The sequence below is a fragment of the Paraburkholderia solisilvae genome (genome assembly GCF_902859875.1).
GTDB classification, from domain to species: Bacteria; Pseudomonadota; Gammaproteobacteria; order Burkholderiales; family Burkholderiaceae; genus Paraburkholderia; species Paraburkholderia solisilvae.
This window is the reverse complement of sequence record NZ_CADIKF010000030.1, coordinates 1-88969: the sequence shown is the minus strand read 5'-3', so window position 1 is coordinate 88969 and position 88969 is coordinate 1. Positions and strand designations below refer to the sequence as shown.

82 protein-coding genes are annotated in these 88969 nt (G+C 64.1%); 34 read left to right on the top strand and 48 right to left on the bottom strand.

Features of this window, described 5'->3' with window-relative positions; translation table 11 throughout:
* The 4 genes from HV675_RS32220 to HV675_RS19100 all read right to left on the bottom strand — a co-directional run.
* Positions 1 to 240, bottom strand: a 240-nt coding sequence (locus tag HV675_RS32220; protein ID WP_217478175.1) for a hypothetical protein, incomplete at its 3' end; no start/stop codon positions are given.
* Positions 241 to 276: 36 nt separating this feature from the next.
* Positions 277 to 1536 carry an SGNH/GDSL hydrolase family protein gene (locus HV675_RS19110; protein ID WP_175112573.1) on the bottom strand — a complete coding sequence of 420 codons (1260 nt, stop codon included), beginning with the start codon at positions 1534 to 1536 and terminating at the stop codon, positions 277 to 279.
* A 137-nt stretch (positions 1537 to 1673) separates the two neighbouring features.
* Complete coding sequence (locus HV675_RS19105; protein WP_175112557.1) at positions 1674 to 2540, bottom strand: polysaccharide deacetylase family protein; 867 nt, start codon at positions 2538 to 2540, stop codon at positions 1674 to 1676.
* Positions 2537 to 3649, bottom strand: a complete 1113-nt coding sequence (locus HV675_RS19100; RefSeq protein ID WP_175112555.1) for a glycosyltransferase family 4 protein — start codon at positions 3647 to 3649, stop codon at positions 2537 to 2539. Before HV675_RS19100 ends, HV675_RS19105 begins: the two co-directional genes overlap by 4 nt.
* A gap of 203 nt (positions 3650 to 3852) precedes the next feature.
* On the opposite strand from HV675_RS19100, the gene paaA reads away from it, so the two are divergent.
* From paaA to HV675_RS19065, 7 genes are all read left to right on the top strand, one after another.
* Positions 3853 to 4851 carry a 1,2-phenylacetyl-CoA epoxidase subunit PaaA gene (gene paaA / locus HV675_RS19095; protein ID WP_175112539.1) on the top strand — a complete coding sequence of 333 codons (999 nt, stop codon included), beginning with the start codon at positions 3853 to 3855 and terminating at the stop codon, positions 4849 to 4851.
* Positions 4852 to 4985: 134 nt separating this feature from the next.
* Positions 4986 to 5270, top strand: a complete 285-nt coding sequence (gene paaB / locus HV675_RS19090; protein ID WP_175112537.1) for a 1,2-phenylacetyl-CoA epoxidase subunit PaaB — start codon at positions 4986 to 4988, stop codon at positions 5268 to 5270.
* An 18-nt stretch (positions 5271 to 5288) separates the two neighbouring features.
* Positions 5289 to 6092, top strand: a complete 804-nt coding sequence (gene paaC / locus HV675_RS19085) for a 1,2-phenylacetyl-CoA epoxidase subunit PaaC (RefSeq protein ID WP_175112535.1) — start codon at positions 5289 to 5291, stop codon at positions 6090 to 6092.
* 68 nt (positions 6093 to 6160) lie between these two features.
* Positions 6161 to 6784, top strand: coding sequence for a 1,2-phenylacetyl-CoA epoxidase subunit PaaD (gene paaD, locus HV675_RS19080; RefSeq protein WP_175112533.1), 624 nt, complete (start codon positions 6161 to 6163; stop codon positions 6782 to 6784).
* 1 nt (position 6785) lies between these two features.
* Positions 6786 to 7880, top strand: a complete 1095-nt coding sequence (gene paaE / locus HV675_RS19075; protein WP_175112531.1) for a 1,2-phenylacetyl-CoA epoxidase subunit PaaE — start codon at positions 6786 to 6788, stop codon at positions 7878 to 7880.
* Positions 7881 to 8039: 159 nt separating this feature from the next.
* Positions 8040 to 8645: a TetR/AcrR family transcriptional regulator gene (locus HV675_RS19070; protein WP_175112529.1), complete on the top strand. Its 606-nt coding sequence runs from the start codon at positions 8040 to 8042 to the stop codon at positions 8643 to 8645.
* 229 nt (positions 8646 to 8874) lie between these two features.
* Positions 8875 to 9543, top strand: coding sequence for a GNAT family N-acetyltransferase (locus tag HV675_RS19065; RefSeq protein ID WP_175112527.1), 669 nt, complete (start codon positions 8875 to 8877; stop codon positions 9541 to 9543).
* 172 nt (positions 9544 to 9715) lie between these two features.
* Here the strand turns inward: HV675_RS19065 and HV675_RS19060 are convergent, their stop codons facing one another.
* The gene (locus HV675_RS19060; protein ID WP_175112525.1) at positions 9716 to 10237 is read right to left on the bottom strand and encodes an Lrp/AsnC family transcriptional regulator; all 522 of its coding nucleotides are present in this window, start codon (positions 10235 to 10237) and stop codon (positions 9716 to 9718) included.
* 150 nt (positions 10238 to 10387) lie between these two features.
* Here HV675_RS19060 and hppD point away from each other — a divergent pair, with 150 nt between their 5' ends.
* Positions 10388 to 11485, top strand: coding sequence for a 4-hydroxyphenylpyruvate dioxygenase (gene hppD / locus HV675_RS19055; protein WP_175112523.1), 1098 nt, complete (start codon positions 10388 to 10390; stop codon positions 11483 to 11485).
* Between the two features lie 54 nt (positions 11486 to 11539).
* On the opposite strand, the gene HV675_RS19050 is transcribed toward hppD, so the two are convergent.
* Entirely contained in the window at positions 11540 to 11737 is a 198-nt protein-coding gene (locus tag HV675_RS19050; protein ID WP_175112431.1) for a hypothetical protein, read from the bottom strand.
* A gap of 354 nt (positions 11738 to 12091) precedes the next feature.
* Here HV675_RS19050 and HV675_RS19045 point away from each other — a divergent pair, with 354 nt between their 5' ends.
* Positions 12092 to 15721, top strand: a complete 3630-nt coding sequence (locus HV675_RS19045) for an indolepyruvate ferredoxin oxidoreductase family protein (protein ID WP_175112521.1) — start codon at positions 12092 to 12094, stop codon at positions 15719 to 15721.
* Between the two features lie 207 nt (positions 15722 to 15928).
* On the opposite strand, the gene HV675_RS19040 is transcribed toward HV675_RS19045, so the two are convergent.
* Both HV675_RS19040 and HV675_RS19035 read right to left on the bottom strand, forming a co-directional pair.
* The gene (locus tag HV675_RS19040; protein WP_175112519.1) at positions 15929 to 18217 is read right to left on the bottom strand and encodes an NADP-dependent malic enzyme; all 2289 of its coding nucleotides are present in this window, start codon (positions 18215 to 18217) and stop codon (positions 15929 to 15931) included.
* A 371-nt stretch (positions 18218 to 18588) separates the two neighbouring features.
* Positions 18589 to 18762, bottom strand: coding sequence for a hypothetical protein (locus tag HV675_RS19035; protein WP_175112518.1), 174 nt, complete (start codon positions 18760 to 18762; stop codon positions 18589 to 18591).
* Between the two features lie 452 nt (positions 18763 to 19214).
* Here HV675_RS19035 and HV675_RS19030 point away from each other — a divergent pair, with 452 nt between their 5' ends.
* Positions 19215 to 19901, top strand: coding sequence for an orotate phosphoribosyltransferase (locus HV675_RS19030; RefSeq protein ID WP_175112516.1), 687 nt, complete (start codon positions 19215 to 19217; stop codon positions 19899 to 19901).
* 236 nt (positions 19902 to 20137) lie between these two features.
* On the opposite strand, the gene HV675_RS19025 is transcribed toward HV675_RS19030, so the two are convergent.
* Positions 20138 to 20851: a response regulator gene (locus tag HV675_RS19025; protein WP_175112514.1), complete on the bottom strand. Its 714-nt coding sequence runs from the start codon at positions 20849 to 20851 to the stop codon at positions 20138 to 20140.
* Positions 20852 to 21123: 272 nt separating this feature from the next.
* Here HV675_RS19025 and HV675_RS19020 point away from each other — a divergent pair, with 272 nt between their 5' ends.
* Both HV675_RS19020 and argC read left to right on the top strand, forming a co-directional pair.
* Positions 21124 to 21771 carry a YbhB/YbcL family Raf kinase inhibitor-like protein gene (locus tag HV675_RS19020; RefSeq protein WP_175112571.1) on the top strand — a complete coding sequence of 216 codons (648 nt, stop codon included), beginning with the start codon at positions 21124 to 21126 and terminating at the stop codon, positions 21769 to 21771.
* Positions 21772 to 21948: 177 nt separating this feature from the next.
* Positions 21949 to 22896, top strand: a complete 948-nt coding sequence (argC, locus tag HV675_RS19015) for an N-acetyl-gamma-glutamyl-phosphate reductase (protein WP_175112512.1) — start codon at positions 21949 to 21951, stop codon at positions 22894 to 22896.
* 419 nt (positions 22897 to 23315) lie between these two features.
* Here argC and HV675_RS19010 read toward each other — a convergent pair whose 3' ends face one another.
* Positions 23316 to 24188, bottom strand: coding sequence for an NAD(P)-dependent oxidoreductase (locus HV675_RS19010; RefSeq protein WP_175112510.1), 873 nt, complete (start codon positions 24186 to 24188; stop codon positions 23316 to 23318).
* A 100-nt stretch (positions 24189 to 24288) separates the two neighbouring features.
* On the opposite strand from HV675_RS19010, the gene HV675_RS19005 reads away from it, so the two are divergent.
* Positions 24289 to 25044, top strand: a complete 756-nt coding sequence (locus HV675_RS19005; protein WP_175112508.1) for a Mut7-C RNAse domain-containing protein — start codon at positions 24289 to 24291, stop codon at positions 25042 to 25044.
* A 378-nt stretch (positions 25045 to 25422) separates the two neighbouring features.
* Positions 25423 to 26373 carry a DMT family transporter gene (locus tag HV675_RS19000; RefSeq protein WP_175112506.1) on the top strand — a complete coding sequence of 317 codons (951 nt, stop codon included), beginning with the start codon at positions 25423 to 25425 and terminating at the stop codon, positions 26371 to 26373.
* Between the two features lie 243 nt (positions 26374 to 26616).
* Here HV675_RS19000 and HV675_RS18995 read toward each other — a convergent pair whose 3' ends face one another.
* The 12 genes from HV675_RS18995 to HV675_RS18940 all read right to left on the bottom strand — a co-directional run bounded on the left by HV675_RS18995 (position 26617) and on the right by HV675_RS18940 (position 40324).
* On the bottom strand, positions 26617 to 26877 hold the full coding sequence (locus HV675_RS18995) for a hypothetical protein (protein ID WP_175112505.1): 261 nt from the start codon (positions 26875 to 26877) through the stop codon (positions 26617 to 26619).
* Positions 26874 to 27074, bottom strand: coding sequence for a hypothetical protein (locus HV675_RS18990; protein WP_175112504.1), 201 nt, complete (start codon positions 27072 to 27074; stop codon positions 26874 to 26876). The genes HV675_RS18995 and HV675_RS18990 overlap by 4 nt, the downstream gene beginning before the upstream one ends.
* 401 nt (positions 27075 to 27475) lie before the next feature.
* Positions 27476 to 28666: a zinc metallochaperone GTPase ZigA gene (gene zigA, locus HV675_RS18985; protein ID WP_175112503.1), complete on the bottom strand. Its 1191-nt coding sequence runs from the start codon at positions 28664 to 28666 to the stop codon at positions 27476 to 27478.
* 185 nt (positions 28667 to 28851) lie between these two features.
* Positions 28852 to 30516, bottom strand: a complete 1665-nt coding sequence (locus HV675_RS18980; protein ID WP_175112501.1) for a methyl-accepting chemotaxis protein — start codon at positions 30514 to 30516, stop codon at positions 28852 to 28854.
* A gap of 273 nt (positions 30517 to 30789) precedes the next feature.
* On the bottom strand, positions 30790 to 31395 hold the full coding sequence (gene wrbA / locus HV675_RS18975; protein WP_175112499.1) for an NAD(P)H:quinone oxidoreductase: 606 nt from the start codon (positions 31393 to 31395) through the stop codon (positions 30790 to 30792).
* A gap of 289 nt (positions 31396 to 31684) precedes the next feature.
* A complete protein-coding gene (locus HV675_RS18970; protein ID WP_175112497.1) occupies positions 31685 to 32587 on the bottom strand; it encodes an aspartyl/asparaginyl beta-hydroxylase domain-containing protein in 903 nt (300 codons plus the stop codon).
* Between the two features lie 356 nt (positions 32588 to 32943).
* Positions 32944 to 34581: a gamma-glutamyltransferase family protein gene (locus HV675_RS18965; protein WP_175112495.1), complete on the bottom strand. Its 1638-nt coding sequence runs from the start codon at positions 34579 to 34581 to the stop codon at positions 32944 to 32946.
* Positions 34582 to 34627: 46 nt separating this feature from the next.
* A complete protein-coding gene (locus HV675_RS18960) occupies positions 34628 to 35530 on the bottom strand; it encodes an ABC transporter permease (protein ID WP_175112493.1) in 903 nt (300 codons plus the stop codon).
* On the bottom strand, positions 35530 to 36474 hold the full coding sequence (locus tag HV675_RS18955; RefSeq protein WP_175112491.1) for an ABC transporter permease: 945 nt from the start codon (positions 36472 to 36474) through the stop codon (positions 35530 to 35532). The genes HV675_RS18960 and HV675_RS18955 overlap by 1 nt, the downstream gene beginning before the upstream one ends.
* A 5-nt stretch (positions 36475 to 36479) precedes the next feature.
* The gene (locus HV675_RS18950) at positions 36480 to 37979 is read right to left on the bottom strand and encodes an ABC transporter substrate-binding protein (protein ID WP_175112489.1); all 1500 of its coding nucleotides are present in this window, start codon (positions 37977 to 37979) and stop codon (positions 36480 to 36482) included.
* A gap of 117 nt (positions 37980 to 38096) precedes the next feature.
* Positions 38097 to 39251 (bottom strand): ABC transporter ATP-binding protein, encoded by a 1155-nt coding sequence (locus tag HV675_RS18945; protein ID WP_175112569.1) that lies wholly within the window; start codon positions 39249 to 39251, stop codon positions 38097 to 38099.
* Positions 39252 to 39280: 29 nt separating this feature from the next.
* A complete protein-coding gene (locus HV675_RS18940; protein WP_175112487.1) occupies positions 39281 to 40324 on the bottom strand; it encodes an ABC transporter ATP-binding protein in 1044 nt (347 codons plus the stop codon).
* A 136-nt stretch (positions 40325 to 40460) separates the two neighbouring features.
* Between HV675_RS18940 and HV675_RS18935 the strand changes: the two genes are divergently transcribed.
* Positions 40461 to 41324 (top strand): LysR substrate-binding domain-containing protein, encoded by an 864-nt coding sequence (locus tag HV675_RS18935; protein ID WP_175112486.1) that lies wholly within the window; start codon positions 40461 to 40463, stop codon positions 41322 to 41324.
* A gap of 58 nt (positions 41325 to 41382) precedes the next feature.
* Here HV675_RS18935 and HV675_RS18930 read toward each other — a convergent pair whose 3' ends face one another.
* Positions 41383 to 42867, bottom strand: a complete 1485-nt coding sequence (locus HV675_RS18930) for an MDR family MFS transporter (protein ID WP_175112485.1) — start codon at positions 42865 to 42867, stop codon at positions 41383 to 41385.
* Between HV675_RS18930 and HV675_RS18925 the strand changes: the two genes are divergently transcribed.
* A complete protein-coding gene (locus tag HV675_RS18925; RefSeq protein ID WP_175112430.1) occupies positions 42803 to 42958 on the top strand; it encodes a hypothetical protein in 156 nt (51 codons plus the stop codon). The two genes, HV675_RS18930 and HV675_RS18925, sit on opposite strands and share 65 nt — an antisense overlap.
* Positions 42959 to 43189: 231 nt before the next feature.
* On the opposite strand, the gene HV675_RS18920 is transcribed toward HV675_RS18925, so the two are convergent.
* The 3 genes from HV675_RS18920 to HV675_RS18910 all read right to left on the bottom strand — a co-directional run bounded on the left by HV675_RS18920 (position 43190) and on the right by HV675_RS18910 (position 47034).
* Positions 43190 to 43738 carry a GAF domain-containing protein gene (locus tag HV675_RS18920; protein ID WP_246270393.1) on the bottom strand — a complete coding sequence of 183 codons (549 nt, stop codon included), beginning with the start codon at positions 43736 to 43738 and terminating at the stop codon, positions 43190 to 43192.
* A gap of 25 nt (positions 43739 to 43763) precedes the next feature.
* Positions 43764 to 45176: an MFS transporter gene (locus tag HV675_RS18915; RefSeq protein WP_175112484.1), complete on the bottom strand. Its 1413-nt coding sequence runs from the start codon at positions 45174 to 45176 to the stop codon at positions 43764 to 43766.
* Between the two features lie 76 nt (positions 45177 to 45252).
* Positions 45253 to 47034 carry a gamma-glutamyltransferase family protein gene (locus HV675_RS18910; protein WP_175112482.1) on the bottom strand — a complete coding sequence of 594 codons (1782 nt, stop codon included), beginning with the start codon at positions 47032 to 47034 and terminating at the stop codon, positions 45253 to 45255.
* 225 nt (positions 47035 to 47259) lie between these two features.
* Here HV675_RS18910 and HV675_RS18905 point away from each other — a divergent pair, with 225 nt between their 5' ends.
* Positions 47260 to 47937 carry a FadR/GntR family transcriptional regulator gene (locus HV675_RS18905; protein ID WP_175112480.1) on the top strand — a complete coding sequence of 226 codons (678 nt, stop codon included), beginning with the start codon at positions 47260 to 47262 and terminating at the stop codon, positions 47935 to 47937.
* A gap of 109 nt (positions 47938 to 48046) precedes the next feature.
* On the opposite strand, the gene HV675_RS18900 is transcribed toward HV675_RS18905, so the two are convergent.
* Positions 48047 to 48349, bottom strand: a complete 303-nt coding sequence (locus tag HV675_RS18900; RefSeq protein ID WP_175112478.1) for a hypothetical protein — start codon at positions 48347 to 48349, stop codon at positions 48047 to 48049.
* Positions 48350 to 48459: 110 nt separating this feature from the next.
* Between HV675_RS18900 and HV675_RS18895 the strand changes: the two genes are divergently transcribed.
* Positions 48460 to 48738 carry a hypothetical protein gene (locus tag HV675_RS18895; RefSeq protein WP_175112477.1) on the top strand — a complete coding sequence of 93 codons (279 nt, stop codon included), beginning with the start codon at positions 48460 to 48462 and terminating at the stop codon, positions 48736 to 48738.
* Positions 48739 to 48771: 33 nt separating this feature from the next.
* Here HV675_RS18895 and HV675_RS18890 read toward each other — a convergent pair whose 3' ends face one another.
* Entirely contained in the window at positions 48772 to 49488 is a 717-nt protein-coding gene (locus HV675_RS18890; RefSeq protein ID WP_175112475.1) for a FadR/GntR family transcriptional regulator, read from the bottom strand.
* Positions 49489 to 49694: 206 nt separating this feature from the next.
* On the opposite strand from HV675_RS18890, the gene HV675_RS18885 reads away from it, so the two are divergent.
* The 4 genes from HV675_RS18885 to HV675_RS18870 all read left to right on the top strand — a co-directional run bounded on the left by HV675_RS18885 (position 49695) and on the right by HV675_RS18870 (position 55933).
* Positions 49695 to 51230, top strand: coding sequence for a UxaA family hydrolase (locus HV675_RS18885; protein ID WP_175112473.1), 1536 nt, complete (start codon positions 49695 to 49697; stop codon positions 51228 to 51230).
* Between the two features lie 393 nt (positions 51231 to 51623).
* Positions 51624 to 53366, top strand: a complete 1743-nt coding sequence (locus tag HV675_RS18880) for a phospholipase C (RefSeq protein ID WP_175112472.1) — start codon at positions 51624 to 51626, stop codon at positions 53364 to 53366.
* A gap of 119 nt (positions 53367 to 53485) precedes the next feature.
* Positions 53486 to 55060, top strand: coding sequence for a cytochrome-c peroxidase (locus tag HV675_RS18875; RefSeq protein ID WP_217478172.1), 1575 nt, complete (start codon positions 53486 to 53488; stop codon positions 55058 to 55060).
* Between the two features lie 75 nt (positions 55061 to 55135).
* A complete protein-coding gene (locus HV675_RS18870; RefSeq protein WP_175112470.1) occupies positions 55136 to 55933 on the top strand; it encodes a response regulator in 798 nt (265 codons plus the stop codon).
* Positions 55934 to 55985: 52 nt separating this feature from the next.
* Here HV675_RS18870 and HV675_RS18865 read toward each other — a convergent pair whose 3' ends face one another.
* Positions 55986 to 57536 carry a sensor domain-containing diguanylate cyclase gene (locus tag HV675_RS18865; protein WP_246270391.1) on the bottom strand — a complete coding sequence of 517 codons (1551 nt, stop codon included), beginning with the start codon at positions 57534 to 57536 and terminating at the stop codon, positions 55986 to 55988.
* A 379-nt stretch (positions 57537 to 57915) separates the two neighbouring features.
* Here HV675_RS18865 and HV675_RS18860 point away from each other — a divergent pair, with 379 nt between their 5' ends.
* On the top strand, positions 57916 to 58152 hold the full coding sequence (locus HV675_RS18860; protein WP_175112461.1) for a DUF2442 domain-containing protein: 237 nt from the start codon (positions 57916 to 57918) through the stop codon (positions 58150 to 58152).
* Between the two features lie 114 nt (positions 58153 to 58266).
* Here HV675_RS18860 and HV675_RS18855 read toward each other — a convergent pair whose 3' ends face one another.
* Complete coding sequence (locus HV675_RS18855) at positions 58267 to 58695, bottom strand: response regulator (RefSeq protein ID WP_175112460.1); 429 nt, start codon at positions 58693 to 58695, stop codon at positions 58267 to 58269.
* 203 nt (positions 58696 to 58898) lie between these two features.
* Between HV675_RS18855 and HV675_RS18850 the strand changes: the two genes are divergently transcribed.
* On the top strand, positions 58899 to 59099 hold the full coding sequence (locus HV675_RS18850) for a CsbD family protein (protein ID WP_175112459.1): 201 nt from the start codon (positions 58899 to 58901) through the stop codon (positions 59097 to 59099).
* A 255-nt stretch (positions 59100 to 59354) separates the two neighbouring features.
* Here the strand turns inward: HV675_RS18850 and HV675_RS18845 are convergent, their stop codons facing one another.
* The 10 genes from HV675_RS18845 to glmU all read right to left on the bottom strand — a co-directional run bounded on the left by HV675_RS18845 (position 59355) and on the right by glmU (position 69219).
* A complete protein-coding gene (locus tag HV675_RS18845; protein ID WP_175112458.1) occupies positions 59355 to 60149 on the bottom strand; it encodes a sulfite exporter TauE/SafE family protein in 795 nt (264 codons plus the stop codon).
* 98 nt (positions 60150 to 60247) lie between these two features.
* On the bottom strand, positions 60248 to 60712 hold the full coding sequence (locus HV675_RS18840) for an RDD family protein (RefSeq protein ID WP_175112457.1): 465 nt from the start codon (positions 60710 to 60712) through the stop codon (positions 60248 to 60250).
* 245 nt (positions 60713 to 60957) lie between these two features.
* Positions 60958 to 61110 carry a hypothetical protein gene (locus HV675_RS18835; protein WP_175112456.1) on the bottom strand — a complete coding sequence of 51 codons (153 nt, stop codon included), beginning with the start codon at positions 61108 to 61110 and terminating at the stop codon, positions 60958 to 60960.
* Between the two features lie 251 nt (positions 61111 to 61361).
* Complete coding sequence (locus tag HV675_RS18830; RefSeq protein ID WP_175112455.1) at positions 61362 to 61631, bottom strand: hypothetical protein; 270 nt, start codon at positions 61629 to 61631, stop codon at positions 61362 to 61364.
* 48 nt (positions 61632 to 61679) lie between these two features.
* Positions 61680 to 61946 carry a PC4/YdbC family ssDNA-binding protein gene (locus tag HV675_RS18825; protein WP_175112454.1) on the bottom strand — a complete coding sequence of 89 codons (267 nt, stop codon included), beginning with the start codon at positions 61944 to 61946 and terminating at the stop codon, positions 61680 to 61682.
* A gap of 4 nt (positions 61947 to 61950) precedes the next feature.
* On the bottom strand, positions 61951 to 62409 hold the full coding sequence (locus HV675_RS18820; RefSeq protein WP_175112453.1) for a DUF6984 family protein: 459 nt from the start codon (positions 62407 to 62409) through the stop codon (positions 61951 to 61953).
* Positions 62410 to 62743: 334 nt separating this feature from the next.
* Positions 62744 to 63190 carry a hypothetical protein gene (locus tag HV675_RS18815; protein WP_175112452.1) on the bottom strand — a complete coding sequence of 149 codons (447 nt, stop codon included), beginning with the start codon at positions 63188 to 63190 and terminating at the stop codon, positions 62744 to 62746.
* Between the two features lie 24 nt (positions 63191 to 63214).
* Positions 63215 to 65602: a DUF6531 domain-containing protein gene (locus HV675_RS18810; protein ID WP_175112451.1), complete on the bottom strand. Its 2388-nt coding sequence runs from the start codon at positions 65600 to 65602 to the stop codon at positions 63215 to 63217.
* Between the two features lie 296 nt (positions 65603 to 65898).
* Positions 65899 to 67716 (bottom strand): glutamine--fructose-6-phosphate transaminase (isomerizing), encoded by a 1818-nt coding sequence (glmS, locus tag HV675_RS18805; RefSeq protein ID WP_175112450.1) that lies wholly within the window; start codon positions 67714 to 67716, stop codon positions 65899 to 65901.
* A 141-nt stretch (positions 67717 to 67857) separates the two neighbouring features.
* On the bottom strand, positions 67858 to 69219 hold the full coding sequence (glmU, locus tag HV675_RS18800; protein WP_175112449.1) for a bifunctional UDP-N-acetylglucosamine diphosphorylase/glucosamine-1-phosphate N-acetyltransferase GlmU: 1362 nt from the start codon (positions 69217 to 69219) through the stop codon (positions 67858 to 67860).
* Positions 69220 to 69545: 326 nt separating this feature from the next.
* On the opposite strand from glmU, the gene HV675_RS18795 reads away from it, so the two are divergent.
* From HV675_RS18795 to HV675_RS18785, 3 genes are all read left to right on the top strand, one after another.
* Positions 69546 to 70967, top strand: coding sequence for a cytochrome P450 (locus HV675_RS18795; RefSeq protein WP_175112448.1), 1422 nt, complete (start codon positions 69546 to 69548; stop codon positions 70965 to 70967).
* Between the two features lie 445 nt (positions 70968 to 71412).
* Positions 71413 to 72330 carry a tRNA 2-thiocytidine(32) synthetase TtcA gene (ttcA, locus tag HV675_RS18790; protein WP_175112447.1) on the top strand — a complete coding sequence of 306 codons (918 nt, stop codon included), beginning with the start codon at positions 71413 to 71415 and terminating at the stop codon, positions 72328 to 72330.
* 430 nt (positions 72331 to 72760) lie between these two features.
* On the top strand, positions 72761 to 73270 hold the full coding sequence (locus HV675_RS18785; RefSeq protein WP_175112446.1) for a hypothetical protein: 510 nt from the start codon (positions 72761 to 72763) through the stop codon (positions 73268 to 73270).
* Between the two features lie 85 nt (positions 73271 to 73355).
* On the opposite strand, the gene HV675_RS18780 is transcribed toward HV675_RS18785, so the two are convergent.
* Positions 73356 to 73751, bottom strand: a complete 396-nt coding sequence (locus tag HV675_RS18780; RefSeq protein ID WP_175112445.1) for a dihydroneopterin aldolase — start codon at positions 73749 to 73751, stop codon at positions 73356 to 73358.
* Positions 73752 to 73910: 159 nt separating this feature from the next.
* Entirely contained in the window at positions 73911 to 74774 is an 864-nt protein-coding gene (locus tag HV675_RS18775; protein ID WP_175112444.1) for an SDR family oxidoreductase, read from the bottom strand.
* Positions 74775 to 74787: 13 nt separating this feature from the next.
* Between HV675_RS18775 and HV675_RS18770 the strand changes: the two genes are divergently transcribed.
* Both HV675_RS18770 and HV675_RS18765 read left to right on the top strand, forming a co-directional pair.
* Positions 74788 to 75984 (top strand): class I SAM-dependent methyltransferase, encoded by a 1197-nt coding sequence (locus HV675_RS18770; RefSeq protein WP_175112443.1) that lies wholly within the window; start codon positions 74788 to 74790, stop codon positions 75982 to 75984.
* 15 nt (positions 75985 to 75999) lie between these two features.
* Positions 76000 to 76194 carry a DUF2905 domain-containing protein gene (locus tag HV675_RS18765; protein ID WP_175112442.1) on the top strand — a complete coding sequence of 65 codons (195 nt, stop codon included), beginning with the start codon at positions 76000 to 76002 and terminating at the stop codon, positions 76192 to 76194.
* Positions 76195 to 76281: 87 nt separating this feature from the next.
* Here the strand turns inward: HV675_RS18765 and HV675_RS18760 are convergent, their stop codons facing one another.
* From HV675_RS18760 to HV675_RS18745, 4 genes are all read right to left on the bottom strand, one after another.
* Entirely contained in the window at positions 76282 to 77556 is a 1275-nt protein-coding gene (locus tag HV675_RS18760; RefSeq protein WP_175112441.1) for a multifunctional CCA addition/repair protein, read from the bottom strand.
* Positions 77553 to 78200 carry a glutathione S-transferase family protein gene (locus tag HV675_RS18755; RefSeq protein WP_175112440.1) on the bottom strand — a complete coding sequence of 216 codons (648 nt, stop codon included), beginning with the start codon at positions 78198 to 78200 and terminating at the stop codon, positions 77553 to 77555. Before HV675_RS18755 ends, HV675_RS18760 begins: the two co-directional genes overlap by 4 nt.
* 70 nt (positions 78201 to 78270) lie before the next feature.
* Entirely contained in the window at positions 78271 to 79224 is a 954-nt protein-coding gene (locus tag HV675_RS18750; RefSeq protein ID WP_175112439.1) for a complex I NDUFA9 subunit family protein, read from the bottom strand.
* 94 nt (positions 79225 to 79318) lie between these two features.
* Entirely contained in the window at positions 79319 to 81286 is a 1968-nt protein-coding gene (locus tag HV675_RS18745) for a lytic transglycosylase domain-containing protein (RefSeq protein WP_175112438.1), read from the bottom strand.
* A 20-nt stretch (positions 81287 to 81306) separates the two neighbouring features.
* On the opposite strand from HV675_RS18745, the gene HV675_RS18740 reads away from it, so the two are divergent.
* Positions 81307 to 81924, top strand: a complete 618-nt coding sequence (locus HV675_RS18740; RefSeq protein ID WP_175112437.1) for a 5-formyltetrahydrofolate cyclo-ligase — start codon at positions 81307 to 81309, stop codon at positions 81922 to 81924.
* Positions 81925 to 81956: 32 nt separating this feature from the next.
* On the opposite strand, the gene HV675_RS18735 is transcribed toward HV675_RS18740, so the two are convergent.
* The gene (locus HV675_RS18735; protein ID WP_175112436.1) at positions 81957 to 82469 is read right to left on the bottom strand and encodes a winged helix DNA-binding protein; all 513 of its coding nucleotides are present in this window, start codon (positions 82467 to 82469) and stop codon (positions 81957 to 81959) included.
* A 214-nt stretch (positions 82470 to 82683) separates the two neighbouring features.
* On the opposite strand from HV675_RS18735, the gene pxpB reads away from it, so the two are divergent.
* The 4 genes from pxpB to HV675_RS18715 all read left to right on the top strand — a co-directional run bounded on the left by pxpB (position 82684) and on the right by HV675_RS18715 (position 87418).
* The gene (gene pxpB, locus HV675_RS18730) at positions 82684 to 83370 is read left to right on the top strand and encodes a 5-oxoprolinase subunit PxpB (RefSeq protein ID WP_175112435.1); all 687 of its coding nucleotides are present in this window, start codon (positions 82684 to 82686) and stop codon (positions 83368 to 83370) included.
* Positions 83367 to 84419 carry a 5-oxoprolinase subunit C family protein gene (locus tag HV675_RS18725; RefSeq protein ID WP_175112434.1) on the top strand — a complete coding sequence of 351 codons (1053 nt, stop codon included), beginning with the start codon at positions 83367 to 83369 and terminating at the stop codon, positions 84417 to 84419. Before pxpB ends, HV675_RS18725 begins: the two co-directional genes overlap by 4 nt.
* A 45-nt stretch (positions 84420 to 84464) precedes the next feature.
* On the top strand, positions 84465 to 85217 hold the full coding sequence (gene pxpA / locus HV675_RS18720; RefSeq protein WP_175112433.1) for a 5-oxoprolinase subunit PxpA: 753 nt from the start codon (positions 84465 to 84467) through the stop codon (positions 85215 to 85217).
* Positions 85218 to 85531: 314 nt separating this feature from the next.
* Complete coding sequence (locus tag HV675_RS18715) at positions 85532 to 87418, top strand: tetratricopeptide repeat protein (protein WP_175112432.1); 1887 nt, start codon at positions 85532 to 85534, stop codon at positions 87416 to 87418.
* Positions 87419 to 87676: 258 nt separating this feature from the next.
* On the opposite strand, the gene HV675_RS18710 is transcribed toward HV675_RS18715, so the two are convergent.
* Positions 87677 to 88864, bottom strand: coding sequence for a TraB/GumN family protein (locus HV675_RS18710; RefSeq protein ID WP_246270389.1), 1188 nt, complete (start codon positions 88862 to 88864; stop codon positions 87677 to 87679).
* Positions 88865 to 88969: the final 105 nt, after the last annotated feature.

Here is an 88969-nt window from a genome sequence, read left to right as displayed (position 1 = left end):
CGACTGTGAATTGTTAAAGATCGCGTCACAGAAAAGGCGCACACTGCCCAACCACCACCGCCTTTCCGTGTCTGCCGCGCGTCGCAGCAGAGAAGCGAGATTATGCAGACTATCTCCCGCCTCGTCAACACCTATTTCGCTCACACTTAAAACATCCGGCGCCGCCACGGCCGACTCAGCGGCCAACTGCACACCTTCGTTTACGAGCGAAGGTGCGAATACTAGGCGATCCAACGCCATATGACAAGTCGATGACGCGGTATTTTTCGCTCTCCATCAGCGTGCTGCGCCTTTGAGCAATTGAAGCGGGATCGCATCCGCCATCGCGGCATAGCCGGCGTCACCCGGATGAATGTGATCGCCGCTGTCAAACGCTCTGCGCAGCGTTGACGGACGGGCCGGGTCGCGCAAAGCAGCATCGAAATCGACTACGCCGTCAAACGCACGACCCGTCCTGATCCATTGATTCACAGCGAGGCGGATATTCTCCCGCTGCGGTGAAAGCGCGGCCGGCGTCAGCGTCGCCCCGAGGACCCGGACACCACGTGCGTGCGCAGCGGCAATCACCCGCCGATATCCTTCGATGAGGCTGTCCGCCGTCACCTGAGTATGCGGAGCGTCGCAGTCGAGCCCAGCGCGCGGCGGCATCGGCGCGAAGTTGATGTCGTTGATGCCGATCAGCAGAATCGCGGTCCTGATGCCTGGCCGGTCGAGCACATCACGACGAAAGCGCGACTGAAGCGCGTCGCCGTAGCAGGCGGAATCGCTCAGCAAGCGGTTGCCGCTGATGCCGAGATTGACGACCGCCATCGACCGGTCGCCCGTTTGCGCAACCTTGCGGGCGAAGGCGTCCGGCCAGCGCTGGTTCTGATTCAGGCTCGAGCGCATACCATCGGTAATCGAATCGCCGATCGCGGCAACCGCCGTCGCCGCCGGCGCCTCGACCATCAGCCCGGTCACCCACGCGTACTGGGTGAAGCGCTGCCGGAAAGCATCGTCGGACGCATCTCCGGTATGGTCGCCGGGCGCCGACACGTAATTGACCTGACTCGCGACACGATGCCACGCCGCCATCCGCTGGCCGGGCCCCATATACGTGCTGATCGCATATGGCTCACCCGCCGCCACGTCCGCCTGAACCGCATCGCTATCCACTTCGCCGCCTGCCGGCACGGCGACCGACATCTTTCCGCCGAATCTCACGCTCGCCCCGCCGCCTTGCGTTTTCGCGCCCGACGTCGCCCGGGCAAGCGTCATCGCCTCGATCACGAGCGGCGCGCTTCCATATGCATTGCTGATGTGCACGCGCACCTTGTCGCCGGACAACGTCGGATAAACGATTTGCCGAACCGTACGGCCCGCGACTTCCGGCGCGCGATAGAGCGCCGGCAACTGCGCAGTTTGGGGAATAGGCTGCAGCGCCGTCGCCCAGGCCGTGACCCATTGACCATGCGGCATTTCGGCCGCGCCGGCGGACGCGAACGCCGTGAAGAGAAAGGCAGCGCCACAGCCGACAGCCAACGTGCGAGCGATCATATTCATCAATCAGACAAGCGGGGAAAAAGGAGCGCACATTGTGCACGAACCCGCCCCGCCGGACGAACGACACTCACATAAGAGTCGGGCGCTGCCGGGGTAGGCCGACGGTGACGCCCCAGCGCATCTCGCGCGACTTATCGTTTGATAGACAGATACACACTGCTCACGAGCGGTCGGCTATGCACCCACAGCCGGCTTGCCAGCCAGGGCGCCGGCTTGTTCCGCACCTCGAGCCGCCTGATCGAATGCCCGTTCAAAGCGGGTGAAGGCCATGATGGTCCAGACCGTCGCCCGAAGGCGAAGGCATTGGTGCCGCTGGCGCACGTATAGAAGTAACGGAAACCGATACCGAGCGCGACTTCGCGGTAATCGTCGTCATAGTAGCCTTGCGGCCAGCACAGATGGTCCGAGTCTTCGCCAAGGCGCAAGCGAAGCATTGCGCGCGCGCGGACCAGATCGTCACGCAGGCGCTCGCGCTTTTCGTCGCGACTGCGCGCCACGCGGTCCCAGCGAACGTGAGTGTGCGTATGACTGTGGAACTCGAAGGTCCCGCAGCGCCGCATTTCGTCAATTTCGGACCAGCGCAAAATCGCATCGTCCGCACGGCCGTTTGCGATCGCGGCCTCACCTTCCGCATGATTCAACAGGCGCGGCAGGGGCCGGCTGTCATCGCTCGCCGCGTGAGGCCGCACGGGTCCTTCACCGGGCCACGCGCTGACAAGAAAGCAGATTGCGCTGAAGCCATGCTTCTGCAAAACCGGATGCGCGTGCACCCAGTTGTCGAGATACCCGTCGTCGAACGTGATGACCACCGACTTCGGCGCAACCGGCTGGCCCGACAGGTAACGCCCGAGTTCGCCAGCGCTCAGCGTTCGATAGCCGCGCTGCGCAAGACACGCCATCTGCTGCGCGAAATGGTGAGGCGTGACGGTAATCATGCCTGGCGACGGACTGATGTGGTGATACATCAATACCGGAACCGCCCGCGCGGCGCCGCTCATGAAAGTTGCCCCAACCCCGCAAAACGCGGCTGCCTCTTTCGCCCGGCAAGGCCGCGGCAATAGCAGTCGATCGTTTCATCGGCCATCTGCGCGACCGAAAATCCTCGCTCGCCGATCCGGCTTGCCTGCGCGGCAAGGCGCGTGCGCAGCGGCGGATCGTCGAGCAGCCGCACAATCGCGTCGCGCAGCGCGGCGCAGTCTCTCGCCGGCACCAGCAACCCGTTGACGTCGTCCTCCACCAGTTCCGGCACGCCGTCCACACGCGTCCCAATCACCGGCAGACCGCGCAACATCGCTTCGATAAACGATTGCCCCAGTGCCTCCTGATGCGTCGGCAACACGAAGAAGTCGCTGCTGCGCAGCACGTTCGGAATATCGTTGCGCAAGCCAAGCAGATGGATTCGGCCCGTCAGGCCCAACGACTCGACGCGCCCCCTGATGCGTGCCAAACCAGGTCCGTCTCCCGCCAGCACGAAATGCAGCGCGGTGCGATTGGCGAGCAACGGGCGTACCGCGTCGATCAGGTCGTCGTGGCCTTTTTGCTCGCGCATCATCGCCACCATGCAGCCGATCGTCGCATCAGCAGGCAGGCCGAGTTCGGCGCGCAGCGTCGCCGGTTCATCGTCGGCAGGCTGCGGCACGCCGTCGTAAATCGTGGTGATCCGCTTGTGCGCGACGCCGACGGAGGCGAGGTAGCGCTGCACGCACGCGCTGACCGCAATGACGTGATGCGGAATCCAGCTATAGGTGGCAAGCGAGGTGACGGGCAGCGCCAGATGCCGCGTTCTCACGATCAGAGGCGTGCGCGCGGCGCGCGCCGCGAGACCGGCGACGAGGCAATCATGACCGCTGTGCGTGTTCAGCACGTCGAACGCGCGACGCGAGAGCAGCGAGCGGATCGTCAACATCGATGCGAGGTCGCCGCCGGTTGTCATCGGCGCGTGATGGACCGGCAAGCCGACCGCGGCGGCGCGCCTGCCGATTTCCGCCTCGGCCGGACAAACGAGTTCGACGGTATGTCCCCGCTCCTGAAGCGCGACCATCTCTTTCAATGTCCGGATTTCCTGGCCGCCCCACCCGCGGGACGATTCGCTATGCAAGATTTTCATGCTCGGATCGTATCGCGCGACCCATCTCTAAACTATTGATTTAATTGTGAAAATTTGTCAATGATCAAGATTGTCAATGGCATGCCCCTGCAACCGCCCGGCCGCAGTTTGTCCATTCCTGCATGGAAATACCAATTAACCGACCGATCGGTTGGTTTATACTGCCAACCACAGTCTCCTCACCTCAGTCACCAGCGCCCGCCATGTACACGCAATCCCTCGACGTCCCCGGCCACGCGGAGCCGCAAGACACCGCCGTCACATCGCCCGAACAACAGCGCTTCGACGCGGTGATCGGCGCGGACGGAAAAATCGAGCCGCAGGACTGGATGCCCGACGCGTATCGCAAGACGCTCGTGCGGCAGATTTCGCAGCACGCGCACTCGGAGATCGTCGGCATGCTGCCGGAAGGCAACTGGATCACCCGCGCACCGAGCCTCAAGCGCAAGGCGATCCTGCTGGCGAAGGTGCAGGACGAAGCCGGTCACGGACTGTATCTGTACAGCGCGTGCGAAACGCTCGGCGTCTCGCGCGATCAGCTGATCGACGCGCTGCACGCCGGCAAGGCGAAGTACTCGAGCATCTTCAACTATCCGACGCCGAGCTGGGCGGACGTCGGCGTCATCGGCTGGCTCGTCGATGGCGCCGCGATCATGAACCAGATACCGCTGTGCCGCTGCACATACGGCCCCTACGCGCGCGCGATGATCCGCATCTGCAAGGAGGAGTCGTTCCATCAGCGGCAGGGTTTCGACGCGCTCCTCGCGATGATGAAAGGCACCGATGCGCAACGCGCGCTCGTGCAAGAGGCGGTCGACCGCTGGTGGTGGCCGGTGCTGATGATGTTCGGCCCGAGCGACAAAGACTCGGTGCACAGCAACCAGTCGGCCGCGTGGGGCATCAAGCGGATCTCGAACGACGACTTGCGGCAGAAGTTCGTCGACGCCACGGTTGAACAGGCGAAAGTGCTCGGCGTCACGCTGCCCGACGACCAGCTGAAGTGGAACGAGGCAAGCGGCCACTACGACTACGGCGCAATCGACTGGGACGCGTTCTGGCGCGTCGTCAACGGCGACGGACCGTGCAACAGGGAGCGGCTCGCCACGCGCGTCAAGGCGCACGACGACGGCGCCTGGGTGCGCGAGGCCGCGCTCGCGCATGCGGAAAAGCAGCGCAAGCGCGCGCAGCAGGAGGCTGCGTGACGCTTGCTGGGCACGCGCGCCCGACCTCGCCGCAAAAACGCACGCAAAAACCCACACACAAGCACACGCACAAGCGCACCGCCGCAAACACGACAGCGCATCAGCAAGGAAGCGACAAAGCAAGGAGCACAACCGTGAACAAGGAATGGCCGATTTGGGAAGTCTTCGTGCGCAGCAAGCAGGGCCTCGACCACAAGCACTGCGGCAGCCTGCACGCGGCGGACGCGTCGATGGCGCTGCGCATGGCGCGCGACGTCTACACGCGGCGCCAGGAAGGCGTGAGCATCTGGGTCGTGCCGTCGTCGGCGATCACGGCCTCCGCGCCGGATGAAAAGGGCGAGTTGTTCGAGCCGGCGGCCGACAAGATCTACCGCCACCCGACGTTCTTCACGCTGCCTGACGAAATCAATCACATGTAGGCGCAATCGACCCGCGATATGAACACCACACCCGAACATCTCTCATATGTGCTGCGGCTCGCCGACACGGCGCTGATTCTCGGCCAGCGCAACGCCGAGTGGTGCGGACACGGCCCGGTGCTCGAAGAGGACATCGCGCTCGCGAACATGAGCCTCGATCTGATCGGGCAAGCGCGGCTGCTCTACACGCACGCGGCATCGCTCGAACAGACGCTGACCGGCCGCTCACGCACCGAAGACGACTACGCCTGCTTCCGCAGCGAGCGCGAATTTGCGAACTACACGCTCGTCGAGTTGCCGCACTACGGTCCGCTCGCGGGCACCGCGCGGGCGGACAGGGACTACGCGGTGACGATCGTGCGCAACTTTCTCCACTCGACGCTGATGGAACACCTGTGGAGCGCGCTCACCGCATCGGCCGATACGCAGCTGGCCGCGATCGCCGCGAAGTCGCTCAAGGAAGCGTGCTACCACGTGCATCACGCACGCGAGTGGCTGATCCGTTTCGGCGACGGCACCGATGAATCGCATCGCCGCGCGCAAGCCGCGCTCGACTACCTGATGCCGTACACGCGCGAGTTCTTCAGCGCCGATGCGATCGAAGCATCGATCGCATCGGCAGGCATCGGTCCGAAGACATCGGATCTCGAGACAGCATGGTTCGACGACGTGCGCGCCGCACTCGATGAAGCGACGCTCACGCTTGCCGAACCCGTCCAGCATGTGAGCACGGGCAAGCACGGCGAGCATTCGGAACACATGGGCTTTCTGCTCGCCGAGCTGCAAAGCGTCGCGCGGCAACATCCAGGCGCGACCTGGTAAGCCTCGCGATGAAGAGCCGATCAACGCAGGCAACCGCACCGGGTCCCAACGCAGCACAGGAAGCCCTGATGACCACGCCAATCCACGCACACCGGATCGCCGACACCCTCGCGGACCCCACGCTGGCGCGCGCATGGGCCGCGCTGGAAGCGGTCCCCGATCCGGAAATACCGGTGGTCTCGATCCGCGAACTGGGCATCCTGCGTGACGTGCGCCGCGCGTCGGACGGCACGCTCGAAGTCGTGATCACGCCGACCTACTCCGGCTGCCCGGCGATGTCGCAAATCGCCGCCGACATTAGCCACGCGCTCGACGCCGCACAACTTGCGCCTTATCGAATCGAAACCGCGCTCGCGCCGGCCTGGACCACGGACTGGATTGACGCCGACGCCCGCGAAAAGCTGCGCGCATACGGCATCGCGCCGCCCACCAGCCAGCACGCGGCCGCGAGCGGCGACAGCAGCGCCGCCGCGCACAGCGAGGACAGCCGCGAAAAGGCGATCCGCATCGTCCCGCGCACGACCGCCGCACATGCGGCACGCGCCCCGCACCCCACGCCGGCCCTGCCCGCCTGCCCGCGCTGCGGCTCCGCGCACACCGAACGCCTCGCGCAATTCGGCTCGACCGCATGCAAGGCGCTCTACCGCTGCATCGACTGCCGCGAACCCTTCGACTACTTCAAACCCTACTGATATGGCCGCCCCGACCCCGCAATTCCATCCGCTGCGTATTCGGGAAGTCCGCCCCGAAACCGCCGACGCGGTTTCGGTCGCGTTCGAAGTGCCGCCGCCGTTGCGCGAGCTATACCGCTTCACGCAGGGCCAATTTGTCACGCTGAAGGCGCATATCGACGGCGAGGAGATGCGCCGTTCGTACTCGATCTGCGTCGGCGTCACCGACTACGATCGCGACGGCGAGTTGCGCATCGGCATCAAGCGCGTGCGCGGCGGCCGTTTTTCGAACTTCGCGTTCGATACGCTGCAGGCCGGCCACACGGTCGACGTGATGACGCCGGACGGCCGCTTCTTCACGCACCTGAATGCGGAGCAAGGCCAGCAATATGTCGCGTTCGCCGGCGGCTCCGGCATTACGCCAGTGCTCGCGATCATCAAGACGACGCTCGAACTCGAGCCGCGCAGCCGCTTCGTGCTGATCTACGGCAACCGCAGCGTCGATTCGATCATGTTCGCGGAAGAGCTCGAAGACCTGAAGAACCGTTTTATGAACCGCTTCGTGCTGTATCACGTGCTGTCGGACGATCTGCAGGACGTCGAGCTCTTCAACGGTGTGCTCGACGAGCCGAAGTGCGCCGCATTCCTCGACGCGCTGGTGCCTGCGGCCATCATCGACGAGGCGTTCATCTGCGGCCCTGCGCCGATGATGGACGCCGCCGAAGCGGCACTCGAGGCAGCTGGCCTTGCCCCGCAAAAAATTCACGTCGAACGCTTCGGTTCGCCGCTGCCGCAAGCGGGCGTGCCGCCCGCCGAGATCACCGGCAACACGCCGGCCGCCGACCTCGAAATCGTGCTCGACGGCAAACGCCGCAAGCTGCGCCTGCCGTATGCGGGCCTGAGTCTGCTCGACGTCGGGCTGCGCGCCGGACTGGCGCTGCCGTATGCGTGCAAGGGCGGCGTGTGCTGCACGTGCCGCGCGAAAGTGCTGGAAGGCGAAGTGAAGATGGACCGGAACTACACGCTCGAAGCGCACGAGATTCGCGACGGCTTCGTGTTGACCTGCCAGTGTCATCCGGTGACGGATAAAGTGGTCGTGAGCTACGACGAACGGTAAGCGCGGCGGCGCGGGCCAATCCACGCCAGCACAGCACGCGAAAGCAGCACGCCGCCGCGCTTTCGGCACGATCGCGATCCGCTTACACTAAGGCCGCTCGCGCACGGGCCGAACGCCGCGCACGAGCGGCCCTTTCAGCTTTCGAGACAACAACAAGCCATGGCCCGCACCCGAGCCCCCGACCACGAAACCCAACGCGACCAGATTCTCGAACTCGCCGCAGAAAAGTTCGCGCAGACCAGCTACCCGAGCACCTCGATGGCGGATCTCGCCGCCGCGAGCGGCACGTCGAAAGCGCGCCTCTACCACTACTACGAGAGCAAGGAAGCCATCCTGTTCGATCTGCTCGACCGCTACACGAAGCGGCTGATGCTGATCATCGCCGAGGTCGAAGGGTCGAGCCAGCGGCGCGGACTCACCGAACGCGAAACCTTCGCGGAGCTGATCCGCGCCTTCCTCGCCGAATATGAAACGTCGCACAGCCGGCATGTCGCGCTGCTCAACGATGTCAAATATCTCGACGACGCGCAGCGCGAGGTGATCCTGAACCGTCAGCGCGACGTGGTCGCCGCGTTCGCCCGCCAGCTGGCGCGTGCGTATCCGGAGCGCGTCGCGCGCGACAACCAGACCGCGTTGACCATGATGGTGTTCGGCATGATCAACTGGACCTTCACCTGGCTCAAGCCGGGCGGCCGGATGGGCTACGGGGAGTTCGCCGAGCAGGTCGTCGGAATGGTCGATCACGGATTGAGCATCCCGAAGTAATTTTTGCGACGCAGCATGCGCCGTAGCTAATCCGCGACAAGAGAGCGCACAAGGCGCCCATCCACATTTTTAATTAATCTTTTAATATTCAATAACTTGGGCGTGTAACCGGTTGTCCGGTCGAGTCAGACAAGTCCGAAATACGGGTTTTCCCTAGTGTGGAATGTAGCTTTCCATTAAAATCACTGCTGCGGCGCGTCATGCCGCCAGATGAATAGGAGAACCCGCCATGAGCAAGACTACTGTCCGAGCCGGAGAGCCGATCGCACGACCCGATCGCGCATTGCGCGTGGGCGGCCTTGCGCCTGTGCTGGTTCGGGAACTCGGCGCGAAAGACCGCGAACGCCTGCTCGCGCACTTTCTCGGCCTCGGCGAAGACGATCGCCTGCTGCGCTTCGGCCAGATCGTGCCGGACCATGTCATCGAGCACTACGTGCATGCGATCGACTTCTACCGCGACACGGTCTTCGGCGTGTTCAACCGCGAGCTCGAGCTGGTCGGCGTCGCGCATCTCGCGTATCTGCCCGCGCAAGACGGCGAGCGCACGGCCGAGTTCGGTGTGTCGGTGGTCGAAAGCGCGCGTGGCCAGGGCATCGGCACGAAGCTCTTCGAGCGCGCAGCGATCCGCAGCCGCAACACGCACGTGTCGACGCTTTACATGCACTGCCTGTCGCGCAACAGAACCATGATGCATATCGCGAGAAAGGCGGGCATGAGGATCGAACGTGCGTACGGCGAAGCCGATGCGTATCTGACGCTCGCGCCGGCCGATCAATCGAGCATCCTGACGGAGATGCTCGAAGAACAGGCGGCCGCGCTGGACTACGCGCTAAAACGCCACGCGCACCAGACGTCGACGCTGCTGGAGTCGCTGTTGCCGGTCGAACTGGCTGCCTGATAGCCGCCGCAGCGCATCGACGAAGCGAAGCAAGGGCGGCACATTCACCGTGCCGCCTTTTTTTCGCCCTTCTCCGCCTTTTTCTTTCCCGCGCGCGGATTGCATGCGGAAGACGTCACAGCGTGTCAAAGCATGCCGCTCCAGCCCTGCGCGCATCTCGCAACGCCACGTTTCACCTGATCGGCAACGCCGTCGTTTCCTTGAACGTCTCGAGCGAAAAGCTCGTCTTGACATCGATCACCGACGGGTGATGCAACAGCACGTCCTGCACGAAGTGCGAGAAGCGCGCCATATCCTCGACCTGCACGCGTAGCAGATAGTCCATCTCCCCGGTCATCGCGTGGCAAGCGATCACCTCCGGCCACGTCTGCACCGCTGCGCGAAACAGCTCCGCATGCGTCACGCCCGCGTGCGCGTGCGCAGCGGCATCTCCGCGCGCGGCGCCCGTCGGCGTGCCACGCTTTTCAAGCCGCACGTTCACAAACGCGAGCAGATCGAGGCCGAGCTGTTTCGCGTCGAGCAGCGCCACGTACCCCCGTATGACGCCGCTTTCTTCCAGCCGCCGGATCCGGCGCAAGCACGGGCTCGGCGACAGATTGACCCGCTCCGCGATTTCCTGATTCGATAGTCGGCCCTCCTGCTGCAGGATGGCCAGAATGCGGCGGTCGATCGCATCGAGTTCAGTGTCGGGCATTTTCTGCCACCTCTGCGCGAATTGAAGCTATTAAATAGCGAAAGCGTAATCACGCACGATTTATTTCGCAAGTTTCCGTTGCAACGCCACCGATAAACTCGTGTGATCGCATGCGCGCGGATGCGCGCCGCATTCCGGAGACACGTTCACATGAAGGTTCAAACCTGGGATAACCCCGTCGGCACCGACGGCTTCGAGTTCGTCGAATACGCCGCGCCCGACCCGAAAGCACTCGGCAACCTGTTCGAACAGATGGGCTTCGCCGCAGTCGCTCGCCACCGGCACAAGGATGTGACGCTGTACCGGCAGGGCGACATCAATTTCATTGTCAACGCCGAGCCCGATTCATTCGCGCAGCGTTTCGCGCGGCTTCACGGTCCGTCGATCTGCGCGATCGCGTTCCGCGTGCAGGACGCCGCGAAAGCGTATCGCCGCGCGCTCGAGCTGGGCGCCTGGGGCTTCGACAACCAGACCGGCCCGATGGAGCTCAACATTCCGGCGATCAAAGGCGTCGGCGATTCGCTGATCTATTTCGTCGACCGCTGGCGCGGCAAGAACGGCGCGAGCCCGGGCAGCATCGGCGACATCGGCATCTACGACGTCGACTTCGAACCCATCGCGGGCGCCGACCCGAATCCGGCCGGCCACGGCCTCACCTATATCGACCATTTGACGCACAACGTGCACCGCGGCCGCATGCGCGAATGGGCCGAATTCTACGAGCGCCTCTTCAACTTCCGCGAAGTTCGCTACTTCGATATCGAAGGCAAGGTAACCGGTGTGAAGTCGAAAGCGATGACCTCGCCCTGCGGCAAGATCCGCATTCCGATCAACGAAGAAGGCTCGGAGACAGCGGGCCAGATTCAGGAGTATCTCGACGCCTATCACGGCGAGGGCATCCAGCACATCGCGCTTGGCACGAGCGACATCTATCGCACGGTCGACGGCTTGCGCGCGTCGAACATCGCGCTGCTCGACACCGTCGACACGTATTACGAACTGGTTGAGCGCCGCGTGCCGGATCACGGTGAGCCGCTGGACGCGCTGCGCGCACGCAAGATTCTGATCGACGGCGCACACGACGATCTGCTGCTGCAGATCTTCACCGAAAATCAGATCGGACCGATCTTCTTCGAGATCATCCAGCGCAAGGGGAACCAGGGTTTCGGCGAAGGTAACTTCAAGGCGTTGTTCGAATCAATCGAACTGGATCAGATCCGGCGGGGGGTGGTGAAGGACAACGCATAACCGGCGAAGCTCGGGATGAACCAGCGAACCGGCACCCCGTACAAATCGAAAGAGTCATTTGCCTGACGGCATGCGCACCGATGCGCCCGACTGTTGCTCGCCCGAGGTCTTCGATACCGCCTGCGTCGCGCGAACCACACCGCTCGGTGCGCCGTTCGATGCGGGTTGTGCGCTATTCGAGCGCACCGGTGCGCTGATTGCGAAAAATGCGGCTGAGACCATCAGGAAGGTCTGGACATGCTTGCTGTTCATGCTTGCTCCTCGTTCTGACACCTGCGCTGCGAAGCACCGCCTCATGCGGAACGTTGCGGGAAAGCGCAGGTGGGGAATTAGACAAGTGAACCACTGCCGGTTCCGGGCGCACGTGGCTTTTACACGTTGTTACACCGGCAAACCGTGCGTCATACAGATAGTCATACCCGCGTCATCAGGCCCAATGTCAGGCACCTCGCATTGCGGCATGTCGAGCGCGATGCGGCGGGTTTTTCCGAGTGCTACCATCGATTAAAAGCCGTCATGATGGCGGTCCCGGCCAACGCGTTCACAAGACGCAGCGGCCCCAGGCAAGTTTTTGGTGATCCCAAAGTCGCTGGAGGAATGCATACAATGAATGCCCCACTAGACGCAGGTCAGCGAGCATCGCTCGAAGCCGCGTTATCGTCCGTCACGCTCGACGACAAATACACACTCGAACGCGGCCGCGCATACATGAGCGGCATCCAGGCGCTCGTGCGGCTACCGATGCTGCAGCAGGAGCGCGACAAGGCCGCCGGGCTCAACACGGCCGGCTTCATTTCGGGCTATCGCGGCTCGCCGCTCGGCGGCCTCGACCTGTCGCTCTGGAAAGCGAAGAAGCACCTCGCCGCGCATCAAATCGTTTTTCAACCTGGCGTCAACGAAGACCTCGCGGCGACCGCCGTCTGGGGTACGCAGCAGGTCAATCTGTACCCGAGCGCGAAGTACGACGGCGTGTTCTCGATGTGGTACGGCAAAGGCCCCGGTGTCGACCGTTCGGGCGACGTCCTCAAGCACGGCAACTCGGCCGGCTCGTCACGTCATGGCGGTGTGCTGGTATTGGCCGGCGACGACCACGCGGCGAAATCGTCGACGCTCGCGCACCAGTCGGAGCATCTCTTCAAGGCCTGCGGGCTGCCCGTGCTGTTTCCGTCGAACGTGCAGGAATACCTCGACTTCGGCCTGCACGGCTGGGCGATGAGCCGCTATTCCGGCCTCTGGGTCGCGATGAAGTGCGTGACCGACGTCGTCGAATCGTCGGCCTCGGTCGACATCGATCCGCATCGCACACAAATCATCCTGCCGACCGACTTCGCGATGCCCGAAGGCGGTTTGAACATTCGCTGGCCCGATTCGCCGCTCGTGCAGGAAGCACGGCTGCTCGATTACAAGTGGTATGCGGGCCTCGCCTACGTACGCGCAAACAAGCTGGACCGCATCGAAATCGACTCGCCGCATGCGCGCTTTGGCATCATGACCGGCGGCAAGGCGTATCTCGACGTCCGCCAGGCGCTGTGCGACCTCGGCCTCGATGACGAAACATGTTCGCGCATCGGCATTCGCCTCTACAAGGTCGGCTGCGTGTGGCCGCTCGAAGCGCAAGGCGCGCACCTGTTCGCGCGCGGGCTCCAGGAAATTCTGGTGGTCGAAGAGAAGCGCCAGATTCTCGAATACGCGATCAAGGAAGAGCTCTACAACTGGCCGGACGCGCAGCGTCCGCGCGTGTTCGGCAAGTTCGACGAGAAAGACGGCGCGGGCGGCGAATGGTCGGTGCCGATGGGCAACTGGCTGCTGCCCGCGCATTACGAACTGTCGCCGGCCATCATCGCGAAGGCGATCGCCACGCGTCTGGACAAGTTCGATTTGCCGTCCGATGTGCGCGCGCGCATTGCAGCGCGCATCGCGGTGATCGACGCGAAGGAAAAAGCCCTCGCGCGGCCGCGCGTCGAAGCGGAGCGCAAGCCGTGGTTCTGTTCGGGCTGCCCGCACAACACGTCGACCAATGTGCCCGAAGGCTCGCGCGCGATGGCCGGCATCGGCTGCCACTACATGACCGTGTGGATGGACCGCAGCACCAGCACGTTCAGCCAGATGGGCGGCGAAGGCGTCGCATGGGTCGGCCAGGCGCCGTTCACGAACGACAAACACGTGTTCGCGAACCTCGGCGACGGCACGTACTTCCACTCGGGGCTGCTCGCAATTCGCGCGGCCATCGCGTCGAAGGCGAACATCACTTACAAGATTCTGTACAACGACGCGGTCGCGATGACCGGCGGCCAACCGGTCGACGGCACGCTGAGCGTGCCGCAAATCACCCACCAGCTCGCCGCGGAAGGCGCGAAGAAAATCGTGATCGTCACCGACGAACCGGACAAATACACGCCGAATGTCGGCCTCGCGCCCGGCATCTCCGTATATCACCGCGACCTGCTCGACGATGTGCAGCGCGAGTTGCGCGACATCGAAGGCACGACAGTCCTGATCTACGACCAGACCTGCGCGACCGAAAAGCGGCGCCGCCGCAAACGCGACGCGTATCCGGATCCGGCTAAGCGCGTCGTGATCAACGAAGCCGTGTGCGAAGGCTGCGGCGATTGCTCGGTGCAGTCGAACTGCCTGTCCGTCGAGCCGCTCGAAACCGAGTACGGCACCAAACGGCAGATCAACCAGTCGACCTGCAACAAGGACTACTCTTGCCTGAAGGGCTTCTGCCCGAGCTTCGTGACGGTCGAGGGCGGCCAGTTGCGCAAGCCCGTTGCAACCGGCGTCGCGAGCGACGCGATGCCGCCGGTGCCCGAACCGAATGTGCCCGCCATCGGCCAGCCGTACGGCGTGCTCGTGACCGGTGTCGGCGGCACCGGCGTCGTGACGATCGGCGCGCTGCTCGGCATGGCCGCGCATCTGGAAAGCAAGGGCGTGACGGTGCTCGATATCACCGGGCTCGCGCAGAAAGGCGGCGCGGTGATGAGCCACGTGCAGATCGCGAACCGGCCGGACGATATTCACGCGACCCGTATCGCGATGGGCGAAGCAGACCTCGTGATCGGCTGCGATGCGATCGTGACCGCCAGCGACGAGTGCGTCTCGCGGATGCAAGCCGGCCGCACGCACGTCGTGCTGAACAGCGCACCGACGCCGACTGCCGCGTTCATCAAGAATCCGGACTGGCGCTTCCCCGGCGCGAGCACCGACGCGGATGTACGCGCCGCCGCCGGCGACGATCGCGTATCGGCCGTCGATGCGAACCGCTTCGCGGTCGCGCTGCTCGGCGACGCCATCTATACGAACCCGTTTGTGCTCGGCTACGCGTGGCAGCGTGGCTGGCTGCCGCTCACGTATGCATCGCTCGAGCGCGCGATCGAACTGAACGCGGTGCAGGTCGAGAAAAACCTCGCCGCCTTCGAATGGGGCCGCCGCGCGGCGCACGACCTGGCCACTGTGCGTCGGCTTGCCGAATCGAACGGCCGCACGCCGGATACCGATACGGCTGGCAGCAAGATCGTGTCGCTCCATACGCCCAAAGCGCTCGACACGCTGATCGACAAGCGCGTGAAGTATCTGGCCGCGTATCAGAACGATGCGTACGCGGCGCGCTATCGCAAGCTGGTCGACGAGGTGCGTGCGGCCGAGACCGCGCTGGACCCGGAAGGCACACAGCTCGCGCTGACCGAAGCCGTCGCGAAGAACCTGCACAAGCTGATGGCGTACAAGGACGAGTACGAAGTCGCACGTCTTTACACGGACCCGGCGTTCATCGAGAAGGTCAAGGCGAACTTCGAAGGCGACTGGAAGCTCAAGGTCCATCTCGCGCCGCCCGCGCTGTCGAAGAAGGACGCGCATGGCCATCTGGTGAAAAAGCAGTACGGCCCGTGGATGCTCTCCGCGATGCACGTGCTCGCGAAACTGCGCTTCCTGCGCGGCACCGCCCTCGACGTGTTCGGCAAGACCGATGAGCGTCGCACCGAGCGTGCGCTGATCGTCGAATATGAGGCGCTGGTGCGGGAGTTGATTGATGGATTTAACTCGGGGCTTAACTCGGGACCTAACACGGGCCTCAACGCAGAAAGGCGCGCGCTCGCTGTCGAACTCGCGAATCTGCCGGACGGCATCCGCGGCTACGGTCACGTGAAGGAAAACAATCTGAAAGGCGTGCGTACGAAATGGTCGCAGTTGCTCGCGAAATGGCGCGCACCCGCCGGCCAGACGCGGCACGTTGCCTGACCGATGCATCGCCGCCGTTCGGGTTCGAATGGCGGTGAATGCAATATGTCCGGGAATTCCAACAGTAAGCGCCTCGGCAAGCGCCACAAGCAGGCCGCCCGGTGAACACGCAAAAAAGGGGCACTCCGATCCGCTCGGAGCGCCCCTTCCGCTTTCACGAGCGCGACGTCAGCGATGCGGCAGCCGACGCAGCACCCCGCGCGACCCTTACTTCGCTGCCGCCGGCTGCCGCACCGCCACGTTCGCCGATGCCACCGCCGTCATGTTGATAATGCGCCGCACGGTTGCGGCCGGCGTCAGGATATGCACCGGCTTGTCGGCGCCGAGCAGGAACGGGCCGACCGTCACGCCGTCGCCGCCGATCATCTTCAGCAGGTTGTACGTGATGTTCGCCGCTTCGACGTTCGGCATGATCAGCAGATTCGCTTCGCCGGTCAGCGCCGTGCCCGGAAATGCCGCCTTGCGCACGGCCTCGGACAGCGCCGCGTCGCCATGCATTTCGCCGTCCACTTCCAGATTCGGCGCGCGCGCGGCAATCAGCTTGCGCGCGGCAGCCATCCGCTGCGACGACGACGAAGGCGAGCTGCCGAAGTTCGAGCTCGACAGCAGCGCGACCTTCGGCGTGATGCCGAACTTCTCGATCTCGCGCGCGGCGAGCAGCGTCATATCGGCAAGCTCTTCCGCGCTCGGGCATTCATTGACATACGTGTCGCAGATAAACAGATTGCGGCCCGGCAGCATCAGCAGATTCATCGCGGCGAAGTTGCCGACGTTCTCGGCCTTGCCGAGCACCTGTTCGATGAACTTCAGATGCGTGTGGTACTGGTCGATCATTCCGCAGATCATCCCGTCCGCCTCGCCAAGACGCACGAGAATCGCACCGATCAGCGTGTTGAACTTGCGCATCGCGGCCTTCGCGACTTCAGGCGTCACGCCTTCACGCGCGCCGATCTCGTGGTACGCCTGCCAGCACATCTGGTAACGCGGATCGTCTTCCGGATTGACGATCTCGAAGTCCTCGCCGCACTTGAGCTTCGAGCCCATCTTCTTCAGGCGCATGTCGATCACCGCCGGACGGCCGATGATGATTGGCCGCGCGATCTTCTCGAGCAGCACGAACTGCGCGGCGCGCAGCACGCGCTCGTCTTCGCCTTCCGCGAACACGATGCGCGCCGGCTGCGCCTTCGCCGCGGCGAACACCGGCCGCATCACGAAGCCCGTGCGGTAAACGGTCGCACCGAGCTCCTCGCGGTACGCGTCCATATCCTTGATCGGACGGGTCGCGACGCCCGATTCCATCGCGGCCTGCGCGACGGCCGGCGCGATCTTGATGATGAGGCGCGGATCGAACGGCTTCGGAATCAGATACTCGGGACCGAACTCGAGCGAGTGGCCCTCGTACGCCTTCGCGACTTCATCGCCCTGGTCCGTTTCTTCGGCCAGTTCCGCGATCGCGCGCACGCAGGCGAGCTTCATTTCCTCGGTGATCGTGGTGGCGCCGACGTCGAGCGCGCCGCGGAAGATGAACGGAAAGCACAGCACGTTGTTCACCTGGTTCGGATAGTCCGAACGCCCGGTCGCGACGATGCAGTCCGGCCGCACCTTCTTCGCTTCTTCCGGGCGAATTTCCGGCTCCGGGTTCGCGAGCGCGAGAATCAGCGGCTGCGTGCCCATCTCCTTCACCATCTCCGGCTTCAGCACGCCGGCGCTCGAGCAGCCGAGGAATACGTCGGCGCCCCTGATCGCATCGGCCAGCGTGCGCGCGTCGGTATGCGCGGCGTAGCGCGCCTTCGACGGGTCGAGATTGTCGCGGCCTGCGTGGATCACGCCCTTTGAATCCGTGACGAGAATATTCTCTTTCGCGAGGCCGAGGTTCACCAGCAGATCGAGACACGCGATCGCCGCGGCGCCCGCGCCCGAGCAGACGAGCTTCACCGTCGCGAGCTGCTTGCCGACCACCTTCAGGCCATTGAGGATTGCCGCCGACGCGATGATCGCGGTGCCGTGCTGATCGTCGTGGAACACCGGAATCTTCATCCGCTCGCGCAGCTTCTTCTCGATGTAGAAGCACTCGGGCGCCTTGATGTCTTCGAGGTTGATGCCGCCCAAGGTCGGCTCGAGCATCGCGATCGCTTCGACGAGCTTGTCGGGATCGGTCTCGTTCAGCTCGATATCGAACACGTCGATGCCGGCAAACTTCTTGAACAGGCAGCCTTTGCCTTCCATCACCGGCTTCGCGGCAAGCGGCCCGATATTGCCGAGGCCGAGCACCGCGGTGCCGTTCGTCACGACGCCGACCAGATTGCCGCGCGACGTGTACTTCTGCGCATCGAGCGGCTCGCCGTAAATGGCCATGCACGCGGCCGCGACGCCCGGCGAATAGGCGAGCGACAGGTCCAGCTGGTTCGACAGCGGCTTGGTCGGCGTAACCGAGATCTTGCCTGGCCGGGGATGCTGGTGATATGCGAGAGCGCTTTGCTTCAGTTGTTCGTCCATTTTTTTGACCTGCAGACTTGAGGACTTCGGAAAGATTCGAACCCGCTTCGATCCGTCGCACGTGGTCTCCGCGTCGATTGAATGGCGAGTGGATTGCGGGGATTCTCGTGTGCGCCAGACAGGCCGCGGCAGTATCGAATCTGCAGGCAACCCGAGCCATCCGCATGCGACCGGGAGACGGACAACGCGAGCGTGAACGATGTATCGCGAGCGGTTTCGGGGCGATTAGTGTACCCCGTACGGATGACGAAGCGTCGGGGCTACAGACGATAGCATCGCGAAATCCGGTGCAGCTTGTCACGCTGCAACGCGAAACGGGCAAACGGCTTCTGCGAGGCGCGTGCGCGGGTCGTTCCGGCACCGTGCGCTCGTTACCGAGGTGCGCGAACCGCGCTCCCGCTCGCGTCATTCCAGCGCGGCGCTGCGGCGCGGCACACGGGAATCGGCAGCAGCGGCACGGCGATATCGAACACATGATTCGACACCGGCCGCGCAATCGCGGCGCCGAACGAAAACCGCACGGCTAGCGCGCCGAGCGTGACCATCCATGCTCCACCCGCCGTGCCGGCTCGTCACAAGCGCGCCGAAAATGGCGGCGCGCCGGCAGCCGCCGACAGACTGGCCCGGCTTGCCACTTTGGCCGCCGCCGCATTGGCGTCTCGTCGGTTGGGTTCGAATCGGGTAAAATTGCGGGCTACGCGCAGCAGTCCGGTCCGCCTTCGCGCAATCTCTTCTGGCGCAGTTGCCGCGCCGGGCATTCGCCCGGCAGCCGCCACTAAACCGCCAGACGCTTGCCAGGTTCAGACGCGCAGGTTCCGGTGCGTGGTTCCGCCTCTCGCATCCATCAGCACGTCCGCAGGTATCGTGCTTCGCGAAGCCAGAGGTCGGCCGGCTGCGCCGCCCGTGCAGGCCGCCGGCACGCGGAGCCTGCGCTCGCTGCGCCGTCGGGCACGCCGCCCGCCCTCCGCTCACCGTGCATCACACCCAAGGACCGCCCATGACAGGCTTCGATCGCCAGACGATCTCCGACACGACCGCCCGCATGCTGCTCGAAGTGCAGGCCGTGCATTTCAACGCTGAAAAACCGTATATCTTCACGTCCGGCTGGGCAAGCCCGGTGTATATCGACTGCCGCAAGCTGATCTCGTATCCGCGCGTACGCCGCGGCCTGATGGACATGGCCGAAACCACCATCCTGCGCGACGTCGGCTACGAGCAGATCGACGCGGTCGCGGGTGGCGAAACCGCCGGCATTCCGTTTGCCGCATGGCTTTCGGACCGCCTGATGGTGCCGATGCAGTACGTGCGCAAAAAGCCGAAGGGCTTCGGCCGCAACGCGCAAATCGAGGGTCTGCTGACCGAAGGCCAGCGCGTGCTGCTCGTCGAAGACCTGACCACCGACAGCCGCAGCAAGATCAACTTCATCAATGCGCTGCGTACCGCGGGCGCAAAGGTGAATCATTGTTTCGTGCTGTTCCACTACAACATCTTCAAGGAAAGCGTGTCGGTGCTGAAAGACATCGACGTCGATCTGCACGCGCTCGCGACCTGGTGGGATGTGTTGCGCGTGGCGAAGGAATCGGGGTACTTCGAATCGAAAACGCTCGACGAAGTGGAGAAGTTCCTGCACGCGCCGGCTGAATGGTCGGCTGCGCATGGCGGCGCGACCGCCGCGCCGCAATAACACCGGCCGCAGCCTGAAACACGGGGCGCTCGCTTACCGAAGCATTCGCGTTTTGCCGCCCGCTTCAACTAAAAAGCCGCACGTCGACGTTCATCGATGTGCGGCTTTTTGCTTCGCTAACGTGTTGCACCTGGCAGGCATGCCTGATGGTGGCGGGTATCGCGCCGCTTGCACCTCTTGCGCCTCTTGCGCGCACTGCGCCGCGTGTTGCGATCACGCGGCTCAGCCGGTCACGCTCACGACTCGTCCGCCGCCTTGGCTTCGCCGGGCTGACTCATTTCGCCCGGCGCATACGACGACAGATTCATCAACCCGTTGCTTTGCGCGTACTGAAACAGTTCGGAATCGCGCTCGAGGCCGAGCTTGCGCATCGCCGTGTTCTTTTGCGTGCTGATAGTCTTGATACTGCGGCTCAACTGTTCGGAAATCTCCTTGATCGTCATGCCCGATACAAATAGCCGCACCACTTCGAGTTCGCGCTTCGACAGGATCACTTCATCGTTTTTGCCGCCGGCGTTCATGCGCAGCGTTTCGAGCGCCGCCTTCACCGAGGGGCTCATATATTCGAGATTGCGCCCGACGTGCTGCACCGCGAGGCCGATATGACTCAGGTCGTCGGCCTTGTTCACGACCGAAATCACGCCGAGTTCGCTCAGGCGCTTCAATAACGCCGCATTTTCGAGCATCGTCAGGACAACGATCGGCAAATCCGGAAAGTTGCGCCGCAGGTAGCCGATCAGCGGCAAGCCGTCGCCGTATTGCCCGCCCGGCATTGCGAGATCGGTCACCAGCACGTCGCATGGGACGGTCTGCAACACTTTCACAAGTTCTGTCGATTGACGCGCACGCGCCACCACCTGAATGCCCGGGAATTTGAGCAACGCCTGCTCGGCGCCAAACAAAATCACCGGATGGTCGTCGGCCACGACGACCCTGATTGGATTTTGCATTGCGCTCCCTTCGCCTGATAACCCACGCTCCGAAACTTCAGCCATCCAACTATTCTTTAGTTCTAAATTTATCGGTTTGCCGCTGCCCCGCCAGCAATGCAAGTGTCCGACTATAGCCGATTTCAAGCGCGACCGGCCGTGTCTTGCGCGACAAACGGCCTCGCTATAGACGTAATGTTAGACTCGATTCGTCTTCACGGTACAAAACAGGGACAATATCATCGTAGGCAGTTGGCCCTTGGTTCGTGACACGGGAGAATCGGCACATGCGCATGCGTTGGCTGGACGTTTGGCGGTTGACGTTTCGATTCTTTGCAAACTTTCACGCATTTCCCTTTCATGCATTACTGCTCGCCGTCGCGCTAGGCGCCGCATCGCACAGCGAAGCGGCAGGCGCAGCGGCACCCACACCACAAGCACCGCAAGCACCACCACCCGCTGCTTTCACCGTATCGAGTGCAAGCGTGAAGCCAGGCGGCACGGTCGCCGACGCGCAAGTCTTCAACCAGTACGATTGCAAAGGTGGCAACCGGTCGCCGCAATTGTCGTGGCGTGATCCGCCTGCGGGCACGCGCAGCTTTGCGATCACAATTTATGACATCGATGCCCCCGGCCGCGGCTGGTGGCACTGGGCCGTGGCGGGCATTCCACCCAACATCGACCGCTTGCCGGAAAACGCAAGCGCGTCCGGCTATCTCGCGAAACTCGGCGCGCTCGAAGCACGCAACGACTTCGACGTCGACGGTTACGGCGGTCCCTGTCCGCCACCCGGCAAGCCGCATCGCTATGTGATCACCGTCTATGCGCTCAATACCGCGGACCTGCGGCTGGGACCGGGGCGTCCGGCGCTGATGTTCGATCACGAAATCGGCACCGCGACGATCGGTTGGGCGCGCATGACAGTCACATATGGCCGGTGATGCCGCGCGTATCGGCACCGCGGCTGCGCCGGCCAGCCTTTTTCACGCCGCGTCACGCACGCGCCGCCATCCAGTCTTAAAATGGCGGTCCGGCGCGCGAAGGGCGGCCGAGCTTACCTGGGACGCCGCAATGCGCCCCGTTTCACCCAGCAAGCGAATTCGAGAAGCGAGATCGAGATGAGCACGAAAGTTTTTGTCGACGGACAGGAAGGCACGACCGGCCTGAAAATCTTCGAATATCTGTCGCAACGCGGCGACGTGGAAGTCATGCGCATCGACGAAGCGAGGCGCAAGGATATCGACGAGCGCCGCCGGCTCATCAACGCGTCGGACGTGACGTTCCTGTGCCTGCCGGATGTCGCGTCGCGCGAATCGGCGTCGCTGGTCGACAACGACCGCACCGTGCTGATCGACGCGAGCACCGCGTTTCGCACCGACGCGAACTGGGCGTACGGCCTGCCGGAGTTGACCCGCGCGCAGCGCGAGCGGGTACGCCATGCGAAGCGCATCGCGGTGCCGGGCTGCCACGCATCGGCTTTCGTGCTCGCGATGCGGCCGCTGGTCGAAGCCGGCGTCGTCGCGCCGGATCTTTCCGTGCACAGCTACTCGCTGACCGGCTACAGCGGCGGCGGCAAGAAAATGATTGCCGAGTACGAGGCGGGCGGCAACGCGAGGCTCGACAGCCCGCGTCCGTACGCGCTCGGCCTCGCGCATAAGCATTTGCCGGAAATGGCCGCGCATACGGGTCTGAAGACGCCGCCGGTGTTCACGCCGATCGTAGGCAGCTTTTACAAAGGGCTCGCGGTCACCAGCTATTTTTCGCCGACGCAACTCGCCAAACGCGTGACGCCGCAAGACGTGCAGGCGCTGCTCGCCGAGTACTATCGCGGCGAAACCTATGTGCGCGTCGCGCCGTTCAATGCAGACGACAATCTCGACAGCGGCTTCTTCGACGTGCAGGCGAACAACGACACGAATCGCGTGGACCTGTTCGTATTCGGCAACGACGAGCGTTTCGTGACGGTGTCGCGCCTCGACAATCTGGGCAAAGGCGCATCGGGCGCGGCGATTCAGTGCATGAATCTGGCGATCGGCGCGGACGAAAGCAGCGGGTTGAAGGGCTGAGAATGTGACGGACGGGCGGCGCGCGTTACGCGTGGGCTCGTCGAGGTAGCGAAAGAAGGCTGGCGCGCGGAACGTCGGCCTTTTTCTTTTTCAGGCGAGCGATCCCGGCTGCCCGACTGACTTCGCGAGGCACATCACCTCAAAAGCGGATAAAAAAAAGCCCGCCAACCTGGCGGGCTGAATCCATATCAGAGGAGACATGGAGGAGACAAGAACGACTATAGCAAAAGCATTGGTGCGACGCAACAACATCAATAGCTTGCCGCTTTCCTGTTGTGGATCAACCACAGCGAGCCGTCACGCCCGTCTGGCGGGGCTGCTGCCGGATCGTTTTTGTGCTCTGCGTCATACACGAAACACCCTTCCGATATGACGGACAGCCGACCGGCAATATCGACGAGTGCAGCCCCATGCGCTGCTTACCGGCGTCCCGCGCGGCGCGCCGCCACCTGGCCCAGCACCGCGAAGTCCTTCTCGCCGTCGCCATGCGCCATCGCTTCGATGAGGCTGTCGCGCACCACGCTCGCCATCGGCAACGGCGTCATCACCGACTCCGCCGCGGCCAGCGCGAGCCGTACGTCCTTCATCCCGAGCTTCGCCTTGAAGAGCGCCGGCTCGTAACGCTGTTCGGCGATCATCTTGCCGTAACCCTGGTAGACCACGCCCTGGAACAGATTGCTCGTAATCACATCGAGAAAATCCTGCATCGCGACGCCGTGGCCAGCAAGCATCGCCGATGCCTCGCCGAGCGTCTCCACGGCCGACGCGATCAGGAAATTCGTCGCGAGCTTCATCACGTTGGCCTGCTGCGCGAGCGAGCCGATGCGCCACGTCTTCTGGCCGACCGCGTCGAACACCGGCTGCACGCGGTCGATCGCTTCGGCAGGCCCTGCGGCGACGATGGTCAGCTTGGCCGCCGCGGCGACGTCGGGCCGCCCCATCACTGGCGCCGCGACGTAGTTGAGTCCGCGCTGCGCGTGCTCACTCGCGAGTTCTTCCGCGAGCGCGACCGAGATGGTCGCCATGTTCACGTGAATCTGGCCGCGCGGCGCCTGCTCGAGCAGGCGCGCATTGATCACCTCGCGCACCGCCGCATCATCGGCGAGCATCGAGAACACCGCGTCGCCGGTGAAGGCCTCCGCGACCGACCCGACCACCTGGGCGCCGGCCTGTGCGAGACGTTGCGCGCGCTCTGGCGAGCGGTTCCACACACGCACCTGGTGACCAGCTTTCAAAATGTTTTCGACCATCGCGGCGCCCATCTCGCCGAGACCGATAAAACCGATGTCCATCTATGGCTCCTCTTCGACAGAACCGGAAGTAAAGCATAAGCGCACGACACGTGCAGAAATGTACCGTCGGCAGCGCCACGCGCAAATGCGATACTGACGCATGGTCACCGCGACTTTCCGCTTCTACGAGGAGCTGAACGACTTTCTCGCCCGGCCGCAACGCCGGCAATCGTTCAGTTGCGCCTGCGCGCGCAATGCTAGCGCGAAGCACATGATCGAAGCGCTCGGCGTGCCGCATACCGAAGTCGAACTAATCCTTGTAAACGGCGAATCGGTCGGCTTCGACCATGCGCTGCAGGACGGCGATCGCGTCGCGGTCTATCCGAAGTTCGAGGCGCTCGATATCCAGCCGCTATTGCGCGTGCGTGAAAGGCCGTTACGCGTGATCCGCTTTATCGCGGACGCGCATATGGGCGGTCTCGCGCAACTGCTGCGACTCGCGGGCTTCGATACGCTTTACGACAACCATTACGAAGATGCGCGCATCGAAGCGCTCGCTCTCGACGAAGACCGCATCGTGCTGACGCGGGACCGCGAGCTGCTCAAGCGCCGCACGATCACGCATGGCTGCTATGTGCGTACGTTGAAACCGGAGGCGCAGTTGCGGGAGGTCTTCGGGCGCCTCGATCTCGCGCGCAGCGCGCGCCCTTTCCGTTTGTGCCTGACCTGCAATGTGCCGTTGCGGCGCATCCAGAAGGACGAAGCGGCTGGCCGCGTGCCCGAGGGCGTGTTCGAGCGGCATGCGCAATTCGTCACCTGCGACGTGTGCCGGCGTGTGTTCTGGGAAGGCTCGCACTGGCAGCGGATGCGGGCCTTGATGGATAGCGTGGCGGGCAGCGCTCACGCGCCGGAATAGATGTCGTGTCGCCGCGAAGCGCTGCGAGTCTGGCGGCGCCCTTTGCCTTTCGTGCCGACCGCGGGCTGCCCGGCGCGCTGCCCGGTTCAGTTGTGTTCTGCCGTTCGTGTCAGGTTGAAATCGGCCGCCGCGGCCGCTGCCGATGCGTTCACGACGGCATTGCGTCGATGGGTGGGTTCTTCGTGTGACGCGCTCGCTTCCCCGATGCGCTCAGGACGGGCGGCGCACTCCGTTATCATGTCGGCTACGTTGCATCGGGCGTGACGTCATCCGGCATGACACGCATCGCACGACCCACAGCACGTACGTATTGCGTGGCAATGCACACAGCCTTCCCCCGCCTTGACCCGCTTCGCTCCGTTACGAGATTCCTTCCGCTTGAAAACCACGACTCGACAACACCTGCGCGCGAATCTGCTGATGCTGATCGCCGCGATGATCTGGGGCTCCGCCTTCGTGGCGCAGCGCTTGAGCCTCGATACGATCGGGCCGTTTCTGTTTACCGGTCTGCGCTTTCTGCTCGGCGCCGGTGTCGTGCTGATACTGCTTGCGTGTCTGCGACCGCTGACGGCGGCAAGAGCCCAGCCTGAACGCGCGCACGCGCCGCCGTCGACGAACCGTCGTGCAGCGCTGCTGCGCGACGGCGCCGTGCTCGGTGTGCTGCTCGCCGCGGCCATTTCGCTTCAACAGATCGGCTTGCAGTACACGAAGATCGCGAACGCCGGCTTTATCACATCGCTCTATGTCGTGATCGTGCCGTTGATGGGGGTCGTGCTGCGCCATCAGACCGCGCTCGGCACATGGCTCGGCGCCGCGCTGGCTGCGGCCGGCATGTACTTCCTGAGCGTGGACGAGCATTTTTCGATGCTGCGTGGCGACTGGTATCAACTGGCCAGCGCACTCCTGATCTCCGCGCAAGTCGTGCTGGTCGGACGCTTCGCGCGGCGGCACGATCCGCTCGTGCTCGCGCTGTTTCAGTTTGTCGCTTGTGGCGTGATCTGCTGCGCGATTGCGCTCGTGTGCGAACCGATCCGCATCGCCGATATGGTGCGCGCCGCGCCGACCATCCTGTACGGCGGCGCATTGTCGGTCGGCGTCGCCTACACGATTCAGGTGGTCGCGCAGAAACATGCGGCGCCTGCGCACGCCGCGGTGATCTTCAGCATGGAAGGCGTATTCGCCGCGCTCGCCGGTTGGCTCGTGCTCGGCGAGACGCTGACGGCGCGCGCGACATTTGGCTGCGCATTGATGCTGGCGGGGTTGATCGTCTGCCAGGTGATGCCGATCTGGGATGGCCGCAGACAGTCCGCGTCGCTCGGTCAACGCTGAACGGGCGCCCACCGCATCGCACTGCGGCCGCGCCGCAGAACATCGCCGGCAAGCGGCCCGCGCCGTGCGTTGCGTGCCGCGTTCCCGCAATGACTTGCGCGGCGTGTTTGCCCCGCTGTGACATGCGCGCTGCGACTTTCCCGCTGTGACGCGCACGCCGTGACTGTCCCGCCTGGACACTCACGCCGTCAGTCGCACACGGTGAATACCGTGCAGTCACGTCCGGCGGGCGATGCGTCCTGCTTACGCAGCCTCAGCGGCAAACCGGTCCGGATAGCGCCTCGGCCTGTCCACCGTGGGCGGAAACACGCACCAGCAGCCGTCGTTGTGGCGAAAGAAGAACAGTGCACGCATACCGTCAGGCGATGACGTTTCGACGCGAACGTAACGCGTGCCATCGGCGCGTGTGCGACTGAACTCGGTCACGCGCACCGGTCTCGACGACACCGGCGCCAGCCACTTTTCGACCAGAAAGCGCAGCGACTGCTCACCCGCGGCTTTCACGATGTCCTCCAGCTCGGCTTCTTGTCCCACATCTCGTCGCGTGAGGTGTCCGGGTCATCCCCTTCCTCCTCTTCCGCTTCGAGCGCCGCCAGCTCCATCTCGCGGATCACGGCTGACGCCCGCAAGGCCCTGCAGTTGGCTGAATGACGGATATCGGAAAGCAACCGAACCATCTGCCGCGCTGTTCTGCGTTTCATCGCACACCCCCGCACTGCACAAGAGACTTGATAAAGCACTTTAACTTTATGCCTGGATCACGCGTCGCTGTAGAGTTTTTGACGAAATAGCAACAGTCGGATTTCAATTAATCGATCTTGTGCTCCAGTGCGGTCACTGTGCGCGCGAGCGCCGCGCAGGGTCTGTGCGCTGGCGACCGCAGCGATGAAGGTACTTCAGACGAAAATCGGCGCAGCTGGCACCGGATATGCAGTGCACCATTTCGCATTCACGCAAACGCGGTCGCACGCGGGGGACTTCCCCGTACTCGATGGTTGTTCGTGCAACCAACCGGCTTGTCATGACGTGCGGCCCGATGCCTCATCAAGCGCGATATGCGTTCAATATGTCCGCGCCGGCCATGCGCGAAGTGATCCGCGTGTTACGCACGTACCCACGATGGAAACGGATCATCGAACGTGAGCCAGCTCTTCGCGCCGAGCGCGAGTTCGTCATCGTCGAGCAGACATGCATCGAACGCGGCTCTTAGCGCGGCCTCGTTCATGTTCGTGCCGATCAGCACGAGTTCCTGTTGACGATCGCCGTACGGCGCCTGCGAGCGGCTCCGGATAATCTCCAGTGCATCCGGGGTTTGCGGCCACGAGCCTTTCGGCACTGCCGCCCACCACGTGCCCGCGCGCTGGTGACGCGAGATCGCGCCCGCCTGCGACCACTCGCCGACCAGATCGTGACGCGATGCGAGCCAGAAATAACCCTTCGAGCGCACGACGCCCGGCCACTCCTGTTGAATCCAGTCGAAGAAGCGCCGCGGATGAAACGGTCGCCGCGCGCGGTACACGAAGCTCGTGATGCCGTATTCTTCGCTCTCCGGAATATGCTCGCCGCGCATCTCCTTCAGCCAACCCGGCGCTTGCGCGGCCGCTTCGAAATCGAAGAGACCGGTGTTCAGAATGCGATCGACCGGCACACGCCCGAACTGGCTTTCGACAATTCGCGCACGCGCATTCAATGAGCGCAGCACGCCTTTGAGGCGCTCGAGTTCCGCTGCGCTCATCAGGTCCGTCTTGTTCAGCACGATTACATCGCAGAACTCGACCTGCTCGGTAAGCAGATCGACAACGGTGCGTTTGTCCTCCTCGCCCATCGTCTCGCCGCGGTCCGCGAGAAAATCATGCGACCCGTAATCGCGCGCGAAATTGTATGCATCGACAACGGTCACCATCGTGTCGAGCCGCGCGATATCGGACAGGCTGCGGCCCTCTTCATCGCGAAACGTAAAGGTTTCGGCTACCGGCAGCGGCTCCGAGATACCGGTCGATTCGATCAGCAGGTAATCGAAGCGCCCCTCTCTCGCGAGACGCTGGATCTCGACCAGCAAGTCTTCGCGCAACGTACAGCAGATGCAGCCGTTCCTCATCTCGACCAGCTTCTCGTCGACATGCGACAGCTGGCTGCCGTCACGCACGAGTTGCGCATCGATATTGACTTCCGACATGTCGTTGACGATGACGGCTACGCGCTTGCCCTCGCGATTGTTCAGAACGTGGTTGAGCAGCGTCGTCTTGCCGGCGCCAAGGAAGCCGGACAGCACGGTTACGGGAAGCTTGTTCATAGGGCGCTCGTGCAAAGGGTTCTGTAAAAATGAAGTCGAACACAAATGTTATAATATAACAATTGTGTTCGACAGAACCGCTTGCCAGTAGCGCACACCTATCTGTTCACAAACAAGAACAACCGCAGCGCCGGCCTGATGCATCGGGTGCGGTCATCACAGACCGCAACCCTGCACACTTCACTTCACATCGCGCCGGCCGGCAGCAATGCAGTCGTCCCCGACGCCGCCATGCCCGATCTCACAGCGGCTTCGCTCTGGCTGCCGCGCAACGCCGCGCCATCGTCGAGCTTGAACACGCCCACCGTGGTCAGCAAGCGCTCCGCCTGCGACAGCAGCGCATCCGCCGCCGCGCCCGATTGCTGCACAAGCGCCACGTTTTGCCGCGTGCCGTTTTCGAGTTGATCGATCATCGCGCGCACTTCGCTGATCTGCTGCGTCTGCTGCCTGCACGCATCGTTGATTTCGCCCATGATCGTCGTCACGCTGCCCGACGATGAGACCACTTCCGAGATCGTCGATCCTGCATCGTCGACGAGGCGCGTACCCTGGCCGACGCGCGCGCTGCTGTCCTGAACCAGCGTCTTGACCTCGCGCGCCGCTTCCGCGCTGCGTTGCGCGAGCACCCGCACTTCGCCTGCGACGACCGCGAAACCGCGCCCTTCCGCGCCGGCCCGTGCCGCTTCGACGGCTGCGTTGAGCGCGAGAATATTGGTCTGGAACGCGATCGAGTCGATCACCGAGATGATCTCGCCGATGCGGTTCGACGACGTATGGATGCCGCGCATCGTGTCGACGACACGCCCGACCGCCTCGCCACCCTCGCTCGCCGTCGTCGACGCGCGCCTCGCAAGCTCGTTCGCATGCGTCGCGTTGTCGGCGTTCGACTGCACACTGGAATCGAACTTGCCGAGTGCGTTGGTCGCCTGCTCGAGCGCGGCCGCCTGGCTGTGCGTACGCTCATCGAGATCGCCGTTGCCCTGCGCGATCTCGCGGCTCGCGTCCGCGACACCATGCGCGGCCTGCCGCACCTGATGCACGATATCCGCGAGGTTGTTGCGCATCCGTGTGACCGTCGCCATCACGCTCGAGGTATCGCCGGCCTGCACCGGCGAACGCCGCGACAGGTCGCCCGCCTCGATCGATTCGGCGAACACGATCATGTCGCGCGGATCCGCGCCGAGCGAACGCATGATATTGCGCACCACCAGCCACGCGACGCCGGCACTCAACAGGCACGCCAGCACCGTCAACGAAGCCATCAGCAGACGGAACTGCTGGCTGATCGCGCGTGCCCGTCCGCCCTCTTCCTGACTCAGCGATTCCTCATAGTCGATCATCGCGTTGATCGATGCGAGCCACTCGACGAACGCGGGCCGCGCGTCGGACAGCAGCAGCTTGCGCGCACCATCGGTGTCGCCGCCTTTTTGCAGATCGATGATACGGGCGATCAGCGGCATGGTCTGTTCGCGTGCCGCGTTGATGCGCGCATAGATTTGCCGTTCCGCAGGCGTCACGCCGGCGCCGTTCGTGAAGATCTGGTCGAGCGGCTGCGCGGAGCGCTGATAGTCGGCTTCGAGGCTGTCGATATGGTCGACGACTTTCGGCAGTTCGTCCGCGCCGACCAGCGTCACGTCGCGCAACGCGATCGAACGGTCATGCACGCTGCCCCGGAAATTGATCGCATAGCGTTCTTTGACACCATTGATATCGATAATGTCGTCCAGACGCATGCGCACGTTCTCGACCTGATAGATCGCAATCGCGGCCAATGCGACCATCGCGACCAGAACCGTTCCGAATCCCGCAATTAACCGGGCCCGGACGGTCCACCCCGTGATTGTTTTCATCTACTACCTCTTAGTGATTTTCTATCGTGATGCGGCGCGCAGGCCGATCTTCGCAGTATGCAAAGTTTTCGAAAATGCCGCTGCGAACCCATCATCTGCGCCGCGCAACCTGCACCAAGGGTGCACGCGCAAACAAAGAAGGCAACGGCCCATGCTGCGCCGTTGCCTTCTCTCCGCCTGACGTCGATGGCTTAACGCCCGCCATCTAACGCATGATGAATCACGTCGTTCAGTTGCCCATCACATGGGTCCGACCGTACCGTGACGATGCCGCTAGCTGAACAATCGCGCCGCAATCTCCGCCACATGTTTGCCCTGATAGCGCGCAATGTCGAGTTCATTCCTGCTCGGCTGCCGGCTGCCGTCCGCCCCGGCCAGCGTCGACGCACCGTACGGCGAGCCGCCGGTGATTTCCTGCATATAAGTGAGCCCGGCGCACGCGTACGGCACGCCGACAATCACCATTCCGTGATGCAGCAGCGTCGAGTGAAACGATGTGATCGTGGTTTCCTGGCCGCCGTGCTGCGTTGCCGTCGACGCAAACACACTGCCGATCTTGCCGACCAGCGCGCCCTTCGCCCACAGCTGACCGGTCATATCGAGGAACTGGCGCATCTGGCCGGCCATGTTGCCGAAGCGCGTCGGCGTGCCGAAGATGATTGCGTCGTAGTTCGGCAGTTCGTCGGGCGTCGCGAGCGGCGCTTTCTGATCGAGCTTCACACCGAATTGCGCGGCCTTGTCCGGCGGAATCGTTTCGGGCACGCGCTTGATCTCGACCGAGGTCGACGCGCCAGCCGAACGCGCGCCTTCCGCGACGGCATCGGCCATCTGCTCGATGTGTCCATACATCGAGTAATAGAGCACCAGAATTTTTGCCATTTCAGTCTCCAGGATGATGCGACGCGCGGCACGGCAACGCGCGCGTCAGCGAGGTCGAACGAACCATGCATCGGATGTCTCGTGCGAATCCGCTATCGAGGAGCGAAATAGAAAAACCCGAAACCGCACATCGCGTCAGAAACGACGCAAAATGCGGTCACCGTCTGTTCGCGCGAGAGCCTCTAATGTCATAGCACTGACAATAGACTAAACCAGTGTCTTTCTCGCGACTTTCTGAAATCTCATCGCGGCAAGCTGTCGCGCATGAGCATGCAATGGCATAGCGGGATCAGATCAGATAAAACACGCCAACGATGATCGAGCCGAACAGCGCCCATTTGACGACGTAGTAAGTCGGACGATGCCACGCCTTGATCTTCTTGCCCGCGCGGCGAATCGCATAGACGTATTTGAACAGCCGGTTCAGCAAGCCGATACGGTCGCCCGTTTCGTTCGGCGAGGCCGCCGCGCGCATCAGCGTGTTCGACACGAAGCGATTGACGGCCGCCGCCCAGCGAAAACGCATCGGCCGTTCGATATCGCAAAAGAGCACGATGCGCGATACATCCGTGTCGTTCTTTGCATAGTGGATGTACGTCTCGTCGAAGATCACCGGTTCGCCGTCGCGCCAGTAGTATTGCTGGCCGTCGACGTCGATATGACACCTCGGGTCCGCGGGCGTGACGAGCCCGAGGTGATAGCGCACCGAACCCGCATAAGGATCGCGATGCCGCACGAGACTTGCACCGGGCGGCAATTGCGCGAACATCGCGGCTTTTACTGAAGGAATGCTCTGCAACAGTTGCGTCGTGACAGGGCACAACGATTCGGCGGACGGATGTGGCGCGTCATACCACTTCAGATAAAAACGCCGCCAGCCGGTCTTGAAGAATGAGTTAAAACCGATGTCGGTGTAATTGGCCGCCGCCGCGATTTTCTGTGCCGCGTCGACCGCGAGCGCCTCATCGCGAATGGTCTGCCAGTTTGCGCGCAACGGCTCGAGCTCGGGAAACCATGATGGCTCGATATACGGTCCCGGCCTGATCGACGACAGCAGGTAGCACCAGATATTGATCGGTGCGAGAAACGTCGAGTGGTCAGATAGCTGACGCCAGAATCTGAAGCGTTGCGTGCCACGATTGAACACGTAGGTCGCACTAGTGACGAACCATGCAAGAACGATCCATCGCATTTTTGCTCCGGCATTTCCCCTTCATCAAACTGACAAAAATTCTAGCGGAGATGCGAATTGCATGCAGGTATGCTTGCTAACCTAAGTGGGGCAAAGCAGAAGCGTCCACGGGCGGTGCCGGCAGATCACGGCAAAAGCCGGCCGGGAAAGGGAAAGCGGGGAGGGGCTGGAGAGGAGGGAGCCGCGTCAGGATTCGCAACGAGGCGAAACAGCCGGCCTATCGTACGAAGATATAAACATGCAAACGAAAGAAACCCACGGACAGGCATGACAAACATAAACAGCCTGCCCGTGAGATAAAGCGATCGAGCCAGAACCGATCGGGCCAAATCGCGCGGCACGCAGCCGCGCCGGGATCAGAACCCTGCGGCCAACCCGTCGCGCCGGCTGTCGCTCGCCGCAACATAGCCGCGTTCCGGATCGTTGCGGTCGAGCTTCCAGATGTACTGGCCGGAGCCGAAGTCCATATACGGGTCTTCGAACGACTTGATCTGGTGGCCCCGCTGCTCCAGCCCGCGCACACAGTCCGCATCGAGCGTCGACTCGACATCGACCGAGAAGTCGCGGTTCACCTTCCAGCGCGGCGCATCGCACGCGGCCTGCGGCTGCTGGCCGTAATCGAGCATCCGCACGATCGACTGCAGATGGCCTTGCGGCTGCATGTCGCCGCCCATCACGCCGAAGCTCATCACCGCTTCGTCGCGGCCGTTCACTTCTTGCGTGAGGAACGCCGGGATGATGGTATGGAACGGCCGCTTGCCGGGTTCGACGACGTTCGGCGACTTCGGGTCCATCGAGAAGCCGCAGCCGCGGTTCTGCATCGACAGACCGTACTCCGGCACGACGACGCCCGAACCGAAGCCCATATAGTTCGACTGGATAAAACTCACCATCATGCCGCTTTCATCAGCCGCCGACATATAGATCGTGCCGCCCGACTTCGGCATGCCGAAGTTGAAATGCGTGGCGCGCTTCGGGTCGATCAGCTTCGCGCGCGACTTCAGATACGCATCGTCGAGCATCTGTGCGGGCGTCACTTCCATCGAGCGCGGGTCGGCCACGTAACGATAGATATCGGCGAACGCGAGCTTCATCGCTTCGATCTGCAGATGCTGCGATTCGACGCTGTCCACCTTCAGCGACGCGACGTCGAACTGTTCGAGGATGCCAAGCGCAATCAGCGCGCCGATGCCCTGCCCGTTCGGCGGAATCTCATGCACCTTGTGACCGCGATACTCCTTCGAGATCGGTTCGACCCAGTCCGCGCGATAGTCGCGCAGGTCGGCCGCAGTCATCGAGCCGCCGTGCTCGCGCGCGAACGCGGCGATGCGCTCGGCGATCTCGCCTTCGTAATACGCGCGCGGGCCCTGCTCGGCGAGCAGCCGCAGCGTCTTCGCGTGACCCGGATAACGGATCAGTTCGCTCACCTCAGGCGCGCGGCCGCGCGGCATGAAAGTCTGCGCATAACCCGGCTGATCCTTCAGCTCCGGCACCGCGGCCGCCCACTTGTGCGCGACCACGCTCGCGACCGCGTGACCGCGCTCGCAGATCTCGATCGCCGGTTCCATCAGATCGGCGAACGGCAGCTTGCCGAACTTCTTGTGCAACGCTTCCCAGCCGGCGATCACGCCCGGCACCGTGACCGAGTCCCAGCCGCGCTTCGGCTGGATCGCAACGCCGTTCTCCTCGCCATACTTGCGCTTGAAGTAGTCGACGCTCCACGCGGCAGGCGCGGTGCCCGACGCATTGAGACCATGCAGCTTGCCGCCGTCCCATACGAGCGCGAACGCGTCGCTGCCGAGTCCGCACGACACGGGCTCCACCGCGGTCAGCGTCGCGGCGGCGGCGATCGCCGCATCGACCGCATTGCCGCCTTTCCACAGCATCCGTAGACCGGCCTGCGCCGCGAGCGGATGCGACGTCGACACGATGTTGCGCGCGAACACAGGCAGGCGCTGCGTCGGATAAGGGTTCTGCCAGTTGAAACGTGTCATGAAAAACTCAAACGATGAAAGGAATGAAAGAGCCCGCGGTGCAAACCTACGATTCACGCGGATCGAGCGCGTCGCGCAATCCGTCGCCGAGCAGGTTGAAACCTAGCACAGCGAGGAAAATCGCGACGCCGGGGAAAACTGACATCCAGGGCGCCTGGCTCACGAAATCTTTTGCGGTATTCAGCATCGAGCCCCACGACGGCGCAGGCGGCAATTGGCCGAGCCCGAGAAACGACAGGCTCGCTTCGGCGATGATCGCGGTCGCAATGGTCAGGCTCGCCTGCACGATGATCGGCGGCAGCACATTCGGCAGGATGTAGCGCACGATAATTCGTGTATGCCCGAGCCCGATTGCGCGCGCGCCTTCCACATATTCTTCCGCCTTCACCGCGAGCGCCTGGCCGCGCGTCAGACGCACGAAGCGCGGCATCGCCGAGATGCCGATCGCGGCCATCGCATTCGTGAGGCTCGGGCCGAGGAATGCGGCCAGCGCGATCGCGAGAATCAGGAACGGGATCGACAGCAGCGCATCGGCGACGCGCGAAATCACGCCGTCGGTCAGCTTGCCGAAATAGCCGGCCAGCAGGCCGAACGGCAAGCCGATCACGACCGCGATGCCCACCGACACCACCCCCGCAAGCAGCGAGGCGCGCGCGCCGTAGAGCAGACGCGCGAACACATCGCGGCCGAGCTCGTCGGTGCCGAACCAGTGCGCGGCCGACGGCGGCTGCCGCACGCTCAGAAAGCTCGCCTGCACCGGGTCGTAGTGCGTGAGCCACGGCGCGAACAGCGCCATGATCACGATCAGCAGCACGAGCGCCGCACCGAACACCGCGGCGCGATTGCGCATGAACTTCGTGAGTCCGCGGCGCTTGCGGCGCGGCAGCGTGCCGGCGCCAGCAGCGGCGGCGGACGACGGCGCACGGACGGGAGCGGCGGGAGTAGCCATCAGCTGCGCCTCATACGGGGATTGAGCACGACATACAACACATCGGCGCACAGGTTGACGACGATGAATGACAGCGCGGTGACGAGCACCACACCTTGCACGACCGCATAGTCGCGGTTGAACACCGCATCGACGATCAGCTTGCCGAAGCCCGGAATCGTGAACACCTGCTCGGTGAGCACCGCGCCCGCGAGCAGTTCGCCGAACAGCAGCGCAAGCACGGTGACGATCGGAATCAGCGCATTGCGAAAGCCGTGCTTGACGACCACCGTCGCGCGCAGCAACCCTTTGGCGCGCGCGGTGCGGATATAGTCGGTGCGCAGCACGCTCAGCATCGCGCTGCGCGTATGCCGCATCAGTTGCGCGCCGAGCGCGGCGCCGAGCACGAACGCGGGCATCAGCATCGTCTTGATGCTGAGCCAGAAGTCTTCGCCAGGCGGCACGTAGCCGGACGACGGCAGCAGATGCCAGCGCACCGACACAAGAAAGATCAGCATGATGCCGAGCCAGAAGTTCGGAATCGACATGCCGGAGAGCGCGAGAATGTTCGCGCCGTAATCGAGCGGCCCGCCGCGGCTCGAGGCGGAAATCACGCCCGCCGGAATGCCGATGCCGATCGCGAAGATCATCCCCATCACCGCGAGCTGGAGCGTCACCGGCAGCTTCTGCGCGATCAGCGAGGTGACCGGCACGTCGGTGCGCAGCGACGTGCCGAGATCGCCGTGCAGCACGTCCTTCACCCACAGCACGTACTGCGTCGGCACCGGTTCGTCGAGGTGATACTTCACGCGCAGCGCCGCGATCAGTTGCGGGTCCTGGTCTTCGCCGGCCATCGCCGTCACCGGGTCGCCGGGCAGCAGCTTCTGCAGGCCGAAAATCAGCATCGACACGAGAATCAGTGTCGGCACCGCGACCAGCAGGCGATTGGCGATGATCCGAAGCATGACGGTCAGCCCTTGATGCTGACGCCGGACAGACGGATCAATCCGTCCGGATACGGCGTAAAGCCCTGCACCTTGTTCGACAGCACGAACGGCCACGGCTGGATGTAGATGTACACGTTCGGATCTTCGTCGGCGAGCACCTTCGCCGCGGCGTCGTATTGCGCCTTGCGGTCCGCGACGGTCAGCTTCACGCGCGCGGCGTCGAGCAGCTTGTCGACTTCCGCGTTGCAGTAGTGGCCGTAGTTCAGGTTGCCCGCGCAGGTGTTGAACTGATGCAGGTTGCCATCCGGATCGACGCGGCCCGACCAGCCGAGATACATCGCCTGGAAGTCGCCGCTGTGTGCGGCGTTCAGTTGCGCCGCGTAGTCGGTCGGCCGCAGCTTCAGGTTGAAACCGGCTTCGCCGACCATCGCCTGCAGCATCTGCACGATCTGGCTCGACACCGTGTTGTTCGGGTACGTGAACTCGATATCGACATGTTCGTGGCCGGCTGCCTTCAGCAGCGCTTTGGCCTTCGCGACGTCGCGATGCGGCACCGGCAATGCCGCGTCGAAGTACGGGCTCGACTTCGGCAGCGGCTGGTTGGCCGGCGCGAAGATGCCGGCGCCGATCACCTGGTTGATCGCATCGCGGTCGATCGACAGATCGAATGCCTCGCGCACGCGCTTGTCGCGCAGCACCGAATTGCCGCGCGGACCGTTGTTCACATTGAACGTCACGTAGTAATAGCCCAGACCGGGCGTCGTCACCAGCTTGAGGTTCGCATCGCCCTTCACCGCGTTCACATCCGACGGCGCGAGGCGCTCGAGCATATCGAGCGAGCCCGCGCGAAGATTCGCGAGACGCACGGTCGCATCCGGAATCGGCAGGAAGGTCACGCGCTGGATCGGGTACTTCGCGGCGTTCCAGTAGCCGTCGAATTTTTCGAGTACGACGCGATCGTTCTGCACGCGCTGCACGAACTTGTACGGACCGGAGCACACCGGATGCGACGCGACGCCTGCCGGGTCGGCGAACGTCTTCGGCGACAGCATCATGCCCGCGCGGTCGGACAGCGTCGCGAGCAGCGCGGCGTCCGGCTGCTTCAGCACCAGCGTGACCGTGCCGGGGTCGGTCGCATCGATATGATCGATCGACGCGAGTTCGCTCTTGCGATTGCTGGTCGGCAGCGTCATGGCGCGCTCGAGGTTCGCCTTCACGGCTGCCGCGTTGAACGGCTCGCCGTCCTGGAACTTCACGCCCTGGCGCAGCTTGAACGTAAGCGTCTTGCCGTCGGCGCTCGTGGTCCACGAGGTCGCGAGCATCGGCACGATCTTCAGGTCCGGCGTGATGTCGACCAGCGAATTGCACAGCGACGCGAACACCACGCGATCGACGAACTGCACACTGCGCGCAGGGTCGAGCGTGCCGATGTCGTCCTGCAGGCCGATCCGGATCTGGCTGGTCTGCGCCATCGCGGCGGACGCGCTCAAGGCGAGCGCGGCGGCAATCAACATTCTTCGCATGCGGTCTTTCCTTTTCTTTTCCAGTTCAATTTCAATCAGGCGATGTGATGCAAGAGGTTGCGGCACGCGGGTTCCCGATATGTCCAGCCGCAGGGTTCACGCGTTCGTCCATCCCCATTACTCCGCGGCGGCGACCTGAGCAGCCTGAGCGACATCAGCGGTCTGCGCGGCCTGCCGCTCGCGATAAATCGCAAGCCGTTCAGCGAGTTTCGTGCTGGCGCGCGCGGCGAGCGGCACGCCGCCGCCCGCGTTCTGGATCTCGCGCCAGAAGTGACACGCCACGCGCCGGCCACCATCGAGCGTTTCGCTCACCGGCTGTTGTTGCGTGCACAACGGCTTCGCATGCGGACAGCGCGGATGGAAGCGGCAGCCGGGCGGCGGCGCGGTCGGGCTCGGCAGATCGCCGCTCAACGCAACCCGCGCGCGCCGCTCGTGCGGGCTGCTGACCGGAATCGCGCCGAGCAGCGCCTGCGTGTACGGATGCAGCGGCGTGTCGAATAGCGCATCGACATCGGCCAGCTCGACGATCTCGCCGAGATACATCACCGCGACGCGGTCGCTCATATGGCGGATCACCGCGAGATCGTGCGCGACCATGATCAGCGTGAGGCCGAGATCCTGCTTCAGCGTCTCGAGCAGGTTGATGACTTGCGCCTGCACGGACACGTCGAGCGCCGACACCGGCTCGTCGCCGACAATCAGCTTCGGTTCGCCCGCCAGCGCACGCGCAATGCCGATGCGCTGCCGCTGACCGCCGGAGAACTCGTGCGGATAGCGCTCCGCATAGGCCGGCTGCAAGCCGACCGTGCGCAGCAGTTGCGCGACGCGCTCGCGGCGTTCGGCGCCGTTGCGCGCAAGCCCGTGCAGCGCGACCGGTTCGCCGACGATCTGCCCGACCGTCATGCCCGGATTCAGCGACGCGAACGGGTCCTGGAAAATCAGCTGCATGTCGCGGCGCAGCCGCTGCATCGGCGCGCCATGCAGATGCGTGATGTCCTTGCCCTGATACAGCACGCGGCCTTGCGTCGAATCGATCAGGCGCAGCAGCAGCCGCCCGAGGGTCGACTTGCCGCAGCCCGATTCGCCGACAATCGCAAAGGTCTCGCCGGCGCCGACCGAGAACGACACATCGTTGACCGCGTACACAACCGGCGTGCGCGTGAACAGATGCCGCTCGCCGCCGAAGTGTTTCGTCAGCGCGCGCGCTTCGATGATCGGCGCGCGTGGCGCATCCGGTTTGAGCGGCGCGGCGCCCGCGCCTGCGCTCGGCATCGGCTGCGCGGAAGACGGCTGCGGCGTGCTCATGCCACCTCCCGGCGCATCGGCGACGTCTGAACCTGCCCGCCGCGATGCGAGGATTGCTCGACCGGTGCGAGCCAGCACGCCACGCGATGCGCGCCGGCGATCGGCCGATCGGGCGGCGCCGCGTCGACGCAGCGCTGCTCGGCAAACGGACAACGCGGCGCGAAGCGGCAGCCGTCAGGCATCTGCTCGGCCGACGGCACCGAGCCGTGAATCGTCGCAAGCGACCCTTCGCGTTTGCCGGTCGACGGAATCGCGCCCATCAGGCCGATCGTGTACGGATGCTGAGGGTCGTCGAACAGATCGGCAACCGTGCCGTATTCCACGATGCGCCCCGCGTACATCACCGCGACGTGATCCGCGACCTCCGCGACGACGCCCAGGTCATGTGTGATCAGCACCATCGCGGTGCCCGTCTCGGCCTGCAGGTTCTTGATCAGCGCGAGCACCTGCGCCTGGATCGTCACGTCGAGCGCGGTGGTGGGTTCGTCGGCGATCAGGAGGCGCGGCCGATTGGCGAGCGCCATCGCGATCATCACGCGTTGCCGCATGCCGCCCGATAGTTGATGCGGATACGCATCGAGGCGCGTTTCCGGCGCCGGAATGCGCACCAGCCGCAGCATCTCGAGCGCCTGTGCGCGTGCCTCTGCGCGATCGACGCCGCGATGCCGGCGGATGCTTTCGCCGATCTGTTCGCCGACGGTGAAGGCCGGATTGAGCGAGGTCATCGGCTCCTGAAAGATCATCGACAGCCGGTTGCCGCGAATATCGGCCAGTTCGCGCTCGGAAAGCGTGAAAAGATCTTCGCCGTCGAAGCGTGCGGTGCCCGACACGCGTTGCGCGGGCGGGCTGGCGAGCAGCCCCATCAGCGCGAGCGAGGTCACGCTCTTGCCGCAACCGGACTCGCCGACAATGCATAACGTTTCGCCGCTGCCGACCGCGAACGACACGTTGTCGACGAGATTCGGCATCGCGGCCGAGCGCGAAAACTTCAATGAAAAGCCGCTGACCTCGAGTACCGGTCGGCGCTCGGCGTCGCTCATGCTGTGACACTCCCCACGGGCTGGTCGTCCTCGACACGCTATGAAGCGTCGATTGAAGCGACGATTATGGGGTGCGAGACAAGACAGAAAATATTAATATTTCTTGCTGATACATAAGTTTTTCTTGAGTAAGCCCATGCCCACGCTAAGAATGTTGAAGACCTTCCGGGCGGTCGCGCGCACCGGGTCGTTCGCGGCCGCGGCCGGGAAGGTCGCGCTGACGCAAGCCGCCGTGAGCCTGCAGATGCGCGGCCTCGAACAGGCGCTCGGCCGGCAGCTGTTCGACCGCAGCGGGCGGCAGGTGGTGCTGAGCCGCGACGGCCAGCAGATCTGGCCGAAGGTCGAGCAGATTCTCGATCTGCTCGACGAACTCGACGCGAACCCCGCCGACTCGATGGTCGGGCCGCTGACGATCGGCGCGGTGGTGTCGGTGATCGGCGCGCTGTCGCTGGTGGTCGCGCGCCTGAAGACCGCGCATCCGCAACTCGACGTGCGGCTGCTCTCCGCGCGCTCGGACGAACTCGCGGCGCTGGTCGAAGCGGGCGACGTCGATATCGCCGCGGTGGTGGCGCGCGCGGACGCGACGCTGCCCGACACGCTCAAATGGACCACGCTGTACAGCGAACCGCTGATGCTGATCGTGAGCCGCGAGATTGCCGACAACGACCCGCAGCGCATTCTGCGCAGTCACGGCTTTCTGCGCTTCGACCGGCGCGTGCGCACCGGGCGCGTCGTCGAGCAGGCGCTGCAGAAGGCCGGCCTGACCGTGAACGAATACCTCGAACTCAACTCGATCGAGACGATCGTCGCGCTCGTGCGCGAGAACGTCGGCGTCGCGGTGCTGCCGCTGCTGCACCGGGGCAACTGGCGCAACGATCCGTCGCTGCGCGTGCTGTCGATTGCCCATCCGCCGCTGCTGCGCACCGTCGGGATGATTCAGCGCGCGTCGTATGACCGGCCGGGGATCACCCAGGCGATCATCGATACGCTGCACGATTGACCGCGCGCGGCAATCAGCACGCGCACGGCGCGGCTCGGGCGGTTGCGCGCGCGAAGCTTCAGTGCGCGACCGGCGTCGTCACTTCATGCGCGCGCCGGATCACTACCGCCGGCACCAGCATCGCGAGCAGCAGCAACGCGACCGACACCACGAGCACCATCGCAAAGGTCAGATGCAGCGACTGCTGCAACGCGGTCCGCAAGGCCTCGTTGCCGCCGGCGAGCTTGTTCGCGGACGCGTCGAGCAAGCCGCGCAACTGCTCCGGCGTCACCGCGCCGATCGCCTTCGCATGCGCGAGCCCGAAGTTGAATACCGCGCCGAACACCGTGGCGCCGAGCGTGCTGCCCAGATTGCGCGCGAACAGGTTCGATGCGGTCGCGCTGCCGCGCTGGCCGGTCTCGACAAGCTCCTGAATCAGCACCAGCGCGGCCGTCGCGGCAAGCCCCATGCCGAAGCCCATCACCAGCGAGCCGAAGCCGGCGGTCAACGGCGCGCTATCCACGCGCATCAGCGCGAACACCGCGGCGCCGGCCGGAATGAACACGCTGCCCACCACCAGAATCGAACGCAGGTTGAAGCGCCGGAACAGGCGCGCGGAAAGCGTCGCGCCGACCGGCCAGCCGACCATCATCATGGTCAGCGCCATCCCGGCGACCACCGGCGAACGCTGCAGCACGCCTTGCACGTAGATCGGCAGAAAGGTCGTCACGCCCATCAGCACCATGCCGGTCAGAAGCGTCGACGCGTTGGTCGCGGCGATCGGCCGGCGGCTCCATAGCGCGAATGAAATCATCGGTTCGGCCGCGCGCCGCTCCTGGAGGACGAAGAGCACGGCCGCCACCACGCACACCGCGCCCGCATAGAGCGCATGTGTATCTGCGGACGCGCCGATATCTGTCAACGCGATCATCAGCGCCGCGACCGCGACGGTGAAAAGCGCCGCGCCGGCGATATCGATCGACGGACGCCGCCGCCCCGGCTGTTCATGCAGGAACGCGACAAAGCCCGCCGCCGCTGCGAGCCCGATCGGCACATTCATCCAGAAGATCCACGCCCACGACAGCGCATGAATGATGAAACCGCCGACCATCGGCCCGACCACCGCCGAGATCGCCCATACGCTCGCGAGATAGCCCTGCACCTTGCCGCGTTCGTGCGCCGGATAGAGATCGCCGACGATCGTCATCGCGACCGGCTGGATCGCGCCCGCGCCGATGCCCTGGATCAGCCGGAACGCGATCAGCACGGGCATCGACCACGCGAAGCCGGCGAGCACCGAGCCCGCGAGGAAGATCGCGATGCCGGCGAGCATCACCGGCTTGCGCCCGAACAGGTCGGCGAGCTTGCCGAACACGACCGTCATCGCGGTCTGCGCCAGCAGAAACGACGAGAACACCCAGCTGTACAGGCTCAGGCCGCCGAGTTGCGTGGCGATCTGCGGCATCGCGGTGGAGACGATCGTCATTTCGATCGCGATCATGGACATCGAAGCCATGACCGCCGCGATGACGAGCGCACGTCCGGAATTGCGTGATTCGGCCATTGATGTGTCTGGAGATTTTCGATTGCGGGGAGCGGCGATGCGAAGCGACTTCGCATGGCTGCAAGAGCCGCATTCTGCCAGTGCGACATGATTCGTGCTGACGGTGGTTCGATTTCCGTACGCGCCAGCCGATCAGAACGCGAAGGAATTATTAAGGCGATCGTAAACGTTCCGGAAGCGTGAGCGAGCGCCCGCGCGTCATGCGCCGGCACGTTCAAGCCGTCCGGTTCGCAGGTCGAGATCTACGTTTGAAGCTCGCTGTGCGGTTCAGCGAGGGCGCGCTCGTGTAGCGCGGCGCGGCGGCGCACCTGGCGCGTGCCGATCACCCGCAGCCGGCCGCCGTGCGCGGCGCTGCTTTGGCTTTTGCGCAGCGCTGATAGAGCGCGAGCGGCGCGGCGAGGAACGACGCGAGCAGCAGCGCGCTTGCCTCGTGCGCTTGTGTGTACCAGCCTTCGACGTGCGTCAGGTTCATCGTCCCGATGCATCGCCCGTCATACGCGACCGGAATATTCAGGATCGAGCCGAGCCCCATGCCGGTGATCACCGCATGATCGTCGAACGCCGCGCGAATGCCGGCCGGGTCGGTTGCGCGAAACGGCTTGAGCTGTTCAAGCGTGTGTTCGGCCCATGCGCTGCCACGCTTCTTCTTGCGTCCGCCCAGCGGATACACGGTCGGCATATTCGTGTACAGCCGTTCGACTTCATAGCGTTCCTCGTCGAACGACATGATCGTGAAGAGCTTGCAGCCCGGGCTCACGCAGGCGAGCGCATAGACCTCGCGAAAAATCGCGTCGGGCTGGCCCGCGGCGCGCAGCGCGTGCACGAGCCGCGACAGGTCGGTCAGTTCGAGCGGGCGGGGTTCAGCTTGCATGTCGAAGCGTTCCGGGTGAGCGCCATCAGCCATGCATGCGCGACGAACCGCGTAACGCATCGAGGTCCGGCCGCGCGGCCAGTTCCTGCCTTTCGATGTCTTCGAGCGAGCGGTTGCGCGTTTCGATGCCGAGGAACAACACGATCGCCGCGCCGACCACGAGCACCGTGGTCGTTATGCCGAACACGCCGATAAAGCCGAACGCCGGATACACGAAGCCGACCAGAATCGGCGCGCTGACCGAGCCGATTCGCCCGAACGACGACGACGAGCCGACGCCCGTCGTGCGCACCGCGGTCGGAAAGATCTCGGGGGTGTACGCATAGACGCCGGCGAACGCGCCGTTCATAAAGAACGACAGGCACATGCCGGCGGCCATGACCTCGATCTCCGCGTGTGCAAGCGCGAGACACGCCGCCGCGACCGCGGCGAGCAGCATATACGACGACACCACCGCTTTACGCCCGAGCCGCTCGTTCAGATAGGCGGCCGAGAAATAGCCGGGAATCTGCGACGCGTAGATCGCCATCGAGTAACCGAAGCTTTGCGTGATCGACAAACCCTGCTTGACGAGCAGACTCGGAATCCACGAGAAAAACGAGTAGTACGCGAACGCGACGGAAAACCACATCGCCCAGCTGATCGCAGTGACGCCCGCGAGGCGCGTCGACCAGAGCGCGGCGATATTGTCGAGCGCGCCGCCGCGCCGCGGCGCGGGCGCGCCGTCCAGCACCATCGCGCGCACCGGCGCGAGCGTCATGCCGCGCTTGATATAACCGTCCTCGACGCTTGTCACGATCTCGTCGGCTTCGCGCATCCGTCCGCGGCTCTCGAGCCAGCGCGGCGATTCGGGCAGCGCCCGGCGCCACCACAACAGCATCACGACGGGCAGCGCAGTGAGCATCGCGACATAGCGCCAACCGTCGTCGAAGTTGCGCACCACCGTAAAGCCGAGCACCGACGACGCCAGATAGCCGAACGACATGAAGCCGATCAGCGCGCCGCAGAATACGCCGCGATAGCGGCGCGGCACGAACTCCGCGAGAAACGGCGCGATCACCACCGCCTCGGCGCCCGAGCCGAAGCCCGCGACCATCCGCAGCGCAAAGAACGCATGCCAGTCGTCGACGAGGCCGCTCGCGAACGACGCGACGCAGTAGATTGACAGCGCGCTCATCATGATGCGGCGCCGGCCGATCACATCCGCGCTCACGCCGGACACGAACGCGCCGAAGAAGTAGCCGATATACGTGCTGCTCGCGACCAGTCCGGTCTGTACGCTGCCCAGATGCCACAGCTTGCCGACGATCGGCAGCAGGAACGCGAGCGACGACGAGTCGAGTCCGTCGAACAGATAGCCGAGTCCGCCGATGATGAGCAGTTTTCGATGAAAGCCCGACAGCGGTAAGCGCTCGAGTCGAGCCGCAACAATTGACATGAGCCTGCCCCTTATAAGCCTGCTTTTTAAGGCCTACCTCCAGGCCTTCCCCTTTCTTCAATCTTCAAACTCGACCCTAGCGGCCGATCGCATACGCCTGCATCTGGCGCGGCGTCGCGGCGCCGCGCATCAGCCCGTCGCGCAGACTCACCGCGCAGACCCGTCCCAACGCCCACGGTTCGGCGACCGTGAGGTCGTGCCCTCTGGCACGCAGTTCCGCCAGCGTGCTCTCCGGGAAACGCGCTTCGGCGGATATCTGGCCGGGGTGCATCGCACGCGGATAGAACGAGTCCGGGAAATGCGCGGTCTGGAACGACGGCGCATCGATCGCGGCCTGCAGATTCATGCCCGCATGCACGTGCCTCAGGAACAGTTGCAGCGACCATTGGTCCTGCTGGTCGCCGCCCGGCGAACCGAAGGCCGCGTACGGCAGACCGTCGCGCGTGACAAGCGTCGGCGACAGCGTCGTGCGCGGCCGGCGGCCGGGCCCGAGCGACGACGGCAGGCCCTCCACCATCCAGAACATCTGCGCGCGTGTCGTGACGTTGAAGCCGAGACACGGCACCGCCGGCGACGCCTGCAGCCAGCCGCCCGACGGCGTCGCCGACACCATGTTTCCCCACCGGTCGACGATATCGAGGTGCACCGTATCGCCGCGCAACTCCGGCAGCGGCGCGAACGTCGGCTCGCCCTGGCCGGAGCCGCCCGACTGCCGCCGCCCCGCGTTCGCGACGATCGTCGCCGCGCGCAGACGGCTGTCGCCCAGTTCGCCGGGCCGGAATTCGAGCGATGCGCGCGCGGGGTCGATCAGTCGACGGCGCGCATCGTTGTAACGGTCGGAGAGCAAGACGTCGAGCGGGATGTGCGCGTGCACCGGATCACCATAGAACACTTCGCGATCGGCGAACGCGAGCTTTGCGCACTCGATGACCGTATGCACGAAGTCGGGACCGAGCGGATCCATATTCGCGACGTCGAAGCCCTTCAACAACGCGAGCTGCTGCAGGAACACCGGACCCTGTCCCCAAGGGCCGGTCTTGTGCACGGTAAAGCCGGCGTAATCGTACGACACCGGCGTCTCGTAAGCGGGCCTCCAGCGCGCGAGATCGTCGCCGGTGAGCAGGCCCTGATTGCGCCGGCCCGAGGTGTCGAGCACCGCAGTGGAACGGAAATAACGGTCGATTGCGTCCGCCACGAAACCTCGATAGAACGCGTCGCACGCGCGCTCGCATTGTGCGGCACGTTCGCCGGTGCCGGCCTCTTCCAGAATGCGGCGGTAAGTTGCCGCGATCGACGGATTGCGGAACAGCTGGTTCGGCTGCGGCGCGTCGCCGTTGCGCAGCCATTGCTGCACGGACGTCGGCCACTCGCGCATGAAGAAGTCCTTGACCGCGAGAATCGACGCCGCCATGCGCGGCACGACCGGATAACCGTTTTCCGCGTAGCCGATCGCATAGCTGAGCACATCGCCCAACGGCAGTTGACCGTAGTCGCGCAGCATCGTCATCCACGCGCCGAACGCGCCCGGCACGACCGCGGGCAGCAAGCCGGTGCCGGGCATCACGTCGAGCCCCATCCCGCGCATCCGTTCGATGGTCATCGTGGCCGGCGTGACGCCTTGCCCGCACAGCACCCGCACGCGCTTCTCGCGCGCGCTGTAGAACACCACCGGCACCTCGCCGCCCGGACCGTTCAGATGCGGCTCGACGATCTGCAATACAAAGCCTGCTGCCGCCGCCGCATCGAACGCACTGCCGCCTTTTTCGAGCACCGCCATCGCGGACGCCGTCGCGAGCCAGTGCGTCGAAGCGGCCATGCCGAAGGTCCCGATCAGTTCGGGACGGGTCGTGAATGCCATTGAGTCAGTCTCGTTGAAACCCCATTGAAACAAACCTGTCACACCGAACCATTAATGATTGGTTCAAATTGCCTTTCAATTCGGATCCGATTCGGATTTTCACTGGTAAGTATGATGTTTTATTTAGATATTTTATGTTCAATAAGCATTAGTCAAGGAAAATATTGAAAACGCTTCCACCGTGATAATATCGAACCAATATGAAATTGGTTCGGAGCGGGGGTCATGTCTGAAATTTCGGTGCTGGACCGCCTTGTCGACTACATCGCGAGGCACGAACTGCGCGATGGCGATCCGCTGCCCGCGGAACGCAAGCTTGCGGAAGACCTGTCGATCAGCCGGCGCGAACTGCGCAATGCACTCGCGTCGCTCGAAGCGGCCGGACGCATCTGGCGCGGGGTCGGCCGCGGCACCTATCTCGGCGCGCGGCCGCTCAAGTTTGTGCAGAAGCTGAACGGCCTCGCGGTCGGCACCAGTCCGTCGGACGTCGCCGAAATGCGCCTGATGATCGAGCCCGCCCTGGTTGCGCTTGCAACGATGAAAGCGAGCCCTGCCGATCTTGCCGAACTCGACAAGGTCGCGAAGAAAAACGGGTCGACCCGGACCGACTACGAATGGCAGCAGTGGGATCACCGTTTTCACCTGTTGCTCGCGCAGGCCACGCGCAACCCGGCCATCATTGCGCTGCTCGAAGCGATCAACGGGGTGCGCGTGAAGCCCGCCTTGCGCGAAAAAACCGTCGACCAGGACACGCGGCTGCGTTTTGCGGAACAGCACCAGGCGATCGTCGCCGCGATGATCGCGCGCGACAGCGAGCTCGCCGAACAGCGGATGCGCGAACATCTGTTGAGCGTGCAGATGAGAGTGGCCGCGCGCGAGCGCGGCGCACAGCGCAGTCAATAGCCGGGCGCGGCATGCAACGCGAAGCCGCCGCGCTGTTTGCGCGCGGCGGGCGCCTTTAGCTCACCGCGCCGGCCGGCGAGTCCGCTTCAACGCGCGTCACCACGCGTCATCACCAACCGTGACGTTCGTGCCACTCACGCTCGCGCCACTCGCGGCGGCGCCATTCGCGTTCACGCCACGCGCGGCGCTCGCGCCAGTCCGGGCCATAACCGTAGCCATATCCGACCGCGACGGGCTCCTGCGCCACCACTACCGGCGGCGGAGGCGGCGGTGCATAGACCGGCGCCGGCGCAACCAGCGGAATGCCTAGGCCCACCGCCACATCCACATGCGCCGATGCCGCCGTCGACGCACCCAACGTTGCCACACCGACCGCGAAACCGAGTACCGCGCCGAGCACCTTCTTGTTCATTTTGACTCCTTGCACGTCCAGTGCGTGACTGTGAAACTGGTTCGCAGTGTAGGAGCCGGAGATCGACACAGGTGCTACGCCGGGCACACATTCGTAACAGGAGGTTAGCGGTGCCCATCGGTGCATGCGCGACGTCGCGCGCCATCGACGCGGCCGCACCGAGGTATTTCAACGGATCGGTCAGCGTGCGCAATTGCGTGCCGTCGAAGCGTGCGCGAATCGTTGCGTTTGCCGACAGCACGTCATACATGCGTACGGCCTTTCTGAAGCATGCGCTCGAGCCCACGCGCCACGCTGTCGATCAGCGCGGCGTGGTGTTCGAGGTCGCCGCCAATGTGTTTACGGCGGATTGCTTCACGTACGCGCGGCTGTTGCACCGGCAGCGTTGACGGCCTGATTCGCCTGATCTCCGAAACGCGCCCTCACCCCGCGTTGAACTGCTCGCCGACAAACGCGAGGTGCTGCGCCATCGCCTGCGCGGCGCCTTCAGGCGCGCGCTCGCAGATCGCGCGATAGATGCTTTCGTGCTGCGCGAGGCGTGCGATCGAGCGGGCCTTCGCATGCGGCAAATCGAGCATCGCCGCATACGTGTTACGCGTGATGTGATCGCGCAACTGATCGACCACCGTCGTGTAAAAACGCGTCAGCATAAAGTTGTGCGCCATCGCGGCGAGCGTCAGATGGAAAGTCGCGTCGCCGCGCGCTTCGGCGTCCACATCGCCTGCTTCCACCGCGCGCGTCATATCGCGCAGCACCGTGCCGAGCCGTTTGCGTTCTTCGGCACTGGCGCGTTCCGCGGCAAAGCGCGCGACACAGCATTCGAAGATCGCGCGGAATTCGAGCGTTTCGCGGCGCTGCGGCGCACCTTCACCGCTGCGTTGCAGCCATAACGAATCGGGCATCACCTGCGGCGCGGCGCTGACGAACACACCGGCGCCGCGCCGCGTTTCGAGCGCGCCGCGCGCGACGAGGCGCGCGACCGCTTCCCTGACCGTCGAGCGCGATGTGCCGAACGCTTCGGCCATCGCGCGCTCGGACGGCAGCCGCGCGCCCGGTTTCAGATCCGGGTCGAGCAGCCGGCTTTCAATCTGCCTGACGACATGACCCAGCGCACTGTCCGGCTCGCTTCGCTGTCCCATCTCATGTCTCCTTGTTTCGCTGGTTCGACCGGATCGGTTCCGGATTGGTCCGACCAGTTTGCGGCCGCCTGTGCGGCTTCGCATACTGCGTCACACCCCACATGATGCCCGCCGCACGCGTGCATCCATACCTATCGCCGCAACAGCCCGGTTCTGCGCCCGAGCGCCAACCAGGACTCATGCGGCATGAGACTGGAGATTAAAGCATGGCCGACATCACAGCCGCTTCGGCGGTCATCAAACTGCACGCCGACGACGACGTCGCCATCGCGCGGCAAGCGATTTCGCGCGGCACCTCGCTCGACGATCTGCACGGACTCACGGTGCTCGCCGACATTCCCGAAGCGCACAAGGTCGCGATACGCGCGGTCGCGCCGGGCAGCCCGGTGCGCCGCTACGGCCAGATTATCGGCTTCGCGACACAGGCGATCGAACCCGGCGAGCACGTACACGTGCACAACCTCGCGATGGGCGACTTCGAGCGCGACTACGCGTTCAGCAGCGACGTGAAGCCGGTGCAGAACGCGGCCGAACCGCTGACCTTCATGGGCATCCGGCGCGCCGACGGCCGCGTCGCGACGCGCAACTATATCGGCATCATCAGCACGGTGAACTGCTCGGCGAGCGTCACGAAAATGGCCGCGCAGCATTTCTCGCGGCCCGGCATGCTCGACGCGTATCCGAACGTCGACGGCATCGTGCCGCTGTCGCACAGCTTCGGCTGCTGTATCGATCACCACGGCGAAGGCATCCAGCAATTGCGCCGCACGATCGGCGGCTATGCGCGGCATGCGAACTTCGCGGGCATCGTCGTGGTGGGTCTCGGCTGCGAATCGAACCAGATGGGCGCGCTCTTTGTCGCCGAAGGCGTGACGCCCGGGCCGATGGTCGTGCCGCTCGTGATGCAGGAACTCGGCGGCACGCAGAAGACCGTCGACGCGGTGATCGAAGCCGTCGACCGGATGCTGCCGGTGGCCAACCAGGTGGTACGCGAGCCGATGCCGGTTTCGCACCTGTGCGTCGCCTTGCAATGCGGCGGCTCGGACGGTCACTCGGGCATTACCGCGAACCCTGCTTTAGGCGCGGCGGTCGATCTGCTCGTCAAGCACGGCGGCACCGCGATCCTGACCGAAACGCCGGAAATCTACGGTGCCGAACATCTGCTGACGCGCCGCGCGGTGTCGCGCGAAGTCGGCGAAAAAGTGGTCGAGCGGATCCGCTGGTGGGAAGGCTACGCGGAGCGCGAAAAAGGCAGCATCGACAACAATCCGACACCCGGCAACAAGGCTGGCGGCCTGACCACGATTCTCGAGAAGTCGCTCGGCGCGGTGGCGAAAAGCGGTTCGACGCCGCTCGTCGATGTCTACAAGTACGCGGAGCCGGTCGACAAGCACGGCCTCGTGTTTATGGATGCGCCCGGCTACGACCCGATGGGCGCGACCGGCCAGATCGCGAGCGGCGCGAACCTCGTCGTGTTCACCACGGGCCGCGGTTCGTGCTTCGGCGCGAAACCCGCGCCGTCGATCAAGGTCGCGACGAACTCGAAGATGTACCAGCGCATGCGCGACGATATGGACATCAACTGCGGCGAAATCATGGATGGCTCCGCGACGGTCGAACAGAAGGGTGAGGAGATTTTCCGCGCGATCGTGCGCATCGCGTCGGGCGATGCGTCGAAAAGCGAAGCGCTCGGCATCGGCAATGAAGAGTTCGTACCGTGGATGATCGGCGCGCAGATGTGAGCGGACGCGTCCGGTAGTCGGTCACGCGCGGCGGTGATGCCTGAGACCGCCGCGCGACACACTTCACTCATCGCGGCCACTCGGCTGCCCGTCGTCCTTAGCGTGGTGCGCGCATTGCACGCGGCACCCGCGTCCATTGCACGCCCCCCCATTCCCCAAGCTTCCCGCCAGACGCGCTTATCGCGCGAAAGCCGCTTTTCACTCATTCTTAAATAATCGCTTTAGCGATTTATTTCAGATTTATCTCACTCAGATAACTGAATCCCTGCCTTTATGATTTAGAAAGCCATGGCTGGATTTCACAAAAAATATCTGTCACGGCCAAGGAATATCCAAATGGCATTCTCCTCCTGCCTCCCCCATTTGGTATTCGAAATATAAGGACCAGTTTAAATGACACGCAATCTTCTGGCCGGCGTGATTGCCGGCGCGGCCCTGCTGCTATACGGCTGCGGCGGGTCGGATTCGGGTGGAAGTTCCCCCACGGCAAGCACTCCGACGCCACCCGCCAGCACCAGTTCAATCAGTGCGCAGGACGCAGCAAATACCGCGACGCCAATCAAGCACATCGTCATTCTCTATCAGGAAAACAACTCCTTCGATCATTATTTCGGCACGTATCCGATAGCAGGCAATCCGACCAATCCGGACGAACTGCCATTTATCGCCGCGAAAAATACACCCGCTGCCGAGAATCTGATTCAGCCGGGCACGACGATCGCCACCAGCCTGCTATTGACCGACAATCCGAACCTCCAGAATATGCGAAACGCCAAGGGCGCGACCAATCCGTTCCGCCTCGATCGCAGCCAGGCACTGACCGCTGACCAGAGCCACGGCTACACGAACGAGCAGGAAGCGTTCGACGGAGTCGTCACGACGGCTCCCCCTGTGATGGACCTGTTCCCGCTGTTCACCGGCAAAGGCGAGACGCTGGCAGACGGCACCGGACCGTTCGCCACGACCGGCCTAGTGATGGGCTACTACGACGGCAATACGGTCACCGCGCTGTGGAACTACGCGCAAAACTTCTCGATGAGCGACGCCTTCCACGGCACCACCTTCGGTTCGTCGACGCAGGGCGCGATCAACCTCGTATCCGGGCAGACCAACGGCGTCGTCCCGACCGCGCCGACCGGCGCCGCCATGGACGACGGCACCGGCACCGGCACCGATACGCTGATGAGCGATATTTTCCCGACCGGCGACGTCTGCTCGCCTGCCGGCACGACCGCCATGATGACGAGCAAAAACATCGGCGACCTGCTGAATGCCGGCGGCATCACGTGGGGCTGGTTCCAGGGCGGCTTCGATCTGACGCAGACCAACCCGAATGGCACCACGGGCTGCCTGCGTTCGACCTTCTCGGAGATCGTCGGCGGTTATATTCCTGACAACGATCCGGAACACGCGCCGTTCCAGTACTACAAGTCGACCGCCAACCCGCAGCACACACGGCCGTCGTCGCTGATGGCGATCGGCACGAACAACGACGGCGGTGCGAACCACCAGTACGACACCGACGATTTCTTTGCCGCGGTGCAGGCTGGCAACTGGCCGTCGGTGAGCTTCCTGAAGGCGCCGTCATGGCAAAGCGGCCACTCGGCGACATCCGATCCGCTGAGCGAGCAGGCCTACCTCGTCAACACGGTGAACTTCCTCGAACAGCAACCCGACTGGAAGAACACCCTGGTGATCATCACCTATGACGACTCGGACGGCTGGTACGACCACGTGCCGGCAGTGGTCAACCCGTCGATGTCGTCGGCCGACCAGCTCAGCGGAGCCGGCGTGTGCTCGACGACTGTCAGCCCGGGCACGACCACCCCGCTGCCCGGCGTAAGCGGCCTGCCCGCGAACGGACGCTGCGGCTACGGGCCACGTCTGCCGCTGATCGTGATCTCGCCGTTCGCGAAACCGAACTTCATCGATCACACGCTGACCGACCAGACCTCGCTGATCCGCTTCATCGAAGACAACTGGCTCAACGGACAGCGTCTCGGTCAAGGTTCGTACGACTCGATCGCAGGACCGCTCACCAACATGCTCGACTTCACGCTGAACACGCCGACGCTGGTTCTCGATCCGAACTCCGGCGCCGCGCCGGGCTTGCAGGCGAAGCTGCAGGGCGAGTAAACGCCGGCGGCAAGCGGTGTTCTGCGCGCGGCGCCGGCGCCCGTACAGGTACGCGGGCCCGGCGCCGCGCGCTCGCGATGTATAGAGCGCAAGAAAAGCAACTCGTTTGAGCAAGACACATGAAGGTATTGAGTTCGCGGTCCGACTTCAGGCTGTGCGTGACGATTGCGGTAATGATGGCGGCGGCGTTTGGTACGCTCACGTGGCTTAAACACAACCATGGCGGGCAGCGCGTTGCCGCCTGGCGATGGCTGGAGTCGAAGACTTCGCACAGCGTCGCATTCGCGCCGGCGCAAAGCGGGGCAACGTCCGGCGCGGCGGCCCTTTCCCGCGGCGCGACGCACGCGCCGCCCTCGTTGCCCTTTGTCACCCGATTCGCAGTGGCGCGGCCGCATGCCATTGCCGACCCCGACGCGCGTCCGCATCGGCCGCTGTCCGCGATGGCGCTGCTCGGCAAGGAAATCTTCTTCGACCGCAACCTGTCCGGCTCGGGCCGGGTCGCATGCGCCAGTTGCCACAACCCGGACCACGCATATGGGCCGCCCAACGGCCGCTCCGCGCAATTCGGGGGCATCAGCATGAATCTCGAAGGCGCGCGCGCGGTGCCGTCGCTGCGCTATCTGGACTACAACCCCACGTTCACGATCGGTGTGCCGAGCATCATGCCCGACACCGACGTACCGGCCGGACCGCCTCCCGCGGCGAGCGGCACGGTCGCCGGCAGCGCGAAAAGCGCTGCGCAGCAAAACCCCGCCCAAGCCGCCGCGGCGCCCGTGCCGCAAGGCGGCTTCGACTGGGACGGCCGCGCCAATACGCTGGAGGAGCAGGCGGTCGGACCGTTCGTCGACCCGCACGAAATGGCCAACCGCAACCTCGACGACATGACGCAAAAGCTTCGTCATGCGCACTACGCGAAGCGCTTCTCCGACCTGTTCGGCCCCCACGTATTCGACAACCCCGGCCAGTTGATCAGCGAGGCGCTGTTCGCGCTCGGCCGCTTCCAGGCTGAGGAGGTTTCGTTCCACCCGTATGACAGCAAATACGACTGGTATCTCGCCGGCAAAGCGCAATTGAGCGCGCAGGAAATGCACGGACTGAAGCTGTTCGAGGACCCGGCCAAGGGCAATTGCGCCGCGTGCCATATCGACAAGCCGTCGCGCGACGGCGTCTTTCCGGCCGCGTTCACCGATTTCCAGTTCGAAGCGCTAGGCGTGCCGCGCAACCGGTCGCTCGCGCAGAATCGCGATCCGCATTTCTTCGACCTCGGGCTGTGCGGCCCGCTTCGCGCCGACTACCGCAACCAGAAGAACTACTGCGGCCTGTTCAAGACGCCGACGCTGCGCAACGTCGCGACGCGTCATGTTTTCTTCCACAACGGCGTGTTTCACTCGCTCGATGATGTGCTGCACTGGTATGTCGAACGCGACACCGAGCCGCGCAAGTGGTACCCGGTGGATCGCCATGGCAACGTGCTGAAATATGACGACCTGCCGCAGCAGTATCACGCGAATATCGACGTCGTCGACGCGCCGTTCGACCGCAAGCTCGGCCAGCCGCCCGCGCTGAACGCCGCGGAAATTGCCGACGTGATCGCGTTTCTGAACACGCTGACTGACGGTTACCGGCCGCCGAAGCCGTCGGACGCGGTCGCCGCGGTTGCGCCGGCACGGCCTGTGGCGCCGCCTGCCCGGTGATCCGATGCCGCCCGCCATTGCCTGTGAAGCGCGCGGCGGCTGCGCCGCGTTCCCGCCCGTTCGAGTGCTGACGCAATGAGCACGCTAACCGTCCGCAGCCACGCACGCCACGACCTCGCGCTCGGCGCCGAAGCCGAGATTCTGATCGTCGACGCCGATCTGCGCGTTTGCGAAACCCTGTGGTCGAGCATGCAGGCGGCCGGCTATCGGCCGTGCGTCGCGTCGACCGCGCAGCACGCGGCCGAGCTGATCGCGATGCGCGTACCGCACGCGCTGGTCCTCGACTGGATGCTGCCGGACCGGTCCGGGCTATCGTTCCTGACCGATTTGCGCGATGCGCCGCGCACCTGGCATCTGCCGGCGATCATGCTGAGCGCGCGCGACAACGACGACGACTGTGTGCGTGCGCTCGACGCCGGCGCCGACGACTTTGTGCGCAAACCCTTTTCGCCGCCCGAACTGATCTCGCGGCTGCGCGGGCTGTTACGGCCGAAGCCGCGCCACCACCCGCCGGCGCCGATCTCGGTGCAAGGGCTGACGCTCGATCTCGCCGCACGGCGCGTGACGAGCGGTGCGGGTCATGCCGAAACCGCGCTGCGGTTGAGCGCGTTCGAATGCCAGCTGCTGCGCTTCTTTCTGACGAACACGCATCGTGTGTACAGCCGCAAGGAAATCATGCGCGAGATTTGCGGCCCGCACGCGAGCTACGACGACCGCAACGTGGACCTGCATGTGTTCTATCTGCGCAAGGCGCTGCGCGCGCTCGGGCATGATGCGGTGATCGAAACCGTGCGCGGCCGCGGCTACCGGCTGACCGACCGGATCGATCCGCAGGCGGGCGCCATGCAGGTGCCGGACGCGTCGATGCAATGAACGAACGCGGCGGCGGCGGCAATTGCGCCATCCGCGGCATCCGCTGCCATCGCTAAGGTATCGGCCAGCGCGGCTCGCTGAGCGCGCCGTCTTTGCGCCCCGCATCCGGCACCGAGAAGCGGAAGGTGCCCTTGCCGGCTTCCTTTGCGTCATACAGCGCGACATCCGCGCGTTTGAGCAGCTGCTCGATCGACTCGCCATGCGTCGCGAACGCGATGCCGATACTCGTGCCGATGCTGATCCCCTCGCCGGTCGTCAGCATGTACGGTTTCGCGATCTCGCGGATGATGCGCGGCGCCAGCGCTTCGCTCGCCGCGCTGGTGCCGTTTTCGACCACCACCGCGAATTCGTCGCCGCCGAGGCGCGCGACGAATTCGCCGGTCCACAGCAGGTCTTTCAGACGGCCGGCGACCGCGGTCAGCACCTCGTCGCCGGCATGATGGCCGAGCCGGTCGTTGACCTGCTTGAAGCCGTCGAGATCGAGGTACATCAGCGCGACTTCGGGATGGTAGCTGCCGGCCGGGCGCGCGAGAATCCTCTCGAGCCGCTCGTACAGGTCGCGCCGGTTCGGCAGGCCGGTCAGCGGATCGTGTCGCGCGAGATGCAGGATTTTCGCTTCGGACAGGCGGCGCTCGGTGACGTCCTCGATGATGATCACCGCGCTGCCGTCCGGCACCGGGTTGCGCGTCATTTCGAGCTGGCGGCCGTCGCCGAGATCGAGGTCGAGCGGCCGGCGCTCGCCGCTCAGCCAGGTGCTGCAGCGATCGACCAGCTGTTTGCGCAGCGTCTCGCCGAACTTCACGACGCCCACGTCGCCGATAAATTCGGGCAGCGGCACGTTCAGGCGCAGCATCTCGACCGTCGCGCCGAACAGCTCCGCCGAGCGCCGGTTCGCGACGATCACCCGGCCGCCGCCGTCGATCGTGCACAGGCCGTGCGGCATGTGCGTGAGGGCCGCATCGAAGCGCGCGGCGAGTTCCGCGTGGCGCGCTTCGGCGGTCATCAACGCGACGAGTCCTTCGTAATGGCGCCGCACCACCGACACCATCGCGACGAGGTATGCGAACAGCGGCGGCACGAGAATCCACGACGCGCTATGCGGCGCGAACAGCGCGCCGACGCCGATCGGTATCGTGCCGCAGACGATCTGCGTGATCGCGAGACGCGGCAGCGCCGCATTTCTCGACGCGATGCCGCCGAGAATGCCGGCGGTCACCATCAACGCGAGCGACGCGAGTTGCATGTCGCCGGACATGATCGACGCCATCGTGCCGAGGCCGAAGGTGAGACACGCGAGCAGCGACACCGGCGCATAACGCGCGGCCCACGGCTCGGGATGGGTCGCACGCTTGCGGTTGCGCTGCACGTAAAGGTGCGCGATCGCCATGCGCGCCGCGAGCAGCACGATTTCGGCGGCGAGCCAAACCGCCGTCCACAGGTGAGGCACGCGGAAACAGGCCACCACCGCGACGAAGGCGCTGGAGATGCCCGACATCAGCAGCGGACGCGTGTTCTCGAACAGCGTCGACAGCAGCGACGCGCGGATCGATGCCGTGACGTGGCCGTTACCCGACGCCGGTGTATCGAGGAGGAAGTTGGACATAAACGGCCTGGCTGGCATGAGGTTACCGCGTTGTCATGGCATTTCTTTCCTGCCGTCCGGCCGGACGGCGGAGCGATGCGGCTTATCCCTGCGTTTACGGCGGCGAGGACGACTTCCTTGATAGCCGCGGCTGCAGAGGCGGAGTTGAACGGGTTCGGCCGTATTGCAAAGCGCATAACGATGCGGCCGATTGGTCTGCGGATTGTATCGGGAACGCCCGCGCGAGTAACGGCAACCGCGCGTCCAGCGCGCGCATCTGTTGCGCGGCCGACGAGAGAACGATTGCGCAAACGAGTGCGCGTCTTCACTTGAACGCGACTGCCTCGCCGCCTATCGTGTAGAACGACCTGTGTAGAACGACCTTCGTTCAGGAGCTGCCATGTACGCCGATGCAGTCGATGTGCGCTTCGACAGCGCGCACTTGTTTCTCGAGTTATCCGATGGCCGGGCAATCGAGTTCCCGTTGCGCTGGTTTCCGGTGCTGGAGGCCGCGACGACCGACGAACGCGAGCACTTCGCGATTTCGCTGGACCGCCAGCAGTTGTATTGGCCCGAACTGGACGAGGATATGAGTGTGCCCGCTTTGCTGCTGTCGCTGCCGGACACGTTGCATTGAGCGTGGCTAGCGTGCATGGCGCGGCCGGTACCGCGTGAGTGAATCACGACGCGAGTTCGCGTGTGCGGATGAGGCGCGCGCAAGCGGATTGCGCGTAATCGACGCGTGGGCCGTTTAGCCCGGTTCCGGCGCGCGCTTGAGACTGCGCCGCGCGGTGCGCCAGTTCGCCGGACGCCGCCGCGCATCGCGGCGCGCGCAAAGCTGCTCCGCGCGGTGCAGCACCTTCAGAAGCCTGGCATAACGTAATGGCTTGCGCATGAAACGGAACACCCGCACGCGCGGTGGCAATGGACCGTTGTACGCGAGGATGACCGGAACGCTAGCCAGTTCCGGGTCTTTGCGCATCTCGCGCACCAGCGCCGGGCCGCTCAGGCCAGGCGTGCGCGCATCGGAGATCAGCACGTCGGGACGGCTGGCGCGCGCCAGACTGAGCGCATCGTTGCCATTAGTGGCCGTGCGGACCACATGACCTTCCGCGGCAATCAGCAGGCCGAGAGTGCTCAGCACGCCGGTGTCGGCATCGACAATAAGGATGTCTGCCATATTGCCCTCCGTACTACTGTCGATTTTAGCAAGCGCTATTCCATGCGTGAGATTTTTTGTGAGTGTTTAAGCGGCGTAGGGCACAACACGACCGACGTGTGTTGCTTTGCAGCATGCGATGGCAAATGGCGGGTTTCGAGCTCAGGCTCGCTTCATGCTGTGCCTATGGGTGGCGACATATGTCGTCTTTCTGGAGAGTCGACATGAACAAGGATCAAGTGAAGGGTGTGGCGGAGAAGGTAAAGGGCAAGGCTAACGAAGCAATCGGCCGCGCCACGAACAATCCGGCGAAGGAGCTGAAGGGCGACGTGCAGCAGGAGGTCGGCCAGACCCGCAAGGACGTGGGCGACATGAAGGAAGCCGCAAAGGATGCGGCGAAGGACGCCCAAAAGGGTCGGCATTGATCGTTGATGTCTGACCGCCGCGAGGGCGGTTCGGCTGCTTGCAGCTGGATCGCTCTCGCGTTTTTTTGCACGGGGCTCGCCCCGCGTCGTCATTTTTGTAGTGGCCCTGTTGTCGTCCGGTCGGAGGCTGCTTGCCGGAATGGCGTCACGCTAGCGTCATGTCGTCTGTGCCGGCCTCACTCGACACGAGCGCATGAAAACGCTGACCGCCTGTCGCGATCCGATCCTGTGGTACGCGCTGCGGCTGTTATCCGGTCAGAGCACGCCGGATCTCCAGATCATCTGCGCGGCCGCGAGCAGCACACACACGAGTACGACAGCGCGAAACACGAGCGGATGCAGGCTGTCGCGCACCGGCCGCACGAGCAGCATGCCGGCAATCGCAGGCAGACTGGCCGCGGTGGAGATGGCAAGGTCGACGCCGTTGGCCTTTGCGCCGCCGCTGAACGTCGTGATCAGCGTGATGACCGACACGACCAGGATGATCGCGATGCGCTTCGTGAACACGCGGCCCGTCGCGCCCGATGCGATCAGATACATGGCGAGCAGCGGGCCGGGCACCGACGCGATGCTCTCCATCAACGCCGCGCCGAACCCCAGCACGAAGCCGATCGGCGTCACGAGCGTCGGTGCGAGGGTGAATCTTGGCGCGGCCAGCATCAATGCGGCGGCGAGAATCAGCATCGAGCCCGCCACAGCCTGAGCATGATGCGGTTCGAGTGCGATCAGCACCGATACGCCAATCACGTTGCCGATCACGGTGCCGGCAAGCGGCGCGGCAATGTCCTTGACCGTGCGCCACATCTCGCCGCCTTCGAGCGCCTGCGGGATATTGCCGAGAATGATCGGCATCGAGAGCAGCAGCACTGCCTGCTTGACCGGCAGGAAGTGCGTGAGAATCGGCATCGCGACGAGCGGCACGCCGATGCCGGTCATGCCTTTGACCATGCCGCCGAGCACCAGTGAGATGACGACACCTGTTATTTCAGCGACAGTGAGGGCCTGCAGTTGAGGGAACAGGAGCCCTGCGGAATGTTGGATGTCGAACATCGGCACGTAGTGGGTGGAATAGCGGGTGATACAACTGGGTGAGGCAGCGCGGTCAATCAGTGGAGGCCGGCTGCCATGCTTTTGTCGGTCCGATACGGTTACGGAACGCCGGCGCCGCTTTTCGCGAGCGGGTCGCCGTTTGCGATGGTCGCATCGACGACAACGGTGTTGGCGATGCGGTCATGCAGCGCTTGCGCTCGCCGGTTGAACCGCACCCACAGGAAGCCCGCGCCGCATAGCGCAAAGGTGAGCAGATACCCCAACGTGCGCAATACGGCCTGCTTTCGGGTCATCGGCTTTCCGGTGTCGGCGTCCACGATTCGTATCCGTACTGCGCGTTTTCCTGGTGAGGTACCCCACAGCATCCACATTGCGCCTGTGATGACAATCGGAACGCACTGGCCGACGAATAGCCATAACGCGACCGATACGCCCAATGTATCCGGTCTGGCCAGCAGATCCTCGGTCGAAGGACCGAGCGGAATGAACAGCAGGATTACCGTCCACCAGATCGAATCGATGAAAAGCGCACGGGCGCGCTGCGAGATGGTCGCGTAGGGCATGCGGATGATGTTTCGCCATGGTTATGCTTCTGGGTCTTCGGATCATGGATAAGCGGATGCGCCGCTATAGTAAGACGGCGGCACGGCATGATTATGTTGCATCGCTTTGCCCGTCCGGCTTCTTTCATTTTGCCTTCCGATTTGCTGACGCGGGTCAGGACATCAATGAGCGAGGAGACACTCTCTCGCTCATCGATGTCAACGTCTCTGCAAGAAACGTTTTCTTGTTTCCAGGTTTGTCTCCGTCACCATTCCTCACCGCTCGCAAGTATTTGCGCATGGTACTTGCGCGCCTCCTTTGCGATCTCGTCCCATTGTTCGACGGTTAGCGAAACGCTGTTCCTTGTCGGGTAAATGGTAAGTTTAAGGCTGTCGTCTTTTTCGACCGCCAGTTCCATAAACGGCTCGAAGCAACCCGGCCGATATATCTCCGCGTCGTCCAGAAGTCCCACCAGTACGTACGGATGCGCCGCGTTCACGTCGCTGAAACAGGTCGAATGCGATTTTTGCCATATCTATGGTCCTCCGAAGTTTCGTTCGTGGTTAGCGCCCATCAGTTAAACATCACAGCGTAGAGATGTTCGCAAAAGGATCAACGGCATTTGGCATTGACGGACGATGACCGCCGGTCAAATCCACCATCGCCTCGTCACCATTCGTCGCCACTCTCAAGCGTTTCCTTCAGAAATTCTCGGCCAACTGCCAGGATCTTTTCCCAATGCTCTTCGGTCAGGGAGATGTTCTCGTCGTCGATGCGATAAAAATTGAATGACAACCTGCCATCTCGAGTGACCTCGATCTGCATGAAAGGATGGCCCCGCCCCAGTTTGAACGTTTGATGGTCCGCAAGGAAATAGACGAACAGATACGGGTGCGTAGCACGAACATCATCGATCTGCTCGAAGATCAGCTTCCCCATGTCACGCATATCGCATGCATAGGGAAGTTCGCACGAAGACGGGCGGCATCACCACTCCTCGCCACTGTCTAATATCTCCGCATGATACTTCCGCGCTTCCTGCGCAATTTCCTCCCATTGCTCGATCGTCAGTGATATCGGCTTTTTCCCCGGATTTATTGTAAGAATGAGACGATTGTCCTTTTCGACCGACAGTTCCATAAATGGATCGGACGTGCTCGGCGTTCGCGGTTCGTCGTCTTCGAGGAGGCCTACCAGGATGTATGGGTGGGCCGCGTGTACATCGCTCAGTAAGTCGAAGGCTAGTTTCGTCATTTTCTTAGTCGCGGCTACGAGCAATATCGCCCTGGCCTTCGTGCCTTGGTCCCTCGATCAGCTTCAAACTTGCCCAATCCGGCGCTTGCAACGGGCCGTCGCCCCAACGCAGAAATTCGAGCTCGTATAGCTTGTCGGCCAGGTCCGCAAATAGCAGAACGTGCACAGGAGTACCGTCAGAATCATTTAACTGGCCTTCGATGGGATAGGTGTGCTGCCCATGGTCATCACCTCGCTCGTAGCCGGCGAGGTGAAAACGAATTAACGAAGCATCGTTCAGGATTTCTTCCGCGCGTGCGAGAGTCAAGTCGGAAAGGAGCTGAACTCTTTGCGCGGAATTGAGCTTGTCTGCCACAGCGCGAATGAATGATGCTTCGCCGTCTGTCAAACATCGCAGCATCGAGATGTCCGCACGAGGATCAACCGCATTCAGCATCGGCGGACGACGACGCGCCAGCCACATCCACCATTGCCTCGTCACCATTCTTCGCCGCTCTCAAACGCTTCCTTTAGGAATCTCGGCCAACTGCCAGAATCTCTTTCCAGTGTTCTTCGAACAGGTCGAATGCGATTTTCGCCATATCTACGAGCCTCCCGGGTTGTCGTTTATGGTGAGCGTCCGTGCGTGCAGCCGGCAATGCCAAACCGTGCATCGCACCAAATGTCTTCTGCACTGACGAGACAGAGGCAAAAAGGGTCTGCTGCCTTTGAGCAAAACCGCATCTGACACCGAGCGAACGATGCGTCACGTTCGTTTATACATCGGAATGCGCCGCATCTGAAGAATCACCAACGCCCTATTCCAGTATCGCAGGAGGAGGAAGATCAGATTCGCCATAAACCGAGCGCCAATCCGCTCCACCCACTCTTTTTCCCGCCTCCATGATCATCAAGCCATCGCCAGCTTCCGGATATGTCATGAGCGCTTCTCCGTCGAGCCTGTCCACATTGAAAATATCGACGATCCAGTCCGAAGGAGTTTTCATCAACACCGCGTATATCAAAACAGGAACGCTTTGGTCGATAGCAATCAGCTCGCGGCCCAAGGTGACCGCACCGCATCCACTTTGTTCGACCACGTCCTCATGACACACGGCCAGAAAGTACGGTGTGTCAATTTCACGTACTCGACATGTCTTGATTTGCTTCTTCCAAATTTTTACGCGATGGCCGTATAGCGGCTCATTGACGTCGAGCAAGAAGTCCAACAGCTTGTATTCACGCACTTCAAGTGAACGGGACATCAGGGATACCTTTATTGCCTGTCGTTACAAGATTGGGCGAAGCGAACCGACTCGTACCAGATCGGGGGATTGTCTGTACGCTGAATACTCAATGACGATGCCGTCAACAGTCACACTGAAAGTACGTCCTTGTCCGACGGCAAGTTGCGCACCGCTGTTTTCGGCGACATCTTGTTCAATCGCTTTTGTTACCGGTCCGCGTGGAATCCCTGCCGCGTCGACGTGACGATACGTGTGCCCGATCTGATTGTCATTCTTTCCCCAATTGATATTAGACTTGTCCAACAGGTTCGTCTTGCATTGCCCACCGTTACGACCTACAACAGACATCCCCCAACTCACCGCCCCCGCCGCCCACCTCACCGGCGGCAGCACGCACTCGACGCAAACATCCTCGAGCCCCGGCTCCGGCAACGCTCCAAGCGCCTTGAGCAACGCAAGCGGCCCGGGCGACGGCCCCATCGACAACGCCCCAGCCTCGTAATTATCCAGCCACCGGTCAATCTCGTCGCTGCTGACCGCCACCTCCGCGCCGCCGTCCGTCGCGAGCGTTCCGGTGCGCGAGACCACGCGCCCATCCGGCGAATATCCGTAGCTCACTGTCAGCCGCCTATCTACATTCCCGTTCGACGGCCGGCCGGACTCCAGATAAACGAACTTCGTGACGCGTCCGCGAGCGTCGTAGCTCACCGTCACGTCGGCATCTCCCGTCGAGATGCTCACCGGCCGATGCGCCGCATCCCTCAGGTAAACTCCCACCGTCCGGCCGCTGACGTAGTCGAGCCAGTCGCGACTGTTGCCCGACGCGTCCGTCGTTAGCCGCCAGTTCTCGGTCAGCACGCCGTTCGTGTACACCTGCATCGTCTTCAGGTGATTGAACGAGTCATACGTCATGCCGTACGTACGCTTCTGACCACCCGCCGTCGATGCATCGAATCCGCGCGCACCCGTCGGATCATCCGTCGTCAGTTCGCTGATGCCGGTCGCGTTACCCGCATCGTCGTAGACGAACGCACGCATCTTGCCCGGCACCGCCACCAGTGACGGACGCAGGCTCGTGCCGTCCGCGTATCGCATCGATGTGATTTGTGTACCCTGGCCGCTGCGCCGCATCACGCGAACCGGCCGTCCGGCGGCGTCGTAGGTGAACTCGCTGGTGCTGCCGTCCGCGGCCGTGTCCGTCAGCAGATTTCCCGACGCATCCCATGTCGTGCCCGTCGAGCCCGCTGCCGAACTGCTGCCCACCGGACGCGCGACGCCGCCCAACAGTGCAAAGTTCAGCGTGGTGCTCTGCCGGCTGTCGGTGACGGTCGTCGTCCCGTCGCCATAGGCGAACTGCACATTGCGCGTCGTGTCCGGATGGCTGACCGCGATCGCCCGGCCTTTCGCGTCGTACGTCCAGGTCGCGATGCGCGAGCCGGTCTCGTCGATCACACCCGTCAGCAAGGTCCAGAACGCCGTGTTCTCGTAGGCGAAGCGGCGCACGTAACCGTCGGGCCACGTGACCGATACCAGGTTGTCGTGCTGGTCGTAGCCGTAGCGCGTTACCGCACCGCCAGGCGCGGTGAGCTGCGTGATCCGCGATTTCGCGTCATACGTGAAGTGCAGCTCGAGGTCGTAATACGTGATGGAATCGTCCGCGTGCTCCGACACGGCGATCAGCAGGCCCGGCTCAGGCGCAATCGAAGACGGCGTATTCGCGTCGCTATACGTGAGCGTTGTCACGCGCCGCTCGTGCGTGCGCACCGTCTGCAGCACACCCTTTGTCGAATACGTTTCGCGCGTGTCGGTGGTCAGGTCCGTCACCGTCCAGCTCGACGCGCTTTCCGCGAGCGCGAACGGCATGCCGCCCGATGCCCGCCACAGGCCAGCTTCCTTGACGAACGTCAGCTTCGTTCCGTCGTCGCGATAGGCGATCACTTGCGGCGAAGTGCCGGTCGCCTTTGCTACATCCAACTGGCGTTGCCAGTTGTGAAACCAGTTGGTGCCGAACCCGGCGTCGGTCCGTGTGAATGGCGCGGAACGATAGGTCCGTTTGAACACTAACGGTGTGTCGCCGCCGCTGACAAAATCCGTTTCACTGAGCGTGGTGACGCCGGTCGCCGGATAAACCGGATCGCCTACCGCGCAACTCGCTTCGGGTGCTGCCGTCGACGGCGTATTGCAATAGCTGTCGATCAGGTCGAGCCGGTTGATGCAACTGTAGTTGCCCATCCCGCCGGGCGTGCCGCCGGCGACACTGATCGCGCAGCCGCGTGTGCCGGGTGTCGCGCGCGCTTGTGCGTAGAGTCCGAAGCACGACGTGTCGCCGCCGCTTGCATAGGCATCTGTTGCGAACGCAACGATGAAACCCAAGGCGAGCACGTGCACAAGGCGCGCGCGTGCTTTGCCCAGCCATCCTTTTTCAGGCATAAGTTCTCCGGATTGATTGTCTGCCGTTACCTGTTACGAACAGGTTTGACAAACATATCCAGAGAGACGGGGTTTGGGTCTACGAACGGGCTGAATTGGAGTGCAGGAATTTCTGCAATTGTTGGTGTACTACCTTCTACTTTTTCTGCGCACCGAAACGGTGGTGGCGAGCTTTGTGAACAGTTCAGCGAGGCGGTATGGGTGTGCGAAGAGAATCAGCCACAAGACTGCCCGGATGGGAAGTCGAGTGGCAACGGAACGCTTTCATTGCCCGCCAATACGGACGCCTCGCCCCCCTACTCCACCGTCACCGACTTCGCCAGATTCCGCGGCTTATCCACATCCGTCCCACGCGCACACGCGGTGTGATACGCAAGCAACTGCAGCGGCACCACATGCAGAATCGGCGACAGCAACCCGTAATGCTCCGGCATCCGAATCACATGCAGCCCTTCCGCATTGACAATGCGCGTATCCGCATCCGCAAAGACATACAGCTGACCGCCGCGCGCACGCACTTCCTGAATGTTCGACTTCAGCTTTTCCAGCAACGCATCATTCGGTGCAACGGTCACCACCGGCATCGCTTCAGTAACAAGCGCAAGCGGCCCATGCTTCAACTCACCAGCCGGATACGCTTCCGCATGGATATACGAAATTTCCTTCAGCTTAAGCGCCCCTTCCAGTGCGATCGGATAGTGCAACCCGCGCCCGAGGAACAACGCATTCTCCTTGCGCGAAAACTCTTCCGACCACGCGATAATCTGCGGCTCGAGCGCAAGCACGCTGTTCAACGCAGCCGGCAGATGGCGCAGTTGCTTGATGTAGTTGCTTTCCTGCGATGCGTCCACATGGCCACGCAGCTTGCCGAGCGTAGCGGCAAGCACGAACAGCGCAACCAGCTGCGTAGTAAACGCCTTCGTCGAGGCAACGCCAATCTCGCGCCCCGCATGCGTGAGGAACGCGAATTCGGTCTGCCGCACCATCGCGCTCGTGCCGACGTTGCACACCGCGAGCGTGTGCGGATGGCCAAGCGACTGCGCATGCTTGAGCGCGGCAAGCGTATCCGCGGTTTCACCGGACTGCGAAATCACGACAACCAGCGCCTTCGGGTTCGGCACCGAATCGCGATACCGGTATTCGCTCGCAATCTCCACCTGCGTCGGAATCTTCGCGATCGACTCAAGCCAATACTTCGCGGTCAGCCCCGAGTAATAGCTCGTACCGCACGCGAGAATCAGCAGACTGTCGATCTCCTCGAACACCTTCGGCGCACCTTCGCCGAACAGCGACGCGTCGAACGCATCGGCTTGCGGAATCGTGTCGCTGATCGCGCGCGGCTGCTCGAAAATTTCCTTCTGCATGAAATGACGATACGGGCCGAGTTCGACCGCGCCACCGTAAGCCGCGACCTGGCGCGCGTCGCGCTGCGCCGGCTGGCCATCGCGATCGACAATGCGCACGCCGTCAAGCGTCAGTTCGCAGACGTCGCCTTCTTCAAGGAACACGAAACGATCGGTGCTGCCCGCGAGCGCCAGCGCGTCGGACGCAAGGAAGTTTTCGCCTTCGCCCAAACCCACCACGAGCGGCGAGCCTTGCCGCGCGCCGACCACCGTATGCGGCTGGTCCTTGTGCAGCACCGCGATCGCATAAGCGCCGTGCAGTTGCTGCACGGTTTCGCGCACCGCCGCGAACAGGTCGCCGCGGTAGACGCTGTGGATCAGATGCGCGATCACTTCGGTATCGGTCTGCGAGACGAACTCGTAACCCTTGCCGCGCAGCATCTCGCGCAACGTCTCGTAGTTTTCGATAATGCCGTTGTGCACGATCGCGAGCGTGTCGCGCGAGAAGATCGGGTGCGCGTTGTCCGTGACCGGCGCGCCATGCGTCGCCCAGCGCGTATGCGCAATGCCGGTGACGCCGCCAAGCTTCGTGTCGCGCACCTGGTCGTCGAGATCGGCCACGCGCGCGACGCTGCGTGCGCGGCGCGGCTCGCCGTCGGCGAGCACCGCGACGCCGCACGAATCGTAGCCACGGTATTCAAGCCTCCGCAGCCCCTCGATCAAAACGGAAACGATGTTACGTTGCGCGACCGCGCCGACAATACCGCACATAGCTGATGATCCTTTTGCAGAGTTGGGTTGCAGAGTTCAATTGCGACTGCGGCGGATTGCGACGTCGAGCCCGTTTCGGTCTGTCGCGTCCGCCCTCGCAAGAATGTGCGCGGCGCGTAAAGCATGGCTGCGCCGGCCCCGTCAGCCTTTCTTTTTGGTCGGGCGCACATAACCTTGCTTGCCCGTTTGTGTCTTGTCGTTCAATACAAGCACGCCTTCCTCGACGTCCTTCCATACTGTCGTGCCGGCCGCGATCGTCGCGCCGCGGCCGACGCGCACCGGCGCGACCAGCTGCGTATCGGAACCGACAAATACGTCGTCTTCGATTACCGTGCGGAATTTGTTCGCACCATCGTAATTGCAGGTGATCGTACCCGCGCCGATATTCACGCGCGTGCCGACATCCGAGTCGCCGACGTAGCTCAGGTGGTTCGCCTTCGAGCCGCGGCCGATTACCGCGTTCTTCACTTCGACGAAGTTGCCGATATGCACTTCGTCCGCGAGCGTCGCGCCCGGCCGCAGCCGCGCGTACGGGCCGAGCACCGCGTGCGCGCCGACCTCGGCGCCTTCGATATGCGTATACGCATCGACACGCGTGCCCGCGCCGATCGTCGCATTGCGGATCACGCAATTCGGGCCGATCGACACGTTGTCCGCCAGCACCACGCGCCCTTCGAACACGCAGTTGACATCGATCGACACGTCGCGCCCGCATTCGAGCGACCCGCGCACGTCGATGCGCGCCGGGTCCGCAAGCGTGACGCCGGCAACAAGCAATGCGTCCGCGACGTTGCGCTGATGGATGCGCTCGAGTTCCGCAAGCTGCTGCTTGCTGTTGACGCCAAGCGTCTCCCACTCTTCATCGGGCTGAGCCGTGACGATTTCGAGGCCCGCTTCGATCGCGAGCTCGACGACGTCGGTCAGGTAGAACTCGCCCTGCGAGTTGTCGTTCTTCAATGCGCCGAGCCACGCGTCAAGCCGCGCGGTGGGCATCACGACGATGCCGGTGTTGATTTCGCAGATTTGTTGCTGCGCGGGCGTCGCGTCCTTCTGCTCGACAATGCGCTCGACCTTGCCCGCCGCGTTGCGCACGATGCGGCCATAACCGGTGGGATTGTCGAGCGTGACGGTCAGCACGCCGTAGCCGTGCTGCCCCGCGCCGTCAGTCAGACGGCGCAGCGTGCTGGCGCGCGTGAGCGGCACGTCGCCATACAGCACGAGCGTGGGCACCGATGGATCGAGCAGCGGCAGCGCCTGCTGCACCGCGTGGCCGGTGCCGAGCTGCTGTTCCTGCACGGCGAATTGCACGTCGGGCGCGGCGACGGCTTCACGCACCAGATCGGCGCCGTACCCGATCACGACGACCAGACGCGTCGGCTCGAGCGTGCGGGCGGTATCGATAACGTGCGCGAGAAGCGGCCGACCGGCCAGGGGATGTAGCACTTTCGGCAACGCGGAACGCATGCGCTTGCCAGTGCCTGCCGCCAGAATCACGATGTTCATGTCGTGGGCGTTGGACGAGTTTCGGGTGCGCAATTCTAACATGCGGCATCGCCGCAAAACCGCGCCGGAAGCCGCGAAGCGCGGACATGTACGGCACATCTGTCAAAAATTATTCCGGCTGTGCGTATGCGTAGCTCCGGCTTCGCATGCCGGAAAATGCATGGCGAACCGCATCACAGACCTTTCGCCAATACATCGCAAACGTTTCCGGTGCATTGGCGGATCGCCTCTGCACGCCTGGAATAGTCGATTCACGCCGAACGTTCTTCGGGATTGAGCCGCTGCCGCACCCATCCGACCGACCGAACCGCTGACGGAGAACCCCTTTGCCCCTTTCGCACGCGCCCTCGCGTACTTCGTCGACGTTGCCGGCCGACGCAACAACTCTTCGCGCCCCGTTATTCAGGCAGCCACTGCCCGCGTTGCCCGCGCGCCAGGTATCGGCGGCCGGCTTCGTGCGCGCGATGCGCAACAACGGTCTGCAACTGTGGACGAACGAAGCGTACGAAGCTGGCTACGTCGAAGAGCGGCTGTTCCACCAGAAGCGCGTGCTGCTCAACCAGCCGGAGATGATTCACCGTGTGCTCGTCGAAAACCACAACCACTACGCGCGCACCGAGTATGCGATCCGGCTGATCCGCCCGATCGGACGCTACAGCCTGATGCTGGCGACCGGCGAGCAGTGGAAGCATCAGCGCCGCACGATCACGCCGACGCTCGCGCCGAAGATGCTGCCCGTCCTCGCGCGCCATGTGGCCGCATGCACGGAAGATGAAGTGCGCTCGCTCGCCGCGCAGGATGGCGCGCCGGTCAATCTGTTGCCGGTCATGCAATCGCTTGCGCTCAAGATCGCGGCCCGCTCGATGTTTTCGCTCGAGATTCGCGAATATGGGCCGGCGGTGCGCGCCGCGGTGCAGGAATTCATGCAGCGGCACACACAGGCGAGCTTCGCGGAACTGGTGATGCCGTACTGGGTGCCGACGCCGCGCGATGTGGTGCGCAACGGATTTCGCAAACGCTGGCTCGCGCTTGTCGATCAGATCATCGATGCGCGGGAGCGCCAGCCCGCCGACGACGCTCCGCGCGATCTGTTCGATGCGCTGCTCGCCGCACGCGATCCGCACACCGGCGCCGCATTCAGCCGCGTCGAGCTGGCCGATCAGATCGGCACGATGATCGTCGCGGGTCACGAGCCGAGCGGCTTGACGCTGCTATGGGCGCTGTACCTGCTCGCCAATGTGCCCGATGCGCAAGCCGCGCTCGCCGGCGAAGTGCGCGACGTCGATCTGAGCCCGGAGCGTGCCGGCGATGCGCTCCAGGCACTCCCGTACACGCGCGCGGTAATCGACGAGACGCTGCGTCTTTATCCGCCGGCATGGGTGATCCTGCGCCGCTGCGTCGAGCCCGACCAGCTTGAAGGACTCGCAGTGACGCGCGGCACGCACATCATGATCAGCCCGTGGGTGCTGCATCATCACCGCGGCTACTGGCAGAACCCGGATGCGTTCGATCCCGCGCGCTTTCTGCCGGGCGCGCCGCAACCCGCGCGCTTTACTTACCTGCCGTTCGGCACCGGGCCACGCGTCTGCGTCGGCGCGCAGTTCACGCTCGCGGAAACGACGCTGGCGCTCGCGCGCCTCGTGCAGGCCTTCGATGTGCAACTCGCGAGCGACGAGCCGGTGCTGCCGGTCGGCCGCGCGACGACCGTCCCCGATCGACCCGTGCTGTTCCGGATGAAGCCGCGCTAGCGGCGACTGGATGGTGCTGGCTGGAAGGTGCTAACGGGCAAGCGCTGATTGGCGGGTGTTGGCCGATGGGTGCTAACCGACTGGTACCGATCGACACTGCTGGCGGACAAGCGCTAACGGGCAAGCACTGATTCGCAGGCGTTGGCCGATAGGTGCTAATCGACTGGTGCTAACGGACTGGTGCTGACTGACTGTGGTGCTGACCAAAGCTGTTGGCGGACCAGTGCAGACCAGCAAGCGTAGGCCGACTGGTGAGCAGCAAGCACGCGCCAGCACGCGCGCGGCGGCCGCTCCCCGCCGGCCGTCGAGCGCCCCACCCTCCCGGCAAGCGTCCGGAGCGGTTTGCGTTTGGTTGTATCATCGTGGCTTGATTCCACGCGCCGCCGCCAATCCGTCTTTTTTACCGCTCTCGCGGTGCGCCATCCGACTCCGTAGCAGCCCCGTCATGAAAGCGTCAAACAACTTTTTCCGCCTCGAAACCCGTCTGCAGTCGCAAGCCGGCAAGGCCATCCACGACTTCAACATGATCGAGGACGGCGACCGGATACTCGTGTGCATGAGCGGCGGCAAAGACTCGTACACGATGCTGTCGGTGCTGCTCGCGCTGCAAAAGCGCGCGCCGGTGAAGTTCGGCATCATCGCGATGAATCTCGACCAGAAGCACCCCGGTTTCCCCGAAGATGTCTTGCCGCGTTATTTCGAATCGATCGGCGTCGAATACCGGATCGTCGAAGCGGACACGCACTCCATCGTGAAAGAGAAAGTGCCGGAGGGCAAAACCACCTGCTCGCTGTGCTCGCGGCTGCGCCGCGGCGTGATCTATCGCACCGCGAAGGAACTCGGCGCGAACAAGATCGCGCTGGGGCATCATCGCGACGACATCGTCGAAACGTTTTTCCTGAATCTGTTCTTCGGCGGCAAGATGAAGGCGATGCCGCCGAAGCTCGCGACCGACGACGGCGCACACGTCGTGATCCGGCCGCTCGCGTATTGCAAGGAAAGCGATATCGCGACTTACGCGCGCGCAATGGAATATCCGATCATCCCGTGCGATCTGTGCGGCTCGCAGGAGAACCTGCAGCGCAAGAAGGTCAAGGACATGCTGCACCAGTGGGAACGCGAAACGCCCGGCCGCGTCGACAACGTGTTCCGCGCGCTCGCCGACGTGGTGCCGTCGCATCTGATGGACACCAATCTGTTCGACTTCCGCGGCCTTGCCACCGGGCTCGCGAAGGTCGACGAGGCGTCGCTGTTCGGCGATTCGTCGTATGAGCAGGCGGCGCTCGTGTTCTCGCATTCGAGCGAAAATCGCATCGAATTCATCCGTCCTTCGGAACGCCGGCCGCTCGTGAGCGGCGCATAGGTTTTGCCTGACCGTTCCGCCCGAACCTATTGTGACGACATGATGACGGCGTGATTGCGCCGATATCGCACCGCGTCGGCCAGCACGCCCGATTTGCGTCGCATGCAAGAGGTGCGCTACGAATTGCTCTGTGAAGATCAAGCGCCTTACTCAAAAGCGCAGCTTGCCGCACCAAGCTTGTGCGCAATGGGATCATTGTAAATACTGATCGCATGCATTGAAAAAAATCGGTTCCCTTATAGGGGCGCGGTGCATAGAGTGGTCGGCACAGCACTCGCGCCGTACTGCCTTCCTATCCCACCGACTAGCCAGGCCTTCCTCCTGCCCGACCCGGGCAACCCTGACGCGAGCCAATACCGGCGCGAACCGCGTACCCCTGTTGAATTCGCGCCCATGTCGTCGCTCATTGATTGGCGCAAAGGATTCTGAAATGGGAAGCGGCCGGCCCACCACTGCATTGCAGGCATTGCTGCCTGAGTTATGGACATTTGCGTTGCGTCTCACCTCGACGCCCGAAGACGCGGAAAAATTGCTGAACAACGCCTATCAGGCCATGCTGGCGGGCACCTGCGTGTGCGCGCCGTATATGTCGCTGCGCGTGAACATGATGTCGACCATATTGAGGCGCTGGCACCAGAAGCCGCGAGGCTCGAAGACTCGCGTGGCGCGCATCGAAGCCAATAGCGAAAAGAACCGCCGCCTGCTGCAGATCGTCGCGAAACTGCCCGATGAGCAGCGCATCGCGCTCATTCTGATCGAAGCCGAACACCTGAGCCCGTGCGAAGCCGCATGGGCGTGGGGATTGTCGACGGTGGAACTGCAGCGGCGGCTCGCACATGCGCACGCCGCAGTGACGCGCGCACTCGAAAACGACGACGACATGCCGCCCACTCCGTATCGTCCTGCCCGCATCAGCGCGAGCGGCGATATGCACGCGTAATACGCGCACACGCGGCACGTGCGGCACGCGCAAGCGGCACGAATAAGCGCCGCGCGCCAGTGTGGTGTCAGACCGCGCGCGCCCGTTATACGTCTTTGATCCGGAACACCTCGACGCCCACCGCATCGCAATCCGGATACACATCCGGCTTTTCCGTCGACACGCGCGCCGCCCGCACTTGCGGATGCGCGAGCATGATCTTCACGAGATCGTCGCACAGCGTTTCCTGCAAATGAATGTGCCCCTGCTCGACGCGGCGCGCGATGGTCGCGCGCATGAAGTCGTAGTCGACCACTTCGCGCAATTTGTCTTCGACGGGCGTCGACAGCGCGAGCGGCACGTATAGGTCGACGTTGATCACGACGCGCTGCTCGCCGCGCTTTTCGAAATCGTGCACGCCGATATTGATAAACACTTCGTAGTTGCGCAAAAACAGCCGGCGGCAGTCGGCGAGACTGGGATGAAAGACGGCGGAGTGCATGTTCGTTCCTGGTCTGATATTGAGCGTGCGAACACGCGAACAAGTTGGCCGCGCACGATGGATACGGCCTGCGCAGCTTGCAGCGATCTCATCGATCGGCTGGCGCGGCCCGTGGCTGGCGAACCTGCCGTGCTGGGCCGTGCGCTGCTGTGTGTACGGTTAGCTGCCGGTCAGGAACATCACATCGCGCGGCAGCGGCACGAGGTGCTGGCCGCCGTCGACGACCAGCGTCGTACCCGTCACGCCCGACGCATCGGCGAGATACAGCGCGGCGGCGACGAGGTCTTCCGGACGCGACGCGCGGCCAAGCGGCGTCATCCGGTGTGCGTCGGCGAAGCTTGCCGGCGTCTGCTCGGCGGACTGCAGCGTCAGGCCCGGCGCGAGCCCGACGACCCGCAGCTTCGGCGCAAGCGCCTGCGCGAGCGCGACCGTTGCGGCGTCGAGCGCCGCTTTCGACAGCGTGTACGACAGGTAGTCCGGATTCATGTTGTGCAGCTTCTGATCGAGCACGTTGATCACGACGCTGCGCTGCGTTTCGTCTTCACGCGCGGCATCGGGTGTCGCATCGTGCAGCATCCGCGCGAGCACGAGCGGCGCGCCGAGGTTGATCGACATCATATGCAGCAGCTTGTCGTAGCCGATGTCGCGCGCGGTGTCTTCGTCGAAACGGGACGCGTTGTTGACGATGCACACCGGGCGCCCGAGCGCCGCCGTGCAAGCGGGCAAAAGCCGCGCGACCTGCGCTTCGTCCGCGAGGTCCGCGTGCAGCGCGACCGCACGGCGGCCCAGCGCTTCGATCTCGGCGACCAGTTCATCCGCTTCGGTGCGCGACGCGCCGTAGTGCACGGCGACATCCCAGCTGCGTGCGGCAAAACCCAGCGCAAGCGCGCGGCCGATACGCCGCGCGGCGCCGGTAATCAGGACGACGCGCGCGGGCGGCGCGGCGTCGACCGCGTCGGATTCGGCACGGGCCGCTGCATCGCGGCCGGCGTCGGCTGAAGGATGGTCGGTACGGACGGTCATTTACAATGCGGGAATGAATCCGAAGGCTCACCAACCCGATAGTTTACCCGCTCCGGACGCCGCCGCGCTTGCGCAATCCGCGGCGCTCGTCGAGCGCATCCGCGCGGACCTCGACGCGGCCGGCGGCTGGCTGCCGTTCGACCGCTATATGGACCGCGCGCTCTATGCGCCGCATCTGGGCTACTACAGCGGCGGCGCGCTCAAGTTCGGCCGGCGCGCCGAAGACGGCAGCGACTTCATTACCGCGCCCGAGTTGTCGCCGCTCTTTGCGGCGACGCTCGCGCGGCCCGTGGCGCAAGCACTCGAAGCAAGCGGCACGCGCGACGTGATCGAATTCGGCGCGGGCACCGGCCGGCTCGCCGCCGGTCTGCTGCATGCGCTCGACGCACAAGGTGCGCCGCTCGACCGCTATTCGATCGTCGATCTGTCCGGCGAGTTGCGCGCACGCCAGCAGGCACGTCTCGAAGCCGAGGCGCCCGCGCTCGCCGCGCGGGTGCGCTGGCTCGATGCGCTGCCCGCCGAATTTGCCGGCGTCGTGATCGGCAACGAAGTGCTCGACGCAATGCCGGTGCGTCTCTTTGCGCACGCGAACGGCGCGTGGCGCGAGCGCGGTGTCGTGTATCGCGACGACGCATTCGCGTTCGAAGACCGCGACCTGCAGTCCACGCACGACGCCGCGTTCCTCGCCGAAATCGAAGCGGACGGCGACTACGTGACCGAAACCCACGAGGCCGCTTGCGCATTCACGCGGACCATCTGCCGGATGCTCACGCGCGGCGCCGCGTTTTTTATCGACTATGGTTTTCCGCGCCACGAGTACTATCACGCGCAGCGCACGCAAGGCACGCTGATGTGCCACTACCGCCATCGCGCGCATGGCGATCCGTTTCTGTATCCGGGTCTGCAGGACATCACCGCGCACGTCGAATTCACCGGCATCGCCGAGGCCGGCGTCGATACCGGCGCGGACCTGCTCGGCTACACGTCGCAGGCGCGCTTCCTGATGAATGCGGGCATGACCGATGCGCTCGCCGAAATCGATCCCGCCGATGTCGCGCGCTACCTGCCCGCGGCAAATGCGGTGCAGAAGCTGCTGTCCGAAGCGGAGATGGGCGAACTCTTCAAGGTGATCGCGTTTTCGCGCGGCATCGACGTCGAGTCGGGCACGCTCGACGCCTTCGCGCGCGGCGACCGCTCGCACGCACTCTGACCGGAGACGCGCGCGATGATCCGCTGGCTGCTCACCACGTTCGTCGCCGTCGCGGTGCTGTCCGCGTGCTGGCCGTGGCTGCGCAAGGTCGGCATCGGGCGCATGCCGGGAGACGTCACACTGCGAATTTTCGGGCGTGAATACCCGTTTCCGTTCATGTCGACGCTGGTGCTGTCGATGCTGCTGTCGCTGATCGCGCGTTTTCTGTGAGCGGCGCGTGTTCGGAGCGGTAGCGGCGCTTGCTGCACTGACGTGAGAATTGCCGCGCTGAAGCTCGTCGCGTGTGCGCGGCGCGTCCTATTCGCTTTCCTGCTCTTCGTCGCGCTTGCCGTCGTCCTGCTCGCCGATCGCCTGTGCGACCGCGCGCACGCGCGCACGATGCACCGCATCCTTGATCGACGCCGGTTTGTCCGCGTATTCGCCGGCAATCGCGCCCGCATCGACGCCGCGCGCCGCGATCAGCGCGTCGCGCAGCCGCTCCGCCTGCGGATAATCGCGCGTCTCGAAGCCGCGCCGTCCGCGCGCGTCCGCTTCGCATGCCTGAAGCGCCTCGGCAAAACGCGCGGGCTTGCGCAGCGCATCGCTGCGTTCGAACAGGCGCACCAGCGCCGCCGCCTTCATCTCCATCACGCGATGAATATTGCCGTGCTCGCGCGCGACCAGCACCGCGAGGTCGCGGCACTCGTTCGGCACGCGCAGCCGCTCGCATAGCGGCTTGAGCAGATCGACGCTGCGGCCTTCGTGACCGATATGACGCGGCAAGACGTGCTCAGGCGTGGTCGCCTTGCCGAGGTCGTGCGTGAGCGCCGCGAAACGCACCGGCAGCGTGTAGCCGCGTTGCGCCGCGTAATCGACGACCATCATCACGTGCACACCCGTATCGACTTCCGGGTGATAGTCGGCGCGCTGCGGCACCCCGTACAGCGCATCGATCTCCGGCAGCACGCGCGCGAGCGCACGGCCTTCGCGCAGCAAGTCGAACATGCGCGACGGCTTCTTTTCCATCAGCCCGCGCGACACTTCCTGCCACACGCGCTCCGGCACCAGCGCGTCGACTTCGCCGGCCGCCACCATCGAGCGGATCAGCGTGAGCGTTTCCGGCGCGAGCGTGAAATCGGCAAAGCGCGCGGCGAAACGCGCGACGCGCAGAATGCGCACCGGGTCTTCGGCGAACGCTTCGCCGACATGGCGAAACACGCGCGCCTGCAAGTCCGCTGCGCCGTTGAACGGATCGACGATCGGCCCGGTCAGTTCGCCATCCGGGCTCACCTCCTGCGCCATTGCGTTGACGGTCAGATCGCGGCGGGCGAGATCTTCCTCGAGCGTGACGTCCGGCGAGTAGTAGAACTGGAAGCCGTGATAGCCGGCCGCGGTCTTGCGTTCGGTCCGCGCGAGCGCGTACTCCTCATGCGTGACCGGGTGCAGGAACACCGGGAAGTCCTTGCCGACCGGCTTGTAGCCTTGCGCGGTCATCTGCTCCGGGGTCGCGCCGACCACCACGTAATCGCGGTCCTGAACCGGCAGGCCGAGCAGTGTGTCGCGGATCGCCCCGCCGACTGCGTAAATTTTCATGCACAGGTTTCGTAGTAGTCGATCACGTGCGTCTCGCGCAGCGCATCGGCGATCCAGGCCTGCACCGCCGGCGAGTCGGTCACGCGCCGCGCGTAAGCCGCCGCCGCTTCGGACAGTGCCGGCTTCCACGTGTTGAAGCGCATCACGACCGGCGCGTACATCGCGTCGGCAATGCCGAACTCGCCGAACAGGAACGGACCGCCGTAGGTATCGACACACGCACTCCACAGCGCATCGATACGCGCGATATCGGCAAGCGCGCCGGGCGTGGCGCCCTTGCCCGAAAACGACGCGCGGATATTCATCCACATGTTCGTGCGCAGTTCGGCGAACCCTGCGTGCATCTCCGCGCACACGCTGCGCGCATGCGCGCGCGCCGCGGCGTCGCCGGGCCATAGCGGCGCGTTCGGGAAGCGTTCGGCGAGCGTCTCCATGATCGCCACGGACTCCCACACCGATGTGCGATCGTCGAGGATCAGACACGGCACTTTGCCCGACGGTGAATGTTTGAGGATGGACGCACGCGTGTCCGGTTCGCCGAGCGGCACGCCAATCTCTTCGAACGGAATGCCGAAATGCTTCATCAGCACCCACGGGCGCATCGACCACGACGAATAGTTTTTATCACCGATAACGAGTTTCATGCCGGGTCCCTGGAAAGAGGCGGGTCAACAGGTGTGGAACGACGTCGATAGGTCTCACAGGATTGCATGGTCAACGGCCCGCGCTCGCGCGGAACGTATTGAAGCGTGAACGCAGCGATGCGCCCGTCAGATAGACCGGTGCGATGGTCTCGATGCTCGCCGGTTCGAGATCGAGTTCAGGGGCGAGCGGGCCGGTCAGCACGTTGTCCACTTTCATCGAATCGAGATTGTCGCGCGAAATGACCGGCTCGCCGGGCGCCATTTCGAAGGTGAGCGCCTGCAGGCGCGCGAACGCATCGGGCAGCCGGACAATGCGCGCCTGCCGGCCGATCACCGAGCCGCAGTATTCGACCAGTTGCTCGAGCGTATAGACGGACGGGCCGCCGAGTTCGTACACACGGCCGCTCGCCGCATCGAGATCGAGCACGTTGACGATCGCCTTTGCGACGTCGCCGACGAACACCGGCTGGAATTTTGCGTCGGGCATCGCGAGCGGAATCATCGGGAACATGCGCTGCAGGAACGCGAATTTATTCAGCAGCGCATCTTCCGGGCCGAACACGACTGACGGACGGAAGATGGTGGTCGCGAGCGTCGACGCGCGCACGGCTTTCTCGCCGTCGCCTTTCGACCGCGTATACATGCTGGGTCCGCGCGGATCGGCGCCGAGCGCGCTCATATGGATGAGCCGGTGCACGCCTTTGCCTTCGCACGCGGACACGATCTTCGTCGGCAGTTCGACATGAATTTTCGCGAACTCGGACCCGTACGGATTGCCGCGCCGGCCGTGCAGCGTGCCGACGAGGTTGATGACCGCATCCGCATTCTCGACGAAGCGCGCGAGCTGCACGGGATCGAACACATCGACTTCGAGCACGTCGATTGGCAGGAGTGTGAGGTGTCGGGCGTTGTAGCGGCGGCGCGTGGCGACGCGCACGGTTTTACCCAGCTCGACGAGCGCGTTGACGAGATGACTGCCGATGAAACCGGAACCGCCGATCACCGCGATGGTTTGATGTCGCATTTCCGACCTCCGCTGGGAAGCCGCGGCAATAGCTGAAACCGGAGCATCGCCGCCGCGCGCAATGAAAACACGCGGCGCGGCGAACATGGCGCTGTTACGGTGCGATGTAACCCAAACGCGCCTTCAGCGATTGCGGACGGCCTTCGAACAACGCCGCATAGTAGACCGTGTTGGACAACACGTTTTTCACGTAGTCGCGTGTTTCCTGGAAGGGTATCGCTTCCGCGAAAATCGCGCCTTCGACAGGATGCTGCAGCGACTCACGCCAGTTGCGCGGGCGGCCTGGACCTGCATTGTAACCAGCGGTGGCAAGCACGGCAGACCCGTCGAATTCATTGTAGATCATCGACAGATAGTTCGTGCCGAGCAGGATATTGGTGTTGATATCGTTCATCTGTTCGCGCGAAATCGGACCGAGGCCGATCTTCTTCGCGACCAGTTGCGCGGTGCCGGGCATCAACTGCATCAGCCCGCTTGCGCCCACTTCGGAGCGTGCGTTCATGATAAAACGCGACTCCTGACGAATCAGCCCGTACGCCCATTCGACATCCAGCCCGTTCGACTGCGAGTCGCGCTCGACGATATCGCGAAACGGCGACAGGTAGCGCAACGCGAAGTCGTGCTCGGTCTTCGTGCGGTCCGCGGTGTTCACCGTGCGGTCGTACAGCTGGATGCGGCGGGCGTACTCGGCCGCCGCGAGCAGTTGCCGGTCGCTCATCGTCCGCAGCGGCCAGTTCCATTCGCGGTTGCCTTCGAGCCGCAGATTCAGCTGATAGAAGCGCTGCGCCAGCGCGAAGCCCGGCGTGTTCGCCGCCTGCTGCACTTCCGCGTCGGTCACTGCCGTCTTCGGCGGCACCATGATTTTCTGGCCGAGCTCTTCGCTGGCGAGCTGGCCGTAGAAGTTGAAGCCCGGCGCGATCTGCTGGAATTCCTGATTCGCCTGCGCGGTGTCGCCCGCCTGCTTCAGCGCGCGCCCATGCCAGTACACCCACGCCGGCTGGCTGCGCAGCGCGGCGGGCATCTGCTCGATCGACCAGCGCACCATCGTCCAGTCGCCGGCGAGCAGCGCGGTGCGCGTGCGCCATTCATAGGCCGGATTCGACAGCGGTGCGTTCGCCGACAGCCGGTACCAGTCGACCGCGCCCGGCATCTGTTTGGCGGCCGCCTGATACGCGATCGTGCCCCAGCCGATCGCACGCTCGGGCGTGGTCAGCGACGGCGCGATCGACGTGAAGGTTGCCGCGGTCATCGCCGGGTCGTTGCGCGCCATGCGCGTGATCGCGAGCAGCGCCAGCTGATGCGACTGCGGATCGGCGCCGACGCCGCGCGCCAGCAGAAGCGGCGGCGTGGTGGTGGCCTGGCTGAACAGGTCCGGGTCGGGACGCTGGTTGCCGAGCGCGTCGACCAGCTTCGCGCCGGTGTTCGTCTGGTTCTGCTCGTAAGCGACGCGAATCTGTTGCCAGACGTCGTCGCTCGTGAATTGCTGGTTGATCGCGAGCGCGGTGATCAGATCGACGCAGCCGTCGCCGTAGTTGCGCGGATCGACGAGCAGCGCGCGCGCCGCATCCGCGACGTTCTCGCCGTGCGCCGCACGCGATTCGAGCGCATAGCACTTCACCTGCGTGTCGTCGTTCAGCACGAAGCGCGCGTACTGGTCGTCGAAGTTGCGCCAGTCGTGACGCGCGCCGAGCACGACGAGGTAGTCGTTGCGCAGCCGGTCCGCGATCGCCTGGCCGTCATACTTCTGCAGGAACGCGAGCACCGGCGCATCCGGCGCGTCGATACGCGGATGCCCCGACGAATCGAACAGTTGCGGCTTCAGCTGGAAGTATTCGAGATACGACGGCGCGGGATAGTCGGGAATCATCGCGGCGAGTTGCGCCGCACGAGTGGGGTCGTTGTTGCGCGCGGCCTCGCGCAGCTGAACGAAAATCTGGTCGTCGTTAGTGAGCTGCGACAGCGCAATGGGCTTCACGGCCGACGCCGTGCTGCATGCGACGAGCGCCGCCGCGGCAAGGGCCAGGCCAACCGCGCGATATACTCGAAAGAGGCGTGTGGACATCGTTGTTTCTGGAGCGCGAATTGAACGAAAGCATAGCATGCAACCCCGTCGCCAAATCATCGAAAAAGGAGCTGCGCCGCACGTTGTTCGATGCACGGCTGCATGCGAGTCGTGACGCGGGTGTAAGCGATGCGCTGAGCCGCCGGGTGCTCGACATGTTGCAGCGGCACGCGCCGCGGCGCGTGGGCTTTTACTGGCCGCTCGAAGGCGAGTTCGATGCGCGCGGCGCAATCGCAATCTGGCTTGCGCTCGATGCGGCGCGCGAAGCGTGCCTGCCGGTCGTCATGCAACGCGGCGCGCCGCTCGCGTTTCACGCATGGACGCCGGACATGCCGATGCAAACCGGCGAACATCGCATTCCCGTGCCGGCGTCGGCGCGCGACGTGATGCCCGATCTGGTGTTGGTGCCGTGTGTCGGTTTCGACGAAGACGGCTACCGTCTCGGCTATGGCGGCGGCTATTACGATCGCACGCTCGCCGGCTGGCGCGCGGCCGGCGTCGCGCCGCTGGCGATCGGTATCGCGTACGAAGCGTGCAAAACCGCGGCGCTGCCGCGCGAGCCGCACGATCTGCCGCTCGACGCGATCATCACCGAAGCCGCCCGCTATCCGCGCGGCGCCGGTTCGAGCGGCGACTGAAAGGCCTTCTCTGTCCGGGCTTTGCCGGCTTCTTACAGTGAAGCCGCGGCGCGCGCCGCGGTATCGTAAAGACCGGACGCGTTGCGCATCAGTTGCGCGGCCTCGCCGATCTGCTGGCTGGTCAGGCCGCTTTCGCGCAACGTCGCGATCAGACAGCTCTCGCGCACTTCGCGATACCGGTCGCACAGTGCGCGTCCGGCGTCGGTCGCCGAGAAGAACACTTCCTTGCCGTTCTTTTCGCTTGTTACATAACCTCTCGCGACGAGTTTTTTCAACGCGTAAGTGGCGACATGCGTGTCTTCGATGTTCAGCACGAAGCAGATGTCCGCGAGCTTCTTGCGGCGTTCGCGGTGGCTGACGTGGTGCAACAGCGACACTTCAATGGCGGTCATGTCTTTCTCGCCCGCCGCCGACATGCAGCGGACCATCCACCGATTGAACGCATTGCCCGCCATGATCAATGCGTATTCGAGCTCCGAAAGCTCCGTGCATTCTTCAGAAACGAGGTGCTCCGAGGAGACGATTTTCGTGGGATGACGCGCCATGTAGAGGTTTCCAGGCATCCGGACAAAAGGGTGACGCAAGTGTACGTCGCACGTTATCCGCTGAAAGCCTGGCGAAAACGCTCATGGAGATTTTGTTGAGAAGTTAATGAGAATGTACGCTATCCAATTCGGATGACGACCCCGTGGGTCTGCTGGACGAAAAGCCAGCGGGTCTGTTGCTTGCACACCCGACACCGACCATCGACAACGACTCATGAGCCCATTGAAGCACCCGCAGCACTCACCCTCGAACCCTGTGCGCATCTTTCCGTTCGGCGATACCGCGCTCGTGTGCGAGTCGGCGCCGCCTGCGACGCTCGATTGCCAGCGGCGCGTCTGGGCCGCCGCGCAAGCCGCGCGCGCGTGGCCGCACGTGCTCGACGTGGTGCCCGGCATGAACAACCTGACGCTGGTGTTCGACCCGCTCGAAGCAGACCGTGACGTGCTTGCCGAACAGTTGCGCGTCGCATGGGACGCAGCGGACGACGTGCCGGCCCTGGGCCGCGAGATCGAGATTCCGGTTCACTACGGCGGCGCGTTCGGCCCGGACCTCGACGCGCTCGCCGCGCATGCCGGCCTGCCCGCGCACGAAGTCGTGCAGCGTCATGCCCAAGCCGATTACGTCGTGTTCTTTCTCGGCTTTCAGCCCGGCTTCGCGTACCTCGGCGGCCTCGACGAAGCGCTGCATATGCCGCGCCGCGCACAGCCGCGGCTCGAGGTGCCGGCCGGCTCGGTCGGCATCGGCGGCGCGCAGACCGGCATCTATCCGGCGACATCGCCGGGCGGCTGGCAGCTGATCGGCCGCACGATGCTGCCGCTGTTCGACCCGGCGCATACCCCGCCAACGCTGCTGCAGCCGGGTGACCGCGTGCGCTTCACGATCGCGGAGACGCCCGCATGATCGACGTGATCCGCGCAGGCCTGCTCACCTCGGTACAGGACCTCGGCCGCCACGGCTACCGGCATCTGGGCGTCGCGCAAGGCGGCGCGCTCGACCGGCTGGCGCTCGAAGTCGGCAACCGCCTTGTCGGCAACCGGCCCGATGCGGCCGGCCTCGAGATCACGTTCGGCCCGACCGTGTTGCGCGTGTTGCGCGCCACGCGCGTTGCGATTACCGGCGGCGAGTTCGCCGCGACGCTCGACGGCGCGCCGGTCTATTCGTGGTGGAGCCTGCCGGTGCAGGCCGGCCAGCAACTGACGCTCAACGCGGCGAAGCGCGGCATGCGCGGCTATGTCTGCGTGGCGGGCGGCATCGACGTGCTGCCGGTGCTCGGCTCGCGCAGCACCGATCTGGGCGCCTGCTTCGGCGGCGTCGGCGGACGCGCGCTGCGCGACGGCGATCGTCTTCCTGCCGGTGTGTCGCCGGCATCGCGTGCGCGCGGCTTCGGCCCGGACGCGCCCGCGTTCGGCGTGAAGGCGCCCGAGTGGTGCAAGTTCATCCAGGTCGACGAACCGCCGAGGCGCGGCCGGCATGCGGCGGGCGCCGCGTGGGCGCCGCCGATCCGTGTGCTGCCCGGCCCCGAGTACGACAGCTTCAACGCCGCTGCGCACGACGCGCTGTGGTCCGATGAATGGCTCGTCACGCCGAACAGCAACCGGATGGGTTACCGGCTCGCGGGCATCGCGCTCGAACGCGAGCAGAAAGCCGATCTGCTGTCGCACGCGGTGATGCCCGGCACGATTCAGGTGCCGCCGAACGGTCAGCCGATCATTCTGATGAGCGACGCGCAGACCACCGGCGGCTATCCGAAGATCGGCTCGGTGATCCACGCCGACCTGTGGAAGCTCGCGCAGATCCGGCTGAACGGCGCGGTCCGCTTTGTCGCGGCCACGCCGCATGAAGCGCGCGCCGCGTTGCTCGAGGAGCGGCGCTACTTGCGGCAAATCGATGCGGCGATCGCGATGCACGAAGCGCGCTGCGCGCGCGAGATGCCGGTTGCGGTGTCTTGAGCGGCGTGGTGCTGTCGAGACCGCGGCAGAGACTTGAGGAACATCATGGAAATCGATCTGAATGCCGATCTCGGCGAAGGCTGCGGCTCCGACGAAGCGTTGCTCGATCTCGTCAGCTCGGCCAATATCGCGTGCGGCTGGCACGCGGGCGGGGCGAACGCGATGCGTGACTGCGTGCGCTGGGCCGTGCAAAAAGGCGTGTCGATCGGCGCGCATCCGAGCTTCAACGATCCGGAGAATTTCGGGCGCAAGGAAATGGACCTGCCGCCCGGCGATATCTACGCGGGCGTGCTCTATCAGTTGGGCGCGCTGTCGGCGATCGCGCAGGTCGAGGGCGGCCGCATCGCGCACGTGAAGCCGCACGGCGCGCTGTACAACCAGGCGGCGCGCGATGCGCGTGTCGCCGATGCGATCGCGTCCGCCGTGCACGACTTCGATCCGTCGGTCGCGGTGTTCGCGCTCGCCAACAGCGGGCTCGTGACGGCAGCGCACAACGCGGGGCTGGTCGCCGTCGAGGAAGTATTCGCGGACCGCGGCTACCGCGCGGACGGTTCGCTCGTGCCGCGCAAGGAGCCGGGCGCGCTGCTCGACGACGAAGACACGGTGCTCGCGCGCACGCTGACGATGGTGCGCGAGCGGCGCGTGCAGGCGGTCGACGGCCAGTGGGTGCCGCTCAACGCGCAGACCATCTGCCTGCACGGCGACGGGCCGCATGCGCTCGCATTCGCGCGGCGCATTCGCAGCGCAATGGAAGGCGCCGGGATTGGCGTGCATGCCGTGGCGGGAATGCGCGCGTAAGGACGTGACGACGTAACGACTGACCGCCCTTGCGGTAACCCGCAGCGCATCCACGGTGGCAGCACCGCCAGAAGCGGCATACCGGACACCATCGGACACCGCTTCATGCGCAGCCAGCGCGGCCGCCCGAGCCGCTGCCGCTCAATTTTGAGACAAACCCCATTCGCGACACGATCCCACAATAAGCAGCCTGGCTGAATTTAGGATGCGTCTGATGCCACGCGGAGCGCGTCGGACCTAACCTGCTGGACATCCTAAATCCACAATCCGGCGCTCGCATCGCGCGGCGCGCCGGCCCCTTGCCGAGATCCGCGATGTCCTCTTTTGTCACGTCCACCGCAACGCCGACCGTCACACCGACCATCACGCCCGCAGCAACGCCGACCGCCACGTCCACCGCAACGCCCGCCACCACGCCCACCGCCGCCGACGGCACGCCTGCCGCAGCCGCCGTCTGTCCGGCCACACTCGCATTCGCACTCGAAGCCCATCGCGCGGGCCACCTCGACAAAGCGCAAGCGTACTACCGCGAAGCGCTCGCCAGCGCGCCCGATCACGCCGACGCACTGCATTACTACGGCGTCCTGACGCATCAACTCGGCGATCACGCCGGCGCCGCGACGCTACTCGATCGTGCGCTGACGCTCGATGCATCGAATGCCGGCTGCTGGAGCAATCGCGGCCTCGTGGCGGCGGCCTGCGGCGAGCATGAACTGTCGCTGCGGTGCTATCGCAATGCCTTGCACCTGACACCCGCGTTCGCCGATGCGCACAACAACCTCGCGGTTGCACTGCAGGCGCAAGGCGCCCTGAACGAGGCGGTCGAACACTATCGCAACGCACTCGAAATCGACCCGTCGCTCGTCGACGTGCATGTGAATCTCGGCTCGGCACTCAACAAGCTTGGCAAACATCACGACGCATACGAGCACTATCGCATCGCACTGTCGCTCGATCCGCGTTCGGCGCAAGCGCACTTCAACGCGGGCAATGCACGGCAGGCGAGCGGCGATTTGACAGGCGCAGCCGAGCACTTCCGGCACGCGATCGACGCCGCACCCGCGTTCGCCGATGCGCACGCGAATCTCGGCACCGCGCTCGGCAAGCTCGGCGAATACGACGAGGCGGAGCGGCATTACCGGCGGGCGGTCGCATTGAAGCGCAACGCGACGAACCTCGTCTGCCTCGGCGCGGCGCTTGGCGCCCAGGGCCGGCATGACGAGGAAGAGCCGTTCTATCGCGCGGCGCTGGCGCTCGAGCCGGATCAGCCGGATGCACATCAGAATCTCGCGTGGCTGTATCTGAAGCGCGGCGACTATGCGCGTGGCTGGGCCGAATACGCAAAACGCTGGCGCGCTGGCGATTACGAAGCGATCGCAGTGGCCGACATTCCCGAATGGCGCGGCGAACCGGTCGGCGGCAAGCGGGTTCTGCTCGTGCGCGAGCAGGGTTTCGGCGACCAGTTCCAGTTCCTGCGCTATGCGCAGGTGCTCGCCGAGCGCGGCGCGACAGTCGATGTCTGCGTGCGCGCACCGTTGCTCGAAGTCGCGCAGCGCGTCCCGGGCGTGCGCCGTGCATGGACCGGCACGCCGGGCGGCGACTACGATTTCTGGATCTCGCTGATGAGCGTGCCGGCATGCATCGGCACCGATCTGCACACGATTCCGGCCGCGGTGCCCTATCTGTTCGCCGACCCGGAGAAAGCCGCGCATTGGCGCACGCGCCTTGCGCACACCGTCGGCCAGCAGCCGAAGATCGGGCTGGTCTGGGCCGGCAGCCCGACCTTCGGCAACGATCGCTATCGCTCGATGCCGCTTGCGGCGCTCGCATCGCTATGTGAATTGACCGGCGTCGCATGGCTGAATCTGCAAAAGGGTGCCGCGCACGCGCAACTCGCCGCGCTGCCGGACGCGATCCGTCCGCTCGACTTCACCGGCGAGCTCGAAGACTTTTCCGACACCGCCGCGTTGATCGACAACCTCGATCTGGTGATTACCGTCGATACTGCCGTCGCGCATCTGACCGGCGCGATGGGCAAGCCCGTATGGGTGCTGCTGCCGGCGAATTCGGATTGGCGCTGGCTCGAGAACCGCAGCGACTCGCCGTGGTATCCAAGTGCGCGGCTTTTCCGCCAAACGACGCTCGGCGACTGGGCGCCGGTGGTCGCGAACGTGCGCGATGCGTTGGTGCGCGGTCAGTAGGTACGCGTCGGCGTCGGCTCGAGCAGGCTGAGTCGTCGGCATCGGCATCGGCGCCGACCTGGCCGTCCAGGTTGTACGAATCGGCTTCGCGTCGGCTGGAGTCTCCCCTTTGGTTTTGAATCGTCCAGGTCGGCTCGAACCGCCTGCGTCGATTCAAATCGCCCCAATCGGGTCGAACCGCCTGCGTCGGGCCAAAGCGCCAGCGTCCATTTGAATCGTCCGAGCCGCCTTGAATCGCCCCAATCCGCCTGCCCCCCCTCAACTCGGTTCGACGATAAACCCGCGGTCTCTCAGCAACTGCAGCACGCCATCGCGGCCGCCCAGATGCAACGCGCCGATCGCGACGAACACCGGCTTGTTCGGCGCCGCGATCGCAATCATCCGCGCGACGAAACGGCGATTGCGTTCGTAAAGAATCTTGTTGTCGATCGACGCCGAAACCCGCGGATCGCGCGCCAGTTTTTCCGACTTCGCGGCTTCCCAGGCTGAAATCGCATCGGCATCGCCGACGCGCCACAGCCGATGCAGCGTCTGCACGTCCGCGACATTCTCCGCCGGCGTCTGCACGAGATCCTGTGCGAGCATTTCGCGCTGCTGCGCGAGCGTGAGGCTCGTGAACGCGCGCATCTGCTCGGCGAGCGTCTCCAGCCCGACAATCTTGCCGCGCTGACGCAAGTAAACGTTCTGCAATTGCGCCTCGGTGCCGTATTCGGTTTGCAGCCCGGCGCTCAGCGAATCGTAGGTTTCGACCAGCAGCGACGCGAGCCAGGGCCGCATCTTGCGGATCTCGTCGAGCGCGGCGGGGTTGTCGCGCAGACGCATCTCGAGCTTGCGCCACAGCGGATCGGGCAACAGCCGCGGCAGACACGGATAGCGGCAAACCCCGTACTTCGATACGTCATCCTGCGAAACCAGCAGATCGTCGGGCGACAGCTCGAGCGCGAGCGTCGGCGAGGCCGCGAGCGCCGCGAGGATCGGCCGCCGGAACGGCTGCGTGGGCGGATAGTCGACCGGGTCGCCGACGTGCAGCGTGCCGAGCAGATAGATCGTCGTGGTGCCGTGCGTCGCGACATAGAACGGCATACGCGCGGGTTCGGGCCGTACCGGTCCGCCGGTGCTGGTGCCCGACGCCGCCGGCGGCCCGGGCGGCGGATTGGTGGCCGGCGTCGCGGAGCGCGGCCGCGCAGCGGGCGGATGCGGCAGCGGCAAGGTCGGGCGCGCGCCCTGCGTAGTCGTATTCGTCGATGCATCGCCGGCCGCATACGCGGCCGACACCGGCGTCCACGCCGCGGCGAGCCAGAGTCGGACTGGCGTGGGGCCGACGAGGCTCAGCCCGCACCCCAGCACCGCGAGCGCGGTAAGAATGATCGACAGGAAAGCGAAGCGCACAAGGGCTTGCACGAACGACGACGCAATCGAGCGCGCCATCGCGTACAGAAATACCATGGGCGGCGCCGCGGACCATGCCGGCCGACGCGGCAACGCACGCACCGCCGGCAACGCGCACCTACACGCGCAGCGCGCCGCGCGCCCGACGCCGCGACACCCGAC

Excerpts from the sequence above, each read along its gene's own strand:
- HV675_RS19110 (WP_175112573.1), bottom strand. The coding sequence starts at position 1,536 with ATGATCGCTCGCACGTTGGCTGTCGGCTGTGGCGCTGCCTTTCTCTTC.
- HV675_RS19105 (WP_175112557.1), bottom strand. The coding sequence starts at position 2,540 with ATGAGCGGCGCCGCGCGGGCGGTTCCGGTATTGATGTATCACCACATC.
- HV675_RS19100 (WP_175112555.1), bottom strand. The coding sequence starts at position 3,649 with ATGAAAATCTTGCATAGCGAATCGTCCCGCGGGTGGGGCGGCCAGGAA.
- paaA (WP_175112539.1), top strand. The coding sequence starts at position 3,853 with ATGTACACGCAATCCCTCGACGTCCCCGGCCACGCGGAGCCGCAAGAC.
- paaC (WP_175112535.1), top strand. The coding sequence starts at position 5,289 with ATGAACACCACACCCGAACATCTCTCATATGTGCTGCGGCTCGCCGAC.
- paaD (WP_175112533.1), top strand. The coding sequence starts at position 6,161 with ATGACCACGCCAATCCACGCACACCGGATCGCCGACACCCTCGCGGAC.
- paaE (WP_175112531.1), top strand. The coding sequence starts at position 6,786 with ATGGCCGCCCCGACCCCGCAATTCCATCCGCTGCGTATTCGGGAAGTC.
- HV675_RS19070 (WP_175112529.1), top strand. The coding sequence starts at position 8,040 with ATGGCCCGCACCCGAGCCCCCGACCACGAAACCCAACGCGACCAGATT.
- HV675_RS19065 (WP_175112527.1), top strand. The coding sequence starts at position 8,875 with ATGAGCAAGACTACTGTCCGAGCCGGAGAGCCGATCGCACGACCCGAT.
- HV675_RS19060 (WP_175112525.1), bottom strand. The coding sequence starts at position 10,237 with ATGCCCGACACTGAACTCGATGCGATCGACCGCCGCATTCTGGCCATC.
- hppD (WP_175112523.1), top strand. The coding sequence starts at position 10,388 with ATGAAGGTTCAAACCTGGGATAACCCCGTCGGCACCGACGGCTTCGAG.
- HV675_RS19050 (WP_175112431.1), bottom strand. The coding sequence starts at position 11,737 with ATGAACAGCAAGCATGTCCAGACCTTCCTGATGGTCTCAGCCGCATTT.
- HV675_RS19045 (WP_175112521.1), top strand. The coding sequence starts at position 12,092 with ATGAATGCCCCACTAGACGCAGGTCAGCGAGCATCGCTCGAAGCCGCG.
- HV675_RS19040 (WP_175112519.1), bottom strand. The coding sequence starts at position 18,217 with ATGGACGAACAACTGAAGCAAAGCGCTCTCGCATATCACCAGCATCCC.
- HV675_RS19035 (WP_175112518.1), bottom strand. The coding sequence starts at position 18,762 with ATGGTCACGCTCGGCGCGCTAGCCGTGCGGTTTTCGTTCGGCGCCGCG.
- HV675_RS19030 (WP_175112516.1), top strand. The coding sequence starts at position 19,215 with ATGACAGGCTTCGATCGCCAGACGATCTCCGACACGACCGCCCGCATG.
- HV675_RS19025 (WP_175112514.1), bottom strand. The coding sequence starts at position 20,851 with ATGCAAAATCCAATCAGGGTCGTCGTGGCCGACGACCATCCGGTGATT.
- HV675_RS19020 (WP_175112571.1), top strand. The coding sequence starts at position 21,124 with ATGCGTTGGCTGGACGTTTGGCGGTTGACGTTTCGATTCTTTGCAAAC.
- argC (WP_175112512.1), top strand. The coding sequence starts at position 21,949 with ATGAGCACGAAAGTTTTTGTCGACGGACAGGAAGGCACGACCGGCCTG.
- HV675_RS19010 (WP_175112510.1), bottom strand. The coding sequence starts at position 24,188 with ATGGACATCGGTTTTATCGGTCTCGGCGAGATGGGCGCCGCGATGGTC.
- HV675_RS19005 (WP_175112508.1), top strand. The coding sequence starts at position 24,289 with ATGGTCACCGCGACTTTCCGCTTCTACGAGGAGCTGAACGACTTTCTC.
- HV675_RS18990 (WP_175112504.1), bottom strand. The coding sequence starts at position 27,074 with ATGAAACGCAGAACAGCGCGGCAGATGGTTCGGTTGCTTTCCGATATC.
- zigA (WP_175112503.1), bottom strand. The coding sequence starts at position 28,666 with ATGAACAAGCTTCCCGTAACCGTGCTGTCCGGCTTCCTTGGCGCCGGC.
- HV675_RS18980 (WP_175112501.1), bottom strand. The coding sequence starts at position 30,516 with ATGAAAACAATCACGGGGTGGACCGTCCGGGCCCGGTTAATTGCGGGA.
- wrbA (WP_175112499.1), bottom strand. The coding sequence starts at position 31,395 with ATGGCAAAAATTCTGGTGCTCTATTACTCGATGTATGGACACATCGAG.
- HV675_RS18970 (WP_175112497.1), bottom strand. The coding sequence starts at position 32,587 with ATGCGATGGATCGTTCTTGCATGGTTCGTCACTAGTGCGACCTACGTG.
- HV675_RS18965 (WP_175112495.1), bottom strand. The coding sequence starts at position 34,581 with ATGACACGTTTCAACTGGCAGAACCCTTATCCGACGCAGCGCCTGCCT.
- HV675_RS18960 (WP_175112493.1), bottom strand. The coding sequence starts at position 35,530 with ATGGCTACTCCCGCCGCTCCCGTCCGTGCGCCGTCGTCCGCCGCCGCT.
- HV675_RS18955 (WP_175112491.1), bottom strand. The coding sequence starts at position 36,474 with ATGCTTCGGATCATCGCCAATCGCCTGCTGGTCGCGGTGCCGACACTG.
- HV675_RS18950 (WP_175112489.1), bottom strand. The coding sequence starts at position 37,979 with ATGCGAAGAATGTTGATTGCCGCCGCGCTCGCCTTGAGCGCGTCCGCC.
- HV675_RS18945 (WP_175112569.1), bottom strand. The coding sequence starts at position 39,251 with ATGCCGAGCGCAGGCGCGGGCGCCGCGCCGCTCAAACCGGATGCGCCA.
- HV675_RS18940 (WP_175112487.1), bottom strand. The coding sequence starts at position 40,324 with ATGAGCGACGCCGAGCGCCGACCGGTACTCGAGGTCAGCGGCTTTTCA.
- HV675_RS18935 (WP_175112486.1), top strand. The coding sequence starts at position 40,461 with ATGCCCACGCTAAGAATGTTGAAGACCTTCCGGGCGGTCGCGCGCACC.
- HV675_RS18925 (WP_175112430.1), top strand. The coding sequence starts at position 42,803 with ATGGACATCGAAGCCATGACCGCCGCGATGACGAGCGCACGTCCGGAA.
- HV675_RS18930 (WP_175112485.1), bottom strand. The coding sequence starts at position 42,867 with ATGGCCGAATCACGCAATTCCGGACGTGCGCTCGTCATCGCGGCGGTC.
- HV675_RS18920 (WP_246270393.1), bottom strand. The coding sequence starts at position 43,738 with ATGCAAGCTGAACCCCGCCCGCTCGAACTGACCGACCTGTCGCGGCTC.
- HV675_RS18915 (WP_175112484.1), bottom strand. The coding sequence starts at position 45,176 with ATGTCAATTGTTGCGGCTCGACTCGAGCGCTTACCGCTGTCGGGCTTT.
- HV675_RS18910 (WP_175112482.1), bottom strand. The coding sequence starts at position 47,034 with ATGGCATTCACGACCCGTCCCGAACTGATCGGGACCTTCGGCATGGCC.
- HV675_RS18905 (WP_175112480.1), top strand. The coding sequence starts at position 47,260 with ATGTCTGAAATTTCGGTGCTGGACCGCCTTGTCGACTACATCGCGAGG.
- HV675_RS18900 (WP_175112478.1), bottom strand. The coding sequence starts at position 48,349 with ATGAACAAGAAGGTGCTCGGCGCGGTACTCGGTTTCGCGGTCGGTGTG.
- HV675_RS18890 (WP_175112475.1), bottom strand. The coding sequence starts at position 49,488 with ATGGGACAGCGAAGCGAGCCGGACAGTGCGCTGGGTCATGTCGTCAGG.
- HV675_RS18885 (WP_175112473.1), top strand. The coding sequence starts at position 49,695 with ATGGCCGACATCACAGCCGCTTCGGCGGTCATCAAACTGCACGCCGAC.
- HV675_RS18880 (WP_175112472.1), top strand. The coding sequence starts at position 51,624 with ATGACACGCAATCTTCTGGCCGGCGTGATTGCCGGCGCGGCCCTGCTG.
- HV675_RS18875 (WP_217478172.1), top strand. The coding sequence starts at position 53,486 with ATGAAGGTATTGAGTTCGCGGTCCGACTTCAGGCTGTGCGTGACGATT.
- HV675_RS18870 (WP_175112470.1), top strand. The coding sequence starts at position 55,136 with ATGAGCACGCTAACCGTCCGCAGCCACGCACGCCACGACCTCGCGCTC.
- HV675_RS18865 (WP_246270391.1), bottom strand. The coding sequence starts at position 57,536 with ATGTCCAACTTCCTCCTCGATACACCGGCGTCGGGTAACGGCCACGTC.
- HV675_RS18860 (WP_175112461.1), top strand. The coding sequence starts at position 57,916 with ATGTACGCCGATGCAGTCGATGTGCGCTTCGACAGCGCGCACTTGTTT.
- HV675_RS18855 (WP_175112460.1), bottom strand. The coding sequence starts at position 58,695 with ATGGCAGACATCCTTATTGTCGATGCCGACACCGGCGTGCTGAGCACT.
- HV675_RS18850 (WP_175112459.1), top strand. The coding sequence starts at position 58,899 with ATGAACAAGGATCAAGTGAAGGGTGTGGCGGAGAAGGTAAAGGGCAAG.
- HV675_RS18845 (WP_175112458.1), bottom strand. The coding sequence starts at position 60,149 with ATGTTCGACATCCAACATTCCGCAGGGCTCCTGTTCCCTCAACTGCAG.
- HV675_RS18840 (WP_175112457.1), bottom strand. The coding sequence starts at position 60,712 with ATGCCCTACGCGACCATCTCGCAGCGCGCCCGTGCGCTTTTCATCGAT.
- HV675_RS18835 (WP_175112456.1), bottom strand. The coding sequence starts at position 61,110 with ATGGAACTGGCGGTCGAAAAAGACGACAGCCTTAAACTTACCATTTAC.
- HV675_RS18830 (WP_175112455.1), bottom strand. The coding sequence starts at position 61,631 with ATGGGGAAGCTGATCTTCGAGCAGATCGATGATGTTCGTGCTACGCAC.
- HV675_RS18825 (WP_175112454.1), bottom strand. The coding sequence starts at position 61,946 with ATGACGAAACTAGCCTTCGACTTACTGAGCGATGTACACGCGGCCCAC.
- HV675_RS18820 (WP_175112453.1), bottom strand. The coding sequence starts at position 62,409 with ATGTGGCTGGCGCGTCGTCGTCCGCCGATGCTGAATGCGGTTGATCCT.
- HV675_RS18815 (WP_175112452.1), bottom strand. The coding sequence starts at position 63,190 with ATGTCCCGTTCACTTGAAGTGCGTGAATACAAGCTGTTGGACTTCTTG.
- HV675_RS18810 (WP_175112451.1), bottom strand. The coding sequence starts at position 65,602 with ATGCCTGAAAAAGGATGGCTGGGCAAAGCACGCGCGCGCCTTGTGCAC.
- glmS (WP_175112450.1), bottom strand. The coding sequence starts at position 67,716 with ATGTGCGGTATTGTCGGCGCGGTCGCGCAACGTAACATCGTTTCCGTT.
- glmU (WP_175112449.1), bottom strand. The coding sequence starts at position 69,219 with ATGAACATCGTGATTCTGGCGGCAGGCACTGGCAAGCGCATGCGTTCC.
- ttcA (WP_175112447.1), top strand. The coding sequence starts at position 71,413 with ATGAAAGCGTCAAACAACTTTTTCCGCCTCGAAACCCGTCTGCAGTCG.
- HV675_RS18785 (WP_175112446.1), top strand. The coding sequence starts at position 72,761 with ATGGGAAGCGGCCGGCCCACCACTGCATTGCAGGCATTGCTGCCTGAG.
- HV675_RS18780 (WP_175112445.1), bottom strand. The coding sequence starts at position 73,751 with ATGCACTCCGCCGTCTTTCATCCCAGTCTCGCCGACTGCCGCCGGCTG.
- HV675_RS18775 (WP_175112444.1), bottom strand. The coding sequence starts at position 74,774 with ATGACCGTCCGTACCGACCATCCTTCAGCCGACGCCGGCCGCGATGCA.
- HV675_RS18770 (WP_175112443.1), top strand. The coding sequence starts at position 74,788 with ATGAATCCGAAGGCTCACCAACCCGATAGTTTACCCGCTCCGGACGCC.
- HV675_RS18765 (WP_175112442.1), top strand. The coding sequence starts at position 76,000 with ATGATCCGCTGGCTGCTCACCACGTTCGTCGCCGTCGCGGTGCTGTCC.
- HV675_RS18760 (WP_175112441.1), bottom strand. The coding sequence starts at position 77,556 with ATGAAAATTTACGCAGTCGGCGGGGCGATCCGCGACACACTGCTCGGC.
- HV675_RS18755 (WP_175112440.1), bottom strand. The coding sequence starts at position 78,200 with ATGAAACTCGTTATCGGTGATAAAAACTATTCGTCGTGGTCGATGCGC.
- HV675_RS18750 (WP_175112439.1), bottom strand. The coding sequence starts at position 79,224 with ATGCGACATCAAACCATCGCGGTGATCGGCGGTTCCGGTTTCATCGGC.
- HV675_RS18745 (WP_175112438.1), bottom strand. The coding sequence starts at position 81,286 with ATGTCCACACGCCTCTTTCGAGTATATCGCGCGGTTGGCCTGGCCCTT.
- HV675_RS18735 (WP_175112436.1), bottom strand. The coding sequence starts at position 82,469 with ATGGCGCGTCATCCCACGAAAATCGTCTCCTCGGAGCACCTCGTTTCT.
- pxpB (WP_175112435.1), top strand. The coding sequence starts at position 82,684 with ATGAGCCCATTGAAGCACCCGCAGCACTCACCCTCGAACCCTGTGCGC.
- HV675_RS18725 (WP_175112434.1), top strand. The coding sequence starts at position 83,367 with ATGATCGACGTGATCCGCGCAGGCCTGCTCACCTCGGTACAGGACCTC.
- pxpA (WP_175112433.1), top strand. The coding sequence starts at position 84,465 with ATGGAAATCGATCTGAATGCCGATCTCGGCGAAGGCTGCGGCTCCGAC.
- HV675_RS18715 (WP_175112432.1), top strand. The coding sequence starts at position 85,532 with ATGTCCTCTTTTGTCACGTCCACCGCAACGCCGACCGTCACACCGACC.
- HV675_RS18710 (WP_246270389.1), bottom strand. The coding sequence starts at position 88,864 with ATGGTATTTCTGTACGCGATGGCGCGCTCGATTGCGTCGTCGTTCGTG.